The sequence below is a fragment of the Asaia sp. A2 genome (genome assembly GCF_057319415.1).
Genome location: NZ_JBXWTO010000009.1, coordinates 1 through 114,435 on the forward strand (window position 1 = coordinate 1; position 114,435 = coordinate 114,435).

Annotated in this window: 108 protein-coding genes and 2 tRNA genes (1 of these 110 only partly in view); 49 read left to right on the forward strand and 61 right to left on the reverse strand. The window is 58.9% G+C overall.

Annotated features, from left to right (window positions below):
• Together ACWNRM_RS09065 and zapE are read right to left on the reverse strand one after the other, a co-directional pair.
• On the reverse strand, window positions 1-155 hold a 155-nt coding region (locus tag ACWNRM_RS09065; RefSeq protein ID WP_485170596.1), incomplete at its 3' end, for a helix-turn-helix domain-containing protein.
• Between the two features lie 785 nt (window positions 156-940).
• Window positions 941-2,065 (reverse strand): cell division protein ZapE, encoded by a 1,125-nt coding sequence (gene zapE, locus ACWNRM_RS09070; protein ID WP_485170482.1) that lies wholly within the window; start codon window positions 2,063-2,065, stop codon window positions 941-943.
• A gap of 247 nt (window positions 2,066-2,312) precedes the next feature.
• Between zapE and sdhC the strand changes: the two genes are divergently transcribed.
• Genes sdhC through ACWNRM_RS09090 form a run of 4 tightly spaced genes read left to right on the forward strand, consistent with a single transcriptional unit; the run spans window position 2,313 to window position 5,768 of the window.
• A complete protein-coding gene (gene sdhC / locus ACWNRM_RS09075) occupies window positions 2,313-2,774 on the forward strand; it encodes a succinate dehydrogenase, cytochrome b556 subunit (RefSeq protein WP_485170483.1) in 462 nt (153 codons plus the stop codon).
• Window positions 2,771-3,175 (forward strand): succinate dehydrogenase, hydrophobic membrane anchor protein, encoded by a 405-nt coding sequence (gene sdhD, locus ACWNRM_RS09080; protein WP_485170484.1) that lies wholly within the window; start codon window positions 2,771-2,773, stop codon window positions 3,173-3,175. The genes sdhC and sdhD overlap by 4 nt, the downstream gene beginning before the upstream one ends.
• Complete coding sequence (gene sdhA / locus ACWNRM_RS09085; RefSeq protein WP_485170485.1) at window positions 3,175-4,977, forward strand: succinate dehydrogenase flavoprotein subunit; 1,803 nt, start codon at window positions 3,175-3,177, stop codon at window positions 4,975-4,977. The genes sdhD and sdhA overlap by 1 nt, the downstream gene beginning before the upstream one ends.
• 11 nt (window positions 4,978-4,988) lie before the next feature.
• Window positions 4,989-5,768 carry a succinate dehydrogenase iron-sulfur subunit gene (locus ACWNRM_RS09090; RefSeq protein WP_023979649.1) on the forward strand — a complete coding sequence of 260 codons (780 nt, stop codon included), beginning with the start codon at window positions 4,989-4,991 and terminating at the stop codon, window positions 5,766-5,768.
• Window positions 5,769-5,838: 70 nt separating this feature from the next.
• Here the strand turns inward: ACWNRM_RS09090 and tcuC are convergent, their stop codons facing one another.
• The 3 genes from tcuC to ACWNRM_RS09105 all read right to left on the reverse strand — a co-directional run bounded on the left by tcuC (window position 5,839) and on the right by ACWNRM_RS09105 (window position 9,160).
• Window positions 5,839-7,125, reverse strand: a complete 1,287-nt coding sequence (gene tcuC / locus ACWNRM_RS09095; RefSeq protein ID WP_485170486.1) for a tricarballylate/proton symporter TcuC — start codon at window positions 7,123-7,125, stop codon at window positions 5,839-5,841.
• Window positions 7,126-7,270: 145 nt separating this feature from the next.
• Complete coding sequence (gene gmk, locus ACWNRM_RS09100) at window positions 7,271-7,921, reverse strand: guanylate kinase (RefSeq protein WP_485170487.1); 651 nt, start codon at window positions 7,919-7,921, stop codon at window positions 7,271-7,273.
• 174 nt (window positions 7,922-8,095) lie between these two features.
• Window positions 8,096-9,160, reverse strand: coding sequence for an SDR family oxidoreductase (locus ACWNRM_RS09105; protein WP_485170488.1), 1,065 nt, complete (start codon window positions 9,158-9,160; stop codon window positions 8,096-8,098).
• A gap of 101 nt (window positions 9,161-9,261) precedes the next feature.
• Between ACWNRM_RS09105 and ACWNRM_RS09110 the strand changes: the two genes are divergently transcribed.
• Window positions 9,262-9,654 (forward strand): winged helix-turn-helix transcriptional regulator, encoded by a 393-nt coding sequence (locus ACWNRM_RS09110; protein ID WP_023979644.1) that lies wholly within the window; start codon window positions 9,262-9,264, stop codon window positions 9,652-9,654.
• Between the two features lie 30 nt (window positions 9,655-9,684).
• Here ACWNRM_RS09110 and ACWNRM_RS09115 read toward each other — a convergent pair whose 3' ends face one another.
• Together ACWNRM_RS09115 and ACWNRM_RS09120 are read right to left on the reverse strand one after the other, a co-directional pair.
• Window positions 9,685-10,668: an aldo/keto reductase gene (locus ACWNRM_RS09115; protein ID WP_485170489.1), complete on the reverse strand. Its 984-nt coding sequence runs from the start codon at window positions 10,666-10,668 to the stop codon at window positions 9,685-9,687.
• Window positions 10,669-10,725: 57 nt separating this feature from the next.
• Complete coding sequence (locus ACWNRM_RS09120; protein ID WP_062163870.1) at window positions 10,726-11,121, reverse strand: (R)-mandelonitrile lyase; 396 nt, start codon at window positions 11,119-11,121, stop codon at window positions 10,726-10,728.
• A 131-nt stretch (window positions 11,122-11,252) separates the two neighbouring features.
• Here ACWNRM_RS09120 and ACWNRM_RS09125 point away from each other — a divergent pair, with 131 nt between their 5' ends.
• Window positions 11,253-12,146: a LysR family transcriptional regulator gene (locus ACWNRM_RS09125; protein ID WP_485170490.1), complete on the forward strand. Its 894-nt coding sequence runs from the start codon at window positions 11,253-11,255 to the stop codon at window positions 12,144-12,146.
• A 15-nt stretch (window positions 12,147-12,161) separates the two neighbouring features.
• On the opposite strand, the gene ACWNRM_RS09130 is transcribed toward ACWNRM_RS09125, so the two are convergent.
• From ACWNRM_RS09130 to ACWNRM_RS09145, 4 genes are all read right to left on the reverse strand, one after another.
• Window positions 12,162-12,902 (reverse strand): SDR family oxidoreductase, encoded by a 741-nt coding sequence (locus tag ACWNRM_RS09130; RefSeq protein ID WP_485170491.1) that lies wholly within the window; start codon window positions 12,900-12,902, stop codon window positions 12,162-12,164.
• Between the two features lie 2 nt (window positions 12,903-12,904).
• Window positions 12,905-13,258 carry a carboxymuconolactone decarboxylase family protein gene (locus tag ACWNRM_RS09135; protein WP_485170492.1) on the reverse strand — a complete coding sequence of 118 codons (354 nt, stop codon included), beginning with the start codon at window positions 13,256-13,258 and terminating at the stop codon, window positions 12,905-12,907.
• A 118-nt stretch (window positions 13,259-13,376) separates the two neighbouring features.
• On the reverse strand, window positions 13,377-13,766 hold the full coding sequence (locus ACWNRM_RS09140) for a TIM barrel protein (protein ID WP_485170493.1): 390 nt from the start codon (window positions 13,764-13,766) through the stop codon (window positions 13,377-13,379).
• A 253-nt stretch (window positions 13,767-14,019) separates the two neighbouring features.
• Entirely contained in the window at window positions 14,020-14,352 is a 333-nt protein-coding gene (locus ACWNRM_RS09145) for a hypothetical protein (RefSeq protein ID WP_485170494.1), read from the reverse strand.
• Between the two features lie 142 nt (window positions 14,353-14,494).
• Here ACWNRM_RS09145 and ACWNRM_RS09150 point away from each other — a divergent pair, with 142 nt between their 5' ends.
• Both ACWNRM_RS09150 and ACWNRM_RS09155 read left to right on the forward strand, forming a co-directional pair.
• The gene (locus tag ACWNRM_RS09150; protein WP_485170495.1) at window positions 14,495-15,508 is read left to right on the forward strand and encodes a LacI family DNA-binding transcriptional regulator; all 1,014 of its coding nucleotides are present in this window, start codon (window positions 14,495-14,497) and stop codon (window positions 15,506-15,508) included.
• A 430-nt stretch (window positions 15,509-15,938) separates the two neighbouring features.
• Window positions 15,939-17,033 (forward strand): tyrosine-protein phosphatase, encoded by a 1,095-nt coding sequence (locus ACWNRM_RS09155; protein ID WP_485170496.1) that lies wholly within the window; start codon window positions 15,939-15,941, stop codon window positions 17,031-17,033.
• Window positions 17,034-17,182: 149 nt separating this feature from the next.
• Here the strand turns inward: ACWNRM_RS09155 and ACWNRM_RS09160 are convergent, their stop codons facing one another.
• The 3 genes from ACWNRM_RS09160 to ACWNRM_RS09170 all read right to left on the reverse strand — a co-directional run bounded on the left by ACWNRM_RS09160 (window position 17,183) and on the right by ACWNRM_RS09170 (window position 19,883).
• Window positions 17,183-17,476, reverse strand: coding sequence for a DUF1330 domain-containing protein (locus tag ACWNRM_RS09160; RefSeq protein WP_485170497.1), 294 nt, complete (start codon window positions 17,474-17,476; stop codon window positions 17,183-17,185).
• Window positions 17,477-17,524: 48 nt separating this feature from the next.
• Window positions 17,525-18,139 (reverse strand): DUF6198 family protein, encoded by a 615-nt coding sequence (locus ACWNRM_RS09165; RefSeq protein ID WP_485170498.1) that lies wholly within the window; start codon window positions 18,137-18,139, stop codon window positions 17,525-17,527.
• Between the two features lie 94 nt (window positions 18,140-18,233).
• Window positions 18,234-19,883 (reverse strand): alpha-keto acid decarboxylase family protein, encoded by a 1,650-nt coding sequence (locus tag ACWNRM_RS09170; RefSeq protein WP_485170499.1) that lies wholly within the window; start codon window positions 19,881-19,883, stop codon window positions 18,234-18,236.
• Window positions 19,884-19,979: 96 nt separating this feature from the next.
• Here ACWNRM_RS09170 and ACWNRM_RS09175 point away from each other — a divergent pair, with 96 nt between their 5' ends.
• A complete protein-coding gene (locus ACWNRM_RS09175) occupies window positions 19,980-20,900 on the forward strand; it encodes a LysR family transcriptional regulator (protein WP_485170500.1) in 921 nt (306 codons plus the stop codon).
• 108 nt (window positions 20,901-21,008) lie between these two features.
• On the opposite strand, the gene ACWNRM_RS09180 is transcribed toward ACWNRM_RS09175, so the two are convergent.
• The 11 genes from ACWNRM_RS09180 to ACWNRM_RS09230 form a co-directional block, all read right to left on the reverse strand.
• Complete coding sequence (locus ACWNRM_RS09180; RefSeq protein WP_485170501.1) at window positions 21,009-21,323, reverse strand: hypothetical protein; 315 nt, start codon at window positions 21,321-21,323, stop codon at window positions 21,009-21,011.
• 151 nt (window positions 21,324-21,474) lie between these two features.
• The gene (locus ACWNRM_RS09185; RefSeq protein ID WP_485170502.1) at window positions 21,475-22,935 is read right to left on the reverse strand and encodes a catalase; all 1,461 of its coding nucleotides are present in this window, start codon (window positions 22,933-22,935) and stop codon (window positions 21,475-21,477) included.
• A 312-nt stretch (window positions 22,936-23,247) separates the two neighbouring features.
• Window positions 23,248-24,078, reverse strand: a complete 831-nt coding sequence (locus tag ACWNRM_RS09190; RefSeq protein ID WP_485170503.1) for a TIM barrel protein — start codon at window positions 24,076-24,078, stop codon at window positions 23,248-23,250.
• 25 nt (window positions 24,079-24,103) lie between these two features.
• Window positions 24,104-24,493: a tautomerase family protein gene (locus ACWNRM_RS09195; RefSeq protein WP_062163857.1), complete on the reverse strand. Its 390-nt coding sequence runs from the start codon at window positions 24,491-24,493 to the stop codon at window positions 24,104-24,106.
• 184 nt (window positions 24,494-24,677) lie between these two features.
• The gene (locus ACWNRM_RS09200) at window positions 24,678-25,799 is read right to left on the reverse strand and encodes a Gfo/Idh/MocA family protein (protein ID WP_485170504.1); all 1,122 of its coding nucleotides are present in this window, start codon (window positions 25,797-25,799) and stop codon (window positions 24,678-24,680) included.
• Window positions 25,800-25,814: 15 nt separating this feature from the next.
• On the reverse strand, window positions 25,815-27,281 hold the full coding sequence (locus ACWNRM_RS09205) for a sugar porter family MFS transporter (RefSeq protein WP_485170505.1): 1,467 nt from the start codon (window positions 27,279-27,281) through the stop codon (window positions 25,815-25,817).
• Window positions 27,282-27,452: 171 nt separating this feature from the next.
• Window positions 27,453-28,481 (reverse strand): Gfo/Idh/MocA family protein, encoded by a 1,029-nt coding sequence (locus ACWNRM_RS09210; RefSeq protein ID WP_285532957.1) that lies wholly within the window; start codon window positions 28,479-28,481, stop codon window positions 27,453-27,455.
• 24 nt (window positions 28,482-28,505) lie between these two features.
• Window positions 28,506-29,306 carry a 5-deoxy-glucuronate isomerase gene (iolB, locus tag ACWNRM_RS09215; protein WP_485170506.1) on the reverse strand — a complete coding sequence of 267 codons (801 nt, stop codon included), beginning with the start codon at window positions 29,304-29,306 and terminating at the stop codon, window positions 28,506-28,508.
• Entirely contained in the window at window positions 29,303-30,277 is a 975-nt protein-coding gene (gene iolE / locus ACWNRM_RS09220) for a myo-inosose-2 dehydratase (protein WP_485170507.1), read from the reverse strand. Before iolE ends, iolB begins: the two co-directional genes overlap by 4 nt.
• Entirely contained in the window at window positions 30,240-32,096 is a 1,857-nt protein-coding gene (iolD, locus tag ACWNRM_RS09225) for a 3D-(3,5/4)-trihydroxycyclohexane-1,2-dione acylhydrolase (decyclizing) (RefSeq protein ID WP_485170508.1), read from the reverse strand. The genes iolE and iolD overlap by 38 nt, the downstream gene beginning before the upstream one ends.
• 22 nt (window positions 32,097-32,118) lie before the next feature.
• The gene (locus tag ACWNRM_RS09230) at window positions 32,119-34,044 is read right to left on the reverse strand and encodes a bifunctional 5-dehydro-2-deoxygluconokinase/5-dehydro-2-deoxyphosphogluconate aldolase (protein WP_485170509.1); all 1,926 of its coding nucleotides are present in this window, start codon (window positions 34,042-34,044) and stop codon (window positions 32,119-32,121) included.
• A 213-nt stretch (window positions 34,045-34,257) separates the two neighbouring features.
• Between ACWNRM_RS09230 and ACWNRM_RS09235 the strand changes: the two genes are divergently transcribed.
• Window positions 34,258-35,097 carry a MurR/RpiR family transcriptional regulator gene (locus ACWNRM_RS09235; protein ID WP_231944628.1) on the forward strand — a complete coding sequence of 280 codons (840 nt, stop codon included), beginning with the start codon at window positions 34,258-34,260 and terminating at the stop codon, window positions 35,095-35,097.
• Between the two features lie 46 nt (window positions 35,098-35,143).
• Here the strand turns inward: ACWNRM_RS09235 and ACWNRM_RS09240 are convergent, their stop codons facing one another.
• The 3 genes from ACWNRM_RS09240 to ACWNRM_RS09250 form a co-directional block, all read right to left on the reverse strand.
• On the reverse strand, window positions 35,144-35,887 hold the full coding sequence (locus ACWNRM_RS09240; protein WP_485170511.1) for a glycosyltransferase family 25 protein: 744 nt from the start codon (window positions 35,885-35,887) through the stop codon (window positions 35,144-35,146).
• A 195-nt stretch (window positions 35,888-36,082) separates the two neighbouring features.
• Window positions 36,083-37,033, reverse strand: coding sequence for a 2-hydroxyacid dehydrogenase (locus ACWNRM_RS09245; RefSeq protein WP_485170512.1), 951 nt, complete (start codon window positions 37,031-37,033; stop codon window positions 36,083-36,085).
• Between the two features lie 44 nt (window positions 37,034-37,077).
• Window positions 37,078-37,944: a dimethylarginine dimethylaminohydrolase family protein gene (locus ACWNRM_RS09250; protein ID WP_485170513.1), complete on the reverse strand. Its 867-nt coding sequence runs from the start codon at window positions 37,942-37,944 to the stop codon at window positions 37,078-37,080.
• Between the two features lie 326 nt (window positions 37,945-38,270).
• Here ACWNRM_RS09250 and ACWNRM_RS09255 point away from each other — a divergent pair, with 326 nt between their 5' ends.
• The 7 genes from ACWNRM_RS09255 (at window position 38,271) to ACWNRM_RS09285 (ending at window position 46,732) form a co-directional block, all read left to right on the forward strand.
• Window positions 38,271-39,227 (forward strand): LysR family transcriptional regulator, encoded by a 957-nt coding sequence (locus tag ACWNRM_RS09255; protein ID WP_485170514.1) that lies wholly within the window; start codon window positions 38,271-38,273, stop codon window positions 39,225-39,227.
• Window positions 39,227-40,828, forward strand: a complete 1,602-nt coding sequence (locus ACWNRM_RS09260; RefSeq protein WP_485170515.1) for an ABC transporter substrate-binding protein/permease — start codon at window positions 39,227-39,229, stop codon at window positions 40,826-40,828. The genes ACWNRM_RS09255 and ACWNRM_RS09260 overlap by 1 nt, the downstream gene beginning before the upstream one ends.
• Complete coding sequence (locus tag ACWNRM_RS09265) at window positions 40,818-41,579, forward strand: amino acid ABC transporter ATP-binding protein (RefSeq protein WP_062163845.1); 762 nt, start codon at window positions 40,818-40,820, stop codon at window positions 41,577-41,579. The genes ACWNRM_RS09260 and ACWNRM_RS09265 overlap by 11 nt, the downstream gene beginning before the upstream one ends.
• 164 nt (window positions 41,580-41,743) lie before the next feature.
• On the forward strand, window positions 41,744-44,077 hold the full coding sequence (locus tag ACWNRM_RS09270; protein WP_485170516.1) for a TonB-dependent receptor: 2,334 nt from the start codon (window positions 41,744-41,746) through the stop codon (window positions 44,075-44,077).
• Between the two features lie 12 nt (window positions 44,078-44,089).
• On the forward strand, window positions 44,090-44,965 hold the full coding sequence (locus tag ACWNRM_RS09275; RefSeq protein WP_485170517.1) for a sugar phosphate isomerase/epimerase family protein: 876 nt from the start codon (window positions 44,090-44,092) through the stop codon (window positions 44,963-44,965).
• Window position 44,966: 1 nt separating this feature from the next.
• A complete protein-coding gene (locus tag ACWNRM_RS09280) occupies window positions 44,967-46,001 on the forward strand; it encodes an isopenicillin N synthase family dioxygenase (RefSeq protein ID WP_485170518.1) in 1,035 nt (344 codons plus the stop codon).
• Window positions 45,998-46,732, forward strand: coding sequence for a class II aldolase/adducin family protein (locus tag ACWNRM_RS09285; protein ID WP_485170519.1), 735 nt, complete (start codon window positions 45,998-46,000; stop codon window positions 46,730-46,732). Before ACWNRM_RS09280 ends, ACWNRM_RS09285 begins: the two co-directional genes overlap by 4 nt.
• A 208-nt stretch (window positions 46,733-46,940) precedes the next feature.
• Here the strand turns inward: ACWNRM_RS09285 and ACWNRM_RS09290 are convergent, their stop codons facing one another.
• Window positions 46,941-49,940 carry a TonB-dependent receptor plug domain-containing protein gene (locus ACWNRM_RS09290; RefSeq protein WP_485170597.1) on the reverse strand — a complete coding sequence of 1,000 codons (3,000 nt, stop codon included), beginning with the start codon at window positions 49,938-49,940 and terminating at the stop codon, window positions 46,941-46,943.
• Between the two features lie 487 nt (window positions 49,941-50,427).
• Complete coding sequence (locus ACWNRM_RS09295; RefSeq protein ID WP_062163840.1) at window positions 50,428-51,771, reverse strand: MFS transporter; 1,344 nt, start codon at window positions 51,769-51,771, stop codon at window positions 50,428-50,430.
• A 530-nt stretch (window positions 51,772-52,301) separates the two neighbouring features.
• Between ACWNRM_RS09295 and tkt the strand changes: the two genes are divergently transcribed.
• Both tkt and ACWNRM_RS09305 read left to right on the forward strand, forming a co-directional pair.
• The gene (gene tkt / locus ACWNRM_RS09300) at window positions 52,302-54,323 is read left to right on the forward strand and encodes a transketolase (RefSeq protein WP_485170520.1); all 2,022 of its coding nucleotides are present in this window, start codon (window positions 52,302-52,304) and stop codon (window positions 54,321-54,323) included.
• A 72-nt stretch (window positions 54,324-54,395) separates the two neighbouring features.
• Window positions 54,396-55,163, forward strand: coding sequence for an SDR family oxidoreductase (locus tag ACWNRM_RS09305; RefSeq protein ID WP_485172195.1), 768 nt, complete (start codon window positions 54,396-54,398; stop codon window positions 55,161-55,163).
• A gap of 354 nt (window positions 55,164-55,517) precedes the next feature.
• On the opposite strand, the gene ACWNRM_RS09310 is transcribed toward ACWNRM_RS09305, so the two are convergent.
• Window positions 55,518-56,003, reverse strand: coding sequence for an Lrp/AsnC family transcriptional regulator (locus tag ACWNRM_RS09310; RefSeq protein WP_485170522.1), 486 nt, complete (start codon window positions 56,001-56,003; stop codon window positions 55,518-55,520).
• 162 nt (window positions 56,004-56,165) lie between these two features.
• Here ACWNRM_RS09310 and ACWNRM_RS09315 point away from each other — a divergent pair, with 162 nt between their 5' ends.
• Window positions 56,166-57,857, forward strand: coding sequence for a thiamine pyrophosphate-binding protein (locus ACWNRM_RS09315; RefSeq protein ID WP_485170523.1), 1,692 nt, complete (start codon window positions 56,166-56,168; stop codon window positions 57,855-57,857).
• Window positions 57,858-57,918: 61 nt separating this feature from the next.
• On the opposite strand, the gene ACWNRM_RS09320 is transcribed toward ACWNRM_RS09315, so the two are convergent.
• The gene (locus ACWNRM_RS09320) at window positions 57,919-58,374 is read right to left on the reverse strand and encodes a GNAT family N-acetyltransferase (RefSeq protein ID WP_485170524.1); all 456 of its coding nucleotides are present in this window, start codon (window positions 58,372-58,374) and stop codon (window positions 57,919-57,921) included.
• Between the two features lie 128 nt (window positions 58,375-58,502).
• On the opposite strand from ACWNRM_RS09320, the gene ACWNRM_RS09325 reads away from it, so the two are divergent.
• A complete protein-coding gene (locus tag ACWNRM_RS09325; RefSeq protein WP_485170525.1) occupies window positions 58,503-59,228 on the forward strand; it encodes a uracil-DNA glycosylase family protein in 726 nt (241 codons plus the stop codon).
• Window positions 59,229-59,272: 44 nt separating this feature from the next.
• Here the strand turns inward: ACWNRM_RS09325 and ACWNRM_RS09330 are convergent, their stop codons facing one another.
• Together ACWNRM_RS09330 and ACWNRM_RS09335 are read right to left on the reverse strand one after the other, a co-directional pair.
• Window positions 59,273-59,719 (reverse strand): lysozyme inhibitor LprI family protein, encoded by a 447-nt coding sequence (locus ACWNRM_RS09330; protein ID WP_485170526.1) that lies wholly within the window; start codon window positions 59,717-59,719, stop codon window positions 59,273-59,275.
• On the reverse strand, window positions 59,716-60,504 hold the full coding sequence (locus tag ACWNRM_RS09335; RefSeq protein WP_485170527.1) for a class I SAM-dependent methyltransferase: 789 nt from the start codon (window positions 60,502-60,504) through the stop codon (window positions 59,716-59,718). The genes ACWNRM_RS09330 and ACWNRM_RS09335 overlap by 4 nt, the downstream gene beginning before the upstream one ends.
• Window positions 60,505-60,784: 280 nt before the next feature.
• Between ACWNRM_RS09335 and ACWNRM_RS09340 the strand changes: the two genes are divergently transcribed.
• The 3 genes from ACWNRM_RS09340 to ACWNRM_RS09350 all read left to right on the forward strand — a co-directional run bounded on the left by ACWNRM_RS09340 (window position 60,785) and on the right by ACWNRM_RS09350 (window position 63,629).
• Window positions 60,785-62,056 (forward strand): phosphatidylinositol-specific phospholipase C1-like protein, encoded by a 1,272-nt coding sequence (locus tag ACWNRM_RS09340; RefSeq protein WP_485170528.1) that lies wholly within the window; start codon window positions 60,785-60,787, stop codon window positions 62,054-62,056.
• A gap of 122 nt (window positions 62,057-62,178) precedes the next feature.
• Window positions 62,179-63,387 (forward strand): phosphatidylinositol-specific phospholipase C1-like protein, encoded by a 1,209-nt coding sequence (locus ACWNRM_RS09345; RefSeq protein WP_485170529.1) that lies wholly within the window; start codon window positions 62,179-62,181, stop codon window positions 63,385-63,387.
• 165 nt (window positions 63,388-63,552) lie between these two features.
• Window positions 63,553-63,629, forward strand: a tRNA-Asp gene (locus ACWNRM_RS09350).
• Window positions 63,630-63,755: 126 nt separating this feature from the next.
• On the opposite strand, the gene ACWNRM_RS09355 is transcribed toward ACWNRM_RS09350, so the two are convergent.
• The 3 genes from ACWNRM_RS09355 to ACWNRM_RS09365 form a co-directional block, all read right to left on the reverse strand.
• A complete protein-coding gene (locus ACWNRM_RS09355; RefSeq protein ID WP_485170530.1) occupies window positions 63,756-64,520 on the reverse strand; it encodes an ABC transporter ATP-binding protein in 765 nt (254 codons plus the stop codon).
• A gap of 2 nt (window positions 64,521-64,522) precedes the next feature.
• Entirely contained in the window at window positions 64,523-65,374 is an 852-nt protein-coding gene (locus ACWNRM_RS09360; protein WP_485170531.1) for an ABC transporter permease, read from the reverse strand.
• Window positions 65,375-65,731: 357 nt separating this feature from the next.
• Window positions 65,732-66,760, reverse strand: coding sequence for an MBL fold metallo-hydrolase (locus ACWNRM_RS09365; RefSeq protein ID WP_485172196.1), 1,029 nt, complete (start codon window positions 66,758-66,760; stop codon window positions 65,732-65,734).
• A 258-nt stretch (window positions 66,761-67,018) separates the two neighbouring features.
• Between ACWNRM_RS09365 and ACWNRM_RS09370 the strand changes: the two genes are divergently transcribed.
• The 4 genes from ACWNRM_RS09370 (at window position 67,019) to ACWNRM_RS09385 (ending at window position 69,967) form a co-directional block, all read left to right on the forward strand.
• Window positions 67,019-68,023 carry a retroviral-like aspartic protease family protein gene (locus ACWNRM_RS09370; RefSeq protein ID WP_485170533.1) on the forward strand — a complete coding sequence of 335 codons (1,005 nt, stop codon included), beginning with the start codon at window positions 67,019-67,021 and terminating at the stop codon, window positions 68,021-68,023.
• Between the two features lie 66 nt (window positions 68,024-68,089).
• Entirely contained in the window at window positions 68,090-68,731 is a 642-nt protein-coding gene (queE, locus tag ACWNRM_RS09375; protein WP_485170534.1) for a 7-carboxy-7-deazaguanine synthase, read from the forward strand.
• Entirely contained in the window at window positions 68,731-69,432 is a 702-nt protein-coding gene (gene queC / locus ACWNRM_RS09380; RefSeq protein ID WP_485170535.1) for a 7-cyano-7-deazaguanine synthase QueC, read from the forward strand. Before queE ends, queC begins: the two co-directional genes overlap by 1 nt.
• Entirely contained in the window at window positions 69,419-69,967 is a 549-nt protein-coding gene (locus ACWNRM_RS09385) for a 6-pyruvoyl trahydropterin synthase family protein (RefSeq protein ID WP_485170536.1), read from the forward strand. Before queC ends, ACWNRM_RS09385 begins: the two co-directional genes overlap by 14 nt.
• 120 nt (window positions 69,968-70,087) lie before the next feature.
• Here ACWNRM_RS09385 and ACWNRM_RS09390 read toward each other — a convergent pair whose 3' ends face one another.
• Complete coding sequence (locus tag ACWNRM_RS09390; protein WP_485170537.1) at window positions 70,088-70,246, reverse strand: hypothetical protein; 159 nt, start codon at window positions 70,244-70,246, stop codon at window positions 70,088-70,090.
• Between the two features lie 238 nt (window positions 70,247-70,484).
• Between ACWNRM_RS09390 and ACWNRM_RS09395 the strand changes: the two genes are divergently transcribed.
• Window positions 70,485-71,105, forward strand: coding sequence for a 3'-5' exonuclease (locus ACWNRM_RS09395; protein ID WP_485170538.1), 621 nt, complete (start codon window positions 70,485-70,487; stop codon window positions 71,103-71,105).
• A gap of 22 nt (window positions 71,106-71,127) precedes the next feature.
• On the opposite strand, the gene ACWNRM_RS09400 is transcribed toward ACWNRM_RS09395, so the two are convergent.
• Together ACWNRM_RS09400 and ACWNRM_RS09405 are read right to left on the reverse strand one after the other, a co-directional pair.
• Complete coding sequence (locus tag ACWNRM_RS09400; RefSeq protein WP_485170539.1) at window positions 71,128-73,395, reverse strand: Hint domain-containing protein; 2,268 nt, start codon at window positions 73,393-73,395, stop codon at window positions 71,128-71,130.
• A gap of 289 nt (window positions 73,396-73,684) precedes the next feature.
• Entirely contained in the window at window positions 73,685-74,203 is a 519-nt protein-coding gene (locus ACWNRM_RS09405) for a hypothetical protein (RefSeq protein ID WP_485172197.1), read from the reverse strand.
• Window positions 74,204-74,362: 159 nt separating this feature from the next.
• Between ACWNRM_RS09405 and ACWNRM_RS09410 the strand changes: the two genes are divergently transcribed.
• Window positions 74,363-75,142 carry an SDR family NAD(P)-dependent oxidoreductase gene (locus ACWNRM_RS09410; protein WP_485170541.1) on the forward strand — a complete coding sequence of 260 codons (780 nt, stop codon included), beginning with the start codon at window positions 74,363-74,365 and terminating at the stop codon, window positions 75,140-75,142.
• 5 nt (window positions 75,143-75,147) lie between these two features.
• Here ACWNRM_RS09410 and ACWNRM_RS09415 read toward each other — a convergent pair whose 3' ends face one another.
• Window positions 75,148-76,560: an outer membrane beta-barrel protein gene (locus ACWNRM_RS09415; RefSeq protein ID WP_485170542.1), complete on the reverse strand. Its 1,413-nt coding sequence runs from the start codon at window positions 76,558-76,560 to the stop codon at window positions 75,148-75,150.
• Between the two features lie 161 nt (window positions 76,561-76,721).
• Between ACWNRM_RS09415 and ACWNRM_RS09420 the strand changes: the two genes are divergently transcribed.
• Both ACWNRM_RS09420 and ACWNRM_RS09425 read left to right on the forward strand, forming a co-directional pair.
• Complete coding sequence (locus tag ACWNRM_RS09420) at window positions 76,722-76,898, forward strand: hypothetical protein (RefSeq protein ID WP_485170543.1); 177 nt, start codon at window positions 76,722-76,724, stop codon at window positions 76,896-76,898.
• Window positions 76,885-77,601, forward strand: coding sequence for an MgtC/SapB family protein (locus ACWNRM_RS09425; protein ID WP_285532922.1), 717 nt, complete (start codon window positions 76,885-76,887; stop codon window positions 77,599-77,601). Before ACWNRM_RS09420 ends, ACWNRM_RS09425 begins: the two co-directional genes overlap by 14 nt.
• 73 nt (window positions 77,602-77,674) lie before the next feature.
• Here ACWNRM_RS09425 and ACWNRM_RS09430 read toward each other — a convergent pair whose 3' ends face one another.
• The 4 genes from ACWNRM_RS09430 to folP all read right to left on the reverse strand — a co-directional run bounded on the left by ACWNRM_RS09430 (window position 77,675) and on the right by folP (window position 81,344).
• Window positions 77,675-78,853: an SMP-30/gluconolactonase/LRE family protein gene (locus tag ACWNRM_RS09430; protein ID WP_485170544.1), complete on the reverse strand. Its 1,179-nt coding sequence runs from the start codon at window positions 78,851-78,853 to the stop codon at window positions 77,675-77,677.
• Between the two features lie 66 nt (window positions 78,854-78,919).
• The gene (gene folE, locus ACWNRM_RS09435) at window positions 78,920-79,576 is read right to left on the reverse strand and encodes a GTP cyclohydrolase I FolE (protein WP_485170545.1); all 657 of its coding nucleotides are present in this window, start codon (window positions 79,574-79,576) and stop codon (window positions 78,920-78,922) included.
• Window positions 79,573-80,451 (reverse strand): 2-amino-4-hydroxy-6-hydroxymethyldihydropteridine diphosphokinase, encoded by an 879-nt coding sequence (folK, locus tag ACWNRM_RS09440; RefSeq protein ID WP_485170546.1) that lies wholly within the window; start codon window positions 80,449-80,451, stop codon window positions 79,573-79,575. The genes folE and folK overlap by 4 nt, the downstream gene beginning before the upstream one ends.
• Complete coding sequence (gene folP / locus ACWNRM_RS09445; protein WP_485172198.1) at window positions 80,448-81,344, reverse strand: dihydropteroate synthase; 897 nt, start codon at window positions 81,342-81,344, stop codon at window positions 80,448-80,450. The genes folK and folP overlap by 4 nt, the downstream gene beginning before the upstream one ends.
• Before the next feature lie 119 nt (window positions 81,345-81,463).
• Between folP and ACWNRM_RS09450 the strand changes: the two genes are divergently transcribed.
• On the forward strand, window positions 81,464-81,775 hold the full coding sequence (locus tag ACWNRM_RS09450; RefSeq protein ID WP_485170548.1) for a hypothetical protein: 312 nt from the start codon (window positions 81,464-81,466) through the stop codon (window positions 81,773-81,775).
• Window positions 81,776-81,917: 142 nt separating this feature from the next.
• On the opposite strand, the gene ACWNRM_RS09455 is transcribed toward ACWNRM_RS09450, so the two are convergent.
• A complete protein-coding gene (locus ACWNRM_RS09455) occupies window positions 81,918-83,015 on the reverse strand; it encodes a branched-chain amino acid aminotransferase (protein WP_122048973.1) in 1,098 nt (365 codons plus the stop codon).
• A 228-nt stretch (window positions 83,016-83,243) separates the two neighbouring features.
• Between ACWNRM_RS09455 and panB the strand changes: the two genes are divergently transcribed.
• The 7 genes from panB to arsH all read left to right on the forward strand — a co-directional run bounded on the left by panB (window position 83,244) and on the right by arsH (window position 90,021).
• On the forward strand, window positions 83,244-84,062 hold the full coding sequence (gene panB / locus ACWNRM_RS09460; protein ID WP_485170549.1) for a 3-methyl-2-oxobutanoate hydroxymethyltransferase: 819 nt from the start codon (window positions 83,244-83,246) through the stop codon (window positions 84,060-84,062).
• Window positions 84,059-84,904: a pantoate--beta-alanine ligase gene (panC, locus tag ACWNRM_RS09465; protein ID WP_485170550.1), complete on the forward strand. Its 846-nt coding sequence runs from the start codon at window positions 84,059-84,061 to the stop codon at window positions 84,902-84,904. Before panB ends, panC begins: the two co-directional genes overlap by 4 nt.
• 110 nt (window positions 84,905-85,014) lie before the next feature.
• On the forward strand, window positions 85,015-85,743 hold the full coding sequence (locus tag ACWNRM_RS09470) for an SDR family oxidoreductase (RefSeq protein ID WP_485170551.1): 729 nt from the start codon (window positions 85,015-85,017) through the stop codon (window positions 85,741-85,743).
• A gap of 455 nt (window positions 85,744-86,198) precedes the next feature.
• On the forward strand, window positions 86,199-87,521 hold the full coding sequence (locus tag ACWNRM_RS09475) for a PepSY-associated TM helix domain-containing protein (RefSeq protein WP_485170552.1): 1,323 nt from the start codon (window positions 86,199-86,201) through the stop codon (window positions 87,519-87,521).
• Window positions 87,522-87,960: 439 nt separating this feature from the next.
• Window positions 87,961-88,821, forward strand: coding sequence for a glucose 1-dehydrogenase (locus tag ACWNRM_RS09480; protein ID WP_485170553.1), 861 nt, complete (start codon window positions 87,961-87,963; stop codon window positions 88,819-88,821).
• Window positions 88,822-88,934: 113 nt separating this feature from the next.
• Window positions 88,935-89,288 (forward strand): ArsR/SmtB family transcription factor, encoded by a 354-nt coding sequence (locus ACWNRM_RS09485; protein ID WP_485170554.1) that lies wholly within the window; start codon window positions 88,935-88,937, stop codon window positions 89,286-89,288.
• A gap of 40 nt (window positions 89,289-89,328) precedes the next feature.
• Window positions 89,329-90,021: an arsenical resistance protein ArsH gene (arsH, locus tag ACWNRM_RS09490; RefSeq protein ID WP_485170555.1), complete on the forward strand. Its 693-nt coding sequence runs from the start codon at window positions 89,329-89,331 to the stop codon at window positions 90,019-90,021.
• A gap of 49 nt (window positions 90,022-90,070) precedes the next feature.
• Here the strand turns inward: arsH and ACWNRM_RS09495 are convergent, their stop codons facing one another.
• Together ACWNRM_RS09495 and ACWNRM_RS09500 are read right to left on the reverse strand one after the other, a co-directional pair.
• Window positions 90,071-90,919, reverse strand: a complete 849-nt coding sequence (locus ACWNRM_RS09495) for a sugar phosphate isomerase/epimerase family protein (RefSeq protein ID WP_485170556.1) — start codon at window positions 90,917-90,919, stop codon at window positions 90,071-90,073.
• The gene (locus ACWNRM_RS09500; RefSeq protein WP_485170557.1) at window positions 90,916-91,725 is read right to left on the reverse strand and encodes an alpha/beta fold hydrolase; all 810 of its coding nucleotides are present in this window, start codon (window positions 91,723-91,725) and stop codon (window positions 90,916-90,918) included. The genes ACWNRM_RS09495 and ACWNRM_RS09500 overlap by 4 nt, the downstream gene beginning before the upstream one ends.
• Before the next feature lie 176 nt (window positions 91,726-91,901).
• Here ACWNRM_RS09500 and ACWNRM_RS09505 point away from each other — a divergent pair, with 176 nt between their 5' ends.
• Window positions 91,902-92,102, forward strand: a complete 201-nt coding sequence (locus ACWNRM_RS09505; protein ID WP_485170558.1) for a DUF2256 domain-containing protein — start codon at window positions 91,902-91,904, stop codon at window positions 92,100-92,102.
• 238 nt (window positions 92,103-92,340) lie between these two features.
• Here the strand turns inward: ACWNRM_RS09505 and rpsI are convergent, their stop codons facing one another.
• Together rpsI and rplM are read right to left on the reverse strand one after the other, a co-directional pair.
• Window positions 92,341-92,826: a 30S ribosomal protein S9 gene (gene rpsI, locus ACWNRM_RS09510; protein WP_485170559.1), complete on the reverse strand. Its 486-nt coding sequence runs from the start codon at window positions 92,824-92,826 to the stop codon at window positions 92,341-92,343.
• A 5-nt stretch (window positions 92,827-92,831) separates the two neighbouring features.
• A complete protein-coding gene (gene rplM, locus ACWNRM_RS09515; RefSeq protein WP_023977905.1) occupies window positions 92,832-93,308 on the reverse strand; it encodes a 50S ribosomal protein L13 in 477 nt (158 codons plus the stop codon).
• A 233-nt stretch (window positions 93,309-93,541) separates the two neighbouring features.
• Between rplM and ACWNRM_RS09520 the strand changes: the two genes are divergently transcribed.
• From ACWNRM_RS09520 to ACWNRM_RS09540, 5 genes are all read left to right on the forward strand, one after another.
• Window positions 93,542-94,963: a hypothetical protein gene (locus ACWNRM_RS09520; RefSeq protein WP_485170560.1), complete on the forward strand. Its 1,422-nt coding sequence runs from the start codon at window positions 93,542-93,544 to the stop codon at window positions 94,961-94,963.
• A 2-nt stretch (window positions 94,964-94,965) separates the two neighbouring features.
• Entirely contained in the window at window positions 94,966-95,865 is a 900-nt protein-coding gene (locus ACWNRM_RS09525; protein ID WP_485170561.1) for an SDR family oxidoreductase, read from the forward strand.
• Window positions 95,862-96,371, forward strand: coding sequence for a hypothetical protein (locus ACWNRM_RS09530; RefSeq protein ID WP_485170562.1), 510 nt, complete (start codon window positions 95,862-95,864; stop codon window positions 96,369-96,371). The genes ACWNRM_RS09525 and ACWNRM_RS09530 overlap by 4 nt, the downstream gene beginning before the upstream one ends.
• A 62-nt stretch (window positions 96,372-96,433) precedes the next feature.
• Complete coding sequence (locus ACWNRM_RS09535; RefSeq protein ID WP_485170598.1) at window positions 96,434-97,885, forward strand: phosphomannomutase; 1,452 nt, start codon at window positions 96,434-96,436, stop codon at window positions 97,883-97,885.
• A gap of 125 nt (window positions 97,886-98,010) precedes the next feature.
• Window positions 98,011-99,453 carry a mannose-1-phosphate guanylyltransferase/mannose-6-phosphate isomerase gene (locus ACWNRM_RS09540; protein ID WP_485170563.1) on the forward strand — a complete coding sequence of 481 codons (1,443 nt, stop codon included), beginning with the start codon at window positions 98,011-98,013 and terminating at the stop codon, window positions 99,451-99,453.
• A gap of 200 nt (window positions 99,454-99,653) precedes the next feature.
• On the opposite strand, the gene ACWNRM_RS09545 is transcribed toward ACWNRM_RS09540, so the two are convergent.
• Window positions 99,654-99,729 (reverse strand) — tRNA-His (locus tag ACWNRM_RS09545).
• Between the two features lie 354 nt (window positions 99,730-100,083).
• Here ACWNRM_RS09545 and ACWNRM_RS09550 point away from each other — a divergent pair.
• Complete coding sequence (locus ACWNRM_RS09550) at window positions 100,084-101,538, forward strand: SulP family inorganic anion transporter (protein WP_485170564.1); 1,455 nt, start codon at window positions 100,084-100,086, stop codon at window positions 101,536-101,538.
• Here the strand turns inward: ACWNRM_RS09550 and ACWNRM_RS09555 are convergent.
• Window positions 101,530-101,970, reverse strand: a complete 441-nt coding sequence (locus ACWNRM_RS09555; RefSeq protein ID WP_485170565.1) for an RrF2 family transcriptional regulator — start codon at window positions 101,968-101,970, stop codon at window positions 101,530-101,532. The two genes, ACWNRM_RS09550 and ACWNRM_RS09555, sit on opposite strands and share 9 nt — an antisense overlap.
• Before the next feature lie 82 nt (window positions 101,971-102,052).
• Here ACWNRM_RS09555 and ACWNRM_RS09560 point away from each other — a divergent pair, with 82 nt between their 5' ends.
• Both ACWNRM_RS09560 and ACWNRM_RS09565 read left to right on the forward strand, forming a co-directional pair.
• Window positions 102,053-103,246, forward strand: coding sequence for a globin domain-containing protein (locus ACWNRM_RS09560; RefSeq protein ID WP_485170566.1), 1,194 nt, complete (start codon window positions 102,053-102,055; stop codon window positions 103,244-103,246).
• A gap of 600 nt (window positions 103,247-103,846) precedes the next feature.
• The gene (locus ACWNRM_RS09565; protein ID WP_485170567.1) at window positions 103,847-104,902 is read left to right on the forward strand and encodes a hypothetical protein; all 1,056 of its coding nucleotides are present in this window, start codon (window positions 103,847-103,849) and stop codon (window positions 104,900-104,902) included.
• Window positions 104,903-104,999: 97 nt separating this feature from the next.
• On the opposite strand, the gene ACWNRM_RS09570 is transcribed toward ACWNRM_RS09565, so the two are convergent.
• The 9 genes from ACWNRM_RS09570 to cobD all read right to left on the reverse strand — a co-directional run.
• Window positions 105,000-105,419 (reverse strand): host attachment protein, encoded by a 420-nt coding sequence (locus tag ACWNRM_RS09570; RefSeq protein WP_485170568.1) that lies wholly within the window; start codon window positions 105,417-105,419, stop codon window positions 105,000-105,002.
• A 79-nt stretch (window positions 105,420-105,498) separates the two neighbouring features.
• Complete coding sequence (locus ACWNRM_RS09575; RefSeq protein ID WP_485172199.1) at window positions 105,499-106,371, reverse strand: inositol monophosphatase family protein; 873 nt, start codon at window positions 106,369-106,371, stop codon at window positions 105,499-105,501.
• A 54-nt stretch (window positions 106,372-106,425) separates the two neighbouring features.
• Window positions 106,426-107,730, reverse strand: coding sequence for a GTPase HflX (hflX, locus tag ACWNRM_RS09580; RefSeq protein ID WP_485172200.1), 1,305 nt, complete (start codon window positions 107,728-107,730; stop codon window positions 106,426-106,428).
• A gap of 26 nt (window positions 107,731-107,756) precedes the next feature.
• The gene (gene hfq, locus ACWNRM_RS09585) at window positions 107,757-108,050 is read right to left on the reverse strand and encodes an RNA chaperone Hfq (RefSeq protein ID WP_023977891.1); all 294 of its coding nucleotides are present in this window, start codon (window positions 108,048-108,050) and stop codon (window positions 107,757-107,759) included.
• A gap of 124 nt (window positions 108,051-108,174) precedes the next feature.
• Complete coding sequence (gene ntrX, locus ACWNRM_RS09590; protein ID WP_023977890.1) at window positions 108,175-109,560, reverse strand: nitrogen assimilation response regulator NtrX; 1,386 nt, start codon at window positions 109,558-109,560, stop codon at window positions 108,175-108,177.
• Window positions 109,561-109,580: 20 nt separating this feature from the next.
• On the reverse strand, window positions 109,581-111,890 hold the full coding sequence (locus ACWNRM_RS09595) for a sensor histidine kinase NtrY-like (protein WP_485170599.1): 2,310 nt from the start codon (window positions 111,888-111,890) through the stop codon (window positions 109,581-109,583).
• A 137-nt stretch (window positions 111,891-112,027) separates the two neighbouring features.
• Complete coding sequence (locus tag ACWNRM_RS09600; RefSeq protein WP_485170571.1) at window positions 112,028-113,029, reverse strand: helix-turn-helix domain-containing protein; 1,002 nt, start codon at window positions 113,027-113,029, stop codon at window positions 112,028-112,030.
• Window positions 113,030-113,171: 142 nt separating this feature from the next.
• Entirely contained in the window at window positions 113,172-114,275 is a 1,104-nt protein-coding gene (gene dusB / locus ACWNRM_RS09605; RefSeq protein ID WP_485170572.1) for a tRNA dihydrouridine synthase DusB, read from the reverse strand.
• A 105-nt stretch (window positions 114,276-114,380) separates the two neighbouring features.
• Window positions 114,381-114,435, reverse strand: partial view of a threonine-phosphate decarboxylase CobD gene (gene cobD, locus ACWNRM_RS09610; RefSeq protein ID WP_485170573.1) — the final stretch only. It continues 995 nt past the right edge of the window; 55 of the gene's 1,050 nt are visible here — the last part of the coding sequence; its start codon lies off the right edge, out of view; it ends in the stop codon at window positions 114,381-114,383.

The window sequence follows — 114,435 nt, forward strand, 5'->3', positions numbered from 1 at the left end:
GCGGGGCTGCCAGTCGACGCGGCCAGGGCACACCAGCGAACCGCACTCGCCGGGCTGACGCCGAAGCGCTCGGCAGCCTGCCGGCGGGACAGGCCCTTTGAAACCGCCGCGACAACGCGGGCGCGTAAATCCAGAGACAGGGTGCGTGACGACATCCAGCGCCGGCCTCCATCCCGGCCGTCACCTTGAATCAGATCACACACAGATTGGGAATCCCAAATGATTCAATCAGCAAAGAAAACGCTCTAGCAGGTTGCGACCCACCGCAAGCCTTCGAACCTGACGAAGATAGTCTCGATGCAAGGCCGTATTTATGTTTTCGCGCGTCATATCTGACCAACTTTCGCGAGATTCATCATCCCGAAATGCTGGGCTCTATACCTTTTTCTTCCAGGGCGTCCCTGAACCAGTCGGGGTCATACCCGCAATCACCCGGCATCCGTCATACTGCAGAAAAACTGTCCAGCAGGGTAACGGCAGAGTATAATTGCTGATTGGCCCCGCAGTCATGAAAAAACTCAGCGGTCCTCCGCTCTAATCGGGAATGGCCTCCTATCTTCGCGCTAAGGCGCTCATGATCAAGGGAGAGTACAAGGACGCCCTGATGGCCGCGCACGCCGCCAGAAATCCAGAGCCGGATCATCTCTGCTTCAGAGAGCGCGTTACGGAGTGCGAACTTGCATTTTCGAATTCTGCCCTGTTGCATTACAGGGCAACACCGCGCTACATTCCCCGATTCAGCAACGATCAGTTTCTCTAAAAATACTCTCATTGCTCATGCCCACGCTGACGCAACCAAACGAATGACCATGAAGACCACAGTGCTGAATGGCAGGTACACAGCGTCTGGAGGCACCATGGCCGGATGCCATATTGGCAAGGCTCACAACCCGGCGTCGAACTGGCCCTGCGTACCAGACAAGCCTTGCTCCGCCCACTCCTAGACCGTCACCCATCCGCTCGACCGCATTTCATCCAGACGCGAGGCAGTCCGCTCGAACGCCTTTGCATTTTCACCGGTCTGGTACAGCGCCTCCGGCTCTGCCGCTGCACTGGCAAATAATGCTGTGTGGTTTTCATACATGACATCAACAAGCGTGATGAAACGCCGCGCCTTGTCGAACTGATCCGGCACAAGGGCGGGAATACCCTCAATGAAGAGCATGCGAAACCTGCCCACAATGGCCAGGTAATCGGCCGGTCCAAGCGCCTCGCCGCACAAGGCCTCGAAGGTAAACCACGCCACATCACCGCTGCATGCCGGGACCCTTATGTGACGCGATCCAATGGCCACAGAACCGGGTTCGGCACGGGTATCGGTCAGGGTTTCAAAGCGCTGGCGCAGATGCGCACGGTTTTCTTCCGAATCCGGAACAAGCCATGTCTGTGCATCGATCTCGCGTCCCCGGCGGTAATCACGGGCGGAGTCCAGCGTCATCACCGTCATGCAGCCCGCAAAAGCCTCGAGATAGGGTCGCATGGTCGCACGGTTCTGGGCCTGATGTTTCATAAGATCGGCTGGGGCCGTGTTGGATGTCGCGACGACCACGGTTCCCAATGCCATGACTCGATCAAGCAGACGCAGCACCAGAACGGCATCCGACATGTCGTTGATCTGGAACTCGTCGAAGCAAAGCAGTTCATATTGTTCGTGTATTTTATCTGCCATCTCGTGCACTGGATCTTCCCGACGCTCCCCCCTGCTCTGCCCCTTATGCAGGGCGCGTAGCACCTCCTGCATGAACACATGAAAGTGGATACGCCGCTTTTTGGTGAGACTCACCTCATGGCAGAACAGATCCATGAGCATGGTCTTGCCTCGTCCCACCTGCCCGACAAGATAAAGCCCACGGATCGGATCGGGCTTGCGTCTGGCAAGGCGTGAAAATAGCCCCGGTTTTGATTCGCGGCGCGCCGATAGCGCCTGCGCAAGCTGATTCAGAGCAAGTGCCGCTTCCCGCTGCGCAGCATCGGCCTCGATCTGCCCCTGATCAACAAGACGTTGATACGCGCTAAATACCGTGCTGACCGTCGAGGAAGGCAGGGTGAAACTCACGTCGGACATCGAACTCTCTCTTGTCGCGCAGCACGGGTTGGTTGCCCGCTTCTATCACGCCAGAAAGCAGAACGCGCCCCTTGTGAAAGGTCACGCATTGGTGAGGCGTAATATCGGAAAAAACCGGCCAAATCCGTAACATACAAGACAAAATCAGTGCCAATTCTCACATCAATATGCACATGACGAACCATCTGAATGAGACTATGTGGGTAATGTATCGCCCAGCCCGAACACAGAATTCAGAGGTATCGCCATGGCTTCCGACGGACGTGAAGCGTTCTATCACGGCACCGACACAGAGGGGCGGCCCATCAGACGGCCCATGTCGCCGCATCTGGATATCTATCGTTTCCGCCTCTCCATGGCGCTCTCTATCGGCAATCGCATTTCAGGTGTCGCTTCGTCCCTCGGTGCCGGTCTGGCTGTAGCGTGGCTTGCTGCCCTGGCACAGGGCCCACGTGCCTTTGCACGCGCCCAGCGCGTGGCGACACATCCTTTGGGCCGGCTGGTATTTCTCGGCTGGGGTGTCGCCACGATCTACCATTTCGTCGCCAGCATCCGCCATCTGATCTGGGATAGCGGCGCACGCTTCGAGAAGAAGGAAATCGACGAGGACGGGCGGCGTTCGGTCTTTGCCACGGCCGGGCTGTCGGTTGCGCTTGTCACGGCCTTCGTCGCCCTCTCCCGGCTGCGCAACAAGGGAACAAAAGCATGAACCGTTCTTCCGACATGCGCACGCCTCTGGCGCGTGCAAAGGGGCTTGGCGGCATGGCCGACGGGGCCGAGCACTGGACCGCTGAGCGTATCTCGGCCGTACTGCTCGGCCCGCTTTCCATATGGGGCGTTGCCCAGATCCTGCGTCTGGCCGGGCGCGACCGCGCGACCATTCTGTCCTGGGCAGGCCGTGTGCAGAATGCCGCCCCCCTTGGGCTGCTGATTGCCCTTACCGGCCGGCACGCCCAGCTCGGGCTGGAAGTTGTGGCCTCCGATTATTCGCGTGGCTGGCGACGCTTTGGCCTGCGTCTGGTCATTCGCCTGAGCACACTTCTTTTCGTGGCGCTCGGCTGCGCCTCACTCGCCCGTATCCTCATGACCCGCACGACGGAGGCAAAATAATGAGCGCGGAATCCGTCAGGAAATACCGTATTGTCGATCACGCCTATGATGTAGTGGTGGTGGGCGCGGGCGGCTCGGGCCTGCGTGCCACGCTGGGTATGGGGGCTGGTGGCCTGCGCACGGCCTGCGTCACCAAGGTTTTCCCCACACGCAGCCATACCGTGGCGGCCCAGGGCGGAATTGGCGCCTCACTCGGCAATATGTCCGAGGATAACTGGCGCTGGCACATGTACGACACCGTCAAGGGGTCGGACTGGCTGGGCGATCAGGACGCCATCGAGTTCATGTGCCGCGAGGCCGAAAGCGCCGTGATGGAGCTGGAACATTTCGGCGTTCCCTTCTCGCGCACGGAAGACGGCAAGATCTATCAGCGTCCGTTTGGCGGCCATATGAGCGAATATGGCAAGGCCCCTGTGGCCCGTGCCTGTGCCGCTGCCGACCGCACCGGCCACGCTATCCTGCACACGCTGTATCAGCAATGCCTCAAGCATCGCGTCGATTTCTACGTCGAGTATTACGTGCTCGACCTGATCATGGATGACGATGGGGTATGTCGCGGCATCGTGGCCTGGTGCCTCGATGACGGCTCCATCCATCGCTTCAGCGCCAAGATGGTCGTACTCGCAACCGGCGGTTACGGGCGCGCCTTCCAGAGCTGCACCTCGGCCCATTCCTGCACGGGTGATGGTGGCGGTCTGGCCATGCGCGCCGGTGTGCCGACACAGGACATGGAATTCGTGCAGTTTCATCCTACCGGCATTTTCCCGGCGGGCTGTCTGCTTACGGAAGGCTGTCGTGGTGAAGGCGGTTATCTGACCAATTCCGAGGGTGAGCGCTTCATGGAGCGCTACGCGCCCACCGCCAAGGATCTGGCCTCGCGCGATGTCGTGTCACGCGCCATGACCATCGAGATCAATGAAGGCCGTGGCTGTGGTCCCAAAAAGGACCATATCATGCTGCATCTGGAGCATCTCGGCCCGGAATTGCTGCACCAGCGTCTGCCCGGCATCTCTGAAACCGCGCGCATTTTCGCCGGGGTGGACGTGACCAAGGAGCCCGCTCCGGTGCTGCCCACGGTCCATTACAATATGGGCGGTGTACCGACCAATCTGCACGGCGAGGTCCTGCGCCCCACCAAGGACAATCTCGAAGCTGTCGTGCCCGGACTGATGGCGGTCGGTGAGGCCGCCTGCGTTTCCGTGCATGGAGCCAACCGTCTGGGGACAAACTCCCTGCTCGATCTGATCGTGTTCGGTCGTGCGGCTGGCAAGCGAGCTGCCGAGATCATCGATCCCAGCGTGCCGGTACCGCCGCTGCCCAAGGAGGCGGGCGAGGCCATTCTGGCCAAGTTCGACCAGACCCGCGAGGCTTCAGGCAAGTTCACCGTGGCGGAACTGCGTGAGCGCCTTCAGCGCATTATGCAGAGTCATGCAGCCGTGTTCCGCAATACGAAATCCCTCGCCGACGGATGCGAGAAAATCCGGGAGCTCTGGAAAGACGCGCAGCATATGGGGCTGGCCGATCGCTCGCTGATCTGGAACAGCGATCTGATGGAAGCCCTGGAATTCGCGAATTTGCTGGCCAATGCGACGGTGACGATCGAAAGTGCCCATGCACGCCATGAAACGCGTGGCGCCCATGCCCATGACGATTATCCCGAGCGCGATGACGAGCACTGGATGAAACATACCGTCTCCTATCTCGATAAGGATGGTGCGGTGAGCCTGCTCTACCGGCCGGTGCGGATGCAGACCCTGACCAATGATGTCGAGGTCTTCCCGCCCAAGAAACGTGTTTACTGAGGAGCCTCACCATGGTTGAACTCCGCCTGCCCAAAAACAGCACGACCCGCCCCGGCAAATTCTATCCGGCGCCTGCCGAAGCCAAGCGCAAGGCCACGTTTCAGGTCTATCGCTGGTCGCCCGATGACGAGTCCAATCCGAGCCTCGACAGCTATGAACTCGATCTCGACAAGGTCGGACCGATGGTTCTCGATGCCCTGCTCTATATCAAGGACCATATCGACGCGACGCTGACCTTCCGCCGCTCCTGCCGCGAGGGGATCTGCGGGTCCTGCGCCATGAACATCGATGGCGAGAACACGCTGGCCTGTCTCAAGCCCATCAGTTCGATCAAGGGCACGGTCAAGATCAATCCGCTGCCGCATATGCCGGTGGTGAAGGATCTGGTGCCCAACCTGAACGGCGCTTATGCCCAGCTTGAATCCATTCAGCCCTGGCTGAAAAGCGACACCCCGCCGCCGCCCGATACCGAACGCCTGCAAAGCGTAGAAGAGCGCGAGAAGCTGGATGGCATGTGGGAGTGCATCCTGTGCTTCTGCTGCAGCACGTCCTGCCCGTCCTATTGGTGGAATGGCGACCGCTATCTCGGCCCAGCCACACTGCTGGCCGCCAATCGCTGGATCATGGACAGCCGCGACGACCATACGGGCGAGCGACTGGAAGCGCTGGATGATTCCATGAAGCTCTATGGCTGCCGCACCATCATGAACTGCACCCAGACCTGCCCCAAGGGTCTGAACCCGGCCAAGGCCATCGCCAATATCAAGAAATTGCAGGTCGAGCGGGAATAGGCTCGACACCCTTGCAGATCAGAAAAGAAAAGGTCGGGATACTCTCCCGGCCTTTTTTATTTCCAACCGTTTATCCAACTTGGCGCGGGCTACGTTCGACGTAGGGCCGCGACACAATGGCAGCGAGCAATCCACACGCCGCCGCCGCAGAAAGCCACAATGCGGGCATGGCCCTGTCCTGGGTCTGCAAGATTAGCCAAGTGCATACGACCGGGCTAAACCCGCCGATGCAGGTGGCTAGACTGTAAGCCAGGGAGAAACCCGTCGTGCGTATACGCGGCGGTACGATCTCGGTCAGCCAGACGATGGCGGCCCCGTTATAGGCACTGTAGAGTATCGCCAAAGCCAGCTCGACACTGAGCAACCTGCCGAAGCTCGGCGCAGCCACCAACCATTTCATCATCGGCCATGCCAGACACAGCACGAGCGCTGTGGCGCCAATCAGCAGCTTCTTGCGCCCGATCCTGTCGGAAACCAGCCCGAAAACAGGGACCAGAACCAGATTAGCAAGCCCCGCGCAAAGCGTGACCAGCAGCGCATCCTGTCGCCCCAGATGCAACACGCGCGTGCCAAAAGCGGGGCAATAGGCGGTGATCACATAAAACGAGACCGTGCTCATCACACCGGTCAGGATACCAATCAGCCCCACATACCAGTTACGGACCAAAGACACCGCAATCTCCCAAATGCCGGGATGCGTGGCCTGAGAGGAGAAAGCCTCGGTCTCCTGCAGATTGCGGCGCAGGAATATGAGCACAGGCACAATCATGCAGCCCAGCGCGAGCGGAATTCGCCACCCCCAGGCCGCCATGACCGGACCGCCCAGCAGGGATGTCAGGCCAAATCCGATTGCCGCGGCCAGCACGACGGCCAGCTGGATAGAGGCAGACTGGAAAGCCACGATGAAACCACGATTTTTCTCCGTGGCGATTTCGGACAGATAGACAGAACTCGATCCCACCTCGACCCCGGCAGAAAACCCCTGGATCAGCCGCCCAAGCAGCACCAGAAGCGGCGCGAGAAAACCGATCCTCTTGTAACTGGGCGTCAGAGCCAGGGTCATGGTGCCAATGGCCATGAGGGTGAGCGTGAGGATAAGCCCCTTGCGCCGCCCGATACGATCAACATAGGCGCCAAGCACGAGCGCGCCGAGTGGACGCATCAGAAACCCGGCACCGAACGTGGCGAAAGACGACATCAGCTCGGCCTGGGCATTGCCCGAAGGGAAAAACGCCTTGCCGATATCGGCAGCGTAATAGCCAAACACCATGAAATCATACATTTCGAGCATGTTGCCGCTCGCGACCTGGCCTACGGCCTTGGCAAGACGACGGCGTGAGGGCGGCTCGTTTGTCATGATGCGGGTTCGCTTCTGTCGTGATGAATGTCAGATCTGCCAGGCTGGGGGTTCAGGCTAGCAGGATGAAATCCATCCTAACGACAAACAGGCAACATGCGAAATGATGCAGGCAAAGTGCAGGTATACTATCAGTACAGGGCAGTTATCGCCACGCGCAGCCGGGCTTGTTCGCCTCGTATTCCTTCATGAGATCAGCCAGGCCGTGCTGACGCTTCGTCTTGAGCCTCGCTGCGACCAGTATCGACTGTGCCTCCCGCACGGCGCGATCAAGCTCAGCATTGACGATCACATGATCGAATTCGCTCCAGTGCGAAATTTCGGCCAGAGCTGCGCCCATGCGCTTGTCAATTTCGGACTCCGCATCCGAAGCACGCGAGCGCAGGCGGCGGTCGAGCTCCTTCATCGAGGGGGGGAGCACGAAAAGGCTTACCACGTCGTCCGGCAGCGCCGCGCGCAGGAGCCTGTGCCCCTGCCAGTCAATATCGAACACCATGTCCCGCCCGCTGGCGAGCGCGGCCTCGACGGGCGCACGGGGGGTGCCGTAGCCGCGACCGAACACCTCGGCCCATTCCAGCAACTCCCCTTTCGTGGCCATGTCGCGAAACTGGTCCATGCTGCGGAAATGGTAATGTACGCCCTCTTTTTCGCCGGGACGCGGGGCTCGCGTGGTAACCGATACGGAATGGGCAAGGCTGGAATCACTCGCGCGCAGCGCATTGGCAATGGTCGATTTCCCCGCGCCGGAGGGTGCCGAAATCACGAGGCAGACGCCACGTCTTGCTATGGTCGTCATGTCACACCTCCAGTCCCACGTCATCACTCGTGCTGAGCCATAGCCGTTCGGGCAGGATTTGAAAACATGGGCGCTGTGAAGAGACCATGCTACTGGCGCAGCCCGAAGCCGAAGCGAGTTACGCCAGCGCTTACACTACACCGAGGAGAAGCGGCCCCGATGCAACAGTCAGTCTCAGGGGATGAGTTTTCGCGCCTGCAGCAGGGTAAACAGATCGGCAAAGGAGCGCCGCGTATCGTGATACCCTGTAAAGCCGAACAGACGGCTTTTCGTCATATCGGTCGCACATTCCACAGGGCGGCCCAGATCAGCATCCGTATGCCACGGCGAGGCCAGACGGGTCAGGTCGGGCTCAACCAGATCATGCTTTTGGGCGAGCGCCGACCATACATCCTCCTTGCCGCGCATCAGGGCTTCGAGCGACGTTGCCTCACCGGGATAGGGCGCAGCCTCGATGCCAAACCAGTTGGCCAGTTCACCCCACAGGCTCGACCAGCGAAACACGTCGCCATTAACCACATTGAACGCCTGGTTACGCCCGGCCGGGTTTGTCGAGGCCCAGAAAATCTGGCTCGCAAGCTGCCTTGCATCCGTGACATCGGTGAGCGCGTTCCACTGGGTCGGGGAGCCGGGAAACACGAAGGGCATCCCCGTCTCGCGGCACAGCGAGGCATAGACGGCGAGCGTGGTGCCCATATTCATCAGATTGCCAATGGCAAAGCCGATTACCGTATGAGGGCGATGCACCGACCACGTGAAGTTGAGGCTAAGCGATGCCTCAAACAGCACGTCTTCCTGCGCGTAATAGAAATTCTCGACATCCAGCCGCCCCATGCTTTCACGGAAAGGGGTGACCGGCGCTGCCCCTCTGGCATAGGCATCGAATGGCCCGAGATAATGCTTGAGCCCGGTAACAAGCGCTGCATGAACAAGGGCTTCCGGCCTGGGGAGCGCCTCGAACACATTGCGCAGCATGGCGGCATTGGCGATGCAGTTCTCGCGCTCGGTCTCTCGTCGCGTCCATGTAGTGAAGAACACATGGCTTGGCGCGATATCTGCCAGCGCCGCCTTCAGCCCCTGCGGGTCGAGCGTGTCGGCCTTGACCGGCAATACCGCAGTGGGAAGCGCCTCGACACGGCGGGCAAGGCCATAAACGGTCCAGCCTTCGGCCACCAGACGATTGGCAAGATTTTGCCCGACCAGACCGGTCGCACCGATGATAAGGGCAGTATGGGTCATGAGAAATTCTCCAGCATCGTTCCTGTCTTTGCGAAGCTGGGGCGAGGGAATAAAAAACACAATCCGGCACCTTTTTGTGCCCTGGTTACCTGAAGGGCTCCATGACCGACCCCACCCCGTCTCCTGATCTGCTGGCAGGCTACCGTCAGGCCCCTTATGCCGAGGATTGCGCCCCACGGCGTCTGCTCAAGCTGTTTTCAGGCAAATGGGTGACCATGATCCTGCATGCCCTGCATATGTCCGGGGGGTCAGCCCGCCCCGGCGCCCTGCAGCGCAACCTGCCCGGCTTATCGAAAAAGATGATGACCCAGACGCTACGCGACCTTCAGACGGCCGGTCTGGTTGAACGGGTCGTGATCCAGACCATGCCACCCAATGTGGAATACAGGCTGACCGCGCTTGGCCAGCGCTTTATCGAACCGCTGGAAATGCTTTATTGCTGGGGTGTCCGCCATGCGGATCTCCTGCAGCAGCTTGGCCAGCAACCCGACTGACAAGCGCCCGAGTGATCCGCACCCGACTGATCAGCGTCCCACGAGCGCTTTCATGCTTGCGGGATAACGTTCACCCACAACGTCGATCTGCGTCAGCGCCTCGTCGATCGCCTGCAATTCATCGGAGCCAAGTGCCAGTGTCGCGCCGCCGAGATTTTCCTCCAGACGCGACAGGCGACGCGTACCGGGAATGGGTACGATCCACGGCTTGCGGGCCAGAAGCCAGGCAAGCGCAATCTGCGCCGGGGTGGCCTGACGCTGCACCGCAATGGCTTCGAGCTGCGTGACTAGCGCCTTATTGGCCTGCAACGCCTCCGGAGCAAAACGTGGCACGATCTTGCGGAAATCCTGATCGTTGAACTGTGTGCTCGTGTCGATCTTGCCCGTCAGGAAGCCCTTGCCCAGCGGGCTGAAAGGCACAAACCCGATGCCAAGTTCTTCCAGCAGCGGCAGGATTTCCTGTTCGGGCTCGCGCCACCAGAGCGAATATTCGCTTTGCAGGGCGGCGACCGGCTGCACCGCGTGAGCCTTGCGAATGGACGCCGCACCCGCTTCGGACAGGCCGAAATGGCGGATTTTACCCTCCCATATGAGTTCCTTGACCGTCCCAGCCACATCCTCCATCGGCACATCAGGATCGACACGATGCTGATAGAACAGATCGATCACATCGGTACGCAGGCGCCTGAGCGCGTCCTCGGCAACCTGACGGATGCGGGCCGGATGACTGTCGAGCCCATCGCCCGGCCGGCCATTGCGAAAGCCGAACTTCGTGGCAATCACCACATCCTTGCGGAAAGGCGCGAGCGCCTCGCCCAGCAGGCTCTCATTGGTGCCGGGGCCATAAGCCTCGGCGGTGTCGAAAAACGTGACCCCGCGCTCATAGGCACCGCGCAGGAAGGTGATGGCGCTTTCATGTTCCTCGGCGGGGCCATAACCGAAACTCAGCCCCATGCATCCCAGACCAAGGGCTGAAACCTCGAGTCCGCTTTTTCCCAAAACCCGCTTTTCCATGTTCCGGTCTCTTTCCGATGATTATGATGTGTGTGGGGACCTGTTCAGCCCTCAACCTCAGTCAGCGCGGCGGTATTGTTCGTCGCTCACCTTATCCAGCCATCGGGTGGAAACACCCTCGACGCTCTCGGTAATGGCGACATGGCTCATCGCGCATAGCGCCGAGGCACCGTGCCAGTGTTTCTCATCGGGCTCGAAAAACACGATATCGCCGGGGCGCACTTCCTCTACCGCGCCGCCGTCGCGCTGCACCCAGCCCAGCCCGGAAAGCACCAGAATGGTCTGTCCCTTGGGGTGCGTATGCCAGGCCGTACGGGCACCGGGCTCGAAAGTGACCGTTGCACAGGCCAGTGCACCGCTTCCCGAAAAAGGCGCGTCCACACGCACCCTGCCGGTAAACCAGGCGTCATTTCCCTGCGCAGAGGCTGTGCTACCTGAACGTGTGATCTGCATGGTGATCCCTTTCCCGAAATTCCCGGATCAGCCGCCTTGCGGGCGCGACGGGGCGATGAGTCATAAAACCATTATCCTGCGCAAACGATTAGCGCGTATAATCGGCACGTACCTATGTTGGATTTTCATGAATGAAACGCGATGATCTGGTCGATCTGAACGCCTTTCTGGCCGTAGCGGAAGAGCAGAGCTTTACGCGAGCGGCGGCAAGGCTCGGCACCTCGCAATCGGCACTCAGCCATACGATCAGACGGCTCGAAACCCGCCTTGGCGTGCGGCTTCTGACACGCACCACGCGACGGGTCTCGGCCACCCTCGCCGGCGAAAGGTTACTCCAGACCCTTGTCCCTGCGCTTGACAGTATCAGCGACGAAATCGCTGCCATCAGTGAATTGTCCGAGCGCCCCTCAGGCACGATCCGGCTCACGACCTCCGACCATGCCGCCCGAACCCTGATCTGGCCCGCATTGCGGCGCCTGCTGCCCGGATACCCGGAAATACAGGCCGAACTCGCCATCGATTCAGGCCTGACCGATATCGTGGCCGAGCGCTTCGATGCGGGTGTGCGGCTGGAAGAAACCATCGCACGTGACATGATTGCGGTACCGATCGGGCCACCGTTGCGCATGGCCGTTGTGGGCGCCCCTGCTTATTTCGCGCATCAGGCGCCGCCCCGGCAGCCGCAGGATCTGTCACAGCATCAATGCCTGAAACTGCGCATGGCCAGCTCGGGGGCGATCTATGCCTGGGAGCTTGAAAAAGGGCGACGCAGCCTGCGTGTTCGCCCCGAGGGGCCCCTGACATTCAACAATGCTCCCATGCTGCTCGAAGCTGCACGAGACGGGTTTGGCCTGGCCTGCGTCATGGAGGATCAGATTCTCGATGATGTGGCAGCCGGACGACTTGTCCGCGTGCTGGAGGATTGGTGTCCCCCCTTCCCCGGCTACCATCTCTATTACCCCAGCCGCCGCAATACCTCGGCAGCCTTTCGACTGCTTGTCGAGGCCTTGCGGTATCGCGCCTGAAACAGCGCCTCTTGCTCAGTATTCCTGAGCGGTCGGACGGAACAGGATTTCGTTGATATCCACCGCCTCGGGCTGGCTCATGGCAAACACCACACATTCCGCGAAGGATTCCGGCGGAATGGCGTAATTCTGGTAGAACGCCTTCATTGATTTCGCCGTATCCGGATCGGTGATGCTGTCTGTCAGTTCTGTCGCCACCGCACCGGGGGAGATGATGGTGGTGCGGATATTATAGGGTTTGACCTCCTGCCGCAGTCCTTCAGAGACAACACGCACAGCCGATTTGGTGGCGGAATAGACGGCTCCACCGGGCCCGACCTTATGCCCCGCTACGGAAGACACGTTGATGATATGGCCGCTCTTCTGCTTCTGCATCTGCGGCAGAACAGCGGCGATGCCATAAAGCGTGCCCTTGAGATTGACATCGATCATGCGATCCCAATCCTCGATGCGACGCTTTTCAAGCGGCGAATGAGGCATCAAACCGGCATTGTTGATCAGCACATCCACACGCCCATGCAGCGCAATGGCGTGATCGACCAGAGCCTGCACCTCGGCGCTTCGGCTGACATCGGTTTGTCTGACAGCATCACGCCCAATGGAAAGGGAATCCGCCAGGGCTTCAAGCCTGTCGAGACGCCGAGCCCCCAGAACGATTTTGGCCCCTTCTGCAGCAAGACGGCGCGCAACTGCCTCGCCCAGCCCGCTGCTCGCCCCGGTCACCACAACGACCTTGCCTGCAATTTCCCTGGTCATGATCAGGACTCCTTCCTGTCGGCAAAAACCTGTTTCGCAATGCCCAGCGCGGTCGAGGCGGTAGGCCAACCGGCATAAAAAGCGAGATGGGTGATGATTTCGATAATCTCTGCCTCGGTCACACCGGTCTCGAGCGCCTTGCGCAGATGAAAGCCGAGTTCATTGCCTCGATAAAGGCTGATCAGGCATGTGACGGTGACGATACAGCGCTCGCGCGGTGCAAGGCCGGGCCGGGCCCAGACCTCGTCAAAAAGCACCGTATCGGTGTAGCGCGCCAGATCTGGCGCAATATCACCAAACGCCTTGTGCGCCGTTGTCGAGGCAGGAATGTTCTGCTCTGCGCGGGGCTCGTTCATGACCTGACCCTCCCTGTCATTATTGGCAAGGGCTTAGTCTAGAGCGGGAGAGCCCAAGCCAATAAGATCATGAATTCTGCATGGTCCTATATCGACCATTCATGAAACCGGGAGAGGATCAAGCGAGCCGTGCCGTTGCCCGCCTTGCCTTCACCCTGCCACCAGCAGACCCGAGAAACATGCCTGTATATGAGAGCGCGCCCGCGTTACCGCGGCCAGTGGGGGGGGCCTTGTCGGGGTCCTGCTCGGCCTCAACCACCATCCAGCCCTGATAACCGCTTTGGACGACAAATGCTGCGAGCGGGCCGCAATCGATGCAGCCATCACCCGGCGCGGTAAACACCCCCGCGCGTACGGCGCCATTGAAACTCAGATCATCGCCGCGCGCACGCTCCAGTACTGCCGGGCGCACATCCTTGAGGTGAATATGACAGATACGTGCGCCATAGCGATCGATCAGACGGCGATAATCGAACCCTGCCGCCATTGCGTGCCCGGTATCGAGCAAAAGACCCACCTCGGCCGAGAGCGCATCGAAAACCTGACAGATTTACGGAAACGTTTCTGCCACCATCATCAGATGATGATGATGATAGGCAAGATGTTATGCCGTACCGCGCGCGCAGCATGGCATCGAAAACACTCAGCTGTCCGGCATAGTCGCGCAAGGCCTCACGCGACAGTTACAGGCGGCGTGACATGGGCTCATCGAGTGGCGCGGCAGACGCGGCCATGGCGCCACATTCACCATAAACCATGACCTAACAGCCCATCGCCCGCAGAAGCTGGGCATGACTTGCGACATCCGCCCATTCCTCCTCCACATCGCGCTCACCCAGCCGGCCCGAATACCAGCCCGAAGCCAGCGCCAGGTGATGGCGCTGCAGAACAGGTGTCAGATCCTCGGCATTGCGCGGATATTTTCGCCCCAGCTCCGTCCCGTCATACCCGGCGGTGGCGATCTCGCTCAGACATTGGTCAAGCGGCGTCTCACCGACCAGATCATTCAGCACATCGTTCGTCCATGAAAGCGGGCTGCATCCCAGCCTGACGTTCGGCGGCAGACCCGCGCTGCCTGATGTCTCGTCCCTCATCACCCCTCCGGTCACAGGTGCTCATCGTTCCGATTGCCTGAGGCTAGGGCAGAGCGTGGGGCTGGACACGCACAGATTTGATGCGTTCGCATCACTTGGGTGAGATATATAACATATGTCATAACAGATGGTCGGATATGCCATGTCGCAGCGCGCCACGATCCACGATATTGCCCGGTATTCAGGGGTTTCAACGGCGACAGTCGATCGGGTGATCAATGGCCGCGGCGGCGTAAGACCCGACAAGGAACGTGTGGTGCTGGAAGCCGCCCGCGAGCTGGGTGATGGCCGTAGGCTGATCGCCCTCCATGCACGGCTTGCACGTATTGCCGTGGTTACCCAGCCGCCAGTCAACCCGTTTCATGCGGCATTGCAGGATGCTTTTCGCGTTATCATGCCTGCCTACAGGGAACAGAATATCGCGTGTTTCGAACACCATGCCAGCATTGAGCATCCTGACCGGGCGGCAAGTCTCCTCCGTACGCTGGCCCGTGAATATGACGGGCTCATCCTGTGTCTGCCCGATCACCCCGGCATCAGGCAGGCCGTAAGCGATGCCTGCGCGAGACTTCCCGTTGTGACCATTGCTTCCGACATCACGGCTCCCGAGCGTCTAGCCTATATCGGCTCGGACAACTACCGTGCCGGTCGTATTGCGGCTGACATGATGGGCCGCCTGCTCGGCCCGCGTGAGGGGCGCGTGGCCCTCATTGCGGGGACGATGCATTATATTGGGCATCAGCAGCGCTATGCAGGCTTCATGGCAGCACTCGATGAGCGCTACGCAGCACTCAGTGCCACACCTGCGCTGGAATGTCTGGAAAACGACGACAGGGCAGCCGACGCCGTTCATGCCCTGCTGCAGGAACATCACGATATTGTCGGGATCTATCATTTCTCGACCGGGGCCGACGCCATTGCACGCCTGCTTGAAAAGCAGGGCATGGCCGACAGGCTGGTCTTCATCACCCACGAACTGACACCCCACCGCGCTACGTTGCTGCACTCAGGCACGATCGACATTGTGCTCGACCAGAACCCCATGCTTGAGGCGCGAACGGCACTTTCCACTCTCAGCCACTATCTGGGGCGCTGCACTACCCCCCTCGACGGCCCCATTATTCCGCTATCGGTTCATACACGCGAGACCGTCTGATCAGCGATCGCGAGACACCCTGCCTCCATGCCCAGTGCAGGGGCAAGACGAAAGAAAAGACCTCATCATGGCAAGGCGGCAAATCAGGAGACCATCAAGACTGTTGGCAGCCTCCACCAGTCATGTATCGTCTGAAGGCACTCTGGATGTCATGATCACCACCGGAAATCACAAAAATATTATCCAAAATAATTTTGCAATAAAAATTTAACTATACATCGCATTACCGTCAAATGAGATTACCCACCATTCTGGAAATCTTACATCCAGAGTAACGCAGTAGGGTCGTCGCTATCATTCTGCGTCTGTTCAAAACGCACGAGGGAAGAGTCAACGCCAGCCGGGGCCATCCTCCCCTCAAGACTACCTCAAGCCAGTACCCCCGCTCCTGTCCGGTTACGCGCGGAGGACCTGCCAGAACGAGAGAGCCATGTTCCTCAAAAACACGCTTGTTTGCCTGCTCACCGCTACAGCCCTCGCCTCGGCCCCGCTTGCCAGTGCCGCGACGGATATGAACAGCCTTGCCACGGCTCAGGTGACAATGGTGCCGCAATATACTCTGGTCTGGCCCCATGCCCTCGGAACCGTCGATATCTTCGCCTCCCATACTCCCGACAAGGCGAGCATGACCCTGGTGCAGCAGCACAATGACAGCGGCGCGGCCCGTGTGATTTCCCCGCTGCCGGGACAGGGGCGCGTCTATTTCTTTATCAAGCCGGTTGATGGCAAGCCGGGGCTGTGGGTTGCGAACCGCGTTCTGCCGCTCGGTGGCGTCGCAAATTTCCGCGATATGGGCGGTTATGAAACCGCAGACCATCATCATGTGCGCTGGGGCGAATTCTACCGCTCGGCCGCGCCCGGCGGCCTGACGAGCGCCGATTATGCGCTGGTCGACACGCTGGGCATCAAAAGCGTGACCGATCTGCGCACGCAGGCGGAACAGCAGAAACAGCCCACACACTGGCAGGTCAGCGGGCAGGAAAAACCACCCGCTTTCTATCCCTCGGAGAAACCCGTTCTGCCGGGTGACATGACCGACAAATCACGTCTGGCGAAGATGGATCAGACCCAGGCCAAGGCGCTGATGGAGGCATTTTATGCAAAGATGCCGGACTACTACGCGCCCGAGCTGAAGGCGCTGTTTGCCCGCCTTGTAGCGCATCAGACTCCCACCTTGACTCACTGCACCGCGGGCAAGGATCGCACCGGATTTGCCTCCGCGCTCATTCTCTATGCTTTGGGTGTGCCTGAACAGACGATCCTGAGTGATTACGCCATGAGTGGTGATCTGCTTCGCGCGCATATGACGCCCAGCTTCAAGGCCGCGATGAATGACCCCAATAACGGTGGGGCCATGGCAGCATCCCCTGCCATGAGTGCCTTACTTAATTCCGACCCTGCCTATCTCGAAGCCGCCTTTGCCTCGATCCGCAAGCAATATGGTTCGATCGATGCCTATCTGGCCAAGGCCCTCGATGTCGGTCCGGCAGAAATCAAGACGCTGCGCGACGCCTATCTCGACTGAGCGCCCGGCCGAAAAGCGTTATCAAACGGGTATCGGCAATACGTCGGTGCCTTCGGAACGGATATGAGGGCCCACAATGCAGTGCGCCCTCGTTCTGTCTGATGACCCGACAGTGCATACGTTACAGTGCAAACGATACCGATGGCACCTTATCTGGATGTCCCATCCACAAGCGTGGCGCGATAGACGGCCCCACGAAAGCGATGTTCACGGGCCTCACGATAGGCATCGCTTTCATACCAGGCCATTGCTGCCGCACGATCGGGAAATTCGAGAATGACGATGCCCTCGGGTCCCTCCCCTTCCAGGCATTCCTGCGCACCGTAGAAGACAATAGGAGTAAGGGGATGCTCGGCGATTGTTGCAGGGGCAAGAGCGAAATATTTATCCATCTCGCTCTGGTCGATAAGACGTTCCTTGGTAAAGACGATATAGACACTCACGCAGCTTATCCTTTGTAAAACATGATGGATGATCGGGCCAAACAGACCTTAATGCCCGATATAACGGCCCGGCCGGTGATAGGCGATCAGCACTCCGCTTGTGGCCACAGCGCTGAGAGCCGACAAGGCAGCCTTGTCGATCGGCAGATAAAACGCCGAAACAGAAAGAATGACGGCATCGATTGTGATCTGCACACGCCCGGCATTGATCCCGCGTGCCTTCTGCAACCACAGACATATGATGCCTGTACCTCCGACGCCCGCCTGATGACGCGCCAGACATAATATCCCAAGTCCGATCATCGTGCCTGAAAACAGGGCAGAGAACAGCGGGTTTATGTAGGACAGGTTCATCACCAATGGCATTTCCCCGGCGGCAAAAGTGACACCAAAGCTTGCCAGCATGGTTCTGAAAGCGAACCCCCTGCTCATGGCGCGTATGGCAAAAAGCAGAAAAGGGAGATTGATCAGGGTGAACAGATTGCCCGGCGAGACAGGGACCAGATAGGACAGCAAGAGCGCGACCCCGGCCATGCCTCCCGTGACCAGTCCTGCCTTGTGCAGACACAATATGCCCATGACGATCAGGGAACACCCGATGAAAAAGGCATAGATATCTTCTGCGAGCGAGTGCCGCAGGGCCGGTACGTGCGGCGTGGTCATTTCCGGTTCTTGTCCTCGATGCAGGGTCGGTCGGTTCGCTGTTTCAGGCAGGAGACCGCCGGGTAGATGTCATTCTTTTGGGATGTACGGGAGGCTAGTCGCCGTAGAGCGTTCCTACGGCATCATGCATCGCCATCGCGACGGGTGCCGCATCATAACGCCTCATGCGGACCTCGATGAAATGACCGCGTGAGGTATCCGCGTTGCAGGCGGCAAAAGCAGCCTCGAGCTCATCGCGTGTCGAGACAGTGCTGACGGCCCAGTCGTCACACCCCAGCGCGGCAGGCAGGAGGTGATAGCGCCACTGGGCAAGGTCATTGTAATAGGTCTCACCGTCCTTGCACAAAAGCCGCTCGATCAGATAGCCATCATTATTGATGACGACCACGACAGGGTGTTTCCTGAAGCGACCGAACTGGCTGAGTTCCTGGGCCGTCAGCTGATGCGAGCCCTCGCCTGTCACAAGGATCACCCGGCGTGATGGTGCGGCCATCGCCATACCGAAAGAGGCAGGGGTCGCCCAGCCGATAGACCCCCACAGGGTCTGGTTATGATAGCTTACATCCTCTGGCAGGCGGATTTCCGCCATACCCATTGAGGCATTGCCGGTTTCAGCGGCAATGATGTCACCCGACCTGATCAGCGACTGAAGATCATGATAGAGCGTCGCAGAGGAAATGAAGGGCTCATTTCCCGCAACAGGACGTGCCTGTACAGGCAGCTCGCCCTCGAAACGCCGGATCGTGTCTGCCTGGGCGCAAAGCCCATCGAGGACATCCTGCATCATCACGCCATCGATGATCTCATGACCAAAAACAACATGGTCCGGCATGATGTTGATCAGACGCTCTTCGGAAAGTTTTGCCGTAAACGCGCCGGTGTTGAAATCTGTCTGCTGCATACCGATCCCGAGCACCAGATCGCACCCTTCCACGAAATCGGCGATATTTTCATGGAGCAGATGACCGTAATAAAGGCCGAGATAGTGCGGGGCAGTTTCTTTTACCACGCTTTTATCGGCAAACATGGTGGCATGGGGGAGCGCCGTGCGATCGAGAAAATCCTGCACGCGGGCCTGATTGCCAAAACGCGTAGCCAGAACACCCGGCAGAACGCAGGATCGCGCGCTTTTCTCCAGAGCAGCGAGAATACGGGCAATGACCGTGCGAAGGGCATCAGGGCAGCTTTGCGCTGGTTGCAGGATGAGTGGCGCAGCCGCCACCATTGGCTTGCCCGCGATATCAGAGGGAACACCGAAATAAATGGGGCGTCGTTCAGCGCGCATGGCATGAATGGCACGCTCGACTTCCTGGATACAGTTTTCTGGAGTGAGAATGACGCGGGCACAGGTAAAATCGGCGGCAGCATTGTAGAAGGCCAGAAAATTACCGTTGGCCAGTGAGTGATGAACCAGCTTGTCGGAGCCCAGCACCGATGAGGCGGGCATACCAACGATATGGACAATCGGCAGACGCTCGGCAAAAGCCCCGGCGACACCGTTCAGGGCACTGAGCTCGCCCACGCCGAACGTCGTGCTCAGGGCCGCAACGCCATTTACGCGCGCGTACCCGTCAGCACTATAGGCGGCATTGAGTTCATTGCAGTTGCCCACCCAAATCATGTCATCGCGAGCACAGACGGCATCTTCAATCGGGAAGGCGTAATCACCTGCGACACCGAACACGTGGCGGATGCCCAGATCGGCAATGCGGTTCAGCAGATGCTCTATGACAGTCACACTCATGGCTCGCCTCTCGTCAAACAAGAACAGGCCGGTCATACATGCTTCGCAATATATAAGATAATATGATATACCTATTCTCAATATAGGATCTTGGCTATGTCGTCTGCTCAAATCACTTTCCGTGAGCTCACCCATTTCCTGGCTGTTATCAGCGAAGGCGGGTTTGTGCGCGCCAGTCAGGCGCTCAATATTAGTCAGCCATCGATCAGCCAGAGTGTGCAGAGTCTCGAGGCCAAGATCGGGGCCAGCCTGATCGTGCGCGGCAGGAAAACCATCCAGTTGACCGAGAAGGGCCAGATATTCCGCCGCTATGCGGAAAGAACGGTCAATGACGAAATAAGCCTGAGAGAGCGGCTTTCAGAAACGAGGGAAACCGTGGAAGGCCCGCTGCGCGTGGCTGTCCCTCCGGCCATCGCTTCGATCTGCTTTCCAGCCATTATCGATGTTTTTTGCCGCAGATATCCGGATGTGATGCTGGAAATCGACGAATGTCCGTCCGATCGACTGATACCGCGCCTGCGTAGCGGTAAAACGGAGATTGCGGCCCTCATCCTCCCCGCAGCAGAGCGGGATTTGCGCCTTTATCCGCTGGGGCGAGATCATCTCTCCCTTGTCGTGCCGAGCCAGCACCCGCTGGCCGAAGCGCATCATTGCCGTGTGGACGACATTCTGGACCAACGCATCGTCCTGCTGCGTGAGGATTTCAAGATCAACGATTTCATCATGAGTGCCTTTACCAGCCACTCGACGCAGCCTCATGTCACCGGGCGCACGAGCGATATCCACCTCCTGATGGCCATGGTGCGGGCGGGGGTCGGGCTGGGGATCGTGCCCTCGCTTCTCTGCCGGGATAGCCGCATGAATGGCCTGACCGCCCTGAAGCTTCTGTCACCCAGTATCAGCTTTGATCTGGTGATGGCGACGCGCAAGGATCACACGCTTTCAAAGGCAGGCGAGGCCTGGAGGCGCGTCTGCCAGGCGCATTTTAATGAACCTGATACCGCCACCGAGAGCTGAAACGCCCCTTATGCGCGATATCGCGACCCGGTTGCGCGTGTAAGTGGCTCGGAGCTCTCGCAAGCCTGTGGCGAGCTTGCCTCGTGGTGGCAGCATATACCGTTCCTGTTACGCCTCAACCGCGCGCGGTCTTGTCAGACAAAACAGATAGAGTTGCGGAATGGCGGACAGGGATATCGCAAGATAACTGCCCCACACCATAAAAACGACGCCCCAGCTGACGAGCGCCGTCACGCTCACGAACCCGATCAAGTGCAGCGGTGAGAGCACTCTCCTGAAACTCTCGCGTATCGCCTGATACAAACCGAATAATGCGATCAGAAACACGACATCACCGAGGCTGAGAAATGGTTCAGGATTGGGGTAGGACGCCATGGCCCAGAACGACTCATGCCCATTCCACATCGGTACCCGTCCGTCCATGCTCATCCTTCCTGCGCCATGCACATTTACAACCCTTGTTCCGATAAAGATGCAATCGAGCGCTAATCCGGATGATGCAAATAAAAAAAGGGGCGCCTTGCGGCACCCCTTTCCTGCAAAAATCCTGAGCTGGTGCGATCAACGCGGCCTATCAACCCTTCTGGGACAGGACAGCGTCCTTGATACGTTGCCCGATCTTCTCATCGACGTTGGACCAGTACTCAAACACACGTGACAGCACCGGCTCCTCGACGCCACCGGCGATATGACCAGCGGCATTCTGGACCAGACGCTCACGAGCAGCGTCATCCATGACCTTGTTCACCAGAGCATTGGCCTGACCGAAATCATCGTCATCCGGGCGCAGCGTGTAGGCCGCACGAACGAACTCACCATCCGCCGCCCAGACGGCATTTTCCGGGAAGCGCTCACCATTGGCCACCGGGCCACCCTTGGAATTCGGCGCATAGACCGGATCGGACACATTATGCGAACGCATTGTGCCGCCCTTGGAGTAGGAATGAACCGGACATTTCGGGGCGTTGACCGGGATCTGCTTGTAGTTCACCCCAAGGCGGGCGCGATGGGCGTCAGCATAGGCGAAGGAACGCGCCAGAAGCATCTTGTCCGGTGAAAGACCTGTGCCAGGCACATAATTGTTGGGCTCGAAAGCGACCTGTTCGATCTGGGCAAAGAAATCCGTGGGATTACGGTCGAGCGTGAGCTTGCCCACCTCAATCAGCGGATACTCACCCTGCGGCCAGACCTTTGTCAGATCAAAGGGGTTGATATGATAGGTCTTGGCATCCTCATAGGGCATGATCTGCATCTTGAGCGTCCAGCTCGGGTTTTCACCGCGCTTGATCGCGTTGAACAGGTCACGACGGTGATAATCCGCATCGCTGCCTGCCAGCTTGTCTGCCTGATCCTGCGTCAGGCACTTGATGCCCTGGTCGGTCTTGAAGTGATACTTGACCCAGAAGCGCTCACCCGCCTCGTTGACCCACAGATAGGTATGGCTTGAGAAGCCATCCATATGACGCCAGCTTGCCGGGATACCGCGGTCCCCCATGAGCCACGTGACCTGATGCGCTGATTCCGGACTCAACGTCCAGAAATCCCACTGCATGTCATTATCGCGCAAGCCGTTATCGGCGCGACGCTTCTGCGAATGAATGAAATGCTGGAATTTCATCGGATCGCGCACGAAAAAGACGGGGGTGTTATTCCCCACCATGTCGAAATTGCCTTCCTCGGTGTAGAACTTTACCGAGAAGCCACGCGGGTCACGCCACGTGTCGGGGCTGCCGGACTCGCCGGCCACCGTGGAGAAACGCACCACGGTCTCAGTCTTCTGGCCCTTTTGCAGGAATTTCGCCTTGGTATAGGCGCTGACATCATGCGTGACCTCGAAATGACCGAACGCACCGCCACCCTTCGCATGGGGCTGACGATCGGGGATCATTTCGCGGTTGAAGGTCGCCATCTGCTCGATCAGATAATGATCGTGCATCAAAATCGGGCCATCGGTCCCGACACTCAGAGAATAATCGGTGCTGGCGACAGGCGCGCCAGAATCGGTGGTGGTGTTCTTCAGACGTTCATCAGACATCGGAGCTCTCCGGTGGTGGAATACGTGTAGCTATAAGCACGTATCCGCTTGCGGGTTCCGAAGATCTCTTATCGAGAATATTTATGAAGAAAGCCTGTTGAACGGTTTCTGGATCATATCAGCCCTAAATGAGAATAACTATCATTTGGTCTGTATTGTTGTGCCAGCCCGCCATTCTTGCTGGTGAGTCGTCAACGCTCCGAAGATTCGGCAGTTGCACCAGAAGACACACAGAACTTTCCGGTACGTGCTGACACGCTCGCAATGTTCTAAAGAAACAGGGACGAGCCTGACCAGACAGGACGCGGCCCTTTACGGCCCCACTTGAAAACTGGACGCGAAGCGTCGCAAGGCGCGCTCGCTATTGCCATCCTCAGCCCAGGATTCGAGCCCGATCACGCCCGTATAGCCCAGTCGCTTCAACGCACGGGCAATGGCCGGGTAGTTGATCTCGCCTGTCCCCGGCTCACAACGCCCGGGCACATCGGCCACCTGTATCTCCCCAATATAGGGAAGCGCCTGCTCGATCAGGGCGATCAGATTCCCCTCGCCAATCTGCGCATGGTACAGATCGAGCATCAGGCGCAAGGACGGTTGATCGACGCTTTGCACCAATGCCAGACACTCCTGTGCGCGGCCAAAGGGCACGCCAGGATGATCGACTGCGGCATTGAGATTTTCGAGCACGAACGTCACGTCGTTTCTGGCCGCCAGTTCGGCAAGGCGCGCCAGCGTGTCACGCGCCTTCAACCACATACTGCCATCGGCCCCGTTCGGGCTGGGCCGCACAGGTAGCCCGCGGGAGTCGAGGCCGGTGCCATGCAGATTGAGCCTTGGTGCCCCCAGCTCATGCGCGGCGCGGATTGACTGCGCCGCGGTGTGCAGCATTTCCCGTGCGCCACTTTCGTCAGCCAGTGTGCCGCGTATGTAGCCGGTCATGGACGAGAATCGCGCCCCCGTAGCGGCGAGCCTCCTGAGATCGTGGCGCGTCCAGTCCCATATCTCGATCATGAAACCTTCACGCGCGATATGTCGGACACGCTCGATGAAGGGCAGATCAAGAAACTGCATTTCGGCGCAGACAGCCAGTGTAAAAGTCTGGGCGTCCGTCTGATCAGGCAAACCGGTCTCGGGGGGCATCATGGCTCTTCTCCCTGGAGGCGAATGCTCACAATTCTCCGGTCAGGAACTGGGCGCGACCATGGCCGAATGACCAATGGGCATCGTTGTTCTCGACCACCGAAACCATGACATCCGAAGGGGCCATACCACAGCTTGTCTGGAGTCTCTCAGTCAGACATTTATAGAACGCAGCATTTTTGGCATCACCTCTTGGCCTTGTGAACATTTGCAAGAGAAGAACCTTGTCTGTTCTTGGTATATCGAGACCGGTATCTTCAACAATCAGATGTGTTTTCTTGTGTTCCGAAACGATCTGATAGCGATCGCCACGCGGTACCTCGAACGTTTCGAGCATGGCCTCATGAGCGGCGTCGAGCATCGCCTTGATATCGTCGTCGCTTCGCCCTTCGACCACGTGGAAATGAAGTAGCGGCATTGTTTTTTCCCAAATGGTGGATGCCGATACAACGCATGACCGGCACCCTGATGATGTGTTGAGGCAGGGACGATGACAGGTGCACCGCCCCATCACCCCTGCGGGGCGTCCGTTGTTGTCCCCCGAGCAGCGTTCCTTGACGGCACCCCGGCGATACGCGCCGAGGATACAGTCTCAGGACGCGTCAGAGCGTGATCCAGCTCTTGTCCCTGTCGGACATCACCGCTGAATCGATGAGGCGCTGAACTTCCCAAGCTTCGCGGAAATCGGGGCTGGCCGGCCTGTTCTGATCGATGGCGCGGATAAACTCGGCCATTTCGATCGTCTTGAGATCGTTGAAGCCCAGATGATGCCCGCCCGCCACGCAGAACGCGCCATAGGGCGCATGCTGCGGTCCGGACTCGATCAACCTGAAGCCGTTACTGCGCGGATCTTCACCAGCCTTGAAATACTGAAGCTCGTTCATCCGTTCCTGATCGAAGGCGAGCGTGCCTTTGCTGCCGGAAACCTGAAACGCAAGCTGCATGTTGCGACCGGTTGCCAGCCAGTTGGCCTGCAATGTGCCAGAGCACCCCCGCTCGAACGAGACCAGCATGCGCGCAATATCATCCACGCCCACCTCGCGGTGCTCGCTGGCACCGGGGCTGACGGGACGGGTTCTGATGGGTGTATCGAGCTTGGCAAAGACCGTATTGACCGGCCCCAGAAGATAACGGGCAATGGCGATGATATGACTGCCTACATCGGCAATCGCCCCCTGCCCGCCTGCCGGATCACAACGCCATGACCAGGGCGTAGCCGGGTCAGACATGAAGCCTTCGGCGTGAATACCGTTGAAATCGGTAATCTCTCCCAGTTCGCCCGAGGCGATCATGTCACGGGCATATTTCAGGAGCGGGTTCTTGATATAGTTGAACCCGCTGGCGCTGCGCACACCGGCTTTTTCAGCCGCCAGCGTCATTTCCAGAGCGTCGGCCGCGCTGATAGCCAGCGGCTTTTCGCAATGGACATGCTTGCCTGCGGCAATGGCGGCAAGGGCCATCTCCTTGTGAAACAGCGTCGGTGTCGTGATCGAGATCACATCGATTTCGGGATCAGCCACCAGCGCCTGCCAGTCAGTCAGCGCCTTGGCGAAACCGAACTGGTTTTTGAACTGCTCGGCCCTGCTGCCATCGATATCAGCCACGGCATGCAGAACCGGGCGCGAGATATCATCAAAAACGTTCCCCGCGGCCTGATAGGCCAGAGCGTGGGCCTTGCCCATGAAACCGGTGCCGATCAGGCCGACACGTATGGTCTTTCTCATCAGATTTCCCCTCGCTCAGACATGACGGGTGGAGTTGGCCGCGACACTGGCCGTCGTATTCGACTGGGCACGATGATTGATCATCGTATCCTCGATTTTCTCGAGGGAAACGCCCTTGGTCTCAGGCACAAATTTCATGACGAACCACAGGGCAAACAATCCAAGGATTGCGAAGAGCCACATGGAGAAGGCGCCATGGAAGTGCTCGGTCAGATATTTGTTTTCGCTCAGCATCGGGAAAAACTGGCTGACCACGAAATTCATGCCCCATTGCGAGGTAACGGCAAGGCTGATGCCGACCGCACGGAAACGGTTGGGGAAGATCTCTGAAATCAGGATCCAGCATACAGGGCCCCATGACAGACCGAACATCAGCATGAATACCAGCATTCCTGTCAGCGCCATCAGGCCGGTGGACTGGGTGTAAAGCCCCCATGACACGACGAGCAGACCCAGAACCATGCCGATCGAGCCCCAGAGCATCAGCGGCTTGCGACCCTGACGATCCACGATCCAGGCCCCGATGATGCAGCCGGCCAGTAGCGCAAAACCGATCCAGATCGTCTGGAACAGCGCAGCCTGAAGGCTCCCGCTGGTCGATTTCAGCACCATCGGGGCGTAATACATCATGACATTGATGCCGGTGACCTGCTGCAGCGCAGCGATGCTGGCCCCGACAAAGATGATCCAGCGTGCACGGGCATCACCCAGAACCTTCGTAAAGCCCAGGGACGATTGTGCGACGGCACCCAGAGACTGCTTGATTTCAGCATGAAGGTTGCGGGCGTGATGCTCATTCGAAATACGGGTGAGCGTTTTCAGCGCCTCGTCGTGACGGCCCTTGAGGACGTGCCAGCGTGGTGATTCCGGAATGAAGAAAATAGCGCCGCAGAACAGGATGCAGGGCACGATTTCAGAGCCGAACATCCAGCGCCAGCCCATATCCAGCAGCCATTCCGGCGTAGCGGAACGCGCGATCAGGTAATTGACGATAAACACAACCACCTGACCGAACACGATGGCGAACTGCTCCATGCTCAGGGCACGGCCACGCATATCTTTCGGCGAGACCTCGGACATGTACATGGGTGAAACAGCCGATGCGACACCCACAGCGATGCCACCGAGCATGCGATAGACCACGAACCAGGTGAAGTCTGTTGCGAGCGCTGTCCCGACCGATTGCAGGCTGAAAAGCAGGGCGCAGATGAAGAGCGTCATGCGCCGCCCCAGTTTGTCGGCCATCATGCCGGAAATCATGGCGCCGACCATGCAGCCGATCACCACGTTGGATACGGCCCAGCCAGTCTGCGCAGGGGAGAGGTGGAAATATTCCTGCAAGGGCGAAATTGCCCCTGAAATGACCGATGTATCGTAGCCGAACAGAATTCCGCCCAGAGCGGCAATGGCGCAGATACGCAGGACATAGCCTACGTCATGTCGCTCGGACGCGACCATGACGACGTCTTTTACTCTTCTCATCGAAGATTCTCCTGTCCCGACGGTTATTCCGCCGGGTGAGACAGTCAGAGACCGGGTTTTAGATGGCCATGGTGATCCTGAGCGCCCTGCGCTGCATCGCACCCCGTTGCGAGAACATGCGACAGACCCGTCCGGCCTCGTGAGATATCAGTTTTCCAGATCGATCGGCTTTCAACCGCCATACAGGCCCGGCCTGGGTGACATGGTAATTGGCTCGATCCTGCCGCTTTCCTGCGCCTTGACGCAGGCATCGGCGGCGACCGACGCGCAATATCCATCCCAGGACGTGGCACCGTTGAGCTTGCCGGCTTTCACACCATTGATGAAATCCTGCACCTCGACATCATAGGCAGCGATAAAACGCTCCTTCCAGTCGGTCATGATTTCAGTGGAGAGCGAGGCCGCCTTGCGCAGTTCCACGGCTGGCGGTGCCGGCAGGCTGGCCTCGCCAAGTTCGCCGACGACGGCGCATTTGATGTCATAGCCGTACTGGCAGTTCACGAATATTTCGACATCGATACGGATACCTTTTTTCGTCTCCAGCAGGACGATCTGCGGATCGCGCATATGCTCCATGGCCTTTGACGTGCGACGCGGGAAAATCACCTGCGCGCTCACATAGTCATCGCCGAGCATCCAGCGAAAGACATCGAGCTCATGCACGAGCGTATCGGTGATGCCCATATCGGTCTTGTAATTCGCACCGACACGCTGATTGCGATGGGCTGCGTGAATCATCAGCACTTCACCGATCTCGCCCTGGTCGATCAGGGCCTTGAGGGCGCGATACCCGGAATCATAGGGGCGCATGAAGCCCACCTGCACAAGGCGTTTGCCATGCGCAGCCTCGGCTTCGACGATTTTCAGGCAATCAGCCGCCGTGGTCGCGAGCGGTTTTTCGCAAAACACATATTTACCGTGCCGGATGGCCTCGAGCACATATTGTGCGTGCGTCCCACCCCAGGAGGTTACGATCACGGCCTCGACTTCGGGCAGGGCAATGAGCGATTCACCATCCTCTGGCACCTTGGCCTGAGGGGCATATTTGTCAGCCACTTCACGGGCTCGCACGAGGTTCACATCGGTAACGGCCACAATTTCCGCGCCCGAGAGTGACTGCATGCAGCGGCGGATATGGTCTTCACCAATCGCGCCTGTGCCGATAACGCCAATTTTGAGAGTCCCGGTTTTGTAAGACATGGGTCTGTGCTCCGGTATGTCGGATCAATAGGGAAGATGGGCCTGGTCGGGATCCATGGAGAATTTCCACACCCGCCGCGGGCCTGCCATGACATTGAGATAATAGAGATCGAAACCATGAGGGGCGCCGACCGGATGGTACCCTTTGGGCACCAGAACAACGTCGCGGTCAGCAATGGCCATCGCCTCGTCCAGCGAACCGTCCTTGGTATAGACACGCTGAAGGGCGAAACCGCTGCCGCGCTTCAGGCGGTGATAATAGGTCTCTTCCAGATAGGTCTCATTCGGGAAGTCATCCGTGTCATGCTTGTGCGGTGGATAGCTGGACCAGTGCCCGCCCGGTGTGATGACCTCAACCACCAGCAGCGTTTCAGCAGGGGCCGTATCGGGCAGGATATTGCGCACAAAACGCTGATTGGTGCCTGTGCCGCGTGTCAGTTCACCCACCTCCTCGGGCGGGATCAACCGTGCCGGATATTTTCCCTTGGCGGGCGACGCGCAAACGGCCAGCTCAACAGGGGTCTCGGCCTCAACGCGCCAGTCTGCCCCGGAGGGCAGATAGACCGACCAGGGTGCCCCACTGAACGGGTCCATGCGCTCGCCGATCACACCGAAATCCTGACCCGCGCCGATTATGCGGGCCTTCCCGCTGATCAGGACAAGGCAGGTTTCGTTCGGGCCGGTACGGTCCGCCACCTGTTCACCCGCCTCAAGCACGCGCACATTGAAGCTGATATAGCCCCAGCCCGCCGATTGCGGTGTGACCGAAACCGTGCATTTCGAATCATCGCGCTTGTGGGAATGGAGCAGAAGCTTCGAACTCATGATGCCGCTCCTGTCATATGGCCTGTCGCAATCAGCGTATCGACCAGATAATTGCGGCCCATGCGGGCATAGACGAGCGGATTGGCAATCTCGGGGTCCTGCTCGGCTTCCAGCACGATCCAGCCGGAATAGTCGGGCAGTTCGCGCATGACGCGGGCATAATCAATGCAGCCATCACCCGGCACGGTAAAGACGCCGGAAAGGACAGAGCGCAGGAAGCTCCAGTCATACACATCGGCCTGGGCCCGCTTGAAAGGTCGGATATCCTTGCCATGCACATGGCGGATACGATCACGATAGGATCGTGCCAGTTCAGCCGGATCAGACCCGCCCCATAGCGCATGGCCGGTATCGAGCAGCAGCTTCACCGAGGGGCCCGTCAAATCCATGAAGCGTGCGATATCCTCGCGCGACTGCACTACGGTGCCCATATGATGGTGATAGACAAGGTCGATGCCGTGATCGGCAAGGAAGTCGGCCACCACGGTCATGCGGCGTGCAAATTCGGTCCACTCCCCACCCTTCAGATAAGGGCGTGCCGAGAGCGGTGTGTCGATCTGGCCATGAATGGCATTCGAGGTTTCGGCCGCAATACAGACCTTGCAGCCCATACCCTTGAGCAGTTCCAGACGGGGCTTGAGCGCGGCAATTTCCTCATCCGCACTGCGGGTCAACAGCTCGGTGGACCACCAGCCCGAGATGAATTCGAGACCGAACGGGTCGAGCGCGGCCTTCATGCCTGAAACGGTCTGGGGAAATTTATGCCCCAGTTCCATACCCTGTATGCCCGCCTTGCGAGCCTGGGCCAGGCACATCTCCAGCGTGGTGGATGCTCCCACCGATTGCATGTCATCGTTGGACCAGATGATAGGATTTGCGCCGATCTTGATGGTCATGTCTGCCTCCAGAATGAGGATTGATGCGTCGAAGGGATCAGTTGCCGATACGCTGGGTGCCGCGCTGGTGCTCATAGCTCTCGCGGGCCTTCCCGACCTGGCTCCGCGGCGAGACCTCTGGCACGGCCACATCCCACCAGGCGCCGCCATCGGTGGTCGTGGGTGCGGGATCGGTATCGATCACGATGACCGTGGTGCGGTCGGCAGAGCGGGCACGCTCGACGGCTGCTGTCAGGGACGGCAGATCAGGCACCTTCTCGGCATGGGCACCGAGCCCGTGGGCGAGCTGCACGAAGTCGATCTTGAACGGCTGAACCTGCCTGCAATCTTCCCAGAGATTGTTGAAAGGCGCGCCACCACATTCCTGCTGAAGGCGGTTGATGCAGCCATAACCGTGGTTGTCGAGCAGAACGATGATCAGCTTCTGGTCGAGCACCACCGAGGTCGCGATCTCGGCATTGAGCATCAGCCAGGATCCGTCTCCCAGCATCACGATCACCTCGCGATCCGGGCAGGCCATCTTGACGCCCAATGCCCCGGCAAGCTCGTACCCCATGCAGGAAAAACCATATTCCATATGGTATCCGCCTGGCTGTTCAGCCCGCCAGTGCTTCTGCAGCTCGGCAGGCAGACCGCCCGCAGCGCAAACCACCGTATCGGTAGGTCGCCCCGCCCGCTGCACGGCGCCAATCACCTGGGCATCGGTTGGCAGGGAGGTCTGGCTCGCATCGGGCAGCGCCTGATAACGCGCCGAGATGTCCATCCAGTTGCGATAGGCACGCTCGGCCTTGCCGGTCCATTCCGGTATGGCTCTCCACTCTTTCAGCCCTGCTTCGAGGGCAGAGAGCGACTTGCCGGCATCTCCTACCACGGCCAGTGCCTGATGCTTGGTGGCATCGAAAGGCTGGATATTGAGCGAGACGATCCGCATATCCGGGTTGGCGAACAACCCCCAGGAACCCGTCGTGAAGTCAGCGAGACGCGTGCCAACGGCAATGACGAGATCGGCCTCGGCAGCCATTTCATTGGCAGCTGAACTGCCGCTCACCCCGATACCCCCCATGTTCAGGCTGTTCGAAGTGGGCAGAGAGGATCGACCGGCCTGCGTCTCCCCAACCGGGATACCCTTTGCGGCGCAGAAAGCCGCAAGCTGCTTTTCGATCCCGGCATAAAGGACACCGCCTCCTGCAATCACCAGCGGCTTGCGCGACTGGCTGATCAGGGCAATGGCCTCTTCCAGCTCGACTTCGTCGGCAACCGGGCGACGTATGCGATGGATGCGCTCTGCAAAGAAGCTTTCGGGATAATCGAAGGCTTCTGCCTGCACGTCCTGACAGAGAGAGAGCGTCACCGGGCCACATTCGGCCGGATCGGTCAGCACGGTCATGGCGCGGTTGAAGGCCGGAATGATCTGCTCGGGACGCGTGATACGGTCGAAATAGCGTGAGACAGCCCTGAAGCAGTCGCTGGCACTGACAGTGCCATCGCCGAAATCCTCGACCTGCTGCAACACAGGATCCGGAATACGATTGGCAAAAACATCGCCCGGCAGCAGCAGGACAGGCAGACGGTTCACATGGGCAACGGCAGCGCCAGTAACCATGTTGAGCGCACCCGGCCCGATCGAACTCGTACAGGCCATGACCTGACGGCGGCGGGCGGCCTTGGCGAAAGCCGTGGCCGCATGGACCATGCCCTGCTCGTTATGACCACGCAATGTCGGCAGGACGTCACGCTGCGCATGAAGCGCCTCGCCCAGACCGGCGACATTGCCATGACCGAAAATAGCCCAGACACCGGCAAAAAAGGGCTCGATGCGCCCGTCGATCTCGGTTTTCTGCGCCATCATGGCCCGAACAAGGGCCTGGCTCATGGTCAGACGGATGGTTTTCATAGGCGTATACTCTTCCCTGACGTCACGCACTGGCCCCGGAGAGCACCGCCTGATCGCGGGACTCCCAGGCGGTCACGAAGGCCTGAAACCGGCGCGCCATTTCGGCCACGGCCTGGTCGTCGGTTGTCTTGCCGGCAAGCCAGTCGCGGGCAGGCTGGGCGAAAATGGTGCGACCGATTGCAAAGCCCTTGACCCAGGGCGTCGCGGCAGAAGCCTCGAAGGCTTCCATCAGTTCCTCGGCTGGCGCATCGAGGCCAAGAATGACCACGCCACGGCAATGCGGATCGCGCGCCTCGATCACAGCACCGATTTTCTCCCACGCCTTCCTGTCGCGCTGACCCTCAAGCTTCCACCAGTCAGGGCGCAGCCCGGTATCGTAGAGACGCGAGAGGATGGACGACACGGTATCGGAATTGAGGGCACCGTTCTTGCCCGCAATGATCTCGATCAGGATTTCCTTCCCCAGCTTGCGGCAGGCATCCTGAGCCCGGATCAATTCGCGCTCCTGACGCTGCTTCAGTTCCTCAGGATCATCGGGGTGATAGAAACACAGGCACTTGATCACCTGCTCACTCGGCCATTCCACCAGATGCGCCCCAAGCGACCCGCCGCACTCGAAATCGAGCGGACGCGAGCCGGTTTTCTCGATGGGGCGTGCAGTCCATAGCCCGGCATGAGAGGCCTCGAACAACGCATCCTGCCCGTAGCGACCATCCATGAACACACCAAAACCGGCACGCCCCTGAGCGACAGATTTTGCGGCCTCGACAGCGAGTTTCTTGAATTTGGGAATACGGTCGAATGAGGCTCCCACCGCCGTGGCAATTTCCTCAAGCTGCAACCGGTGGTCGCACGCAAGCGCCATGATGGGCGTTGTCTGCTGACGGCGCGTCGTGACCCAGTGCAGGTGATTGATGGCAGTGTCGCGGCGCAGGGCGCGCTCATTGCTGCCCTTTTCGAGGAAGTAGCTCAGTTCTTCCCATGTCGGAATTTCCGACGAGCACAGAAGGCGCGAGACAGCGAAGGCCCCGCAGGCATTGGCGAAGCGACAGCACTCGGCAATCTTCTCGCCCCTGACCCAGCCGCGCAGGAAGCCCGACATGAAGGCATCGCCCGCCCCGAGTGTATTATAGACCTCAACCGGAAAGCCGGGGCCCGAAATACCGTCTTCGAGCGTCTCGGGAATGGCACCGTCGAACACGACGCATCCCATCGGGCCACGCTTGCAGACGATCGTGCCACTGGACACAGCCCGGATAGCCCGAATGGCCTCAAGCGTATCCTCGCTGCCCCCGGCAATATGCAGCTCTTCCTCGGTACCGACGATCAGATCGCATTCCGGCAGGATTTCCATGAGATGCCGCGTGACATTCTCGGATTTCACATAGCGCGACTCACCATCGCCAATGCCGGCCAGACCCCACAGATTGGGGCGGTAATCCACATCGAACACCACCTTGCCGCCATGCGCATGGACAAGATCCATCGCCTTGCGCTGCGCCCTGGCTGAAGCCGGGCGCGAGAAATGCGTGCCGGTCACGACAACTGTTTTGGCGCGGGCGATCAGTGCGGGATCGATATCGTTTTCGTCCAGCGCTGCATCGGCACAATCGGTGCGATAGAACAGAAGCGGGAAGTTCTCACGATCACGCACCCCCAGAATGGCGAGCGCCGTAAAACGATCGGGATCGACGCGCACGCCATCGGTGCACACACCCTCGCGCTGCAATTGCTCGGTGATGAAGCGCCCGAAATGCTCATGACCCACGCGGGTGACGATGGCCGATTTCAGGCCGAGCCGCGATGTGCCGATGGCGATATTGGCCGGGCAACCACCGACTGCCTTGCTGAAACTGGCCATATCTTCCAGCCGGCCACCAATCTGCTGCCCGTATAGATCGACTGAGGAACGTCCTATGGCGATGATATCGAGATCCTGTCCGCGCATCCCCGACTCCTGCAAGCATGTTACGTTGCGCATGATAAGAACATACATTCTGTTATTGGTCACGTCATAGAACGTACATTCCCTAATTTTCTTTAACTTCGCACGCTGATGTGATTAACTGCGCGGCAAGGGCGTCATGAGCGACCGGGACACTTCGCCCGGATGCCCGGTTTTGCTATGGAATATCCATTCCCTTTTGCGGATCACCTTGCCTTGACCGATATTGCTGAAGACGCCGTGCCGACCCAGTCCGATTTTGACGCGTTCCACCATCGCTTGCGCCAATGCTATGCGCAGCTTCCCAAGAGACTGGTCCAGCTTGCCGATTTCGTGACCGAGGATCCCGATGAAGTGGCGCTCGGAACGGTCAGCTCCCTGGCAAGACAGGCTGGCGTGCAGCCCTCGACCGTCGTGCGTTTTGCCCGCACGCTGGGTTTTGGCGGCTTTTCGGAAATGCAGGCGGTTTTTCGTGACCGTTTGCGCGTGCGCAACGTGACCTATCGCGAGCGCGTCAATGCGTTGCATCGCGTCGATGGCGAGCCGCTCGAAGCCTCAGTCATTTTCAACGGATTTTACGAGGCAGCGCATGACTCCCTGCGTGCCTTGCAGGCCCATCTGCTGCCCGAACGGCTGGAGGCTGCTGTCACCACCATGGCGCAGGCCAACTGCCTCTATCTTCTGGGGCTGCGCCGTTCCATGCCGGTCATACGCTATCTGTCCTATCTTCTGGCCAAGCTCGATATTCGCCATCAGATCATCGGGCTCGAAACCGGTATGGAAGAAGAAAGCTTTGCCCATGCCGGACCAGAGGATGCAGCTCTGGTGCTGAGCTATACGGATTACGCACCCCGCACGATCGAGCTGTTTCAGGCACTCGAGGCCCGTCATGTGCCGGTTATCGCCATGACGGACAGCGCAGCCAGCCCGGTCATCCCGCAGTCAGGCCTGTGGCTGGAAGTGCATGAAGCCGATTTTCAGGGATTTCGCTCCAATGCAGCCTCGCTGGTGCTCGTTTCAACCCTTGCTGCCGCCATTGCCGAACGCCGGGGCTAGGCGATCAGCAAAGCGCGCCGGCGTACTGGAAATCCCGCATCCGGCTTTAGACCAGACGGCCTGTCACGCGTGGACTGATGGTGGAGATCGTCTTGTCATTGGGCGAGAGGGCAAGCGGCGGAAAAGCGCCATAAGCCTCTAGCTGGGAGAAATAATAGGACGTTACAACGTCGATACCGACATTGCGCACCATCCGATCCAGACCGAGTTGCTGATATTCCTGCGCCCGCAGCGGCAGACAGCATTCGAGCAGCCGGCGCGCGCCCTTGGGCGACACCACATAGGCGCATAGACCAAACGCCTGAAGCAGACGATAGGCGACGCTCTGACGATCCTGCGCCCCAAACGATGCAGCGTTTTTCTGCATGCGCCGCTCATCAAACGTGATCACGCTGCGTGTTACACCGGGCAAAACGTCGATCGTGATCGGTGCATTGAAATTATAACCCAGCAGGACAACGTCCCACTCGGGCGGAAGGGTCGCGATCAATCGCGCGGATTCCGCCTCGAAATTTCGGCATAACAGGGCGTCATCCTCGAAAATCATCAGTGCTTCGTTCTGATGCGCGGCATGGCTCCACAATCCCAGATGGGACAGGGCTGCCCCTATGGCGCCAGGCTTATAGACCAGCCCGGCATCGGCCACGCCACGCTCAACCAGTGACGCGAGCGGGATATCGCGCCCCTCCGCTCCCTCCACGCGTTCGACATCGGGCATATGGGCATTGGCAAGCCGAAATGCCTGCAGCCTCTCAGTGTCACATGCCCTGTTGATGACGACCCTGCGCATAATACTCCCCTGCCATACCTGCCACCATTGCAGGAAAGCCATTCTAGCATAGTGCCGGGCGACGGGAAAAACGCAGGGGTAAAATCATACCGGGACACTGACAGACAGCGGCCTTATCAGACCGCTGCCTTGTGGGGAGAGCCACATACCCGTCAGGGCTTGCGCAGATCACCCAGCCGCGCATGAGCGAAGCAGTCAGTACCCGCGCTGGTGGTCGTAGAGGAGAGATGGATTTTCACCGCGTTCCATCTCGCGAATGACCTCCGCGACATAACGAACCTGTTCCTCCCGTGAGGCTTCGGAAGCCACGTGGGGGGTCAGCGTAATGGCCGGGTGATCCCATAGCGGCGAATGCGGAGACAGAGGCTCCTCGGCCACCACGTCCAGCACGGCACCGCAGAGATGCCCCGCATCCAGCAGGGCCAGTAGATCAGCCTCTACCAGATGATCGCCGCGACCGACATTGACAAGCCCTGCACCGCGCGGCAATTGCGTGAGGGTTGCCTTGTTCAGGAGGTGTCGTGTCTGTGGTGTGCTGGGCAGGAGATTGACCAGCAGATCGGCCTGGCCGAGAACGTGCTCAAGCCCTTGCGACCCGCTGAAAAGACTGACAGGCCCGTCTGCGCTTTCCCCTTGCGAGCGACGCCAGGCGCAGACTTCAAATCCGGCACGTGCAAGGCTTTGCGCCACCACCGCCCCGATCTGCCCATAACCAAGCACAGCGACGCGGGTACCGGCGCTGGTGCGAGAGACCAGATTGCGCACCCATTCATGCCGGGCCTGCTGCACGGCCCATGTCCGGGCGTCGCGCAAAAGGGTCATGCACGCCCATAAAACATAATCGGCCATCAGCCGCGCCGTATCGCCACCCCCCATGCGCACGAGCGGCACATGACGGGGAAAGGCCGGACTTCTGACGAGGTGATTGACGCCTGCGCCCGTGCACAGGATACCGTGCAGATGCCCCATGGCGCGCAGATCATCGTCATCGGCCTCCCAGACCAGCGCATACTGCGCCGCATCACGGGGCGTGGCAGGATCGAACCAGGACAGGATCTCGATATCGGGCGCATGGGTGGCGAAGGAATCGCGCCAGCCTGCAAAGGCTTCCGGCCCATCAGCACTGATGATCAGACGTGGTGCCATGACTACGCTCTCCTGCCTGCACCAAGGAACATGATGCCGTGCCGTCAGGCCAGACTGGCACGTCTGAGCGGCATCGTCATGCAGTGTATGCTGCCACCGCCTTGTGAAAACTCGTCAAGTTCAGGCTCCAGCACGGTCAGACCATGATCGCGCAACATGGCATTGACGCGGCGCGAATGACGGGGGCTTACCACCCGACCCTCACCCAGCGCCAGCACATTGCACGCCATATCACGCATGGCCTCCTTGTAGGTCACGGGAAGAATACGGATGCCCTGCGCCTCGAACCAGGCGAGGTCTTCATCCTCCAGCACATCCGTCACGCCAATGGCGAGCCCTTCGGTCACCATCGTGAAAATCACATCCAGATGCAGGAAATGCTCGGGGAAATGGACCATGCGGCATGTCCAGCCTGCCGCTTCGAAAGGCTTGAGAAAGGCCTGCGCCCCCTCGACGGTTGTACGGTCGCCACTGACACCCACCACAACCAGGCCGGGGCGAATGATATGGATATCGCCCCCCTCGACATAACCCTCAGTGCAGTATCCGGTGATCTCATCTTCGGCGTAAAAAGCCTCAATACCCTCCTGCTCGGGCTGGCGCTCGGGGCGCATCAGGCGCGTGACGACCGTGCCCCACGGGGTCGTTTGCGACGAATCGCGTGTATAGACCTGATAGGGCTGGCCCTCCCGCGGGGTGAGGAAATGGCAATGAACGCCAGCCTCTTCCAGCACGTGTACCAGCCCGGCAAATTGCGCTTTCAGCTTTGCCGGGTCCGGACGTGCGCCCGTGGCAAGGGTGCGTATGGCGATATCGTTGCTCGGGTTCCAGGTGTAGAAATCAGGCGGGCAGAGCAGCACATCCGACAATGTTCCGGTTTCGCTATCAATGAACCAGCGATTGGCAGTCATGCACGGCGCTCCTGTTGAAGGCAGACCCGGCGGGGCAGGTTCTGCCGGCTGCGACCCTGCCTGACGCAAGGCCCGTTGAGGCATCTGGCAGGCCATCAACGCCCGTCAGGTATGAGCGAGGCTAGGAGCCACCGGATCATTTCTCAATTATAATGAGATGGAGTTTGGTTTGGCGTTTCATAAATTATCGCCTGCGCCCCACCCGGCATACTCCCTGTAACCGACCCGGCTTTTGCCAAAGCCCGACAGAAGGCTGGCAGATGAACGGTTGATCGTGTCGCAAGGGGAGATATCATCACGTGTTTGCTGAAGCAGGATTCCCGCCTTTGTCACGTATCCGCACCAACGCCACGCCACGACGCCCACCTCGCGCCAGCGGGTTTCAGGGGCGTATCGCCGAGGTCGATCTGCGCCTGCTGCGTGTCTTTGCCTGCGTGGCACAGCATGGCGGTTTCGCTGCGGCAGAACTGGCGCTGGGCAAGAGCAAATCCTCGATCAGCATTGACATTGCCGCCCTTGAGAACCGGCTGAGCATGGTGTTGTGCCACCGTGGGCGCGCAGGTTTTGCCCTGACGAATGAGGGCCAGGGGGTACTCGATGCCACGACGCGCCTCTTTACCGATATCGATCTGTTCCAGCAGCGCATCAATGATGTCAGCGGAACGCTCTCGGGGCGGTTCTGCCTCTATCTGCCCGACAACATCCAGTTTCATGGCGAAACCGCCCTGTTGCGGGCCATCCAGATCTTTACCAGTCGCTATCCTGCGGTCGAGATGGATGTGCGCTCGGCCTCGACACGCGATGTGGAATTTGCCGTGCGTAACGGGACGGCAACGGCCGGGATTACGCTCTATCCGCACCAGCAGCCCGAAATGGAAGCAACCGCCCTCTTCAGCGAACGGTCCAATCTTTACTGCGGCGCCCGCCATCCGCTTTTTGACCGCCCGGAAGACACGATCGATATCGCCACGCTCGCCGAGGCACGCATGATCAGTGTCAGCGATGCCGCCTCTTCCCCGCGATGGGATGAGCTGCGCCCTTCCATGAATTTCGCGGCGCGCGCCGATAATATCGACTCACGCGCCCTGCTGATCCTGTCGGGCATGTATGTCGGTTTTCTGCCCGAGCTGTTCGTGACGCAGATGGTCCAGCAGGACAGGCTGCGCCATATCGTGTTCAATGACCTGCATCTGGTGAATCATTTCTACTTCCTGATACGCCCCACCCCGGAGAACGGGCTCATGGCCGAAACCTTCCGCGCCATTCTGGAAGAAACATGCTGATGCGCCGCCTCATCGCCTGCCTCGCGCTGCTGGTCGCGTTCCTCTCATCCGCCTCCGGCTTTGCCCAGGACCGCCCGGCCTTCATCGAAAACGGAACGCTGCGTATCTGCACCAATCCGACCCTGCCCCCCATGACATTCGTCAACGGGGCAGATCTTTCTGCGCTGGACGGGTTCGATATCGCGCTGGCGCGTGAGCTGGGCGCCTATTGGCATGTCCCCGTTCAATTCGAGACGATGGATTTCACAGGGCTTTTTCCGAGCCTCGGGGCGGGGCGGTGCAGTCTGGTCATGAGCGGGGTGCTCAAACAGGCGTCGCGCGAGCGGCTGTTTGATGCGGTCGCCTATCTCGAAACATCTCCCGTTGTGGTGGCCCCCAGCCAGATCGCTCCGGTGAGCAGTTTCGACGCCCTTGCGGGGCAGAGCCTCGCTGTTGAATCAGGGACGAGCTATGCCGCTCGTATCGAGGAAATCAACCAGGGTCTGGCTGCACGTGGCAAGGCCCCGATCATGCTTCAGCAATATCCGAGCGAAGATCAGGTAGTGCAGCAGGTTCTGGTTGGACGGTCACAGAATTTTCTGAGTCAGGATGTCGAGCTTTTCTATCGACAGGCCCAGCTGGGCAGCAAGCTGCATGTCATCTTCACCCCGTCCCTGCCGGGCTATTCGGAATTTGCGATTTATCTGCGCCGCACCGGGCAGGACAAGGCGTTGCTGGATGGGGCCATCGCCACGCTGAAGCAGCAGGGCAAGATCGCAGCTCTTGAGAAAAAATGGAATGTCGGCCCCGCCGCACGGGCGGCGCTCGGTGTGCACAGTGAAAGACCGCGCTTCAACACAACCACGTTTTTCTCAGCCCTTTTTTCGATGGCGTTCCTTAAGGGCGCCGTCATGACGCTGGCAATTGCGCTCGCCTCTCATGCGGCGGCCATCGTCATCTCCATTCCCATTGCCCTGAAACTCAACGCCCCGCGCTCTCTCTGGCATCCTTTCCTGCGGGCCTATGTCGCTGTTTTTCGTGGTGCGCCGACATTGCTGCAACTTCTTTTCATCTGGAATGCCCTGCCGCAATTCTTTCCGGTGTTTCGCGAAAGCTGGTTCTCGCCTTTCCTGGCCACCTGGATCTGCCTGTCGATCAATGAGTCGGCCTATCAGGTCGAGATCAATCGGGCGGCGCTGAGCGCTATCGACCCCGGACAGCTGGCAGGGGGGCAGGCACTGGGCATGAGTCAGGCACAGATCTACCGCCATGTGATCTTTCCCCAGGCCCTGCGTGTGGCGCTGCCGCCCACCATCAATGAGTTCATTTCACTGCTCAAGACAACCTCGCTGGCTTCGGTCATCTCCCTGCAGGAACTGCTGTTCATCACGCAGGTTCAGGTGGCGCGCAGCTTCGAGTTTACCGAATATTACGCTGCGGCGCTGGTCTATTATCTTGTCATGGTGTTCGCCTTTCTGCACCTGCAAAAGCGCATCGAAACACGGTTTGTCTGGGCAAGCCGCGCCGGCAGCGCCGCCAGACCCGGCATGACCACGGAAAACCCCGCAGGCAGGGCGGCGGCTGGTACCGCAGAGGCGGAGACATCAAACCATGTTGCATAATCTGCCCCCCAACCCTGATTGCGCCCTCAGCCTGCGCAAGCTCAGCAAATTCTATGGCGAGTTTCTCGCGCTGGACCGGGTGAGCCTCGATATCGATCATGGCGAGAAAATTGTCGTTCTGGGGCCATCGGGATCAGGAAAATCGACCTTTATCCGCACGCTGAACCGTATCGAGCCCCATGATAGTGGGGTGCTCATGATCGATGGTGAGGTGATCGACAACAAGACAAGCCTGCCCCTGCTGCGCGGGGCGGTGGGGATGGTGTTTCAGAATTATAATCTCTTTCCGCATCTCACCGTGCTGGAAAACTGCACACTTGCCCCGCGTCTTGTCCGCAAGGCCCATCGCGACGCGACGGAATCGCTCGCCCGAGGCTATCTGGAGCAGGTGGGTATTGGCGAACAGGCCGATAAATATCCGATCCAGCTTTCAGGAGGCCAGCAGCAGCGTGTCGCGATTGCCCGCGCCCTGTGTATGGCGCCCGATATCATTCTCTTCGACGAACCTACCGCGGCTCTGGACCCGGAAGCCATCAAGGGTGTGATCAGCATTATCAACGCCCTGGCCGAGCGACGCATCACCACAATCTGCGTCACGCATGAAATGGGGTTTGCGCGTCATATTGCCGACCGCGTGGTGTTCATGGACAAGGGCGTCGTGCTGGAGGCCTCCCCCCCGGAGAAGTTTTTTACAGCACCCGATACGGCCCGTGCGCGCCAGTTTCTGGACCAGATGATTCACCACACGTGACAAAGGCGCCTCAAAGCGCGTGATCTTGGAAGATTTGCCATAAATTCCGTGAATGACGCGATATGGGTAACGATCTGACAAAGTGAGGTTTGGTTTTTTTCAATCGAACAGGATGTCATTTCGTCTCTTCAATGACAGGGAAGCCACTGACGGGAGTCCTTTTCATGATGACGCGCCTGCCCAAAGGATTTCGCCGCCTCACCAGCACGGCGCTTTCGCTCTCTGCCGGGATCGCTCTGGCTGGCTCTGGATTGGACGGGTCCTGTTTGGGCGGTGTGGCCCACGCAGCAGCAAGCCCGCACACCACGACACCCAATCATCCCCTTCATGGCGCTCCCCCATCCCGCGCCACCCATACGCCGCGCAGCAGCACCCATGCCCGGCGCCATGCAGCACCCCATTCCGACCCGGAGGCCATTCAGGTCACGGGCTCACGCGCTCAGCGCTTCCTCACCACGGCGGCCACGGTCAATGTGCTGAGTGGCCGCGAGTTGCAGGAACTGCACATCACCAGCCCCAAGGATATTGCGGCCTACACGCCGGGCCTTACCGCAGTGAATGCAACGTCTGGCAGTACACCTGTCTTCTCGATCCGAGGCATCGGGCTTGATGACTATACCGGCAACAACATGGGCGGGATCGGCATCTATCAGGATGGCGTGTTTGCCCCCTACCCCGTGTTCTATACAGGGCAGATGTTCGACACCCAGTCTGTCGCCGTCGAGAAAGGGCCACAGGGCTTCGATTACGGGCGCAGCGCCACGGGCGGGAACATCGCGGTCGAGACGGTCAAGCCCGACGGAAAATTCGGCGGCTATGTGGATTGGGGCTATAGCAGCTATGGCACCAATACCGCGAGCGCTGCCGTCAATGTGCCGATTACCAACCGTATTCAGAACCGCACCGCCTTTTCCTATATCAATGGCGATGGCTGGCAGCGCGATATCCACACCAACAAACGCTATGGCTCGCAGGATCAGCTCGGTCTGCGCAATCTCACGCGCTTTCTGATCGATGACCGTTCGAGCCTGCTGCTGAATATCCATTACACGCGTGACAAGGGCATCTCGATGTCGCCGCAGGATACGGATGGCGATGCGGTCAATGGTTTTCCGACCGGAACGGTGGGTGTTGGGCCAAATGCGTCCTATAACGCAGTCAATGTGGGCACGAACCGCGTAGGCCGTAACGAGAATGGCGGCGGCGTCTCGATCAATTACACCCATGATTTCAACTGGGGGCAGTTCGTCTCGACCACTGCGTTCGACGCCTTCCGTCGCAGCGATTATGATAATTACGATGGCGAATCAATCAATGTCGGTGATTATCACTGGAACGACACGTCCCTCGCCCAGTCCCATGACATGCATCTCAGGATGGATCTGGCAAAGCGCTTCCACCTGACGGTGGGCGTCTATGAATCCTGGGACAAGATCAACGGAGCCTATACGAGCTACCGTTCCTTTCTGCTCGGCGTGCCCAACGGCAATCTGACGGATCGCTTCGTGCAGCAGAATGTCTCGACCGGGCTCTATCTCAACACGGTCACCCATCTGCTGCGCAATCTCGATTTCATTGCTTCGGGCCGTTTCTCCTGGGATGATCGTGGCTTCAATGGCGGCACGATCGATGATGCTGGTGCGCTGACGACCAAAGGTGCCTATCTCTCACGCCTCGACACCACCCATTCCTATGCCCGCCTGACTGGGCGCGTGGGGCTGCGTTACACCATCATGCCCGGCACACAGGTCTATGCCACCATTTCCAACGGCTACAAGGCGGGTGCCTATTTTGCGGCTCCCGTTTCTGCCCCTCAGGCGCTTGATTACGTGCGTCCTGAAAACATGATCGCTTATGAAGTTGGCGCCAAGACCAGCCTGCTGCACAACCATGTGCAGATCGAAGGCGCGCTTTTCGACTACGAATATCATAACCGCCAGACGCTGTTCGTGGCCGAAATGCCCATGAACATCACCTCACTCAGCCTTGGGCCTATCCCGCGTGCCCGTACCCGTGGCGGGGAGCTGTCGAGCACATTGCATGATCTGATTCCCAATCTCGATCTGCGCGGCTCCTTTGCCTATCTCGATGCGCAGGCCACCAATGCGGTCAATGACATCGGCGGTCTGCCCCTGCTTTCCTCGGTTAGCGCTCATTCGGTGCTGCCTTTTGCCCCGCGCTTCTCCTGGAATGCGGTGGCACGCTATGGCATCGACCTGCCGCGCGCCTATCGTATGACGCTCCAGACCAGCTACACATGGAAGGACAATATGCTGGTGGCCCTGGGTGACCCTAATGGCGTGACCGACAAGATCAGCTCTTTCGGGATGCGCATGGAAGTGGGTCCCAAAACCGGCAAATGGACGGCCGCCGTGTATGTCGACAACATGCTCAACAAGCACGGCAACACCTACTCCTTCACAGGCTCGGATAATTCACGCGTGCAGTTCCTTCAGACGCCGCGCTGGATCGGCTGCGATCTGCGCTATAATTTCTGATCCGGCACGAGCATGACGGGAGACGACACGCCGATGCACCTCGACAGCTTCCTGACACTCTGGGGCGATACACGCCCTTGGGGTGAGGCCATCGCCGATGCCCATCGTCGAGGCTATAACGGGATCGAGGCGCGCATCCCGGAACCGGAAGACCTCGCTGCCTGCGGTACGGCCCTGCGCGACACAGATTGCCCCTATATCGCCATTGCCCTGACCGGCGGCGGGGTCATCCCCCGCCAGAGCGCGACACTGGACGACCATCTGGCCGATCTGGATGAGGCCCTCGGGCGGGCCACGCTCCTCTTCCCCCGCTTCGTGAACGTGCTGGGCGGCAATGATCGCTGGAATGCCGCACTTCAGGCGGAGTTCATTGGTCGTGCCATGAATCTAGGACAGAAGCATGGGCTGACGCTCAGCTTCGAGACCCATCGCGCCCGGCTCTGCGCGACACCCTGGGTCACGCTGGATGTTCTCGCACAGATACCCGAGGCGCTTTTTACCGCCGATATCAGCCATTGGGTGGTGGGCTGCGAGAGACTGCTCGATGACCCCTGCGATGATTTCAGCGCTTTCATCGCGCGCGTGCATCACGTTCAGGCACGCGTGGGCTACGATCAGGGACCGCAGGTCTCGCATCCGGCGGCACCTGAAAATCGCGCCGCACTCGATTTTCACCGCGATTTCTGGCGCCGGATCTGGGTGTCACAGCGCGCACGCGGCTACGCTGTCACAACGCTGACACCGGAATGTGGCCCCGATGGCTACACCCATACCTTGCCCTTCACCGATCTGCCCCTTGCCGACCGCCATGCCATGAATGACTGGCTCAGGCAGGATCAGACGAAATCCTTTGCGGGGTGCTTCCCCGCTTCAGCAGGAGAGTCCTGACATGACAGAAGAGACGTTCACGTCCATTCCGGTAATCGACATTTCCGGGCTGTATTCGGCAGACAAGACCGATCGTCAGAAAGTGGCGGCAGCGCTGCACGAAGCGGCCAGCAGGATCGGGTTTTTCTATATTGCCGGTCATCGCGTCGCGCCCGAGCTTATTGCCGATCTGCGGCAGGCAGCGAAGGATTTCTTCTCCCAGCCTTTTGAGGAGAAGATGAAGCGCTATATCGGCCGCTCTGCCTCGCATAAGGGTTTCGTTCCGGAAGGGGAGGAAATCTACAACAAATCCCGACCCGACCATAAGGAAGCCTTCGATATCGGCTATGAGGTTCCTGCCGATCACCCTCTGGTCCAGGCCGGAACGCCGCTTCTCGGTCCCAATGACTGGCCCGAAATTCCGCTGTTCCGCGAGCGGGCAAGCGCCTATTACAAGGCCGTTTTTGAGCTGGGGCGTGTGTTGTTTCGTGGTTTCGCCCTCGCGCTGGGGCTCGATGAACATAGTTTCGACGATGTGGCGCAGTTCCCTCCCTCGAAACTCCGCATGATCCATTATCCTTTCGACGGCGAGGCGCATGACGCGCCGGGCATTGGCGCGCATACGGATTATGAGTGCTTCACCATCCTGCTGGCTGACCAGCCGGGTCTGGAAGTATTGAACGGCAAGGGTGAGTGGATCGACGCACCGCCCATTCCGGGCAGTTTCGTGGTCAATATCGGCGATATGCTCGAAATGATGACGGCGGGGGCTTTTGTCGCCACTGCCCATCGTGTGCGCAGCGTGAAGGAAGAACGCTACTCCTTCCCGCTTTTCTATGCCTGCGATTATCATCACGAAATACGCCCCCTTCCTGCTTTCGAGAAGGGTGATACCGCCTATGAGGCCGTGAAAATTGGTGATCACATGTGGGCGCAGGCCATGCAGACCTATTCCTACCTCATCGCCAAGCGCGAACGCGGTGAAATTGCCTTGCCTGAGGGAACACGACGCACCAATACATTCGGGCATTTCAGCAAGACGGGAGTGACCGCATGACCGCCCGGACCGAAAAGGAATTGCGTGAGGAACTGGCTGCCGCCTATCGGCTTTACGCGCAGTTCGGCCTGACCGACATGGTCTACACCCATCTCTCCGTGCGTCTGCCGGGTGAGGGGCATCGCTTTCTGGTCAATCCCTATGGGCTGCTCTTCGAGGAGATCACGGCAAGCTCGCTCGTGGTGGTGAATTCAGAAGGCCATCCTCAGCAGGAGACAAGCTGGCCGGTCAATCCGGCTGGGTTCGTGATCCATTCCGCCGTGCACCGGGCTCATCCCGAGGCCGACTGCGTGATGCACAGCCACACGCTCGCGGGCATGGCCATTGCCGCGCAGGAGGAGGGAATCCTGCCCCTGAACCAGATCAATATGGAGTTCTACGGGCGCATTGGCTTTCACCCCTATGAGGGTATTGCGGCAGACGACAATCTGAGCGAGCGCGAGCGTCTGGTGCGCGATCTGGGCGACAATATGGGGCTGATTCTGCAAAATCACGGCCTGCTGACCATTGGAAGCACCGTGGCTCAGGCCTTTTACCGCATGTATTATCTGGAACAGGCCTGCCGCGTGCAGCTCGCCGCGCAATCGACCGGGGCCAGGCTGCACTGCCCGAGCGAGGCCGAGGTGCTGCGCGCGCGCCAGCAATTCGAGACAGACCCCGATCAGGGCCAGATGATCTGGAAGGCCCTGCGCCGCAAGCTGGATCGTGAGCAGCCGGATTACAAGGACTGAGTCAGAGAACCGCCCTGTGCAGGGGATGAGAAAGCCGCACGGAAATTAGTCGTCCTTACAAGGCACTCGTACGGAAGCCCATCCCATTGGGCGCTTCCCATTACTCATGTCCTGACCAGGCACCCGGAATCTGAAGACGACCCAGAACGTAAAAAACCCTCCGGGCCGCGAAGCCCGGAGGGTTTTTCATGTCAGACGAGCGAGAGGATCAGAGAACAACCTTCACGCCGAACTGGAAGGAGCGAAGAACGACACCGTTCTGGGTCCAGGACGAGTTGTAGAGGTAACCGCCATAGGTGCCGAAATCGTAAGGCGATTTGAAGCCAAGCAGGTTGTAGACGTTCGCATAGGCGCTCCAACGGCGGTTGAACTGATAGTTCACCGTCAGATCGACATCCCAGAAGCCCTTGACCTTGCACTGTCCCTGAGGAACGAAGCTGCTGGAGGTCAAGGCATCGGCGCAGTTGCCTGCCGTGCCCGAACCCGTCTGGTCTTCAGCCGTCGTGCGATAGCCGCTGGTGTAATAGACCGTCGGCGTCACAGCCAGCTTGCGCCATGACAGCGTGTTGGACCAGTTGGCGCGCCAGCGGGGCGTTCCCGAGGCAGAAACTGCACCATACGGTCCAAGTGTTCCGGCATAGCGATAGACCGACCCATCGGGGTTGGTCAGGTTCATGCGACGCACGAAGGTCGCTGTACCCTTGCTGTACCAGTGGACTTCATGAAACACGCCGGGAAGCTGTGTGTTGGCTTCGAAGGACAGGTCGAAACCGTCAGTCACAAGCTTGTTCGTGTTGACGTAGCCCAGATTGATGATGCCGGGGCGCAGCTGACCGCTTGGGTTCTGCGGATCGGCAATGTCCGGCGTCACCGTCACACCTGTCGGCAGGGCTTCGCCTGCGAGATAGGCATTCGCCACGTTGGTGGTGCCAACAGGGTTGGGCGCAATGTAGTGGTTCTTGCGGATATAATAGTAATCCGCCATCAGGGTCAGCCAGCGGGTCGGACGGAAGATCGGACCACCCGAGAAATTGGTCGAGGTTTCCGGACGCAGGTTCGGGTTACCGGCCGTGTTCGAGCCGATATAATAGGTCTGCGCGTAGTTGTTGGGCGTGCCGTTGGCGTTCAGATGCTGGCTGATGAAGTTGGCATTATTCGGCGTGTAGGTGGTGTAACCCACATTCGACCCGCCTGTTTCAGCAAAGCTGGGAACGCGGAAGCCCTTCTGGAACGTGCCACGCAGGGTCAGCTTTTCGGTCGGCTTGAACTGCACGCCGAATTTCGGCGAGAAATGGCTGAAGCCTTCTGAATAATGATCGTAACGGCCCGAAGCCTCAGCATCCAGCATCTTCACGATCGGCGCATCAGCCTGGAAGAAGGCCGATTCAACCCAGCGGCTGCCCTGAGCGTTCACCGGATTGATATAGCTGGTGTACTGATTGGCCGGATTGGCCGTATCGAGCGGATTGGCGTTCGGATCGTTCAGCGCTTCGTAACGGATGTTGCCGCCGATGGCGAGCTTGGCCACACCACCCGGCAGGTGGAACAGACCCTTACTGAGCGTGGCTTCGCCCGAATATTCCTGCGTGCGCGCGTTGATGACGTTGCGCGGTGCGATGGAATTCAGCACCGATTGCGAATTCTGCGACGGATCGACGAAATTGTAGCTGCCGCTGGTGATCGCGTTCTGGATGCCGGAAATGGTCGGCACACCCGTGATCGTCTGGTTCAGCAGCGTGTTCATGCCAACGAAGTTGACGTCGTAATTCCAGTCCGAACCCCAACGCGACGGATGCCAGCCATTATAGCGCACCGAACCACGGAAGTTCTGGCTCGTATCCATGGTGGTCGGAATCAGATCGCCAAAGCGATAATTGACCTGAGCCTGCTCACCCTGTGCGGCGTAGGGGTTGTTTGGGTTGAGCGAGCCATCAGCCAGATAGACAGGCAGATAGGTATTCTGCGCCGTTGCCAGCTTCGCCTGGCTGTAGGACGTGCTGCCATAGGTCGAATAGGGTGTACCGGTGATGATGGAGCGCGCCTGCGACCAGGTGAACATGGCGGTCAGCTGTGAACGCTCGGTGACATTGGCCGTGAAATGAGCCGTGGCACTGACGCGACGCAGATCTGGCGCAAGCTGGGCGTATTTCTGCGTATTCCAAGAGCAGGCCTGGCTGGTGCCGGTGCTTCCCCCGACGCTCCCGGTCACAAGCCCATCCAGATCGCGGCACCCGGCCTGCTGATTAAGAAGCGACCAAGGCGCTGTGTTCGTTCCACTTCCTGTCACGGGACGGACGAGTGCGACGGTCGACGGGGCAAAATTGGTGATCGAACCACCGGAAGCAATATTGTCGTTTCCGTTGGAACCACCAATACCGGTTAGATCGCCGTTATTATAAGGCGCGTTCAACTGACGGTAATAGAGCGGGTCGTCCTGCTGATATTCCGAGTTGATGTAGAAGTTATAGCCGTCCTTGTGCAGGTCGCCATGACCCCAGGTGGCGTAGAGGCGCTGATGCCCTGCATCGCCACGCTGTGTCAGGCCACCTTCGGCGTTACCCTCGAAACCCTTGATTTCCTTGCGGGTGATCATGTTGACCACACCGGCAACAGCGTCAGCACCATAGGTTGCCGAGCCGCCATCCTGCAGCACGTCCACGCCCTGCATGATGGATTGCGGCATCCAGTTGGTGTCGACAAAGTTGCGCTCGCCGTCATCGGCCAGCGGGTAGTACGACAGGCGCTGCCCATCCATGAGGACCAGGGTCGAATCCGTGCTGAGACCGCGGAGTGAAGGAGCCGAGGCGCCGGCGGCAAAGCCACCACCCGCCGACCAGGCATTGGTCAGGTTGCCTGCACCGTTGGAAGATAGAAGCTGCAGCGCATCAGTGACGGTCTTGATACCGCGCTGCTGCATGTCCTTCATGGTGATGTGCGTGATTGGTGACGCACTTGTGGTGTTCGGATCGCGGAACAGCGAGCCCGTCACCATGATGGTTTCGGGGCGCGAAGTTGCAGGAGCGTCCCCAACAGGTGCGGAAACTGCCTTGGCGCGCATCGAGCGGCTCTGGGCATTGACCTTAACCTTGCTCTTGGCTGGAGCTTTGGCAGCGTTGGCAGGGATCGTCGATGTTTCGGGCGCTGATACAGTCTGTGCCTGTGCGTCGCTGACGAAATGCAACAGGGCGATACAGGCTGTAGCACTCATCAGCCCAGCCGCGAGGGGTCGCTTGCGGCGAGTTGCTGAGGCGACGATCGGGTCGTGATGACCAGATTCGTTCGTCTCTTTGGGGAGCGTCGTCATAGGGCGTTCCGTCAAAATGGGTTAATCTGCGATAGAGCGCATCGCAACGTTCCTAAGACGTAACGTCCAATCGTTAAGAGCCGCAAGATTGGTTACACGTTTATTACATACTTTGACAAATACTGTGTAATTATGTCACAGTGCTCCACGCTCAGTTACGCAATGAAAAAATATGAAAAACAGTGCGTTACGGGGTGCACCGTCAAAGCACAGCCTTTCACTTTTGCCGGGTTGCGCTCTGAAACAGGTGCATTTCAGCCGGGCGCGTAACGATCACCTCCATGATGCCATCAGAGCGACTCATCCTGCGCATGGCTCGACATAAGCATAAAAAAAGCGGGGCTCATGGCCCCGCCTCTTTCTCCCTCGTCTCAAGAAGGAAACCGGTCAGTCAGTGGGAGAAACCCTTGGCTGAAGCGCGGGTGGAGTGGAGATGGGCTTCCACTTCCGGGTCCAGCTTCAGGAAGTAGGTCAGAACCGCACTGATGAAGTAGATGATAGAGTAGACAACCATCACACCGAACACCCCGAAGGCAGGCTCGAAGATGTAGACGATGGCCGGGCCGATCCAGACACTGGCACCTGCACCGAGGTTCAGCAGCGACATGGCGGCTGCCTTGTTCTCGGGAGCGAGGTAAGGCATCAGGGCCGACAGCGGCACATAGCCAGCCAGGGTCATGCCATAGAAGGCGCCAGCGATCATGACGATGAACAGATGGTCAGGGCCCAGCAGCGTCGGTGCGAAATACAGTGCCATGGTGCTCAGCGTCGAGCCGATACCACCCATGATCAGCACCGTGTAGCGCCAGCTCAGCTTGTCACTGATGATACCCAGGAACAGGTTAAAAAAGATGTTGCTGATGAAGATGGCCTGAAGAACAGCCAGCCACTGCCCCATGGTGAAGCCGAGCGTATGGGTGAAGTAGAGCGGCATGAACACCAGGAAGCCGAACTCGGCAGAGGTGTTGATGGCACGCACAATGCAGCCAATACCCACTTTCGGACGCTGCCAGCCGATGGCCAGCGACATGAAGAGGGTCTTGATGGCTCCCTTGTTGCCGGTTTCGACGCGAGGCACGCGGTTCATGCCGAGCAGGGCCAGCGCACCACCGAAGACGACGAAGCTCAGGGCGACCCAAAGGGTTGCATAACCACCGATGATGGGCAGCAGCACACCGGCAATCGTCGTGCCCAGCGTGGGCAGACCTGCCGTAAAGCAGAACCAGAACCAGCCGACGGCGGAACCCAGTTTTTGCACGGGCGCCGTGTTCACAACCCAGACGAGAAAGCCGAAGGCGAAGAGCGGATAGCCAAAGCCACGCAGACCGTAAAACAGCGTGATCAATGTCCAGGACTTAGACGGCAGGGCGAAACCCAGGAACCCGATCTGGAACAGGATCCAGATGGCGAGGCCCACAAGCATGACCTTGCGGCTGCCCCACATGTCGGAAAGGGCACCCGAGGCCCAGGCCGATACAGCTGCCGTCAGACCATAGATGGTAAACAGACCGGCAACGTCATGCTCCTGAAAACCAAGCGAGACGAGATAAGGAGAGAGGTAACCACTCTCTACGCCGTCACCGATCATGAAGAGCAGGGTGCCGATAAAGCCCCAGATCATGATCGGCGGAATGCCGGCCCATGAGATGAACCGTCCGAAAGCCGTCTGTGGCTCAATGTCTGGCAAAGTGTCGGTTGCGGACCGTGCCCCGCCGACGAATGTCCCGCCTGCCATTGTGTTTCTCCTGAGTCTCAAAAAAGGCATCTTGCTGCCCTGCAGCGTGCCTGGCCCGTCCTCCTTTGCGCGGGTTGCCCCCCTCCGGCAAATCACAAAAAAGAGTTATAGTTACCAGACAGTCTGTTCGTATGAGACATTCAAGCTGTCAGAATTGATATGATAAACGTTTTTTAATGACATCACACACGAACCTTTGTAGAACATAATTTGTATTCTATCCAGAAGTTGACAGAAATTTGAATTGTCTGACCATGAAACTATGTATTCCACAGATATAGGGCTTGCGCTTATACATAGAACACATCTCTACCAACCATCACACCATCGTGCATGAATTGCATAAAAATCCTATAGTCATATGGTTTTATTTTATGAATACATTGGATCTACAGTATTTGCTTAATGCAACAAATTGGGCATTGTTCATGCTTCATAAAAGAAACTTCATGAGCATAGTTTAATACATATCATTTCATCAGCCGAATCTAACATTGCGGCCACTGGCCGGATCAGACCGAGGGCTTCTCATGACAACCCGCAAGCAACGCGCCAACGCCATCCGTATCCTGGCCATAGATGCCATCTTCAAGGCCCAGTCCGGCCATCCCGGCACGCCAATGGGCATGGCTGATATCTCTGAAGTGCTGTGGCGTGACGTGATGCGCTACAACCCGGCCAACCCAGGCTGGTGCAACCGTGACCGCTTTGTCTATTCCAACGGCCACGGCTCGATGCTGCTCTATGCCCTACTTCATCTGAGCGGGTTCGACCTGACAATCGAGGATATCAGGCAGTTCCGCCAACTCCATTCCAGAACGCCCGGACATCCCGAATTCGGCTATGCGCCCGGAATCGAAACCACCACCGGCCCGCTGGGCCAGGGCATCGCCAACGCTGTCGGCATGGCGCTGGCAGAAAAGACTTTGGCCGCCCAGTTCAATCGTCCCGGCCTGCCCATCGTCGATCACCACACCTATGCCTATGTAGGTGAAGGCTGCCTGATGGAGGGCATCTCGCATGAAGCCTGCGCTCTGGCAGGCACGCTCGGGCTCGGCAAGCTGATCATCCTCTATGATCGCAACATGGTCACCAATGATGGGCCGATCGACGGGGTTTATACCGATGATACGCGCAAGCGTTTCGAGGCCTATGACTGGCATGTGATCGGCGAGATTGACGGGCATGACCCCGATGCTGTGCTCAGCGCACTCAACGCAGCACGCGCCGAAGCCACGCGCCCTAGCCTGATCATCTGCCGTACCACCATCGGTCAGGGTTGCTCCGAAGGCTATGCCGGTACCAACAAGGTGCATGGCAGTGTTCTTCCCGCCGATGAGATCGCCAGAATTCGTGAGCGTCTGGATTGGGCCAGTCCGGCTTTCGAGATTCCTGACGCCATCTATCGCGACTGGGATCATCGCCCCGCCGGTGAGGTGGCCGAGGCCGCCTGGAACGATCTGTTCTCCCGCTATCGCGATGCCTATCCGGATCTGGCTGCCGAATTCACCCGCCGTCAGGCCGGGGCCTTCCCCGCAGACTGGGCGACCCTGTCGCGTGAGTTCGTCGCCACCCTGCAGGCAGCCCCCAGGGATATCCCCTCGCGCAAGGCATCGCAGAACGCCATTGAGGCCTTTGCCCCCCATCTGCCCGAAATGTTCGGCGGCTGCGCCGATATAACCCCAAGTTGCCTCACACGCTGGTCAGGGTCTTCCTCTGTCTGCTTCGATGCTGCCGGCAATTACGTCGATTACGGCGTGCGCGAATTCGGCATGGTCGCCATGGCCAATGGCATTGCCCTGCATGGCGGCCTCATTCCCTACACCGCGACCTTCCTGATGTTCATGGAATATGCGCGCAATGCCGTGCGCATGGCAGCGCTCATGAAACAGCGTCAGATTCTGGTCTATACGCATGATTCCATCGGTCTGGGCGAGGACGGACCCACCCATCAGCCTGTCGAACAGCTCGCGAGCCTGCGCCAGACGCCCAATATGGTCACCTGGCGCCCCTGCGATCAGGTCGAAACGGCCATCGCCTGGGTCAGCGCGCTTGAACGTCGTGACGGCCCCACCGCCTTTTCGCTCTCGCGCCTGCCGCTCAAACAACACAGCCGCAGCGAGGAACAACTGCGCAATGCCTGGCGCGGTGGCTACATCCTTTCCGACTGCGCAGGCATCCCTGACCTTATCCTGATTGCCACAGGTTCGGAGGTCACTCTGGCCCTCGACTCCGCCGCCATTCTGCGCAACCGGAATCTCGCGGTCCGGGTGGTCTCCCTGCCCTCACCCGAAACCTTCGATGCCCAGGACGCAAACTATCGCGAGAGTGTCCTGCCCGATGGCGTGCGCACCCGTCTGGCCATTGAGGCCGCCAGCACGATGTACTGGGCACGCTATGTGGGGCTCGATGGTGATGTCGTGGGCATGACGGGCTTTGGTGAGTCCGGCCCGGCACAGGATCTGTTCCGCCATTTCGGCTTCACGACAGCCAATGTCGTCACGCGCGCCGAAGCGCTTCTCGCCCGTCACGCCAAGCGCCTTAGCGCCTGACAACGCGGCATTTCCCGGCATTTCTGCGGGCGGAACCCGACCATGCCGCCCCCACCCGTACTGGATAAATTCATGGACCTTTTCGATCTCTCCGGCGATGTCGCTTTTGTCACCGGGGCCGGAAGCGGCATCGGGCAACAGATCGCCATCGGCCTTGCCGAAGCCGGTGCTTCGGTTGCCTGTTTCGACCTCCCCGGCTCACGTCAGGGCCTCGACGAGACCGCCGACCGTATCCGCGGTCTCAAACGTGCTGCGCTGGTCTGCACCGGTGATGCAACCGACGAAACCAGCCTGGCCGATGCCATTGCGACGACACAGGCCGAACTCGGCCTGCTTTCGGTTGCCATCAATGCCGCAGGCATCGCCAATGCCGCCCCGGCCGAGGAGATGGGACGCGACCAGTGGCAGCGCGTGCTCGATATCAATACGACAGGCGTCTTCCTCTCCTCTCAGGCCGAGGGTCGCGCCATGCTGGCCAATGGTCGTGGATCAATTGTCAACATCGCCTCCATGTCCGGCGTGATCGTCAATCGCGGTCTGATGCAGGCGCATTACAATGCGTCCAAAGCTGCCGTCATTCATCTGAGCAAAAGCCTCGCGATGGAATGGGCAACGCGCGGCGTACGTGTGAACACCATCAGCCCCGGCTATACTGCCACCCCCATGAACACACGCCCCGAATGGGCCGAGCGTGTGAAAGTGTTCGAGAACGATACCCCCATGAACCGCATTGCCGCCCCGCGCGAAATGGTGGGACCCGCCATTTTCCTCTCCTCCCGCGCTGCGTCCTTCTGCACCGGGGTCGACCTGCTTGTGGATGGCGGTTTCTGCTGCTGGTAAGGGTGCGCAGGGTTCTGCCCTGAGACCCTCAGAGGGGCGGAAACCTGCGAAACCTGTTTTGCGTCATCCTGTCTTTCGCCCGTTCCGTCGTTCATCTGTAGATGGGGAAATCCCTGTTGCTGGTACGGCTGTTCAGGGCGCTGCCCTGAAACCCGCAAAGGGGCGTTGGCCCCTTTGATCCCGGATTGTTGTGCCGTTCAGTTTTTACTCATGGGGCGGGACGTGAAGCCGGACATGTCGGCCTTGTAAGCTGAACCCGTCCGACGCGCCCTTTACGCCTTGTCCTGCATCGTTGCGTCCCGTGTCGCAAATGATCTGCGCGCTCGACCTCGAAAACAGACTTGTTCTCGGCCTTCAGGAGGCGAGACGCTCTATGGGAAGTTCGAGCGTGTGCTTGATTTCCGACAGAGCCACCATTGAGTTGACCTCCTGTATCCCCGGGATCAGGGCCAGTCTTTTCAGAAAGAACTGCTCGTAGGATTCGATATCCCGCGTCACGATGCGCAGGATGAAATCGACCGAGCCAAGCAGAACATAGCAATCCTGCACTTCAGGGAATTCGCGTATGGCCTCCTCGAACGCAGCCAGATTGGCGCGGGCATGGGCCGTGAGCTTTACCAGAGCATAAACCTGCGCGTTCAGCCCGATCTTGCGTCGATCCACCAGATAGACCTGTTTTTGCAGGATTCCCGCTTCCTTGAGACGCTGTATGCGACGCCAGCACGGCGCCTGCGAGAGCCCGACAGATTCGGCCAGCTCAGCCGTCGGGCGTGATGCATCCTGCTGAAGCAACTGCAGCAGATGGCGATCAATCGCATCCAGATCTTCAAGCATCTTCATACCCCAACAATCGAATTTTGACGCATATTTTATGCGCTTAGGCCATATTCATGAAGCTGAAAACGCAATTTTTATCAGAAGATTGCATGATACCGTTTCGGCAAAGGGATGCTGGCTCAACTGGGCGACATCCCGCAAAAATGCCCTTTATGGAGCCAGACCATGTCAGCCAGCTTCGCCAAGACAAGCACGCTCGACGCCCGCAGCGGTGCCGATATCCTGCTCGAAATCCTCGCGAGCGAGGGGGTCGAGTATATCTTCGGCAACCCCGGCACGACTGAACTCCCTCTTATGGACAGTCTGCTGCGCCGGCCCGATATCCGCTACATCCTCGCCCTGCAGGAGGCGAGCGCTGTGGCCATGGCCGATGGCTATGCCCAGGCAGCGGGACGACCGGGGTTTCTCAACCTGCATACAGCAGGCGGGCTGGGTCATGGCATGGGTAACCTGCTCAACGCCCATGTCTCGCAGACACCCCTTGTCGTCACGGCAGGACAGCAGGATCTGCGCCATGCCGTTACCGATCCGCTTCTGTTTGGTGATCTTCTGAAGATTGCCGAGCCTGCGGTGAAATGGGGCAAGGAAGTTGCCTCCGCCGAGCAACTCCCCACGCTGGTTCGGCGCGCCTTTCATGACGCCGATGCCGCACCCTCCGGCCCGGTCTTTCTCTCCCTGCCCATGGACGTGATGGAGGAGATGAGCACCGTCAGTGCCGGGGCCCCTTCACACATCGACCGCAATGCCATTGCCGGCGCCCTGCCAGAACTGGCAAACGCCCTTGCCGCCATTGCGCCCGGGCGCCTTGCCCTGATTGCAGGTGACGAAATCCACGCCAGCCGAGCCGCTGCTGAAACGGCAACTTTGGCCGAAACACTGGGTGCGCCCGTCTATGGCTCTTCCTGGCCCTCGCGCGTCCCTTTCCCGACCGCCCATCCGCTCTGGCGTGGCAACCTGCCCACCACGGCGCGCGGTATTGCCGAGGTGCTCTCCCAGTATGACGCCATTTTCGCCATTGGCGGCAAATCGCTCATTACCATTCTCTACACCGAAGGCTCGGCTATTCCTGAGGGGTGTACCGTCTATCAGCTTTCTGCCGATGTGAACGATCTGGGACGCACCTATCCCACGGCGCTCTCGACCTGCGGGCATCTGAAAGCATCGCTCAACGCGCTACAGTCATTGGTGGAAAACGCCTCGCTCGCCCATGCTTCCGCCTATGACGCCCTGCGCCGCAAAGCGGCCACGCAACGCGCCTCGGAGCGCGCCACCCTTCATGGCCGCGCTGATGCGGCCATGAAGGAGGCGGTCATCCCACCCATTCTGGCTGCGCGTGAAGCCGTACGGGCCATCGGCCCCGACACCCCGATCGTGGATGAGGCCATTGCAACATCGGGCTTTGTCCGCAGCTTTCTCGAAAGCAGCGATCCGTCCCAGTACTCCTTTCTGCGCGGTGGGGCTTTGGGGTGGGGCATGCCCGCTGCCATCGGCTGCTCACTCGGCCTGAAGCGCGAGCCTGTCGTCTGCCTCGTCGGTGATGGCGCGGCGCTTTATTCGCCTCAGGCGCTCTGGACGGCTGCTCACGAAAACCTCCCCATCACCTTCGTTGTCATGAATAACTGCGAATATAATGTGCTGAAAAACTTCATGCGTGGTCAGCAGAACTACACGGCTGCACAGACCGGGCGCTTCATCGCAATGGATATCGTCAACCCCACCATCGATTATCAGGCACTCGCCACCTCCATGGGCCTGCCTGCCCAGCGCCTGGCACGCGCTGGCGATATCGCCCCCGCCATCCAGGCCGGTATTGCGAGCGGCAAGGCCAATCTGATCGAGATCATGATTAGTCGCTGAATGTTGCGGCGAGGGTTCTGCCCTCGCCCCCACACGGGGTCTCGCTGCATTAGACCCGATTTTACAACGCCAGATGGAAGAACTGGTTATGCGGGGTGGCCTTGTACGGGCCGAAGGGCGGACCACTTTCGAACCCGTAGCGGCGATAGAGCCTTATCGCAGCCTCGAACGATGGTGACGTCCCGGTTTCGAGGCTCAACCGCATCAGACCACGCGCTCTGGCAGCCTCGATAAGCGTGCCCAGTATGGCCGCTCCAGCGCCACGCCCGAGAAAATCGGGGTGGGTCCGCATGGATTTGACCTCGCCCACACCCTCACCTAACTGCTTCAGCGCTCCAATGGCGGCGACACGACCCTCGATACGCGCAGTCCATACCGTAACCTCGGGCGTGGTCAGTCCGGAGAGATCGAGGGCAAAACGGAACGCCTCTGGCGTGCTTTCCGCCATGCCGGACAAATGCAAGGCCAGCAGCGCCCGACTTTCCGCGCTGGAGAGATCGTCGATCCCTATCTCCATGAGCCCATATGCCTTTCCTGTTGCCTGAGCCGCTTCAGTGCAGGAGAATGATCGCAGAGTCGTACGCAGCCCCCGCGCTCTCCTGCATTTGCCTGATGATGGGCACACCTTCCCAAGGATCGTTGCCTTTGTCAGCCATTTTTCCGCACAGCGTTCTCGACCGGGCCGAAGCGTATCTGGCCTCCCAGCCAATTCAGGGTGGAGGCACCTTGCTCGATGCATCCGGCGCCGTCCTCTATAGCGACGTCATGACGCTTGTACCGGGTCCGGTCTATTTCCTTGGGCTTAATCCCGGGGGGAGCCCTGACAACAACCGTGACGGGACCATACGACACGCACTGGCTGCAAGCCGATCGGGGATAAATGCGTTTCTGGACCAGTCATGGGGTGATCCGCCAAGAAACTTGCACTCAGGAGAGGCGCCATTACAGCGCCGTATACGCAAACTGTTTGCGATGATGGGGCTGGAGACACGCAAGGTTGCCGCGAGCAATCTGGTATTTACCCGCTCGCGCAATCTGCGTTTGCATGTGAATTTTGAAAACGCCATTGCACAATGCCGCCCTGTTCATGAATTCTTCATCGACGCTATTCAGCCGGAATTAATCCTTACGCACGGCAACCGCGATACATTCAGACAGGGAATAGGCGCGCATTTTACCGAAAATCACGAGGCGCATCATGCTGGCTGGAAGATTCATTTAGGCACATGCGCGATTGCCGGCCGGACCATTCCCGTCATGAACATGCCTCACCTTTCATTCTGGGCCATCAATGCGGCAACGCGAAAAGCCGAGCGACGATGTGCCATTCTTCGCACCCTTTTCAAGGAATACGGTTTTTTACCGCAATAACCAGCCTTGAATGACGCGCTCCGCAATCAGAGCCATTCGCCAGATCACGGCACTTCAAACTTGGGCAAAAGCCAGCCATAGCCAGACAACAGATCCTCGTGATGCCGGCGTGTCAGCACGGCCAGACAGGCGACATGCTCGAGGGGGCCCGCTGTTCCACCTGCATAGAGCCCATATTCGGCATGGCAGAGTTGGTCCCGGTAGACCAGCCACGCGCGCTCAGCCTGCCTCAATGCGTCACGATCGTTTAATCGCGGCTGGTCGCTACGCTGAAACAGGGCAATAATTCGTTGATAATCCCTGTTGAGCGCAGCGTCCTCCTGCCGCCTGACCTTTTCAAGACAGTCATAGGTTCCAGCCTGTCCCATTTGCCCATTCTGGCCCCTACAGGCTTCCATGAGCGGCTCGTCCTCGTTCATCCTCCGGGCATGGGCGCGAGGCGAAATGCCGCAAAGAACAGTGATGGCGAACCGAAGCGCGATCTTCTTCATCGTTCATGCTTTCTTGAAAAAACATTGAACTGGAACGCCTGAACCGCGCCGTTCGGCGTTTCATGTGAATGGTCGACCGTTCGAAGCAGGGTGAAATCATTCCCCAGCAGGGCACACAGAGATGCGCTGTCATGACGCATGACAGGCAGGCCGGAACAGCGAAGGGGCCCATCCGGGGGGAAACCGCCTATGACAGCAATGCCACCGGGCACGAGAGCTGATCGCAAGGCGGCAACGTAGCGTGCCTGATCGGCGGCGTCTGTCAGGAAATGCAGCGCCGCGCGGTCGTGCCAGACCATGTAGTGCCTGTCTGGCGACCATGCCGTGACATCAGCGACGATCACATGATGTCGCATGCCGAAAGGCGCGAGCCGTCTGGCAACACCAGACAGGGCGACAGCAGAAAGATCAAGGCTCGTGACCTCGGCAAATCCGGCTTCAAGAAGCCTGTCCGGCAAAAACGAGGCCCCGCCCCCGATATCGATTACCGGCCCCTTCCCGGGGGCCGCTTGCATAATCAGGTTGAGCGACAGGGTTGGACAGGGCTCGTACCAGCTACAGCCTGTCGAGGGTTTGTCCGTATAGACCCTGTCCCAGTAATCCTGACGACGCTCCATGTTCTCTTGCCCTTCGTACTGCCCTTGGCTCGATGAAATGATGGCCTCCAGCCCGGTCCGGCACCCAGCCCATCCGGGATGATCCGCTTTCTCGCGTACCCGCTCGGATGGCCATATACAGACGGCACAGAAACCGTCCCACTCAGCGGGATGGCAACCCCATGTCATGCCCGATCAACCGCCAAGGTACGCGTGATGCGTCCTGGGTCACCTCGCCTGCGTGGGGGCTTTCCAGGTCTCTCCCGGGCGTGTCGGTCCGAGGCAGTACAGTTCACTACCAGCCTGACAAGAATTATCAGACAGTCACGCGTCCAGGCGGGATCAGCAATATATGTCGAATTCAATTCTGTTCGATGAATTCTTGATGACTTCCCCGTTTTGAGTAGTCGGTTTTTCTGCAATGCTCTTTGATGCGCCGCGTCACTCCCTGCCTTTTCAGGATCTGTCGATGCGCTTTCGCCACCTGCTTCATTCATTTCCAACAATCAGCCACACAATGCTTGTCTCGGGGCTTGTCTCGGGACTTGTCTCGGGACTTGCCGTGGGGTTTGCCTCTGCCCCGGCATCATGGGCCCAAGGTCATGCTCCTATGGAAACGCACGGAATCTCCAGAGCCGTGGACGATGCCGTGCATGTCAACCAAATCCAGGTGATCGGCACCCATAATTCGTACCGGCGCGATATCTCGCCAGTGACACTGCAATGGCTGACCAGACTCTCCCCTCAGGCCGCAATTGCACTCGATTATCATCACGACACCCTGACAGCACAGCTCGATCACGGTGTACGCCAACTTGAGATCGACATTTATGCCGATACGCAAGGCGGCCGCTATGCCCATCCCAAAGGTGCGGAATGGGAGCAAAAGGCGGGGCTGACACCCGATGCCGATCCAACCCCGGGACAGGCCATGCAAGGCACTGATTTCAAGGTGATGCATATTGTCGACATCGACCAGAGATCGAGCTGCCAGCCTTTCCGCGCCTGTCTTGAGCAGATCAAGGCATGGTCGGACGCCCACCCCAACCATGTACCGGTCTTCATCGATCTGGAAACCAAGCAGGATATTCCCTTTGGCGGAGGCAAGCTGCCTTTCACACCTCCTGAGGTTTTTACGCCAGCCACTTATGACCGGTTGGACGCGGAACTGGTGGCTGTTTTCGGTCGCAACCGCATCATCACCCCGGATGACGTGCGTGGCGATGCTCCAACACTCGATGGAGGGGTCAGGCAGCATGGCTGGCCTGCACTGTCACAGGCACGGGGCAAGATCGTGTTCCTGTTTGATCGCCCGCATGACACGGCGCGCTACGTCAAGGATCACCCGGCCCTACGCAATCGTATCGTGTTCACCAATGCGCGTCCCGGCGATCCGGATTGCGGCTTTACCGAAGTGAATGAGGGATTCATCGGGGCCAAGGGCAATGGCAGCGATGCGGTGGACAACAAGGCCGCGGCAACGACCATCCCTGCCCTCGTGAAACAGGGCTATCTCGTGCGCACGCGGGCCGATGCCAACACGATCGAAGCGCGTCAGAATGCGCTTGAGCGTCGTGACGTGGCTTTTTCATCCGGCGCACAGTTGATCAGCACCGATTATCCCACCTTCGAGCCAGCGCCCTGGCACCACTACTCAGTCGGATTCGGGCAAGGACTTGTGGCCCGATGCAATCCGGTCAATGCGCCAGCCTCCTGCCGCTCTTCGGCTCTTGAGCCATAAGGCACCCGACGTCGGCATCACGCTGGTCTGTTAATCTTTGATGACGGCGGGAATGTCATGCCGATATTTCCGCCTCTTGCTTCATTTCTTCATGTCCAGACCAAATGATCCGAGACATGCTCATGAAATGCTTATCTCTTCTTCTCGCCGCCTCGGCGCTCACGGTACTCTCACCATCAGGTCATGCGCAAAATGCGCCAAGCGCCGTGCCGGCATCGCCCGATGAGGCAGTTCACCTCAACGAAATTCAGGTAATTGGTACTCATAATTCCTATCGTGCTGCCATGTCACCTGTCACCATGCAGTGGCTTTCAAAAGTCGCGCCTGACGCCGCAATGACGCTCGACTATCATCACGCGCCGCTTGCCGTGCAGCTCGATCACGGTATCAGGCAAATCGAGCTCGACCTTTATGCCGACATGAAGGGCGGGCGTTATGCCCATCCCAAGGGCCCGGACTGGCTGCGTAAAGCAGGCCTCACCCCGGAGGCCGATCCTGTCGATCCAGCCATCATGCAAGGCAATGACTTCAAGGTCATGCATATCGTCGATATCGACCAGCGTTCGACCTGCCAGCCGCTCAAGGCCTGCCTTGGCATCATTCGCACCTGGTCAGACGCGCATCCGGGGCATTTGCCGATTTTCATCGACCTGGAGACGAAACAATCCGCACCACCGGGAAAAGTCCCTTTCACGCAGCCTGAAATTTTCACCCCTGCCACCTATGACCGTCTGGATGCCGAACTGCTGGAAGTCTTCGGGCGCAACCGCATTCTGGCGCCGGATGATGTGCGTGGCGACGCCCCGGATCTGAACATGGCCATACGCAGCAGAGGCTGGCCCAGCCTTGCCAAAGCCCGGGGCAAGATTGTCTTCGTGTTCGAGCGCCCTCATGACACGGCGCGCTACCTGGTAGGGCACCCGGCGCTCAAGGGGCGGCTGATCTTTCCCAATGGCAAGCCCGGCGAGCCAACATGTGCTTTCACTGAAATCAACGAGGGTTTTGTGGGCAAGAAAGTCGGTGAGTTCGAGGCAGTGGATAATGCCAAAGCGGCAAAGATCGTCCCGGATCTGGTCCGGCAGGGCTATCTTATCAGAACGCGCGCTGATGGCGACACGCTGGAGGCGCGTCACAACGACCTTGCCCGTCGTCAGACCGCGTTCGAGGATGGCGCACAGCTGATCAGCACGGATTATCCGATTTATGCCCCTGCCCGCTGGCACGATTACAGCGTGTCATTTCCAGGCGGGGCCATGATGCGTTGCAATCCGGTCAACGGCCCTACCGCCTGCCGCGATTCGGCAATGGAGCCCATCGTGCCCATACGCTGAGTGCTGTCACGAAGCACAGGAAAACGAGGGTAAGGGGAAGAAAATGCAAAATTCTTTCTTCCCCCCTGTTGCCAAACACAATGAGGGCTGGTAGTTCCCCCTTCACCGAAGACGAGGTCGCAACAAGCCTCCTCCGATGCGGTCGCCGGAGCGGAAACGCTCCATGCGGGTGTAGCTCAGTTGGTTAGAGCGCCGGCCTGTCACGCCGGAGGTCGCGGGTTCGAGCCCCGTCACTCGCGCCACTTTCCCATAAAAACATGAGAAAATGGTGCACTACGTTGCCGCCGAGCCGCGTATCACCCATTGATCGACCGATCATGCCGGGCCAAGGCGCCCTGCCTCAGCCCCGGGCACCACATGACCTTACCTCATGTTGCGAGATAGGCATCCAGCACTGCGCTGGACGGACCATCGAGCCGGATGCGCCCTTCCTCAAGCCAGATCAGACGTGTGCACCATTTACGCATAATTTCGGGCTGATGAGATGACATGATGAGCACATCAGCATCCTGTACGAGGGCTTCCAGCCGGAGCCTCGCCTTCTCCATGAAGGTGATGTCACCCGCCATGAACCATTCATCCATAAGCAGCACATCGGGCGTGATGGCTGTTGCAAGACCAAAAGCCAGACGTACCAGCATGCCGCTGCTATAGGTCTTGACCGGCAGGGCGATGAAGTCGCCCAGTTCGGCAAATTCGGCCACATTCTCGAGCACGGATTTCGTGCCCGCGCGGCTCATACCATGAGACAGGCAGCGCAGGCGCACGTTCTCCATACCAGTCAGCTCCATATTCATGCCAAGCTGCGTATCCAGAAGCGTGCCAATCGTGCCGCGTATGCGTACCCGTCCTGCGACAGGCTCATAGATGCCAGCCAGAGCGCGCAGAAGCGTTGTCTTGCCAGCGCCGTTGCCACCGATCAGGCCAAGCCGCTCACCACTATGAAGCCCAAAACTGATATCCCGGAGCACGTCCACCGTGACACGATGACGGCGATCCTCGATCAGGGCGCTTCCCGCACGATTGGCCGTCCTGCTGGATACGGCATGTGCCATCGAACGCTTCAGGGTGCGATTATCAGCATGATAGACCGGAAAGCTGAGTGAGAGGCCATTCACAAGAACTCTGGTCATGATCAAACCCAGTACGCGATACGGGCGCGAAAGCGTGTAAAGACGAGAACCGCAAAACCCACCAGTACTGCGCTATGGGCCAGCGCAACCTCCCACAAGGCAAGGGGCGTCGGCTCTCCCAGAAGCGGCGTGCGCATGATGGCGATCAGAGAATAGAACGGGTCGAGCAATATCCAGTGCTGCAGTGTTCCAACCAGTTCCGGGCGCCAGATGATCGGCGTGATGAAAAAGAATACCTGAAGCAGTGATTGCACGATGGGAGGGATATCGCGAAAGCGTGCCCCCAACAGACCCAGACAGAGCATGAGCGCGAAGCTGTCCACCAGCCAGAGCGCCAGTGCTGGCAGGACGAGCCAGATATGCAACGGCGTGACCCGGAAGATGAGAAACACCACAAGCACAACTACCGCATTATGCAATAACACAAGGACATTGCGCGTGATGGCCTGCAAGGCAAAAACGCTAAAAGGCATGCGCGCCGCCTGGATCATGCGGCTCTCCTGTGAGAAGACTGTCGTGCTTTCTCCGATCAGCGTCGAGATATACCCCCACAGAACCAGCGACAGCGCAAGAAAGGGCAGATAGTCCTTGATGACCATGTTGAAAAGTTCGGCATAAAGAAACCCGAGTGCTGCCACCATGACGGCGGTGGTGATGGTCAGCCAGAAGGGCCCCAGCATCGACCCCCGATAGCGCATCTTGATATCGAGCCAGCCAAGCGTCATCGCGAGGGGCAAAAGACGCAGCCCTGCACGCAAATCGGCCAGGGCCGCCCTGAAGCGTCCGGCGGCGCTCAAGGGGAACAGATCGAGGATAGGCTCTCTTCGACCTGCCTCTGCCTTGATTGTGTTCATGCTTCTTGCTCTTCGCTGGATCAGAAAAAAAGCTCTACCTGCTCTGCGCCCTTCCTCCAAGAGCCTCGCAAAGCAGGCCATGCCTTGCCCCTCGTGAAAATACCAGAGGGGTTGCAGTGCCCTGATGGATTCAAGGTCATGAATCCGGCTATGATTGATCTTTACTGGGCGGGACTAGCAAACAGGCATGAATGGCGGCGATTACTTCATGATCGGTTTCGTCTTCGCAGCATATGCGATTGGCCCCTTGCTGGCCGCCTTTCTGGTAAGGCGCATTAATCGGTCTGGCCTGTTTGAAGAACGGGACGACTAGCTACAGCTTGACGGACCACTCTTCGGCCGGATCCCACAACAGCCTCAGAAACGTATCGTCATGCCTTGTCTGGCTATGATGAACCGAAGACCAAGCCGGTTACCCTCGTTCAAATCATTCCCAATACGGGCCTGCGCTGTCGGTCCGGCCTCGAGCAAGGGCTTGATATGCGACACCAGAACGGGAAAGCCCTTCATGGGTACGCCTGCCTGCGCCTGAAGCGCATCAAGTTCCGCCAGCAGCCACCGCGGCGTCAGATGGCCAAAAAGCTGCTTGTCCGCCCGTCGGTTGTCATAGGAACATTCGATGATAATGCCCTTCAGGTGACCACCCCTCACCAGCGGCGCCACCACATGCCAAAGCGCCGCCAATCGGCCTCCCGGCTCAATGGCATCGGGACCGGTATCTCCGAGATAAAGCAGGGCATCCTGACCTGAATGGAGCAGAAAAGCCGTTGATTCCACCCCCCCGTGACTCAGTGGAAAAGGGGTAACGCTCAGTTGCGTCCCTAAGAGCGGGGTCGTCTCGCCGGGTGTGAGGTCATGATAGTGAAGCAAACCGAATGCTGGCTTCACCCCTCTGTCCCCCAGATTGGGCCACACGCGATGATTGAACAGATCATCCTGAAGCACCGATAGAACCGACGGAAGGGCATAGACTGGCTTGCCCGGATCCTCAGGCGAGATGGCCACCAGACCTGCCACATGATCGAGATGGGCATGGCTCAGCAGATAGCCCTTGATCACATGATGCAGGATCACCCCGCTGCGTGAGGCTGATGGGGCCGGGCCCAGATCGATGCCATCGAAGGCATGGGCGGCATCGGCTTTTTCGATGCCGTTGAGCACTGTGCCTGCATCCAGAAGCACACCGGACGACGTTCCCGCTTCCCGGACCAGATAGGCGCTCAGATTACCATCCTCAAGCCCGCCGGCCGCTCCCAGGACAGTTACGTCAAACTCATGCGCCTGAACGGTGGCAACCGGCATCATCAGGGCGAGCAGCAGCAATAGCCTGATCATGCTTGAAGGGAGCGCAGGCAACAGATTTGCGGATAATCGGTAAGAAATCATCAGGCCTCCGGCATCATGAAGACTGAACCCATGCCAGCTTCTCCCCGAATGACGAAAGACATTTGTCAGCGATGACTGTCAGCTGCACCCGATTGGCAGGGCTCAGGCGCAGTTCAGTCCAGCATGAAAACGACCCGGCCCTGACCCGCAGCAAAGCGGTAATACCGGCTGATCGGCAGCAATAAAACGCGTCATGACTGGCAAACAATCTCAACACATGTAACAGTTAGACGAACCGCCCTGGTAAAGAGCGCCAAAATGTCCCGCAGAAACGCCTTCATATGCTGCCTGCCCCTGATGATGGGCCTTCTCGTACTGGCAGGGTGCGATGACCAGCCACCGCTTCAGCCCGGTCATTGCGAGATCCGGACACTGGGGCGCCTGAGGCTGCGCAGTCTGGCATCGATTCCGGTTGTCGAGGCCAGGATTGATGGCAAGCCTGTCTTGTTCATGGTCGATACCGGCGCTTTCAACTCTGTCATCTTCCGGAAAAACGCCAGCATGCTCAGCCTGAACTACACAGGCGCGACAGCTCAGGTAAGAGGTGTGCATGGCATCGAAAGCAGCGCTGTCGTTCGCATTGACAGGCTCGATCTGGGCTCCGGAGCGACGGCCGACCATGCGTTTGTCCTTACAGAGTCGATGGCGCCCCGAACGCCCAAAGGGTTGCCCCCCATTGTCGGACTGCTCGGCGCAGAGCTGCTGATGGCGTCCGATCTGGTGATCGATATGCCGCATCATGCGATGTATATGCTCGACATGCGCCGGTGCCCCTATATCACCCCCTACTGGCAGGGAACGGTCCACAAGATACCGATTGAACGGGACTGGGACGACAATAAAGTTCGCCTGACATTCACCATTGATGGCAGCAAGCCGATCCCGGCAATTTTCGACACAGGCTCCTCCCACGTTCTGCTGCCCTATTCACTGGCCCATGAGAAACTCGGAATCACCCGTCGCGACCTCAAGAAAGACCCGTCAAGCACGGACAGCATGGCCGTTGGAGAGGACACGGTTACAAGCTATCATCAGCAATTCGACCATCTCGATATGGCAGATTTCCGTATCAGCAATGCGTGGGTGACCATCGATGATGCGGATAATATCGACCATGCCCTGTTCGGTGCGCGATTCCTGCATCAGACCCGCATCTGGCTGACCACGAAGGATGTGATGTATGTGCAGCACGTCTCGGAAATGAAGGATGCGCCGCCCATTCCCATCACCCCGGTCGCTGGCGTTACACCGGTGACGAAATAACCCGGCCGCCCCTTATTCGTTGTTTTTTCACTTGCATCTACAGCCCGCCTCGCCGACATGCGGAGCATGCCATACGCTGTGAAGGAAATGTTTGCGACACTGCAGGGAGAAGGGGCTCATACAGGGCGCGCCTCCGTGTTCTGCCGTTTTACCGGATGCAATCTCTGGTCGGGTCGCGAGGAAGATCGTCACAAGGCGGCCTGTCAGTTCTGTGATACCGATTTCATCGGAACGGATGGCGAAGGCGGCGGGCGTTTCGCAACAGCCGACGCTCTGGTTGAGGCCCTTGTGCGATGCTGGCAGAGCGAAGCTGGCGATCAGGCAGGACGTTATGTCGTGTTCACAGGCGGCGAACCGCTCTTGCAGATCGATCCCGCGCTGATCGCTGCTGTCAAAGCCGCAGATTTTGAAATCGCAATCGAGAGCAATGGCACGATCAACGCCCCGCAGGGGATCGACTGGATCTGTGTGAGTCCGAAGCCGTCCAGCACTGTCACACAACAGACCGGCCAGGAACTCAAACTGGTCTTTCCGCAGGAAAGCTTGCCCCCCGAGCTGTTTGAGGGTTGGGATTTCGAGCATTTCTGGCTGCAGCCCATGGACGGGCCGGATCGCATCGCCAATACCGCCAAGGCCGTCGCCTACTGCCTGAAGCACCCGCGCTGGCGTCTGTCCCTGCAAACCCACAAGCTGATCGGGATTCCCTGATGCTCTCTGATGACACGGCCATCGTCCTTTTCTCAGGTGGGCAGGATTCGGCAACCTGTCTTGCCTGGGCGCTCGACCGCTTTGCCCATGTCGAGACTCTCGGTTTCGCCTACGGCCAGCGTCATGCGATCGAGCTGGAATGCCGCGATACCTTGCGCGATGCCATGATGCGCCAGAACCCGCAATGGCGTGAGCGTCTTGGACCGGACCATACGCTCGATCTCTCGGTGCTGGGGCAGATTTCGGAAACGGCCCTGACGCGCGAAGCGGCAATCGAGATGAACGAGAACGGCCTGCCCTCGACCTTCGTGCCGGGGCGCAATCTGCTCTTCCTGAGTTTTGCCGCAACACTTGGCGTCCGGCGCAACGCACGACACATCGTAACAGGCGTGTGCGAAACCGACTACTCCGGTTATCCTGATTGCCGTGACGATACCATCAAGGCCCTTCAGGTCGCGCTCAATCTGGGTATGGAAACACGCTTTGTGCTGCATACGCCTCTGATGTGGCTCGACAAGGCGGAAACCTGGCGTCTGGCCGAGCGTATCGGAGGTGACGGGCTGGTGGCGCTCATCAATCGTGAGAGTCATAGTTGCTATATGGGCGACCGCGCCCATCTGCATGACTGGGGCTATGGCTGCGGCACCTGCCCCGCCTGCGAGCTCCGTGCCAAGGGATGGGCCAGTTATGTCAGCGCTTGAACTAAGCTTCACGCGGCGGTTCAGTATGGGGCACCGGCTGATCGCCGGCAGCTCCGAGCGCTGTGCGATCCCCCATGGCCACAATGAATTCGTAACCGTCACGTTGCAGGCTCGATCACCTGCGCGATTGGACGGCGCGTGGAACATGGTTGTCCCGTTCGCCGATGCCAAACGGCGATGGCATGATTTTGTAGATACGCGCCTGGATCACGCTTTTCAGATTTCTTCGTCGGACCCACTGCTAGGCTGGTTTCTGGCCAACGAACCCGCGCGTGCGGACCGGCTCGTCGTGACACCGGGAGATCCAACGACGGAGATGATGGCCGCTCTGCTCTACGCAAAGCTGCAAGCCTTCCTCCGGGCTGATGGTGACGTCCTGTGCTGCACCAGCCTGTCACTCGAGGAAACACCGACAAATACGGTTTGCCTCACGGGTGGACCGGAGCCTTATCTGCCGCTGACCGAGGGATCTCCTGAATCCCATTGGTGGCACCGCGCCGACAACGCAATTTCGGACCTTCCGGCGCAGGGCTGACGACCTTGCCGACAAAAGACGCTTCATCTGGCAAAAACGACCTGATCTGACGCGCGATCAGGCCCTACGTTCCTGAGCAGGCAGATGCGAAACGACCATTGCTCAGTCAGATCCAGGTTCTCAGTGTGTCTGGGACCATTCTTGACCAAACAACTGTACATGGACGCGAAAAGCACCATGATCATCAGACTTGATGTCACGCGGCGTTGCTGTTCCCAGTTTGGCCGGCTCACTGGCAGCGGGCAGTTCAGTCTGGGACAGGGCTGGTATCTTGCTCATGACCATCTCCTTTATCGGAACGACAACAAGGGAATATGGCGTCAATCTGGCATGGCCATGAAAGAATGGGGCATGAGCCCGCCGATTTTTCCCCGTGGCTGATCAACATCTGACCCCAAAGACAGTTTTGATACCAGGATGAGTGCCGATACTTATTTTGCTCAGATCATTTCAAACAGCCGGCAGACAGTTCCAGAGGGACTCGCACTCGACCGGAAAAACGGGTCTAAAAAGAAGTATGAGACTGCGCGTCATTGATCTGGAAACGTCCGGAGCTCACCCCCTCGCCTCTGAAGTCATCGAATTCGGCTCGGTTGACCTCGTGCTGGAAAATGATGTGTGGCGGATTGAACCTGTCCACACGCAGCTCTTCAGGCCCCGCGCCCCGCTGACGCCAGAGACACAGGCCGTTCACCACCTGATGGACGAGGATTTTTCTGATGAACTGCCCGAGGCCACACCGCAAACCCTCAGCGCTCTGGTGCAGCGCGATCCCGTGCCGCATATGCTCTGCGCCCATCATATCGCCTTCGAGCGACATTTCCTGACCGATACGATCACACAGGGGCTACCCTGGCTCTGTACGTTGCGTATTGCACAGAAACTCTGGCCGGACGCCCCGCGCCATACGAACCAGATCCTGCGTTACTGGCTCAAGCTCGATCTGGATCGGGCAAGCGCCTCACCCGCGCACCGGGCAGGGCCCGATGCCTATGTAACTGCCCATATCCTGCAACGGCAGCTTGCCCTGGGTAATCCTGAAGCCCTGTTGAAACTGACGCAGGCACGCCATATCCGCCGCGGTGCCGCGTTACGGGCAGGACGGGACATGCAACGTCAGGAACAGCTTTTCACCTGAGAGAGAGCCCGAGCCTGCTTTGTCAGGCAACGATACCATATCGGGCTGTGGCCTTGATGGTCAGACCAAGCACACCCGGCACGCCGGGCCTGCGCATTCCAAGGGGTAATCTGGCGTTCCCACTGGTCCAGCGCATCGGCACGCCTTCCAACCCGTTCCACCCTTCCAGGGAAGCGTCGTTGAGATGGGTATCAATCTGCATCGCGCCGCAGCCATCCCACAAATGAACATCCCCAACCAGCACACCAAGATGGCGCCTGTCATCAACAAATGGGCCCTCAGCCATATCGGGGCGCGCAGCACGTGAGCGTATGTGCACTTCCTCTAGCTCCGAAGGAATCTGGAAAATTACCATATCATACACATGCCTGCTTGGCCGGATGACCTGTCCGTCATTACCCAGAAGATGCAGGTCGGCGTCTTCCTGAGTGCTTGTGGCAATGCTGTCCAAGGCTTCAGCAACCGGACAGCCTGCACGAATGGCCAGAGAACGATGCAGCGGCTCCACGAAGCCACGATCCACCCGGAGGGGCGCTACCCGCTTGGGTACGTCGGATACAACACCTGAGCTCGTGGTGCCCAATCTGCCAACATCTATCGGCCCAGCAGAAACCGGCATTCCCAAAGGCGTCAGATTACTGATCTCACCATCATCAAGAAGGGTTTCTGTCAGCATATTGTTCGACCAGACGATTGCATGATCCTCAGTGCGCAAGTGATAGATCATGAAACGCGTCTGGCTGCGGTCATAGATGATGCTGTTACCATTGACCAGCATGCGAGCGGGCACCAAAGCCCCGTTTACATAGATGCAATGCTCTGGGGTGATGAAGAGATCACGATCGGGAACCGAGGCGCTGATTGCCCCGGCGCTGAACCTGACGGGATACCCTGCCACATCATCGGTCTGGCTCGGGTCAACGATAATCTCGGCCGACCCCATCCATGCGATCCGGCGTATACCAGGCCCGGCTGCGCCATGTATCAGGACCAAATCGCCTGCACGCAAGGCCTCTACTGGCCTTTCCCCAGCAGGCGTGCGAATCATGGTGCCAGCAAGAAAGCACTTGTCATAGACAAGCTCGGTACTGCCGTCACGATCAGCCTGCAGATGGAAGTCACCGGCCTTGTAGGAACCTGTCAGCGCCATGGACCAGCTCGATCCGTCCGGAAGAGTCACGGTCAGGACACCGTTACTGACCGTGATTTTACCGCCTGGCTTGTAGGACAGTCCCTCGATATCGATGCGTCCGCGCCAGCCGACGCTCAGATTGGTCAGCACTGCACCGGGTGACACCGTCAGCATTCCAGCCGCGCCTGTGCTGGATGTCGCGCCTGCAAGGACCAGACCAGCAACAGTCGCGCCTGATGCGACAATCATGGAGCCACCAGCCGAAACGACGGCTCTGCGCACCGTGGCACCGGATGACACGCTCTGCGTCCCTCCTGACAGGATGGTCACGCCACTTATGACGCCACCCGAAAGCAGGTTCCCGGACCCGCCTGAACCAATCGTTGCACCACTGACGACACCGCCGGACGAAACAACTGCCAGGCCATGTGCGGCAACAATCTGGTTTATCACCAGCCCGCCAGAGCGCGTCAGACCCGTACCGCCGCTTCCGATGGTCAATCCACTGATCGTACCCCCGCTTCCCGCAACAACCGTTCCTCCGGCCGAGACAACCGAACCGGACGCCAGACCGCCCTGCACGAGTTGGACACCCGCGCTGAAGATACCGTTGATCGCCGTAGCACCGGACGACACAACCTGCGTCCCGCCGAAGATGCTCCCTATATCCGTGCCGCCACTGGTCAGTTGCTCGGTTGACCCAACCTCGAAAGTTCCGCCGGAGATAACCCCGGACCCGACAAAGCTCTGCCCCTTCACCGTAAAGCCACCCCCAACGATAGCCTGCCCGCCATCGAGCACATGAGGGGCAATGGCGCTGGCCTGCGCGGTGTTGTAGCCTGAGAGATTACCGACAGCGAGACCTGCTTGAGAGGTAATGGTCGCGCTGATGACGACACCCTGGTTGAGCGCAGCGAATGACCCGCTTTCATAGGCCGTACCACCATAGGTCGTCCCATTGGCCGCTGCGGCAATGACACCGCCAGATAGTGCGCTCGCCGCCATGATGGTGCCACCTGAGGCAAGATCGAGCGCCGGGTTATTTGTGCCACCATTGAAACCGTAAACGAGGTCGCCCGACGTAACCCGCCCACCTGTCACATAGTTGGTCGATCCATGGGTGATCGTTGCACCACGCGTCGTACGGCGAATGGACAAGGCGAATCCTTAACGATAAATAACGCTAATTGATTAAATGCACTCAGGATGTGAGTGGTCAGCCTGAGATTTAACGATAACGGATTCGTGATATAGGTTGCGTCTGCGCGTTACAAGAAATTTCGTACTGCAACAGTCCATTTGTGATTTTTCGAATTGAAGATATTCTCTCTAAAAAATATCGAAATATAAATTAATTTGTTCATTTATATAATAAATTTCATGCTAATTATTTCATAAAAAGCGTAATTTTATAATAGTGCTTCTTATTGTGCCTTATATAGCACGTCTACTTTCCATGTATTCGTACCCTGGCCTGACAGGCGATCAGGCGTAGAATCCGGCGTCTGATCAACCCGCTGAAGGGACGAATGACAGCCCAGTAGCGGGCCATCTTCCGGCGCTCTGCAGCATCAGGGCATGAAATGACGGTTCGGGTCACAAGCAGCGTCAGATCGTGTGTATGAGGGCGCGCCTCGAATTCAAGCAGGAGGCGTGTGCGGTGACCATCCCGATGCCAGGCCTCGCAGGCCTGTGCCCCTGTACAGGACAGGCCGTAATCAGCGCGCCAGAATTGCCCGCTCAGCCCGTAGCGCAGAAGACGATTTCCCTCCCTGCCTAGGAAGACAAAGCTCTTCATGCTGAAACGATGCGCGTGCTTTCCCTTGAGTACCCTGCCAGGCAGATCACGCAGGCCGAGACACATCCTGATCAACCAGTCCTGATCAATCTCAAAATTCTCGACGGCATCAAGACAGGTCCCGGCATCCGCCCTGATCATACGCTCATGGGCCTCGTGAAAATCCACATGATTCAGCCCATAGGCCGTTATATTTCCAGAGCGGAGCCGAGGATCTCGCCGCAATGTCATCGGTTTCTTCTCTCATCATGCGGGCCTGCACCGATGAAGCGCAGTATGATCCTCGCCGACAACAACCGGAACATAAATCCGGAAGGCAGGGGAATCATGCGCCGTCTCGAAAACACAACCGCCGTCATCACCGGGGCGGCCCGCGGCATCGGACGCGCCATCGCCCGGCATTTTCGTGACGAAGGCTGCACGGTGATCATGACCGATATGGACCGTGAAAACGGGGAAGAAGCTGCCAAGGCCCTGTCATGTCGTTTCATCCCCCTGGATGTGCGGCGCGAAGCTGACTGGCTCGCGCTCGAGGCTCTTTGTCCCGCACCCGATGTCGTTGTGAATAATGCGGGAATCACCGGCTTTGAACAGGGCATGATCGCGCATGACCCTGAACACGCTTCTCTTGCCGACTGGCATGCCGTCCATGCCACCAATCTGGATGGCACCTTTCTGGGGTGTCGCTACGCGCTGCGCCAGATGGGCGGCAGGGGCACAGGCTCGATCATCAATATTTCATCGCGCTCCGGACTTGTCGGGATACCGGCCGCTGCGGCCTATGCCTCGTCCAAGGCTGCCATACGCAACCACACCAAGACGGTCGCACTCTATGCCGCGCAGAAAGGCTGGACGATACGCTGCAACTCCGTACACCCGGCCGCCATCCTGACCCCGATATGGGATGCAATGCTCGGAGATGGTCCTGACCGCGAAACACGTATGGCAGCGCTGGTTGCCGATACGCCACTCAAGCGCTTCGGAACGGTCGATGAGGTGGCCTCACTCTGTGTCATGCTGGCTTCCGATGTATCAGGCTACATAACGGGGTCGGAATTCTCGATCGATGGCGGTCTGCTTGCAGGCTCTGCCGCCCAGCCAGGCTAGACGCCTCAGAACGTCCAGACCAGATCGCAGGAAAACCACAGCATGGTCGCGTCGCCATTCCGCACGATCGGATCGGTGATCGGCGCTTCACGGTTGAAGGGCCTTGTTCCATTCAGACTGTGATCGACGCGCAATTCCGGCCTCACGACAAGCTTTCCAAACCCTGGATGCCGCTTGATGAAGCCGGGTTCGTAACACAGGCCCAAAGTCAGATCGCCATAGGTTGTGGGCGGCGCGGCATGGAAGGGATAAAGCGGGTTGCGAAGCTGCTTGCCGAATGACGTCGTACCCGGATAGGCCGCAATCAGCACACCCGTATTATCCCTGAAAACCTCACCACGCAGATTGAGCCGCCATTGCGGGTTGATATCCCACGCCAGATAGGCGGTGCTGCCATACAGATTGTCATCAGGCACCTCGTCATGCAGCCATGTCGAGCCAAAAGTGAGCGAAACCGATTTGCTCAAATGATAACCAAGCAGCAGATCAACATTATACTGCATCCTGTGGGCTGCCTGATCGCCAATACCGGCGCTCACCCAGCCTTCGGGCGAGATACGCGGGTCACCATCATGGCCCTGCGGCCCGAAGCGACCGATAAGATGTCCCTCCAGCCGACCCTTGAGCAGATGGCTGAACGAGATGCCCAGATAACCCTTGGGGCGGTTGTTATTGCTGGCCTGACCGAAGGTCGTGGAGTTTCCCGCGTCGATTCCGATGATCGCATCGACATACCGGCTGACATGGCCACTGGCGATGATACCGACAGTCTGGAAGGGTACGATGAAATCGGACGTATAATTAAAGCTATAGAACGGCCGCGACAGGGCAGCCGTCCCCTCGGTGCCCATAAGGCCATAGGATTGTCCGATCTGGAAATCGACGCCTCGGCCGAAAAGCCAGGGCGTGTGCAGATCAACATGCGCCTGCGTAGGTGCCCATTGGTACATCCCGCTCAAAGCCCGGTCACCCATACCGATGGTGACGTCGAAGCGTGAGTCCGAGCCATACATGGCTTCAGCCACGAACCCGATCCCGTAACCGCCACCGATATCGGCGATATCTCGTGAGACTGACCCCAGAATCTGGTTCAGAGTGAGTGTATTGGCTCGATCGAGATAGAACTGGCCGAAATTACGCGCCGAGCGAGTGGCAGGGTTCGCAGCGATACCGCCTTCCACCGTCATGTGCACGCGAACACCATCCCAGTAGTTTTCATGTGCTTTTGGGCGCACCCCGGTCCGCGCACGAAGCGCCCGGGGCGTATCACGCAAGCGGGTAACTGGCCGCTCGATATCTGCCCTGCCCTGCCTTGAGACAACGGGAGGGGGCGTTTGCTCAGATGGCTGGATTTCCGTCTGTGCCATCGCGTAAGCCTGCTGCGCCCTGCCCGCCGATACGAGAAACACAACAGTCATGACACGAAGGGCTTGGCACGTGTTCAGGAGCAGGATCTCTCTGGGGTCGGCATGGAAAAAATCGCAACAGCCAGAGCACTTTGCGTGATGAAGAACTCACATTCACGTGACTTATCATTGCTGCCTTATGAAGGCGGTCCTGACGGAGCCGCGCCAGGGTCATGAGCAAACTGCCTATCGCCCTTGCCCTTGCCCTTGCCCTTGCCCTTGCCCTCACCGTCCAGATATCAGCCAGCGCCACCAGGAACGCTCACCCATATTCCCGTGTCCTGCCCTATGTTCTAGACAGGCCGGACCAGCCCATGATCAAGACTGGAGCGCCCGATGCGCTTTATTGAAACCTTCGACCTTCATTCCTTCACGGATTCGAGCATCAGCCTGCTCAGCGCCTTCGTGTTCGGCACCCTGATCGGTGCAGAGCGGCAGTACCGACAACGAACGGCCGGTGTGCGCACCAATGCGCTGGTGGCGCTCGGGGGCGCGGCTTTTGTCGATCTGGCGCAGCGCATTGCAGGTGATGTCGAATCACTGCGGGTTATTGCCTATGTCGTGTCAGGCATCGGCTTCCTGGGGGCCGGTGCGATCATCAAGGAAGGGGCGAATGTACGCGGCATGAATACGGCCGCCACGCTCTGGTGTTCGGCAGCGGTAGGGGCGTGCGTGGGCAGCGATATGCTGGCAGAAGGGTTCCTGCTCACTTTCTTTATCATCGCAGGCAATACCCTTCTGAGACCGATCGTGAGGGCGATCGATCGTATTCCTTTGCAGGCCAAGACCATGGAGACGGGCTACGCCCTGCGCATCGTCACCTGCGCGCTCGACATCCAGACGATGACGGCCCTGATCAAGGAACGTCTGGAAGAAGCCGATTATACGATCGGCAAGCTGGCGCTCAGCGACGAGAAAGACGATCAGACTGCCATCGCCATTGCCCTCATGGTGTCGTCAAACGGCCCCGCCGCGCTGGAACAGCTTGTCGCCAGTCTGATGACTGACAGCCGTGTCACAGCCGCGTCGTGGTCGCTCAACACCGATAACTGAGCGACCACGAGGAGATAAAAACGCCAGAACAGGCAAATTCACACGGCTGTAAGCGGTCCAGCCCGTGACGTTCTCAGGGTGCCGGGGATGGCAGGGTGATCTTGACCACGAGCCAGGGGCGCTGCTCCTGGTTTACCCCATTATGAAAAGCAGGCTGACGCGACCATTGACCGATCGTCGCATAAAGCGCGTTGCCCTGATAGGCCAGACCATCAGGGGCGATCAGTCTCGGGTCATGGGCAACAACCGAGATCGTGCCATCCGGCGCCCGTTGCAGAATACCATGACGCTCGATATCGGTCAGGAAAAGGCGCCCATCAGGGGCGGTGGCCATGCCATCACCCATGCCCGCCTCGCCCTCGTCCTTCACACTGAACTCGATTTCGGTTTCGGTCGCCCGTGGGTCTGCCAGAACGGCTGTCGGGGCTGAATAGAGTTCACGGCTGGTCAGGGGCTGCCAGAAAAGCGTCTGCTGATCGGCACTGAGCCCGATCCCGTTGGCACCTGCCTGGGCCATTGTCGGCTTGTCCGGATTGTAGCGCGAGGCCTTGCCATCGAGCACGGCCATGAAACCATGACGGGGCATGACCGGCTCTGTATCAGCCAGAAGGCGACGCTGATGGCCGGTGGCGATATCGACCACGATCAGCGCGGGATGCACGGTCAGGGAAGAATCGGTGATGAATGCCGTCCCCCGATCGCCATGCGTCAGATCGATGCGAACATCGTTGGGATGGCTGTCAGACCGCAAGGCAGGCGCCGTGAGCGCGATCTCTTCCACAATCCGTCCCGCCACCGGGTCGATATGAAAAAGACGCGCGGCCCCCGGCACAGTGCCCTTCTCTGCCAGAATACCCTCATCCAGCACCCAGAGCTGCCCACTGGCATCGACGGTCATGCCCAGTGGCGACACAAAGCGCCCCTGACTTTCGGCGTCGGGAAAAGGCGTGAGCTTGCCGTGACTGTAAAGTGCAAGACGGGGACCATCATGATCATGCAGGCTACGGGGAAAACCCAGCACCATGCGATGGTCGGACAGCATGGCGATACCGGAGGGCTGCGCATCCTGAAACCGGCCGATGACGGTCACATTGCCGCTGGGCTTGTAGCCGGCGTCAATACTGTCCGCAGGCGCATCACCCATGCCGGTCATGTCCGGCATGGAAGTATCGTCAGCCCCGTTTGAAGGCGGCGCGACGAGCGTGGCTGCGAGAGACAACGCAAGGGTACACAGGGTCAGACGTATCTTCATATTCCCTCTTCCTGTCCGTCATCAAGGCGATCAGGGCTCGCGCGTCAAACCACAACAGCGTGACGTTCAGCCCTTGAGCAAGGACATGATCTCGGCACGTAACGCCGCATCACGCTGCCAGGTGCCACGCACAACTGTCGTTACCGTACGACTGCCGACATTGCGTATGCCGCGCATGGCCATGCACATGTGCTCGGCCTCGACCAGCACCATGACAGCCTTGGGTTCGAGAACCTCGATGATGGACGCGGCAATCTGGTCTGTCAGGCGCTCCTGCAACTGGGGGCGGCGGGCCAGAACATTGACTGTACGCGCAATCTTGCTCAGCCCGGTCAGGCGTCCGCCCTCAGGCAGATAGGCCACATGAGCCTTGCCGAAAAACGGCAGGAGATGGTGCTCGCACATCGAATGAAAGCCGATATCGCGCACGATAACCGCCCCTTCATGCTGGTCCGCCAGAAACTGCTTGTGCAGATGGTCGCGCGGGTCCTCGTGCAGGCCACCCAGCACGTCCAGATACATGCGCGCCACACGACCCGGCGTCTCAAACAGCCCTTCCCGGTCAGGGTCCTCGCCCAGAGCCTGAAGAATTTCGCGCACGGCGCCGGCGATGCGCGTCTCGGCATCCTCGGGTTTCGCAATCGGTGCGATGGGGCGCTCGCCACCCTGCCCCTTGTGGCGGGCGGCATCCAGCGCCACGAGATCGGCAGTCGGTTTGGTCATTTCTGGTCCTCGGCAATGCAAGACGGGTCTTCCGCGCAGGGGACAACGTCATCAGCCTCGCGGGGGAGCCTGTCCAACATGTCCGAAACCGAAAGTCCACTGATTTTCTGTTCCGATGCGATTTCTGCAAGGGGAACGAGCACAAAAGCCCGCTGGGCAATGCCGGGATGCGGCAGGGTCAGAACGGGATTGCTGATTTCCTGCGTCCCCAGATAAAGCAGATCGACATCCATCGCGCGCTGCCCCCAGCGCACCGAAGGCACCCGCCCGAGACGGCTCTCGATATCCTTGCAGACTAGCAAAAGCGCCATCGCATCGAGACTGCTGCGACCCGTGACACAGAGATTATAGAAATCGGGCTGCTCAACCCCACCCCATGGCGCTGTACGATAGAGGCCTGACACCGCAGTGATTTCAAGACCCGGCGTGAGGCCAAGCCATGTGACCGCCAGCGCGAGCGCACTCTGCCGATCCCCCATATTGCAACCAAGCGAAAATCCGACCGGCAGGGTTCGCTCTCTGGTTGTCTCGACACTCACCATGCCGAACGGATGGGCGATGGGTGCGCCAGGCTTGCTGACCCGTACGGTCAGGTGCGCAATGGTGGGGAAATGCGCCAGCAGATCCTGTGCGATGCGGTCGGCCAGCGTCTCGATCAGCTGCACCGGCTCACCACCGGCAAGCGCCACCACATGATCGCAAAGCTCCGCATAACAGACTGCGTGACGATAATCGTCGTTGGCAGTGGCCTGGGCGGTATCGGCCGTAACAACCAGGTCGATCAGGAATTTCTGCCCGAGCCGTGTTTCTTCAGGCAGTACGCCGTGCCGGGCAAAGACCTGTATGCCGTCAAGGCGAATGACCGACTGGGTCATGACAGGGGGGACCTCTCGGGTTGCGGGCGGAAGGTGCCCAGCATTGTAGCAATACGCACCGCGTCGACATGCGGGGCTACATCATGAACACGCAAAATAGCCGCGCCCTGTGCCAGACCACCAAGATTGGCGGCCAGGGTACCCGCCAGCCGCTCATTCACGTCGCGGCCAAGCAGGCGACCGAACAGCGATTTGCGCGACAGGCCCAGCAGCACCGGCACACCATATGTCTCACGCAGGAAACCGATCAGCCGGATACTTTCGAGATTTTGCGGGTCTGTCTTGCCAAACCCGACACCGGGGTCGAACACGATGTGCTCGCGCCTGATGCCAGCACGAAGCGCCTGCGTCAGGATGGCATCGAAACAGCGCCGGAATTCGTCACGCAGGTCCAGTCCGGGGTCAATGGTCTCGCGATTATGCATCAGCACGACCACAGCCCCGGTTTCCGCCATCACCGAGGCCATGGCGGGGTCGCGCTGCATGCCCCATACGTCGTTGATCATGACCGCCCCGGCGCGCACGGCTTCACGCGCCACACTGGCCTTATAGGTGTCGATGGACAGGAAACAGGGTTGGTCGCGCAGCGCCAGCATGACAGGGCGTGTGCGCATGATCTCTTCAGATGCAGGGACAAAAGCCGCGCCGGGCCGTGTGGATTCACCCCCGATATCGATCAGGGCCGCCCCTTCGGCAATCAGCTGGCGCGCATGGTCGATGGCCAGGTCCGGGGCGTTATGCAACCCGCCATCGGAGAACGAGTCAGGCGTCGCATTGACGATACCCATGATCAGCGGTTCATGCGCCTCATGCGCACCCCATATCGCGGCTTTGAGCGCATCGCGCCTGTCCTGCCACTGGGCCTTGTGAACCGCGGAGCCGACCGCTTCCATAACATCCATTCATGTCGGGACTGAGGGAACCACGCTCTTAGAGTATGGGAGCGGGCAGGTCCAGAAAAACGAACCGGCCCCTTCGCCCGCTGTTCTATCCTGCAAGAAGGAGACGCATCATGGCCAACGACCAGTTCGACACCCCCGTATTCGATGGGGAAGACAACAAGCATCACAGCGCCCGCGCTCTTGCAGAGGCCGCCCTGCGCGCCGAGGAGGAAGGCGAACAGGAAAAAGCGGAGCAGCTTTTCCGTCAGGCAGAAGCCGCTGATCCATCAGCGCTCGAGAGCGTCCTGCTTGAACGACGCAGCGAGCATCCCGGCTTCAGCCCGCAGCCAGCCTCGAAGGATGAGGAAGTTGCTGCCATGAGCCGCACCGTCGAACCCAAGCGTCATGCCCCGCCCCCGGAGGCCATGGACGAAAACTACTGATCACGTAACGCAGGTCAGAACGAGACAGGGCCGGTCGGGTATCATCCTGACCGGCCCTGTCCGCATAAATTACGCCACTGATGGGCCCTGTCATGACAGGGTCCTACCATGACAGGACCCCTGGCAACCCTGGAAACTGGTTTCAGGTGATGGCGTGGATCCAGCCATGCGCATCATTGGTCTTGCCGGCCTGAATGTCGGTCAAGGCTTTCTTGATCGCAAGCGAGACCTCACCCGGCGTCTTGCCGTCGCCAAAGACAGCCTCGCCACCCGTGCGACGCAGGGCGCCGATCGGGCTGATGACGGCAGCCGTTCCGCAGGCAAAGGCCTCCTTGTAGCGGCCAGAAGCGGCACCGGCGAAAATCTCGTCGATCTCAAGCGGGGTCTGCTCGATTTTCAGACCGCGATCCTTCGCAAGCTGCAGGATGGCATCGCGCGTAATGCCTGGCAGGATGGTGCCCGTCAGCGGAGGCGTGACCAGTGTGTTGTCATCGCGCAGGAACATGACATTCATGCCCCCCATCTCCTCGACGAAACGCTGCTCGCGGCTATCGAGGAACAGCACCTGATCGCAGCCATGCGTTTTGGAATCGCGCTGGGCCACAAGGCTTGCAGCGTAATTGCCACCACACTTGGCAGCCCCCGTGCCACCCGGTGCGGCACGCGTGTAATCTTCCGACACCCATACGGAAACGCAGCCGGAACCGAAATAGGCGCCCACAGGACAGGCAATGACGATGAACAGATATTCGGATGCAGGCTTGACGCCAAGGAACACTTCCGTCGCGATCATGAAAGGTCGCAGATAGAGGCTTTTGCCCTCACCGGTCGGCACCCAGTCCTGATCGATCTTCACGAGCTCATCGACGGCCTGCATAAAAATTTCCTGCGGCAGGTCGGCCATGGCCATACGCTCTGCCGAAGCCCTGAAGCGCCTGGCATTCTCCTCGGGACGGAACGTCGCAATACCCCCCCCTTCGGTGCGGTAAGCCTTCATCCCCTCGAAAATTTCCTGCGCATAATGCAGGACCGAAGCCGCCGGATCGAGGGTGAGCGGCTTGCGCGCGGTGATGCGCGCATCGTGCCAGCCGCGGCCCTCGGTGTATTTCACAATGGCCATATGGTCGGTGAAGACACGTCCGAAAGCGGGATTGGCAATAAGATCCGCACGGTGATCCGCAGGAGTCGGATTGCTGGTGGGCTCGATGGTGAAATGCAGGGCTGCGCTCTCGGAAACCATGGTCTGATCCATTTTCGTGTCAACAGTCAGCGCACTCTATCCCGTTCGCTGCATCTTGACACCCTTTGATAGGGAGAGAGAAGAACAGCCCCTTGTCTGACGCTTTCGTGAGCCTTTCCTGCCACCCGGCAAGGTGCCGAGCCGTGCTGGCGGAAACTCACCGAGCGCATCAGGCAAACGGACCATAGACAGGCCTGTGACAGAGGCTGATGAGCAGAAGGGCGTATCATGAGCGCATCGACCCCCATCCGGACCCTCACCCCCCAGGCCGTGAAAGCGCAAAAAGGTGGCGCGCCCCTTGTGTGCCTTACCGCCTATACGACACCGGTGGCGCGCCTTGCCGATGCGGCCTGCGATATCGTTCTGGTGGGCGACAGCGTTGGTATGGTCCTGCATGGCCTGCCCTCCACGCTGGGTGTCACCCTGGAAATGATGATCCTGCACGGCCAGGCCGTCATGCGCGGCATCACGCGTGCCTTGTGCGTGGTCGACATGCCCTTTGGCTCGTATGAGGAAAGCCCGGCCCAGGCCTTTCGCAATGCGTCGCGCCTGCTCGCCCAGACCGGCGCGAGCGCGGTCAAGCTCGAAGGCGGCGTGCATATGAAAGAGACAATTGCCTTTCTGGTGGCGCGCGGCATTCCGGTCATGGGCCATGTGGGACTTACCCCGCAGGCCGTGCATGCTCTGGGCGGCTACAAGGTTCAGGGCCGCGATGAGGATGCACAGCGCGTCATGGGCGATGCCCAGGCTGTGCAGGAGGCAGGCGCTTTTGCCGTCGTGCTCGAAAAACTGCCTCGCATGCTCGGTGAATCCATCACGCAGGCTCTGACGATCCCGACGATCGGTATTGGCGCCGGGCCTGAATGTGACGGCCAGATCCTTGTCATTGACGACATGCTCGGGCTTTTTGCCGATTTCAAACCGAAATTCGTCAAGCGTTATGCCCATCTTGCCGAGCAGGCCGAACAGGCTCTCGCCGCCTATGCGCAGGACGTTCGGGCGCGCGCCTTTCCGGGGGCCGAGCACAGCTTTGGAGAGCGCTCATGATCATTCGCGATATCGCGACACTGCGCCAGACCGCCCGGCGCTGGAAAGAGGCGGGAGAAATGACAGGGCTCGTCCCCACGATGGGCGCCCTGCATGAAGGCCATCTGAGCCTCGTCAAACAGGCGCGCAAGCAAGCCGCCCGGGTCATCGTCTCGATTTTCGTCAACCCGACGCAGTTCAACAATCCGGCGGATCTCGCCACCTATCCCCGTACGGAGGAGGCCGATATCGCCCTTCTGGGCGATGCGGACGCGATTTTCATCCCCTCGGTCGACACCATGTATCCGGCGGGGTTCAACAGCCGTGTGCAGGTCATGACCATGACGGAAATGCTGGAGGGCGCCCACAGGCCAGGCCATTTCGATGGCATGGCGACCGTGGTGACAAAGCTCTTCGGCATCACGCAGGCGGATATCGCGTTTTTCGGTGAAAAGGACTGGCAGCAGCTTCAGATCATCCGCCGGTTCGTTCAGGATCTGAATATACCGATCGACATTGTGGCGTGCCCGACCCTGCGTGAAGCCGATGGTCTGGCAATGTCCTCGCGCAATCGTCGGCTGTCCCCGCAAGCGCGTGCCATTGCTCCGAAACTCCATGACACGCTGCAGGAGGCTGCGGCGCAGTTGAGGGCAGGTGCCCCTGTGACCGAGGCACTGGCTCAGGCCAGGGCAAGGCTTGCCCGGTCCGGTTTTCAGTCAATTGATTATCTCGCCTGCTGCAAGGCGGAGAGCCTGACTTCGATCAGCGATGTATTCGCAACAAAATATGACCAGGGATCGCTTCGATTACTGGTAGCCGCCGCTCTCGATTCTGTGCGCCTTATTGACAATATCGTTATTTAGTTCTGCGGCGGGGCCGTGCCATGATACCCGCATATTGAGGCGCGACCGGTTTGTCGGGCCTCCGGTGCCCTCCTGCCGGAAGGCACCGATGCACAAGAAGGTATGCAAGCATGTCGCTTCCGCTACAGGACAAGGTCGCCGCCGTTACGGGTGGTGCTTCCGGCATCGGTCTGGAATGCGTTCGTCATCTCATCAAGGCCGGCGCTATCGTCTATGTCCTCGACCGCGACAAGGCGGCCATGGAAAAGGCCCGCGACGAGCTCGGTGAAAAGCTGCACGGCGTCGAGGTCGACCTCTTCCGTCATGCCAGCATCCAGCAGGCCGTTGATACCGTACTGACCGAGCAGGGCCGCCTGGACATCATGTTCGCCAATGCTGGCTCCTATGTCGGTGGCAACGCCTGGGAAGGCGACCCGGATGTGTGGGACCGTATGCTGAACCTCAACATCAATGCGGCATTCCACTCGGCGCGCGTCGCCATGGTGCCCATGATCAAGCAGGGCAGCGGCGATATCATCATTACCAGCTCCGTGGCAGGCGTGGTGCCGATCGTGGCCGAGCCGATCTATACCGGCTCCAAATATGCCGTGCAGGCTTTCACCCACACCTGCCGCCGTCAGCTCGCACCGCATGGCGTTCGCGTCGGCGCGATCCAGCCCGGCCCGGTTGTCACGCCTCTGATCAATGACTGGGACCCCGAGCGTCGCAAGGCTGCTCTCGAAGGCGGCGGCATGATGCAGCCTTCCGATGTGGCTGAAGCGCTGATCTTCATGCTGACGCGCCGTAAGGGCACGGTCGTTCGTGACCTGGTCCTGCTTCCGAACGGCTTTGACGTCTGACCCACAGACCGTCAGGCTCGTCTGAGCCTGAAAACCAAGAAACCCCTGTCTGACAGGAACAAAACCCCGCCTTGCAGGCGGGGTTTTGTTTTATAAGTGCCCCGAGAGCGCCACCCTGGGGGGTCGAGGGCGGCTATCCCTGGTTCGGATCCGTTCCACGCTGGCCTGGAGAAAGATTCCGCAGCGCTGACAATCGCCTGCGGCCTCGGACGGAAACAACCGCGATATAGGCAAAGAGCCTGTCCTGACCGTATCCGCAGCGACACCACGCCACCCTCGTCCCCGTCAGCAACCTGCAGGATGACATCACCTGCCTGGCGTAGGGTCTCGTTGATCCGGTACGGCTGCATCACCTGGCGCGATGGTTTGCCGCAGCGCGCTACATTGGAAAACAGGAAAACTCCCACAGCGCCGATATTGCGATTGACTATTACTTGCGCGATCTCTAGCGAGAAATGAGCTCAAGCTTTCGTGACTGGAACGACCTCATTCGCAGCGTGTCAGCCCCCTCACGACCCTGTCGCACCAGGAGTGACGGCCCCAAAAGGGACATCGACCACCTCCTGTGGCCACTGCGTCCTACCCGCTCCAGATTGCTGGTTCTTCATCGCTATATCGGGCTGATTCTGTCTCCGCTGCTGATCGTGCTCGGGCTCACGGGCAGTGTCAGTGTTTTTCGTGTCGAGCTTGACCGGATGCTCAATCCGGATCTCTTCACAACGCAGCATATGGACAGTCATCTGGCACCAGCGAACCTGATCAGGGGTATTGAGACACGGCACCCCGGTCAATCGCTCATCCTGCTCGATTATCGGCCTGCCCGTTTCGAGACAATTCACGCCTATCTTTCCCCCCTCAAAGACCGTGCCGGTAACCCCTCGTGGGACGAGATCTTTCTCGACCCCGCGAACGGAGATGAGCTGGGTGGGCGCCTGAGTGAGGGATGTTGCCTCGGGCGGCGTGCTCTGCTGCCCTTCATCTACAGGTTGCATTATTCGCTGGTTGCCGGTCAGACGGGGCTCTGGATTGTCGGTATCACCGCACTGATCTGGAGCCTTGATTGCCTCAACGGGCTGCTTCTTACCCTCCCCCCCGCCATTGCTCCCTGGCGGCAACGATTCTGGCCAGGATGGAAAAAATCCTGGCTGGTGGCGTCCCCCCGCAACGCTCTGCGCCTGTTTTTCGATCTGCATAGAGCCGTAGGGTTATGGCTGTGGCTGCTGTTTCTTGGCATGGCAATCAGTGGGGTCGCGCTGGCCCTCGGTCCACAAGTCTTCCAGCCCGCTGTCAGCACCCTGTTTCCCCTTGCGGCACCGCAACCCGAAATTGCCCTGCCTGGAGGCCCTCACGCCCTTACTCTCGAACAGGCCGAAAATCGTGCTCATGAATGGGTACTCATGCATGGATGGTCCGCCAGACCCGCAGCTCTGATGCTGACCCATGCACCCGATACGGCCATATTCTATCTGTTCAGCGATACGGATCGCTTCCCTTCCGGCTTTGGCAGTCCACTCGTCACGGTAGACCTGCAAACCGGCGCAACAAAACAAGCCGTCATGCCTCCCCAGGGCCGTCTTGGTGACATGATCCTGCAGATACAGGACCCTTTCCATAGCGGGCGCATTGCCGGGTTGCCGGGACGTATTCTGGTCTGCCTGAGCGGTATTGTTACGGCTTTGCTGGCCATTACGGGCGTTCTCATCTGGCTTGGCAAGCGTCGCGCCCGTCGCCGGTCTGCCTTGCAGGCGGCCCGTCATTCGCGAAAGATGCACCCATAATACACTTGCCGGATCATCCTTCGCCTCATCAATCCCGCCTGGCATTACCTTGCTCGAAAATCCACCTGAATAGGTGATGCCCTGATTTGGAAAGGGCGATCACGCACGTCCTGAAGGGCAACGTGCCTGCGTAGGATATCTGTCATTTCACCCGAACAAAGCGGATCGGTCAGCCGGCGCGTTCAAATATCCTGGCCGTTATCCAGGAGCACACGCTGCAACAGGCATCATGATATGCCTCGCCCTGATCGAGGATCTCAAGCCATCCCTCACAGGGCTCGGCCACGGGAATCAACCGTACCTCCGCGTCCAACGGGGAAACGGCCGACTTCACAAACGATTGAGAAATGCTGTTTGTCAGGAACGACGCAGGCTTTCGGGCTTTCATCACAGACCCGTGAATTTGAACCAGAGGTCGTTTGACCAAAGGAACCAGCCCATGCCCAAGCAGATCCCTCCCCAGTCACAATCCCATCAACCCGGTGTCGAAAAGGCAATGCACCCGCTGGCCGTTCATATCCGGGACAGCTACCGCGGAAGTGGCAAGCTCTCTGGCAAGACAGCACTGATCAGCGGCGCTGATAGCGGCATTGGTCGTGCAGCTGCCCTGCATTTCGCCCGCGAAGGCGCCAATGTTGTCATCCTTTACCTTGAGGAACATGAAGATGCGCAGGAGACCGTCAGCCAGATCGAGAAAGAGGGCGTCAAGGCGATTGCCATTGCTGGTGACATACGCTCCAGCGCCTTCTGCAATGATGCCGTGAAGCAGACCGTAGAAGCGTTCGGCGGGCTGGATATTCTCGTGAATAATGCCGGATGGCAGGTGGTCAATCAGGACAGCGCCAGCATCACAGATGATGAATGGCAGCGTCATATGGACACCAATATCAATGGCTATTTCTATCTGACGCGCGCGGCCCTTCCGCATCTGGGCAAAGGAAGCGCCATCATCAACACCTCATCCATCAATGCTTATCGCGGCAGTGCGGGATTGCTGGCCTATTCTACCACGAAGGCTGCCGAGATGGGCTTTACCCGGGCTCTCGCTCTTGAGCTGGTCTCCAAGGAGATCCGGGTCAATGCCGTTGCGCCAGGGCCCGTCTGGACACCGCTGCAGCCGGCAAGCTGGGGGCCGGTTGATCCGGATGAAGTTTCTGCGCTGGCAAGCTCTGTGCCGATGGATCGTTGCGGCGACCCGGCTGAACTGGGACCGGCCTATGTCTATCTCGCCAGCATCGACTCGTCCTTCGTGACAGGACAGACGCTGCATGTGAACGGTGGCACGATCATCAACGGCTAGCCACCGTCGTGTGGGGCAAGGGTCTATAACGCTCTGTGCCTCACACGATACGTTGATCATCCTGCATGGCCTCAGAGATTGTTGACGACTGAATTATCCATTAATCCAGATATATGGATACTAATGAAGCTCTCGCAGCTTTCTCTGCGCTTTCACAGGGCACGCGCCTCACAATCCTTCGCCTTCTTGTTCGTCACGAACCTGAAGGCCTGTGCGTTGGCGATATCGCCAGTACGCTCGGTCATCCACAGAACACGGTATCGACCCATCTGGCCATCTTGCATCGCGCAGAGCTCCTTACCTCGGAGCGACGCGGTCGTGTGGTGATCTATCGCGCTGCCGTCAGCCAGCTGGCGGAGCTGATGGCGTTTCTACTGTCGGAATGCTGTGCTGAACGGCCTGATTTTGCGGAGCCTATCCTGTCCGGGCTGCATCTCTGCACCATGGGTGCAAAGCCGAAAGGCTGAACGCAGCCTTCCTTGCTCATCGTGCACAGGACATGATCTCATGACGCATACACCGCTTTACGATCCTCGCCATCTTCAGGCGATCGACCCAGACAGGCTCGAGCCGTGCCATCGCGCCACCCATAGCCCCCGTATCCTTCTGCTCTACGGCTCACTTCGGCCTCGTTCATTCAGCCGGCTGCTGGTGCTTGAGGCGTCGCGTATCCTGGAGGCGCTCGGTGCAGAAACACGGATCTTTGACCCGACGGGTCTACCGATGGTAGATTCCGTAGCGGACGATCATCCGAAAGTGCAGGAATTACGCGCCCTGTCTCTCTGGTCCGAAGGACAGGTATGGTGCAGCCCTGAGCGGCACGGCACGATGACGGCTGTGTTCAAGAATCAGATCGACTGGCTACCGCTCGAAACCGGCTCCATACGCCCTACGCAGGGAAGAACACTTGCTGTCATGCAGGTTTGCGGCGGCTCACAGAGTTTCAATACGGTCAATGCCCTGAGGATTCTTGGCCGCTGGATGCGAATGATCACCATACCCAATCAATCCAGCATTCCAATGGCCTACAAGCAATTCGACGCGAACGATCGTATGAGCCCCTCATCTTTGCATGACCGCCTGGTGGATGTCATGGATGAGCTAATGAAGTTCACCCTGCTGACCCGGGATCGTTCGGCCTACCTTGTCGACCGTTACAGCGAACGCAAGGCTGTTTTCAACCTGTCAGACGCCTTGTAGTTCCTGTGGCGCACGACGCCACCCTCATGCCACCAGGCACCCTGATAGCCTAGCTTTCCTGCCATGCCGCGAAAAGCCCGTCACGGCTTTTCTGGATGACGGCGGCCATATCCTGATCATACAGACTGTCATTGACGCCAGATGAGAAAATCTCGACCGTACAGGCGCCTCGGTATCCGGCATCGTAAGTTGCCTTCATCAGCATCCCAAGCGGAATGCCCCCCTGACCGGGGATCAGACGATCCATGCCGGAACGTGGTGTCCGCCAGTCACTGGCCTGCACGACAAAAATTGCCGTGCCTGCCCGTCTGATTGCTTCGGCGCAGTCAGGCTGCTGCCAGATGTTCCAGTAATCCAGGCAGAGCCCGCATGAGGCGTGCCCAACGGCCTCAATGACATCCAACGCCTGATCAATGGTCCAAATGGCCGTCTCGACATTGATCGAGACAGGGTTGAGTGGCTCGATGGCCAGCTTGACACCCAGATCAGCCGCAAGCGGAGCGAGGGTGCGCAGATGTTTTTGCGTCTCGTCCAGACAGCGTTGCATATCGCCTTTGGGTGGTGCCCCGGTATTCATTACAAATGACGCGCCCTCGGCATAGGGTGCGAGGCGCTTCAGGCTCTCCGCAAAAGCCGTCACACGCGCCTGTGTTGCCTGCGGCTCTGGCGCCATCTGACTGCCGAAAAACGTGCGTATGGCTGGCTGTACCGCACTGATGGCAAGCCCGGCCTCCTTCGCCATCTCCATTTGTTGGGGCGCGTTATCCGGATCGAGCTTGGCTTCGCAGATTTCGATCGCCTGTACACCGAGCTGGGCATAATGCGCGACATCCTGCTCGAACGACCAGGGCTGGGTCGTGAATTGGTTCATACCGAACGTGAAAGGGAAGCCGCTCATCGGTCAAGAAACTCCAGAACAGCCTGATTGAATTTCCTGGTCTCATCGATGAAGAGCATGTGTGAACTGTCCTCGAAATGAAGCACATCACAATTGGGCATGTTCTCTGCCACCCAGGCCGGGCCTTCCGGCACCAGCACGGCATCCTTGCGGGCGACCATCATCAGGGCAGGCAGATCGATATGGGGCAGCAGATCACGCCAGTCATGAACGGTATGATCTGCCATCATTGCCGCCCGAGCATGAGCCGGACTCTTGGCCATTTCGGCCAGAAGCATACCACGCTCCTCATCCGGCAGGGTTGTGGCAAGGCAATCAGACAAATTCTGCTGGTCGAATGCCTCCGGCGTCAGGGTGAGCTTCTGGATGGTTTCGGCCAGACCGGCCTGATCGTAACAGGCTGCATGACCATATTTCCATTCCGAAGAAAAATACTGCCGCGGTGTCTGCTGCACAAAGATGGCATTACGCAAATGCGCCTTGCCGAACAGTTCGAGGTACGACCAGATGATCGGGCAGCCAATGGACCAGCCCAGCACGGTGACATCATCAAGACCAAGCTGTGCAATCAGGTCACGCAGATCTGCTGCGAGGCGGGGGATACGATAGGAGTGGTCCGGCTTTCCAGACTCGCCATGCCCGCGCAGGTCGAGGGTGATGACACGCGCTTTCTCCGCCAGCGCCGGTATATTGCGATGGAAGAAACGGCCTGAGAACGTCCAGCCGTGGATCATGATCAGTGGTCGCCCGCTGCCCTGCTCCTCATAATAGAGAGTCGTTCCGTCACTGGCAGTAATTCTGGGCAAGGGCCATTCCTCCGGATGAAGCGGCATACAGGATACCGCCAGCACTTGATGTTCCTATGGCTGCGCAAGCGTCCAGAGACGGGATCGGGTTTCATGAAACGATCGTCACGCAACAACGTGAAAACCTCAGAGCCTCCGAGCGTTCAGATCGGTCGCTCATAAAAGGAAAAACCGTCATGACCCGTGGAAAAGGGCGCCTCCCACCCCGACCAGACAAGGCGGACCTGCCTGAGAAGACATGTCCCGTTTGCCATCGCCCGTTCCTCTGGCGCAAGAAATGGGCACGTGACTGGGAGAATGTGCGCTACTGCTCGGAACGTTGTCGACGCGATGACGGCAAGGCTCCGTCGCATGGCGACATTACCGGGAACGTGTGAGACAAAAGTCCAATCTTACCTGCCCTGGATCGCCAGACTGCAATGGCAACGTTCCTGCGGTGCATTATACTGCCCCGACCTGGACCGTATCCCTCCGATAACAGGGCCAGGCCGAAAGATGATGGCTCTTAGGATATAATCCGAGACAACAAAAAAACCGCTCTCCTGCGAGAGCGGTTTTTCTGAAACGTTCCGTATGAGCAGATCGACGCTTCCGGAGCCAAAGCCCCGGCAGGGATCAGCGCTTCGAGAACTGGAAGGAACGACGTGCCTTGGCGCGACCGTACTTCTTGCGCTCGACAACGCGGCTGTCACGCGTCAGGAAGCCTGCAACCTTCAGGATACCACGCAGAGCGGGGTCATAATGGGTCAGGGCGCGCGAAATGCCATGACGTACTGCACCAGCCTGGCCGGACAAACCGCCGCCCTTGACCGTGCAATACACGTCGAACTGATTGTAGCGATCCGTCAGCAGGAAGGGCTGCGTGATCAGCATGCGCAGAACCGGGCGAGCGAAATATGTCGTGACCGGACGGCCATTGACGATGATGTCACCCTTGCCAGGCTTGATCCAGACGCGAGCCGCGGCGTCCTTACGACGACCCGTTGCATAGGAACGGCCCTGTGCGTCGCGCTTGACTTCGTGAACCGGGGCAGCCTGCGTGGCAGGAGCGATACCGGCGAGGTCCTGAAGCGTACCTGTGCGCTCTTGAGTTTCAGACATATCTCTCAGGCCTCGATCACATTGAGGGTGTTCTTGCGGTTCATGGACGCAACATCCAGCTTCACCGGCTGCTGGCCTTCATGCGGGTGCTTGTCACCGGCATAGACGTACAGATGCTTCATCTGGGCGCGCTGAAGCGGGCCGCGCGTGATCATACGCTCGACTGCCTTCTCGATCACGCTGCCGGGGTTCTTGCCCTCGAGGCGCTGCGTGATGGTGCGCTCCTTGATGCCACCGGGATGACCCGTGTGGTAGTGGAACAGCTTCTGGCCCACCTTGTTGCCGGTCAGGACGATCTTCTCGGCGTTGATCACGACGATGTTGTCGCCGCAATCGACATGCGGGGTGTACTGGGGCTTGTGCTTGCCGCGCAGGCGGGTCGCGATGATAGTGGCGAGGCGGCCAAGAACGAGCCCTTCGGCGTCGATCAGGGTCCAGCCTTTCGTCACCTCTGCAGGCTTCAACGAAAGTGTGGTCTTCATGATTCTGACTGATCCAGCAACATGTGTTGGTATTGGGGCCGCCTTATGGGGCGCGTCCGCTTGCAGGTCAAGCTTTTTCGACTCTGCTCACCATGCCAAAAATGGCTGTTTTCCGCCATTTTTTCATCAACGGTATCATGATACCGCATTAAAATGTCCGAGATTGTCCCTGTTGCAAAGCCGCACTAACATGCCGCCAGTCGATTGAAGCCGTTTCAAGAGGATGATCTGACGTGAAAAGACCCCTGCTCGCCACGGGCCTGTGCCTTGTTGTCGTTGGTCTGGGTGCCATCGGGGTTCGCCACGAATCCAGGGCCGAACTGCAACGTGCCCTGGCCAGTCTGCGGGCCAATCTGCCACCCGGTTCACGTTTCGAGTATGATCGGGCTTACCCACGCTTCCTTGCTCGCGGCGCAGGTTTCGAGAATGCCCGGTTCATCAGGGGGGATGTAACCCTCGCAGCGCAGCATCTGACCATAAACAACCCAAGTGGTTATCTCGCCACAGGATTGGGTTTTTCCAGGATCCACGCTGATCATGTGACGCTTCAGGGGCCGGTGAGCGGTTCAATCGGCGAAGTGACCATCAAGAAGCTCCTCCTGCCACCCTTCAGTCGCGAGAAACGTGACGTCGTGACATTACCCCCAGCCTCACAGATCCACTTCCGTCATGGCCAGGTCCATGATGTGACCCTGACTGCCTCAAGCGGCTGCACATTGACCATTGGTCATGCTTCTCTCGATAATTACGGACATGATGAGGGCAATGCTGGCACTCTGCATGACGGCCATGTGCTCTGCACACGGGAAAGCCGTATTGCTGGCATGCTGGCGCAGAGTACTCGTCAGGCGGCTACCCCCGTCAGCATCGATATTGCCGATCTGCAAGAGAGTGGCATACGCTACGCACGCTATGTGAACTGGGCGGAACAGTTCAGCGGCGGCGTCATACCCAACCATGTCGCGCTTTTGTCGGATACGCTGGAAACACCTGCCAGAACCGAGACAAAGGGCCTCGCTTTCTCCTTCCTCAACCTGCAACTGGCTTCCGAGGCCAGTGAAATGCGTCGCTGGAAGGAAGGCACGTCGATCGAAACACGCGGGGAGACGCGCCATTCGTCTCTCAGGATCAATCCGTCATCACCCCTTGCGCTTGTCCTGCCGCCCGTCATTCATATCGACACGGTCAACCAGACCATATCCTTCAATACCACCACCCGCACGGGCCATATCGACCTGACGGCCACTACCCCGAAATCCTTCACGGTCAGTGCCCGGCTCGTCATGAACAATCTCGAACATTTTGATGACGCGCACCTGCCGGCCCTGGTTTCGACCAATCTGACCTACGCTGACGAAGGCAGTAATATCGACGCACTCCTGACCCGCATTGCCGCCCAACGCAAAATGACCCTGGATGAAATCAAGCCCACACTTCTCATGTTACTGGGGTTCATCGTCCAGAAGGTGCCGGGACTGAGTGCGCTTCCTGAATTCGTCCAGGCCCCAACCGGCAAGAGCCTGACGCTTTCCTTCCGTCCGCCAATGCCGCTCGATAGTCCCGGCATGATCAGAATGGTCAAACCCCTGACACAGGATCCCGCCGTGGCGCGGGCATGGTCATCCCCTCCCATCCTGACCACGACGTTGCACTAATCATGGCGTCACCCATCCATCTGATCGGGGCCAGCGGTCGCTCCGGCACTGCCATTGCCCGGGCGCTTGCTGCGCGGGGGGAGACGGTCATTGCCGTGGTACGGTCACCGGAAAAGCTTGTGAGCGCCCGGTACAGCGCTGTGCGCATGGCCGATCTGAACAACAACACCACCCTTGTCGCGGCTCTTGCTGGGGCTGAGCGGATCGTTTCGACTGCTCATGCCCGGTTCATTCCTGCCATTCTCGCCGCCGCACCGGTCGGCGCCCGCCTGATTGCCCTTGGCAGCACGCGAAAATTCACACGCTGGCCCGACGCGCATGGCAATGGCGTGCTGGCAGGCGAATCTGCCCTGCTCGCTTCGGGGCGCAAAGGCATGATCCTGCATCCGACCATGATCTATGGCGCACAGGGGGAGGACAATGTGCAGCGCCTGGCCAGCCTGCTGAAACGCCTGCCCGTCATTCCCTTGCCCAATGGCGGGCGCTCTCTGGTGCAGCCTATCGATCAGGATGACGTGACACGCGCAGTACTTGCCGCACTGGAGCTGGCTGAAACTGACAGGCTGAACGGCCCTGAATCGCTCGTCATTGCCGGTCCGCAGGCTGTCACCTACCGGCAATTCATTGAGGCGATCCTCACGGCTGCCGGTCTGGGGCGTCGGCTTTTTCTGCCCCTGCCCAGCCCCTTGCTCGAGGCCCTTGCCCCTCTCGCAGCGAAGCTGCCCGGATTTCCCACCATAGGGCGCGCCGAAATACGACGCCTGCTCGAGGACAAGGCCTTTCCCATCCAGCCCATGCAGGAGCAACTGGGAATAACGCCGGTTCCGCTTGAGGTCGGGCTGTCCCGTCTCTTCTCCCCCGCCTCCGAACAGGCCCCCTTCTCCTCAGGAATGCGCCCATGACCCGTCCCATGCCCCAGCCCGCACCCCGTGCCCTGAAAAGCCTCTCTCGCCTTGGCTGCCTTTTTGTGGCGATGGTGTCGTGCACTTCCCTGGCGAGCTGCACCGACCCAACAGGACCGGTTTTCGGTGACTGGTACGGGTTCAACCCGCTCCCTACACCGCAGGGCAATATCTCGATCGAGCTGGTTCTGGATGGCGCGCCAACCGCCACATCGGGCCGTTATCGTCTGCATCGCCAGTCATTCTGGGCTGAAGACATGATGTTCAACCGGGCCGATACACTCGATGGCACCTGGACACTCAGGGAATATACGGTGGACGGCAGGATCTGGCGCAATGTCTTCCTCAAGGGGCCAGAGCTGCACATCACTCACTACGTGCTGCTGCCTGACGGCTACCTCACCCCCGCGACCGACCAGAACACGCCGGATATGGGTGAAGGGGGATGGAAATGCTGCCGTCTGGCACCCCGCGCGCGCAACAGCTTCGGCTATGGGCGCGTCTAGGCCTCGCGATCATGAACACGCAAACCACCCCCACTCCCGCTGGCATGACCATTGATATGTGGATGACGCGCTCGGGCGTCGTCTTCGGCACAAGTGGTGCCCGAGGCCTCGTATCGGCCATGCGCGATGATGTCTGCTTTGCCTATGTGCTCGGATATCTTCAGCATCTTGCGAGCCTGGGAGAATTCGCGGCCGGATGCCCCGTCGCGCTGGCAGGCGATCTCAGACCGAGCACACCTCGTATCCTGCGCGCCTGTTCCGCCGCGGTTCGTTGGGCGGGTGGGGTCCCGGTTTTCTGCGGCTATGTTCCGACCCCCGCTTTGTGCCTCTATGCGTACGCGCGTGGCATACCCTCGCTTATGGTCACAGGCAGCCACATTCCTGCCGATCGCAATGGCATCAAGTTCAACCGTGCATATGGCGAGTTTCTCAAGGAAGACGAACCCGGCATGCGTGGGCAATCCGTCACCCTGCCCGCCAGTTGGTTTGATGATCAGGGTCGCCTTATTCACGATGACGCCCTGCCAGAGCCTGTGGATGTTCTTACGCCTTATATCGAACGTTACAGCGGCTTTTTCGGAAGGCAGGCGCTTAAGGACCTGAACCTTGGCGTTTATCAGCATTCTGCCGTCGGGCGTGATTGCCTGGTCAGCATTCTGGAAGCCCTCGGTGCCAAGGTGACACCTTTGGCGCGTTCAGAGACATTCATGCCGGTCGATACCGAAGCGGTCCGCCCCGAGGACGCCGCACTTGCCGGTGAATGGTGCGCGCAGGGCATTTATGACGCCATATTGACCACTGATGGCGACTCAGACCGTCCGCTCATTGCTGATCGCTCAGGACAATGGCTTCGCGGCGACGTTCTGGGTATTCTGGCAGCCCGCTATCTCAGGGCGCAGGCCGTTGCCACACCGATCAACAGCAATACGGCGTTGGAAAAAGCCGGATTTGCCGAAAAGATCATTCGCACACGCATAGGCTCGCCCTACGTCGTATCCGCCATGATGGAGGCAGCAAAAGCGGGTCTGTCTCCCGCCGCCGGGTACGAAGCCAATGGTGGCTTCCTGCTTGCCACACCTGTCTCACTCGATGCGCGCATGCTGGGCGCGTTACCCACGCGTGACGCCGTTCTGCCAATGATCTGTGCGCTCATGGCTGCCCGGGATCTCAACGACGATCTCTGCGCACTGGTCGCTTCCCTGCCGCCACGATATACGGTGAGCGACCGGATCACGCCGCTTGGCAGCCGTGAAAGCCGGCGAGGGATTGATACCCTTCGAGACACTCTTGCCCGAAGCTCAACGCTCGACCCCTTTGTCGAATCATGCGGCAGGATCGTGCACACTGACGAGACGGATGGCCTGCGCCTTACATTCGAAAATCATGACATCGTACATTTTCGTCCCTCAGGTAACGCCCCTGAACTCAGGATCTATGCTGAGGCAGACAGCCTCATGCAGGCCACTCGAATCCTTGCCATAGGTCTCGCCCTTGCCACCCCTTGGCGCAACTGACCAATAAGGGCTAGATTAGGCTCGGCAAACTGATATCGGTACCTGCTCCGGTTCACGTCGCGCACCGGCGCAAACGCCATGCCCTGCGCCGCCTGGCGGCGCCCTCCATCTTACAGGATCGCGTCTTGTCTCCTGAATCCCTGAACACCGCCCGTCGTATTGTCCCTGTCATTCTTTCAGGTGGTTCGGGCAGTCGCCTTTGGCCTGTATCCAGGAGCAGTTTTCCAAAACAGTTCTGGCCGCTCCTGACAGACAAGACGCTCCTTCAGGAGACGGCCTTGCGTGGCGATGCTGCCGGACTGGAACCACCTATCGTGGTATGCAATGAGTCACATCGTTTCATCATCGCAGAACAGCTGCGCGACATTGGTGTCGACAAGGCCAGGATCGTGCTCGAACCCTCCGCACGAAACTCGGCTCCTGCCATAGCTGCCGCAGCCTTCCTGGTGGCAGAACAGGCACCTGACGCCATTCTCTGGGTCATGGCAGCCGACGCCGCCATAAGCGATCTTGATGCTCTTTTCTCGACACTCGAGATCGCCGCAGAAACGGCAGAAAATGGGTATGTTACGATTTTCGGAGTTGAACCGACAAAGCCCGAAACAGGCTATGGGTATATCGAGCGCGGCGATGCCCTCAAAAAGGTGGAGGGCGCATTTGAGGTCTCGCGCTTCATGGAAAAGCCAGATCTCGCCAATGCCGAGAGGCTGATACAGGATCCACGATATTCCTGGAACTCGGGCATGTTCGTCGCACGCGCCGACACGCTGCTCCGTGAAATCGAGACTTTTGAACCCGAGATTTACGCTCATGTTGGTCGGGCTGTCGCAAGCCGAAAAACAGATCTTGATTTCGAGCGCCTGGATGGCGAATCTTTCAGTCGGTCACCAGATATCTCGATCGATTATGCCGTTGCCGAGCGCACCAGACATGCCGCCGTCGTACCAGCCCGTTTTGGCTGGTCTGACATCGGTAGCTGGGATGCGCTTTGGGAAATCAGCCCCAAGGACGAAAACGGCAATGTCATCTCGGGCGATGTGTTCCTCGATGAAGCACGAAACTGCTATGTGCGTTCGGACGGCGCGGTTACGACTGTGATGGGTGTGCAAGATCTTGTCGTGGCCGTCACGGAAGACGCCGTGATGGTATCGCATCGCGACAGGGCTCAGGACGTCAAGAAAATGGTGACGCGGCTGACCGCAGCGGGACGTGCCGAGGCTTCAGCGCATAACCGCATGTACAGGCCCTGGGGATTTTACGAGAGCCTGATCCAGGGGGACCGCTTTCAGGTCAAGCGTATCCACGTCGATCCCGGTCACACGCTTTCGCTCCAGAAGCATTTTCATCGTGCCGAACATTGGGTGGTAGTCGCAGGCACAGCTGTCGTGACACGTGATGGGGAAGAAATCATCATTCGGGAAAACGAGAGCATATACCTGCCACTGGGGTGCACGCATCGCCTCGCCAATCCCGGCCGGATTCCGCTCACCCTGATCGAAGTCCAATCCGGGCCTTATCTCGGTGAGGACGATATTGTTCGCCTTGAAGATGTGTACGCGCGCATCTGATTGAAACAACCGGCCTGGCATGAGCTCTCACATGCCAGGAGGCCGGATGAGCCGACATTCAGACATGATGACTGTCTTCCCGCTCGGGGTGCCGCCAGATGGGTTATCAGGGTAAGCAAATTATCATCGTTGAGCAGGGCGCACCACGAGCTGCGCGAATACTTTCGATGCACCGTATGATCATATTTTGTGGAAAATGCTGGGGCGAATGACGGGACTCGAACCCGCGACCACCGGTACCACAAACCGGCGCTCTACCAACTGAGCTACATCCGCCACACAGCGACGCTCGATTTAGAGAAATGCGGGGCTGTCGTCTAGCCCCTTTATCGAGATTCTTTTCTACCCTGAGGGGAAACCAGCCATTGGCCGCTCTGGCTGGCGCAACGCCTTGCGGACGCGCTGCTCTATTCCCTGACACCCACAGAGGCACGTTACGCACGGAGCACGAACCTCTTCCTGCTGGCCAATACCAGCTCAATCAGCATAAGCCGCAATGCCAGACATGTATTCTGAGCAGCCCCCCTTGCTAAGGGAGACGGCTCTTTCTAGGTTCTGCACATCATTGCCGCGTCGGGCCGGAATACGACGAGACCTTGCTGATCCTTGACCGACGAAAGGAATCGTCCCTTGAACCTCTCGACTTATCGCGCACAGTGGGCTTTCAGCCCGCTGCGCGAGGTGCTGGCTGGCATGGTGGGCACATTTGCGCTCATTCCAGAAGTCATTGCCTTTTCCTACATTGCGGGTGTTTCACCGGCTGTCTCGCTCTACGCGTCATTTGTCATCAGCGTTGCGATTGCCATTACAGGTGGCCGACCGGGCATGATTTCCGGCGCTGCCGGTTCGGTGGCGCTTGTTGCCGCAGCGCTCGTGCACCATCACGGTATCCAGTACCTGTTTCTGGCCACGCTGGTCGCTGGCGCCATGCAGATCGTATTCGGCCTGCTGAAACTGCATGTGCTCATGCGCTTCGTCTCGAAAGAAGTGCAGACCGGCTTCGTCAATGCGCTGGCCATCCTGATTTTCTCGGCGCAGGTGCCGCAGATGCTGCATGTGACATGGCACACCTATGCCCTGATCGCGCTTGGCCTTGCCATCATCTACCTGCTACCGAAGCTGACAACGGCCATCCCCTCCCCCCTTATCTGTATCGTCGTCCTGACACTCATCACCATCTGGTACCCGATGCCTGTGCATGTGGTGGCTGATCTTGGCGCCCTGCCCACCGGCCTGCCTGGCTTTACCCTGCCGCATGTCCCCCTTACGCTCGAGACATTCGAGATTGTCATGCCCTATGCGCTGGCAATGGCATCGGTGGGTCTGCTTGAATCCCTCATGACCGCGGGTGTGGTGGATGACCACACAGACACCCATGGCGCACCGCGCATGGAATGCACCGGGCTAGGCATTTCCAATATACTGGTCGGACTTTTTGGTGGCATCGCAGGCTGCGGCATGATTGGCCAGACGGTCGGCAACCTGCGTTATGGCGGCCGCGGGCGACTCTCCACCTTCACGGCGGGTGCCTTCCTGCTGATCCTGATGGTCCTCCTGCACAGCTATGTTGCGCGTGTTCCCATGGCAGCGCTTGTTGCCATCATGATCATGGTGTCAGTCAGCACATTCGCATGGGGCTCGCTGCGTGATCTCATGCGTCACCCCAAGCTTTCCAGCCTGGTCATGATCATCACCGTGATTGTCACGGTCACCACGCATGATCTTGCAGCTGGCGTGGCGGTTGGTGTGCTGCTGAGCGGCGTTTTCTTTGCCTGGCGGGCCATGGGCATGCTGCGTGTCGAAAGCCGGAAATCGGCTGAAGCTGATCTGTATCTGGTGCACGGCCAGGTGTTCTTCGCCTCGGCTGACATGCTGTACGATGCGATCGATTTCCAGACCAAAGCACCGATGGTCGAGATCAATCTGGCTGATGCGACATTCTGGGATATCACGTCGGTCGATATTCTGGAGAAGATCGTCAGCAAGCTCCAGGGCAGATCAATCACTGTGCGTGTCGAGGGACTCCATAGCCGGCGTCATGGTCTTATCGCCGAGCAGTCAGACGAGCCCCTGCTCTCAATGTGAACCGTTAAGGCGTTTCGCCAGAGCCTCCCGCCCTGGCGACGCAACAAGATCGGCAAGGCTTTGCCGATCCAGCACGGCCATGAATGCACCCAACGCTTCATTCAGTACCCCCTGCAAGCGGCAGACACCGGTGAGAAGACAGGTCTGGCCGGTCTGAAAGCAGGCGACGAGGGCCATATCCTCCTCGGTAAAGCGCACAAGCTCTCCAATATTGATCTCTTCAGCAGGGCGACCAAGCACGAGGCCGCCTCCACGCCCACGCATGGTCGCAACGAACCCTCCCTGCCCCAGCCGGTGCACAATCTTCACGAGATGATTCTCGGAGATGTCGTAGCGCTGGGCAATCTCATGAATCGACACACGGCGATCGGGATTGAGGGCGAGGTAGAACAGGGTGCGCAAGGCATAATCGGTATGAAGGGTCAGGCGCATATTTGAAGATATATCATATTTACATGTTAAGTGCATTTACCCTAAAAGATGTATATTGTTTGCATCTTTTAGGAGTCGAAGGATGATCGCACCGCTCAAATCCGGCACTGCCGGCATCATCAAGGCGACAATCCCCGCTTTGGAGGCCCATGGTGTAGAGATCACCAAGACCATGTATGGCGCTCTGATGCGCGATCCTGCGATTGCAGCCATGTTCAATCAGACCGATCAGGCCAATGGTCGTCAGCCCCACGCCCTGGCGGCAGCGGTTCTGGCCTATGCACGGCATATCGAACATCCGCAAAAGCTGGAGGCCGCGCTCGGCTTGATTATCGAGCGCCATGTCGCTGTCATGGTCAAACCTGAGCAATACCCAGTGGTGGGCAAGGCGCTTCTGGGCGCAATCAAGACAGTAGTGGGTGATGCCGCGACTCCCGAAATCATTGACGCCTGGGCGGATGCATACCGTTTCCTTGCCGACATGCTGATTGATCGGGAAGCCAGCATTTACGCTGAGCGCGCGGCGTTGCCCGGTGGATGGCGCGAATGGCGTACGTTCCGGGTTGCCTCCATAATGCGAGAGAATGATGCCGTTACCTCTTTCTGGCTGGTGCCTGAAGACGGCAAGCCAGTGCTGTGCCATGAGCCCGGCCAGTTCCTGACATTCCGCCTTGACCGCAATGGCCTCTCCACCCGGCGCAGTTACAGCATCTCAAGCGCACCCGATTCGAGCGGTTACAGGATTTCGGTCAAGCGCGACCCTTTGGGCGAGGTATCGCGCTGGTTCCACGATACGCTCAGAGAGGGCGACCTACTTGATGTGGCGCCGCCCGCAGGCAATTTTACCCTGACAAGTATCGGCGCCGCGCCAGTTGCCCTCGTCAGTGCCGGTATTGGTATCACGCCCTTTATGAGCATGATCCTGGCCGCATGCAGCCAGAACGCGGGTCCAGCAATCCGACTAATTCATGGCGATCATGATATTGCTCGCATGCCCTTTCGCAAGGCACTGTCAGACGTCGCCGCGACACCAGGTGCCTGCCGCATCGATCTATTCAGCACTTCTGGCAAGAGCGGCAACGTGACGGCCCCGACCCATGCCGGTCGTATTTCAGCCCGCTGGATTGTCGATCATATTGAGGCTAATTCCCACATTTTTATTTGCGGTCCACGGACCTTTCAGCGTGACCTGATCGGCGGTCTTCGCCAGTGCAATGTTCCAGATGACCGCCTGCACCATGAATTCTTCGGCTCCGACGAACCTCTCCCCGGTTGAGATACCTCAGGCGTATGGCGCCACGGAACCAGCGCAATACGCCAAACCGCTCGCTATACTTGTAATTTTTGCAGACGGACCACGGTTATTAATATAGAACGATTGTAATTATTGGCATGTTTAATGTAATCACGAAACTTTTTTTTGAAAAAATATACTAATTCTGTAAATAATAAATAGATTCATTTAAATTGCTTATATTTATTTACATTGATGGCTATTACCTTAATTTAACATACATATTTGTTCTTCAGAAATATTTTATCTCTTTGTTCCTTGCAAGACATCCTGTAATCCACCGACCTTTGCTTTCAGAGGAAGGATGTGATGGCGGTTATCTTTGAAGGTGACGATCTGGTCGTTCACTAATTAGAAGGTGATAGTCAATACGCCGTCATTACCTTTTGTGGTATTGATTTATGCAATCGGGCCACGGAGGAATTTTTTGGCGAGAGGCCTCTCCGCATCGGCAATATCCGCAGCATCGGTATTACGACGAAAAGGGCACACTGGTTTCGGTCGCCGGAAGTCGATCAGGTTATCGCGTTAATCAATACTCGCCTCGATACGATCGAAAACAGGGTTATCCTGGGGTATTCCATGGGCGCCCACCCGGCTTTGGTATGGTCAAAAAGGCTCGAAGCCAGAACTGTTTTTGCGATGGTGCCCAAATACTCCCTAGATCCGGCCATTTGCAATGTCGATCCGGGCCATGTCGACCGGTTTTTCTGCGAAGAGCTGCGCGGGATGTTCATCGACCGTGATGATGTAAGTGGTCGCGTATTTATCGTTCATGATCCCTATCATCAACACGATACGTATCATGCGACATTGATTGCGGAAAAGCTGTCAGGCCATGATGTCACATCAATCCCGAGTTTCTACTCAGATCACTTCATTCCCTACGCATTTACAGGACGTCACAAGTTCTTTCGCCTGATCGATGCACTCGCTCATGGCTCGCGAGAACAGATCTGTCATGCCTTCTCCAAAGAGCGCCGCACAAGTCTCAATAACGTCGAGGCGCTCTTTCTGCGAAACATTCATGATCGACCCGATCGATCATATCAAACCCTTCTGGCTCCGGCTATTTTTGCCCATGACAATCTCAAGCCGCTTCTTGGCAGAGCGCTCGAGATAGGACGCCTGTCCCACCGTCTCTCTGAGCGTGGGCGCCTTGATGAGGCTGCGATCTGTCGCAATCTACCCTGGGAGTATATGCGTCATGGGAAAGATATTAATCGATCAACCGTACTCGGGTGCGGCATGAGGCGGCTTATTACGGCACCATTAGGCTTTCACGGACATCTTCTAAGTTATGATGTCCCCAATCGCACCTTTATCGGCACAGATCTGCTCGGAGGCGCGCCACTTCACCGCCCTATCACGATCAAACGCTTTGGAGGGAATCTGTTTCTCGAGATCAGGATCGGTGATGAAACGCTCTATCTCTACGAGAATGAGGGGGTGATCCTGTCCTCAAATGAGCCACGTATTTCCGGTTTTCAGCTCGTGAAAAGCGCGCGCAATCCGCATCATCTCATAAGGTCACGCCTGGGCAATCTGTGTTCTCACCCCAATGGCACTTATGAACTGACCTCGACGAATCAGCTGGAGTGGGAGGAGTTTGCGGTTCCTACTGAATTATCCCTCTGACCTGCCCTGTTCCGGGTCACATCAGAGGTACAGTATGCGCCACCCTATAAGAAGCTTACCTCTCCTTGGGTGGCTGCCAGCAGGACGCATGATCGCCTCAGGGTTTCGGCCAGCCTGTTGCAGGACGATCGAAATGGCTCAAAAGGTCCTGATCAGGAATATTCGTCAGGTCCTTGCTCTCACTCTTGATGAGCTTTTTGCTGGTTGCCTTGGAAAGATGCTCACGAATGTCATGCAGAACGTGAGGCGCTGCCGCCAGCACAAGTCCTTCAAGAGCAGGATTGTCACCCAGCGCCGTCTCGATCTCTTCAGCAATTTGTCTGGCAAACCGCTCCTTGACCTGCACTTTCGGATCCGAACGGGGCTCCTTTATCGAAGCAACATCCCCTGCTGCATCGGTCGCCTTATCATGGGCACCAAATCGCTGGATCGTTCGCATCTGCTGGCCATCATAGCGCAGAAAGCGTGCCTTTTCTCCATCGCAAACTGCATAAAGTACTGGGTCCTGAACGGCCATAAGACATCTCCTGTATTCACGAATAATGAACGCGCAGAGGTAAAGGCAGTTTCTGTTTACACACTTACTTGAATGACACTCAAAAAGACAGCGCCAGTGCGTCGTGCAGTAGTCGCCATGACGTCTGATCCGGTGCGTAAAGCAGACCCTGCCCTTGCAGCGACGGGTGATAGGAAACGCCGTTCAGCCGAGCGCCATAGGCTCCTGCTTCATGCATGAGCAACCAGCCCGGACAGTGATCCCACAGACAGGTGCGACTATAGGCCAGAACATGACCATGCCCCGCCGCAACCATGCGGTATTCATGTGCAGCGCAGCGTAAATCCCATAACCCGGTCATGGCTCGCAGGCTCTGATCGCCTCGCTCCCTGTCCTTCATCGGCAGCGTACGCCACGCAATCTTTCCGGTGACATCCTCGATGCGCGAAAACGGACCTGCTGCCCGCATTGGCCGCAAGGTGCCATTCCGGTCTTCCAGCCAGGCACCCTCTCCCTTCAGGGCGAGAGCGGAACTCATTGTGATGGGGTCATGAATGACACTGGCGACCGGCACACCGCGCTCCAGCACCGCCATCATCACCCCGAAAACCGGCAGTCCTGCCGCGTAATTCGCCGTACCGTCGATTGGATCGATGGTAACGGACAAAGCTGCCTCTCCGGCCTGATCAATCAAGGCAGGACAGGTGCAGCATCGCTCTTCCCCAATCAGGACAGCTTCAGGCAAGAGACGCCTGAGCTGGTCGGCAATGAACTCCTCAGCCAGGACATCAGCCACAGTCACCAGATCAGAGGGCGAGGATTTTGTGCGAATATCACTTTCGGACAAGCGTCCGAAGCGAGGCATGACGATGCGTGTTGCGGCATCACGCGCAATGGCCGAAAGATCTTCCAGCACAGTACGTGTCACAATACGAGACCGTACTGCCGTCATGATGGCCTCACCCTCACTCAATCCTGCCTCCCTGGGGGAAACCTTCCTCCCCCTTCAAGCACTATCCGGAGGATTTCAGGCAGATACAAGGCAATCTGGATAAAGCTGCCCGAAGCGTGCCCGATCCTGCTCGAACAAACGCACGTCGAGCTTGATCTCGGTTTCCTGGTCCAGACGTTCCAGAACCTCGCCATGCTCATAAAGCCATGCCAGCGCGGCACCGTTGCTGATATCGAGGCTCACACGCGTCAGGCTCATCGACGCCGTCATATGCTGATCAAGCATCGAATAGAGATTAGGCAGCCCTTCGCCTGTCATGGCCGATATGGCCACACAACCGGGATGACGGGGCACAGCCTCGATACCGCCCATAAGATCCGCCTTGTTGAGAATTTCGATGGTTCGCTCAGGCCAGTTCTCATCAAGCATGCCATCACGCACCATGCCATCCAGTACGTTGATGACATCAGCGCGCTGAGCAGCACTATCCGGGTGAGCAATATCGCGCACGTGAAGGATGATATCAGCCTCGGCCACTTCTTCGAGCGTCGCGCGAAAGGCCGCAACCAGCTCGGTCGGCAGTTCGCTGATAAACCCGACAGTGTCCGACAGGATGACCCTGCGCCCTGAGGGAAGGCGCAGACCACGCATCGTAGGGTCCAGCGTGGCAAAAAGCTGATCCTGCGCATGAACGGCAGAGCCTGTCAGTGCATTGAACAGCGTTGATTTACCGGCGTTGGTGTAGCCCACCAGAGCGACCACCGGGAAGGGCACCTTCTTGCGGGCGGAGCGATGCAGGCCACGCGTGCGGCGTACCTGATCGAGATCCTTGCGCAGTCTGACCAGCCGCTCGTCGATCATGCGACGGTCAGCCTCGATCTGGGTTTCACCTGGACCGCCGAGAAAGCCGAAACCACCGCGCTGACGCTCCAGATGGGTCCAGAGCCTGACGAGACGGGAACGCTGATATTCCAGATGCGCCAGTTCGACCTGCAATACGCCCTCACGGGTCGCTGCGCGCGCGCCAAAGATATCCAGAATGAGCCCGGTGCGATCGAGCACCTTGCAGTCCAGCGCCTTCTCGAGATTGCGCTGTTGGCCGGGTGAAAGTTTGGCGTCCACGATCATGACCTTGACGTCATTCTCGTGCACCAGCTCGGCCAGTTGCTCAACCTGCCCCTTGCCAAACAGGGTCGCAGGGCGAACCGCACGGATGGCCAGAACAGCCTGCCTGACGACAACGAGACCGATGGAAGAGGTCAGCCCGACAGCCTCTTCAAGACGGGCTTCCGCAGCGCGGAACTCGTCATTGGGTGTCGGGCGCGCCCAGGGTAGAATGACCGCAGCGCGTGTCGCGGGGGGTGTCGTACTTGTCGTCACTGACACGTCTTGGGGAAACTCCAGTCCTAAAGGCTTAGCTCGCCATCCTGAGCAAAAAGCGCCAGGGGAGCGACAGGCATGATCGTGCTTACCGCGTGCTTGTAGACAAGCTGGGTGTGGCCGTCACGACGCAGAATGATGGTCTCGTGATCAAACTGGGGAATGACACCCTGCAACTTCACGCCATTGACGAGAAAAACAGTTACGGGAAGCGCATGTTCCTGCAGATGCTGAAGAAACAGGGATTGTACGGTTTCACCCTCCTGAAACTCGGCAAAGGGGGCGGTCTGGGGCGACGGGGTGGGGTTTGCTCTGGCCAAGATTGCTCTTCTTCTTTTCAGGTGTTTGCAGGGGCCCCTGTCCGGGGGCCGGGAGACAACGCGTGAAACAGGCCCCCGGCTTTATGGCCCCTACCTTATCTTTATTGAAATTGGGTTTCCAGACTCACAAAGTCCGGTCTTCAGGTGTTACACCAAGCTGCTTGAGCTTGCGATGAAGGGCACTACGCTCCATCCCGACGAAGTTCGCAGTGCGGCTGATGTTACCACCAAAACGCAAAAGCTGCACTTGCAGATATTGCGTTTCAAACAGGTCGCGTGCTTCACGCAGGGGCAACGCCATGACATCCGCCCCGGCATCGAGACGCGTCATGGATGGCGCACCCTGGCTGACCGTACTGGGCAGCATGTCGGCACGAATGAGATCCTGACCATTGGGCATCATGATCAGAAGGCGCTCCATGAGGTTGCGCAGCTCCCGGATATTTCCCGGCCATTCATAGGATTGCAGCGCTGCCAGTGCATCGACCGATAGCTCGCGTGGCGCAAGACCGGCATTCTCGGCGTAACGACGCAGGAAATGCTGCGCAAGGGACGGGATATCCTCACGACGCTCACGCAGTGAGGGCAGGCGCAGCGGCACCACAGCCAGACGGTAGTAAAGGTCCTCGCGGAAACGCCCCAGGGCAATTTCACCCTGAAGATCGCGGTTTGTGGTGGCGATCACACGCACATCCACCTTGACCCTTGTCGAACCACCCAACCGCTCGAACGTCTGGTCCTGCAACGCGCGCACGATCTTGCCCTGGGTCTCCAGCGGCATGTCCGCCACTTCGTCCAGCAGCAGCGTCCCCTTATGGGCCCGCTCCAGCACGCCGGTACGACGCATCACACCATCGGATTGCCCCTCGATACCGAACAGTTCTTCCTCAAAACGGTTCGGCGCGAGCGTTGCACAGTTCAGGGCGATAAACGGCCCCGTGCCCCGGCGCGAGCGTGCATGGACCATGCGCGCCGCAATTTCCTTGCCCGACCCAGCAGGGCCGGTAATCAGCACGCGTGAATTTGTGGGCGCCACACGCTCGATCTGCCCCCGCACGGCGCTGATGCCGGGGCCGTCACCGAAAAGCAGCGTCTCGTTTCCCGAGCGCAGACGCAGCTCGGCATTCTCGCGTTCAAGGCGCGCGGCTTCCAGCGCACGCTGGACCACAACAATCAGACGATCAGCCTGAAAGGGCTTTTCGATGAAATCATAGGCCCCGTGCTGAAGGCTCGAGACGGCAGTCTCGATGGTGCCGTGGCCGGAAATCATGACAACCGGCAGACCCGGCTCCTCCGCCTTGATCGTCTTGAGCAGATCGATGCCATCAAGGCGCGATCCCTGCAACCAGATGTCAAGGATGACCAGCGACGGGCGACGTGCCCGGAATGCCGCCAGCGCCTGATCCGAATTGGCGGCAACGCGCGTTTCATATCCCTCATCACGAAGGAGCCCCTCGATGAGAAGCCGGATATCCGGCTCGTCATCGACGATCAGGATTTCATGCTCCATGCGCATTCCTCATCAGAAGTTCACTGCTCCCTGCTCGTCTGGACCATAAGGTCGGGCTGTGCATCGGACATCTCGCGCACAGGCAGGGTGAGCGTCGAGACGGTTCCACGCCCGTCCGGTCGGTCCTCCAGCCTGATCCCACCTGTGTGATCCTCCATGATCTTCTTGACGATGGCGAGCCCCAGCCCCGTCCCTTTCGGTTTGTGCGTGATATACGGTTCCGTCAAGCGGTGGCGGTCAACAGAAGGCAAACCGATGCCGTCGTCAACGACCTGCACCATGGCTTCTCCCCCCGCAACCCCCAGAGCCACGCGTATACTTCCCTGGGTCGCCCGCCTTTCATTCCCCGCTTCGCCCTGTCCGTCCATCTGAGCGGTGTCGCCCTGCTCTTCACGTTCCTTCGCCGCCATGGCCACGGCATCGGCGGCGTTCTGCAGCAAATTGGTCAGGGCCTGGCCAATCAGACGCCTGTCGCAATGCACGAGAGGACCACGAGCCGGCATATCGGTCGTGTCATAGATGATCTCGGGATGAGCATTGCGCTGGAGGACCAGAGCCTCTCGCACCAGACGCGATAGATCCTCGTCCTTGAGGACGGGCTGCGGCATGCGGGCAAAAGACGAGAATTCATCCACCATACGCCCGATATCGCCAACATGACGCACGATGGTATCCACGCACTGACCAAATGTTTCCGGATCGGAACTGATCTCGCGCAGGAAGCGACGCTTCAGACGCTCTGCCGAGAGCTGGATGGGCGTCAGCGGATTCTTGATTTCATGAGCGATGCGCCGGGCCACGTCGGCCCAGGCTGCCTTGCGCTGGGCCGCCAGAAGCGCCGTGATATCATCGAACGTGACGACATAGCCCGTCGAATCATCGCTTCCTTGCTCACCCACCACACGCACCAGAAGCGTGCGGCCGGATGTACCCACACTGGGGCCATCGCCAAGCACAGCCCCTCTCTCAGCGACATCAATCTGGATTTCAGCGGTGTGCGCCTCTCCGGGCTCTGCCCGCGCCTGATCGAGCATGGTGCCGAATTCCGGCACAACATCGCGCAGGGCCTGCCCCTTACCACTGTCCAAGTCACGCTGAAGCAGTCTGGAGGCCGCGCGATTGGGTAGTTCGATCACCTGATGCGCATCGAGACCAATCACGCCGGCCGACACACCCGAAAGCACCGTTTCGGTGAAGCGACGCCGCTCATCAATCTGCTCATAGGCTTCCATCAACTCCGTGCGCTGGGTCGAAAGCTGATCGGTCATGCGGTTGAAGGCACGCGACAGGGTGCCAACCTCATCATCACGCCGGGCGTCGCGGGCCCGTGCTTCAGGCACACGCACACTCAGATCGCCCTCGCTCACCCGTCGCGCTGCCAGGATCAGGAGCCCGAGAGGCTGGGTAATCTGTTTGGCCAGAACCAGCCCCGTCAACATGCCGATGCTGAGCACCAACAGGCCCAGTAGCGCGAAGATCAGTGCAAAGCTCACCTGTATGGCCGAGCGATGCGCGTCGAGACGCTGATATTCCGAAACGACCGCATCGGTATGACGCATATGTTCGAGAATCTTGGCATCGACCGGGCGCGTAATGACCAGCATCAGCCCGGAACTTGGCCCAAGGCTGACAACAGCACGCACAGTGCGCTCATCCGGACTGTCGAGAATCGCCACGTCATTGGTGCGTGCCAGGGTCGTGGCATCCTTGGGCGGCAGGGCAAGCTGCTTGCCCTGCAGGGCCGCCAATCCGCCTGAAGCCACCACCTTGTTGGTGTAGGAATCGAACACCACAGCCTCGTTCAGGCCGCGTTCAGTGGCTTCCACATCCAGCATCATCCCGAGTTGACCCGGATCACGCATCAGATCCACGCCGTGGCGATACATCTCGTCATTATTGGCGGTGATGATGATGTTTGCCAGGGCAAAGGCTTCGGTACGGATATTGTCGTTATGCTCCTGCAGATAGCCTGCTGCCACGTCACGTGCTTCGGTCAGCGCCGTGTTCACCCTGTTGGAAAACCAGATCTGGATACCGAAATGGAAGAACAGGGCCGCAAGGCCCCCAATCACCACAGTCGGGGCTACAGCGACCACGCCGAAAAGCGTGATCAGCCTGACATGAAGCCGCGCCCCTGCCAGACCGGTGCGGCGCTCGGCAAGCATGCGCCCGACGCGCATGATCACAGCCGCCCCTAGAAGAAGCAGCACCACGAAATCGAGCAGGAACACGACGGATTCGATCTGGGGCCGGTAGGCAAAGGAAAGGCCACGCGCCAGAACCACAAATGTCGTGATCAGCAGAACCAGCGCCGCACAGGCCAGAACCATCGCCGTCTTGAGACGGCTGACACGCCGTATGACCCGCTGAAAGGCAGAGATATGCTCTGTCTGCGGTCCGATCCCAGGCGTGGCCTCATCCGCGAAGGGGCCAGACGCATGCGTGATTACGGGCTTGTCCCTGTCTGTCATGACCGTGTGCGCCCTGTCTCGATACCAAGAAGCTGCAACCGTTTGCGCAGCGTATTGCGGTTGATCCCCAGAAGGGCGGCCGCCCTGATCTGATTGCCTTCTGTCGCCCTGAGTACGAGACGGAACAAGGGTCGCTCGACTTCTGCCAGCACGCGGGCATGGAGCGACCCCTGCACATCGCTTTCAAGATCGAGCATTGAGGGAAGATAACGCGCCAGAAGCCCCTGAAAAGAGGCGGCATCAGCCGTTGTGTCCACCCGATGCAACGCAGCAAGACGCGATGCCGTCACGACCCCATCCGCTCTGGATTGCGCAGCGTGAGACAGGAGCTGACGTATCTGGCGGAAGTTGCCGGGCCAGTCCTGCTGAGCCAGCCAGGCGGCGCAATCCGGATGAAAAACCGCCTCTCCGCCGTTCTGTTCGGCCCAGACCGCACAAAGCGCCCCCATATCGTCATGGCGCTCACGCATGGCAGGAACGGTGACACACTGTCGGCTCAGAAGGGTCGCCAGGGCCTCGTCCATGCGGCGATCCTGCACAAGGCGCGCAGGCGTCCATGTACTGGTGCAGATCACCACCGGGCGTTCATTGGCAGGTTTGTTGCACAACAGCGCAAGCAGGCTGGCTTGCAGGCCTGGCTCAACAAGGCCGATCTCACCAATGAACAGGCACCTGGCCTGATCCGCCAGAGCCTCTTCAAAGGAGAGGCGATCGATAACCGGCACGAAGCGGCCCGGTCGGGCAGACTGCACCCAGAGATAACGCGCAGCCCGTGTCCGGCCGCTGCCTGCCTCACCGCACAGCATGAGTGCGTCGAGCGACGGCAGGCAGGCATCAAGCCGATCCCGCAATTGTCGGACCGCTTCAGACTGCCCGTCGAAACCAAGACTGGCCGGTGCAGGATGCTTCAAGGCATGAGGCGCCACGTTCGCCGCGCCTCGGATATCTGGCTCTGCATTTTCAGAAAGCATGCCGGCAGAGGCGCGATCGTGCGGCATCAGGAGCGCACTGACACGGTTGCGATCATCATGCGCCCGACTGGCCTGAACCGGTAAGGCAAGGCGCGATCAGATCTCTCTCATTCACGGAATTCAGAGGTCCGGAATACAGGGACGCATCATGATGCAGCGGACGCGTCATTCAGGCAGCTTCTTCAACCGTATCGCCGGAATCGGGGCGCTGATGCGTGGATTCACGGTCGCGCACGACCCCGTTGGCGATCTGCTGATCGTAGAACGCCGTGAGGTGGTCGATCACGTCCTGCGCTGTATCCATCTTGTTGATGCTGGCGCGGAACGCGGCTGAACCGGGCAGGCCGTGCGAGTACCAGGAGACATGCTTGCGCGCGAGACGAAGGCCGGGACGCTCACCAAAATGGTCCAGCATCATCCCGTAATGGCGCAGAACGATGGCTTTCTCCGTCTCGAGGTCCGGATCCGGCATGTTCTCGCCCGAACGAAGCGACTGCGCCACCTGTGCCAGAAACCATGGCCGCCCGTAGCAACCGCGACCGATCATCACACCATCCGCCCCCGAGGCCGCCAACGCATCACGGGCATTCTGAATGGAAACGATATCCCCGTTGACGATCACAGGCAGGGAGACGCTTTCCTTCACCGAGCGAACGAAATGCCAGTCTGCCGTGCCGTTATAGAACATCTGGCGCGTGCGCCCGTGAACGGTCACAAGGCGAATACCAACATCCTCGGCAATGCGTGCCAGACGCGGGGCATTGAGCGACTGATGATCCCACCCCATGCGCATCTTCAGCGTCACCGGCACAGAAACGGCCTTGACCGTCGCTTCCAGCAAGGCCGCTGCCTTGACCTCATCACGCATGAGCGCGGATCCGGCAGATTGCCCTACCGCCACTTTTTTCACAGGGCAGCCAAAATTGATATCAATCAGGTCGGCACCCTGATCCACGGCAATTTTTGCGGCCTGCGCCATCGCCTCGGGGTCACATCCTGCCAGCTGAACGGAGTTGGGGCCGTTCTCGGCGCTGCGTGCCATGCGCAGGGTGTTCTCGTTCTCACGCACCATGGCCCATGAGGCGATCATTTCCGACACCACCAACCCGGCACCGAGGTCACGTGCCAGCTGACGGAAGGGCAGATCCGTGACACCCGACATCGGCGCCAGAATGACTGGCGTTTCGATCACGACACCACCGCCAAGATCGATCGGGCGTAGTTCAAGGCCGCGGCTCGACCCAGCCACGTCGGAAGAGGAGAGATTGCTCATGATGGGCCAAGGATACCGGCGGCCCTTGCGCGAAGCAATCAGAGATCGCCTCTCGTGGCGCAGAGAGTCCCTTGCACAACCCGCCCCCTTACGCGTCGGGATCGTTCAGCTTGCCGGGCTTGCCAGCGCTCTGGTCAGACGGGTCAGAGCAGCCTCGTCC

Coding starts and splice junctions, on each gene's coding strand:
- zapE (WP_485170482.1), bottom strand. CDS start 2,065: ATGTCCGACGTGAGTTTCACCCTGCCTTCCTCGACGGTCAGCACGGTA.
- sdhC (WP_485170483.1), top strand. CDS start 2,313: ATGGCTTCCGACGGACGTGAAGCGTTCTATCACGGCACCGACACAGAG.
- sdhD (WP_485170484.1), top strand. CDS start 2,771: ATGAACCGTTCTTCCGACATGCGCACGCCTCTGGCGCGTGCAAAGGGG.
- sdhA (WP_485170485.1), top strand. CDS start 3,175: ATGAGCGCGGAATCCGTCAGGAAATACCGTATTGTCGATCACGCCTAT.
- ACWNRM_RS09090 (WP_023979649.1), top strand. CDS start 4,989: ATGGTTGAACTCCGCCTGCCCAAAAACAGCACGACCCGCCCCGGCAAA.
- tcuC (WP_485170486.1), bottom strand. CDS start 7,125: ATGACAAACGAGCCGCCCTCACGCCGTCGTCTTGCCAAGGCCGTAGGC.
- gmk (WP_485170487.1), bottom strand. CDS start 7,921: ATGACGACCATAGCAAGACGTGGCGTCTGCCTCGTGATTTCGGCACCC.
- ACWNRM_RS09105 (WP_485170488.1), bottom strand. CDS start 9,160: ATGACCCATACTGCCCTTATCATCGGTGCGACCGGTCTGGTCGGGCAA.
- ACWNRM_RS09110 (WP_023979644.1), top strand. CDS start 9,262: ATGACCGACCCCACCCCGTCTCCTGATCTGCTGGCAGGCTACCGTCAG.
- ACWNRM_RS09115 (WP_485170489.1), bottom strand. CDS start 10,668: ATGGAAAAGCGGGTTTTGGGAAAAAGCGGACTCGAGGTTTCAGCCCTT.
- ACWNRM_RS09120 (WP_062163870.1), bottom strand. CDS start 11,121: ATGCAGATCACACGTTCAGGTAGCACAGCCTCTGCGCAGGGAAATGAC.
- ACWNRM_RS09125 (WP_485170490.1), top strand. CDS start 11,253: ATGAAACGCGATGATCTGGTCGATCTGAACGCCTTTCTGGCCGTAGCG.
- ACWNRM_RS09130 (WP_485170491.1), bottom strand. CDS start 12,902: ATGACCAGGGAAATTGCAGGCAAGGTCGTTGTGGTGACCGGGGCGAGC.
- ACWNRM_RS09135 (WP_485170492.1), bottom strand. CDS start 13,258: ATGAACGAGCCCCGCGCAGAGCAGAACATTCCTGCCTCGACAACGGCG.
- ACWNRM_RS09145 (WP_485170494.1), bottom strand. CDS start 14,352: ATGAGGGACGAGACATCAGGCAGCGCGGGTCTGCCGCCGAACGTCAGG.
- ACWNRM_RS09150 (WP_485170495.1), top strand. CDS start 14,495: ATGTCGCAGCGCGCCACGATCCACGATATTGCCCGGTATTCAGGGGTT.
- ACWNRM_RS09155 (WP_485170496.1), top strand. CDS start 15,939: ATGTTCCTCAAAAACACGCTTGTTTGCCTGCTCACCGCTACAGCCCTC.
- ACWNRM_RS09165 (WP_485170498.1), bottom strand. CDS start 18,139: ATGACCACGCCGCACGTACCGGCCCTGCGGCACTCGCTCGCAGAAGAT.
- ACWNRM_RS09170 (WP_485170499.1), bottom strand. CDS start 19,883: ATGAGTGTGACTGTCATAGAGCATCTGCTGAACCGCATTGCCGATCTG.
- ACWNRM_RS09175 (WP_485170500.1), top strand. CDS start 19,980: ATGTCGTCTGCTCAAATCACTTTCCGTGAGCTCACCCATTTCCTGGCT.
- ACWNRM_RS09180 (WP_485170501.1), bottom strand. CDS start 21,323: ATGGACGGACGGGTACCGATGTGGAATGGGCATGAGTCGTTCTGGGCC.
- ACWNRM_RS09185 (WP_485170502.1), bottom strand. CDS start 22,935: ATGTCTGATGAACGTCTGAAGAACACCACCACCGATTCTGGCGCGCCT.
- ACWNRM_RS09190 (WP_485170503.1), bottom strand. CDS start 24,078: ATGATGCCCCCCGAGACCGGTTTGCCTGATCAGACGGACGCCCAGACT.
- ACWNRM_RS09195 (WP_062163857.1), bottom strand. CDS start 24,493: ATGCCGCTACTTCATTTCCACGTGGTCGAAGGGCGAAGCGACGACGAT.
- ACWNRM_RS09200 (WP_485170504.1), bottom strand. CDS start 25,799: ATGAGAAAGACCATACGTGTCGGCCTGATCGGCACCGGTTTCATGGGC.
- ACWNRM_RS09205 (WP_485170505.1), bottom strand. CDS start 27,281: ATGAGAAGAGTAAAAGACGTCGTCATGGTCGCGTCCGAGCGACATGAC.
- ACWNRM_RS09210 (WP_285532957.1), bottom strand. CDS start 28,481: ATGTCTTACAAAACCGGGACTCTCAAAATTGGCGTTATCGGCACAGGC.
- iolB (WP_485170506.1), bottom strand. CDS start 29,306: ATGAGTTCGAAGCTTCTGCTCCATTCCCACAAGCGCGATGATTCGAAA.
- iolE (WP_485170507.1), bottom strand. CDS start 30,277: ATGAGCACCAGCGCGGCACCCAGCGTATCGGCAACTGATCCCTTCGAC.
- iolD (WP_485170508.1), bottom strand. CDS start 32,096: ATGAAAACCATCCGTCTGACCATGAGCCAGGCCCTTGTTCGGGCCATG.
- ACWNRM_RS09230 (WP_485170509.1), bottom strand. CDS start 34,044: ATGCGCGGACAGGATCTCGATATCATCGCCATAGGACGTTCCTCAGTC.
- ACWNRM_RS09240 (WP_485170511.1), bottom strand. CDS start 35,887: ATGCGCAGGGTCGTCATCAACAGGGCATGTGACACTGAGAGGCTGCAG.
- ACWNRM_RS09245 (WP_485170512.1), bottom strand. CDS start 37,033: ATGGCACCACGTCTGATCATCAGTGCTGATGGGCCGGAAGCCTTTGCA.
- ACWNRM_RS09250 (WP_485170513.1), bottom strand. CDS start 37,944: ATGACTGCCAATCGCTGGTTCATTGATAGCGAAACCGGAACATTGTCG.
- ACWNRM_RS09260 (WP_485170515.1), top strand. CDS start 39,227: ATGCGCCGCCTCATCGCCTGCCTCGCGCTGCTGGTCGCGTTCCTCTCA.
- ACWNRM_RS09265 (WP_062163845.1), top strand. CDS start 40,818: ATGTTGCATAATCTGCCCCCCAACCCTGATTGCGCCCTCAGCCTGCGC.
- ACWNRM_RS09270 (WP_485170516.1), top strand. CDS start 41,744: ATGATGACGCGCCTGCCCAAAGGATTTCGCCGCCTCACCAGCACGGCG.
- ACWNRM_RS09275 (WP_485170517.1), top strand. CDS start 44,090: ATGACGGGAGACGACACGCCGATGCACCTCGACAGCTTCCTGACACTC.
- ACWNRM_RS09280 (WP_485170518.1), top strand. CDS start 44,967: ATGACAGAAGAGACGTTCACGTCCATTCCGGTAATCGACATTTCCGGG.
- ACWNRM_RS09285 (WP_485170519.1), top strand. CDS start 45,998: ATGACCGCCCGGACCGAAAAGGAATTGCGTGAGGAACTGGCTGCCGCC.
- ACWNRM_RS09290 (WP_485170597.1), bottom strand. CDS start 49,940: ATGAGTGCTACAGCCTGTATCGCCCTGTTGCATTTCGTCAGCGACGCA.
- ACWNRM_RS09295 (WP_062163840.1), bottom strand. CDS start 51,771: ATGGCAGGCGGGACATTCGTCGGCGGGGCACGGTCCGCAACCGACACT.
- tkt (WP_485170520.1), top strand. CDS start 52,302: ATGACAACCCGCAAGCAACGCGCCAACGCCATCCGTATCCTGGCCATA.
- ACWNRM_RS09305 (WP_485172195.1), top strand. CDS start 54,396: ATGGACCTTTTCGATCTCTCCGGCGATGTCGCTTTTGTCACCGGGGCC.
- ACWNRM_RS09310 (WP_485170522.1), bottom strand. CDS start 56,003: ATGAAGATGCTTGAAGATCTGGATGCGATTGATCGCCATCTGCTGCAG.
- ACWNRM_RS09315 (WP_485170523.1), top strand. CDS start 56,166: ATGTCAGCCAGCTTCGCCAAGACAAGCACGCTCGACGCCCGCAGCGGT.
- ACWNRM_RS09320 (WP_485170524.1), bottom strand. CDS start 58,374: ATGGAGATAGGGATCGACGATCTCTCCAGCGCGGAAAGTCGGGCGCTG.
- ACWNRM_RS09330 (WP_485170526.1), bottom strand. CDS start 59,719: ATGAAGAAGATCGCGCTTCGGTTCGCCATCACTGTTCTTTGCGGCATT.
- ACWNRM_RS09335 (WP_485170527.1), bottom strand. CDS start 60,504: ATGACATGGGGTTGCCATCCCGCTGAGTGGGACGGTTTCTGTGCCGTC.
- ACWNRM_RS09340 (WP_485170528.1), top strand. CDS start 60,785: ATGCGCTTTCGCCACCTGCTTCATTCATTTCCAACAATCAGCCACACA.
- ACWNRM_RS09345 (WP_485170529.1), top strand. CDS start 62,179: ATGAAATGCTTATCTCTTCTTCTCGCCGCCTCGGCGCTCACGGTACTC.
- ACWNRM_RS09355 (WP_485170530.1), bottom strand. CDS start 64,520: ATGACCAGAGTTCTTGTGAATGGCCTCTCACTCAGCTTTCCGGTCTAT.
- ACWNRM_RS09360 (WP_485170531.1), bottom strand. CDS start 65,374: ATGAACACAATCAAGGCAGAGGCAGGTCGAAGAGAGCCTATCCTCGAT.
- ACWNRM_RS09365 (WP_485172196.1), bottom strand. CDS start 66,760: ATGATTTCTTACCGATTATCCGCAAATCTGTTGCCTGCGCTCCCTTCA.
- ACWNRM_RS09370 (WP_485170533.1), top strand. CDS start 67,019: ATGTCCCGCAGAAACGCCTTCATATGCTGCCTGCCCCTGATGATGGGC.
- queE (WP_485170534.1), top strand. CDS start 68,090: ATGCCATACGCTGTGAAGGAAATGTTTGCGACACTGCAGGGAGAAGGG.
- queC (WP_485170535.1), top strand. CDS start 68,731: ATGCTCTCTGATGACACGGCCATCGTCCTTTTCTCAGGTGGGCAGGAT.
- ACWNRM_RS09385 (WP_485170536.1), top strand. CDS start 69,419: ATGTCAGCGCTTGAACTAAGCTTCACGCGGCGGTTCAGTATGGGGCAC.
- ACWNRM_RS09390 (WP_485170537.1), bottom strand. CDS start 70,246: ATGAGCAAGATACCAGCCCTGTCCCAGACTGAACTGCCCGCTGCCAGT.
- ACWNRM_RS09395 (WP_485170538.1), top strand. CDS start 70,485: ATGAGACTGCGCGTCATTGATCTGGAAACGTCCGGAGCTCACCCCCTC.
- ACWNRM_RS09410 (WP_485170541.1), top strand. CDS start 74,363: ATGCGCCGTCTCGAAAACACAACCGCCGTCATCACCGGGGCGGCCCGC.
- ACWNRM_RS09415 (WP_485170542.1), bottom strand. CDS start 76,560: ATGACTGTTGTGTTTCTCGTATCGGCGGGCAGGGCGCAGCAGGCTTAC.
- ACWNRM_RS09420 (WP_485170543.1), top strand. CDS start 76,722: ATGAGCAAACTGCCTATCGCCCTTGCCCTTGCCCTTGCCCTTGCCCTT.
- ACWNRM_RS09425 (WP_285532922.1), top strand. CDS start 76,885: ATGCGCTTTATTGAAACCTTCGACCTTCATTCCTTCACGGATTCGAGC.
- ACWNRM_RS09430 (WP_485170544.1), bottom strand. CDS start 78,853: ATGAAGATACGTCTGACCCTGTGTACCCTTGCGTTGTCTCTCGCAGCC.
- folE (WP_485170545.1), bottom strand. CDS start 79,576: ATGACCAAACCGACTGCCGATCTCGTGGCGCTGGATGCCGCCCGCCAC.
- folK (WP_485170546.1), bottom strand. CDS start 80,451: ATGACCCAGTCGGTCATTCGCCTTGACGGCATACAGGTCTTTGCCCGG.
- folP (WP_485172198.1), bottom strand. CDS start 81,344: ATGGAAGCGGTCGGCTCCGCGGTTCACAAGGCCCAGTGGCAGGACAGG.
- ACWNRM_RS09450 (WP_485170548.1), top strand. CDS start 81,464: ATGGCCAACGACCAGTTCGACACCCCCGTATTCGATGGGGAAGACAAC.
- ACWNRM_RS09455 (WP_122048973.1), bottom strand. CDS start 83,015: ATGGTTTCCGAGAGCGCAGCCCTGCATTTCACCATCGAGCCCACCAGC.
- panB (WP_485170549.1), top strand. CDS start 83,244: ATGAGCGCATCGACCCCCATCCGGACCCTCACCCCCCAGGCCGTGAAA.
- panC (WP_485170550.1), top strand. CDS start 84,059: ATGATCATTCGCGATATCGCGACACTGCGCCAGACCGCCCGGCGCTGG.
- ACWNRM_RS09470 (WP_485170551.1), top strand. CDS start 85,015: ATGTCGCTTCCGCTACAGGACAAGGTCGCCGCCGTTACGGGTGGTGCT.
- ACWNRM_RS09475 (WP_485170552.1), top strand. CDS start 86,199: ATGAGCTCAAGCTTTCGTGACTGGAACGACCTCATTCGCAGCGTGTCA.
- ACWNRM_RS09480 (WP_485170553.1), top strand. CDS start 87,961: ATGCCCAAGCAGATCCCTCCCCAGTCACAATCCCATCAACCCGGTGTC.
- ACWNRM_RS09485 (WP_485170554.1), top strand. CDS start 88,935: ATGGATACTAATGAAGCTCTCGCAGCTTTCTCTGCGCTTTCACAGGGC.
- arsH (WP_485170555.1), top strand. CDS start 89,329: ATGACGCATACACCGCTTTACGATCCTCGCCATCTTCAGGCGATCGAC.
- ACWNRM_RS09495 (WP_485170556.1), bottom strand. CDS start 90,919: ATGAGCGGCTTCCCTTTCACGTTCGGTATGAACCAATTCACGACCCAG.
- ACWNRM_RS09505 (WP_485170558.1), top strand. CDS start 91,902: ATGACCCGTGGAAAAGGGCGCCTCCCACCCCGACCAGACAAGGCGGAC.
- rpsI (WP_485170559.1), bottom strand. CDS start 92,826: ATGTCTGAAACTCAAGAGCGCACAGGTACGCTTCAGGACCTCGCCGGT.
- rplM (WP_023977905.1), bottom strand. CDS start 93,308: ATGAAGACCACACTTTCGTTGAAGCCTGCAGAGGTGACGAAAGGCTGG.
- ACWNRM_RS09525 (WP_485170561.1), top strand. CDS start 94,966: ATGGCGTCACCCATCCATCTGATCGGGGCCAGCGGTCGCTCCGGCACT.
- ACWNRM_RS09530 (WP_485170562.1), top strand. CDS start 95,862: ATGACCCGTCCCATGCCCCAGCCCGCACCCCGTGCCCTGAAAAGCCTC.
- ACWNRM_RS09535 (WP_485170598.1), top strand. CDS start 96,434: ATGACGCGCTCGGGCGTCGTCTTCGGCACAAGTGGTGCCCGAGGCCTC.
- ACWNRM_RS09555 (WP_485170565.1), bottom strand. CDS start 101,970: ATGCGCCTGACCCTTCATACCGATTATGCCTTGCGCACCCTGTTCTAC.
- ACWNRM_RS09560 (WP_485170566.1), top strand. CDS start 102,053: ATGATCGCACCGCTCAAATCCGGCACTGCCGGCATCATCAAGGCGACA.
- ACWNRM_RS09565 (WP_485170567.1), top strand. CDS start 103,847: ATGGGCGCCCACCCGGCTTTGGTATGGTCAAAAAGGCTCGAAGCCAGA.
- ACWNRM_RS09570 (WP_485170568.1), bottom strand. CDS start 105,419: ATGGCCGTTCAGGACCCAGTACTTTATGCAGTTTGCGATGGAGAAAAG.
- ntrX (WP_023977890.1), bottom strand. CDS start 109,560: ATGGAGCATGAAATCCTGATCGTCGATGACGAGCCGGATATCCGGCTT.
- ACWNRM_RS09595 (WP_485170599.1), bottom strand. CDS start 111,890: ATGGTTCTGGCCTGTGCGGCGCTGGTTCTGCTGATCACGACATTTGTG.
- ACWNRM_RS09600 (WP_485170571.1), bottom strand. CDS start 113,029: ATGCCGCACGATCGCGCCTCTGCCGGCATGCTTTCTGAAAATGCAGAG.
- dusB (WP_485170572.1), bottom strand. CDS start 114,275: ATGAGCAATCTCTCCTCTTCCGACGTGGCTGGGTCGAGCCGCGGCCTT.